This is a genomic window from Reticulibacter mediterranei (genome assembly GCF_016587455.1).
Genome location: NZ_BNJK01000002.1, coordinates 286781 through 401696 on the forward strand (window position 1 = coordinate 286781; position 114916 = coordinate 401696).

Here is a 114916-nt window from a genome sequence, read left to right on the forward strand (position 1 = left end):
TACCTGAAGTGAACTCAAACGTCGAGTCGTAGGCCGATAATGATTTTTTACGAACCTGGTCAGGTATTTTGTAGTTTCCCGATAAATCGGGAAACTACAAAATACCTTGCCGCTTTTGAAAGGAAAATTTCATCATAGCCACAAGTCATTGTCATAGACAGCGACATTGACAACGAACTGATTAGCTGCTACCCTGTAGATATAATACGTAAAGGCACAAACAGGAAAGCACAAATTGTTTCTCTACAAATAACCTGGGGATGGGTGGGGATAGTTCCTGCCTGCATCCTCTTGCAGTGACGGGTACGCAGAAGGATTTTGTTGTGGTGGATAACGGGTCGGCCATATTTGAGGCTGCATATCAGATATCCTCTGGTGGCGAGAACAAACAGCCACTTTATCTGGCTTATCAGGCATCTCATTCTTTTTCGAGAACCGGTGTGCTGGTCGTTGAGCAAAATCCGGCCATTCAAGATATGCTCTGCTGGGCGCTAGAACTGGCCGGCTACCTTCCTATTGCTCAAACTCCCGAATACATCGTCGATCACTGGCGCAATCACCAGCTACTCACCGACGAGAAGATCGCTTTGTTGCTGCTAGATGTCAGTTTTCCCTGGGAGCAGGAGGGATTGGAGTTTTTGCGCACGTTGCGCATCCATTGGGCCGCGCACTGTAGCGTTGCCCTCCCAATCATCGTCCTGACGACCAGTGAAAATATGTATCAGGCGTTGTCCAGGCAAGGCGAGCAGGTGGAGAAGAAGCCATTTCATATCAGCCGGTTGATCGCCAGGATACAGGACATGATCGATGGCCCCACCGATCTTCCGTCGTAGTACTTTGTCAACTTTCATCGCGTGGTTTCCCCAGAGGATGTTCTGGATGCACCAACGAATGAAGCTTGACTACTACAGGAGGAGAATGGCTTTGCTTCTGTTCGACGGTTGAGGTATGATGAACGCGGGAACAGGTGAAAACGTTCCCATATCGTATCGCCTGGCAAACAGACAAGGATAGAAACAAAACCGCATGGAAACTCAACGCATTTATTTGATTGGAGCTGGTATCATCGCTCGTCAGCATGCCGCCACGATTCGCCGTTTTCCCCGATCTGAACAGGTTGTGCTTTCAGTGGCCGATCCGAACAAGCAAGCTCTTGCAGTCTTCACCGAGCAGTACCCACATGCTCATGCATTTGAGGATGCGCAAACGATGCTGGCCGAGCCTGCGCTTGAAAACGATATCGTCATTGTGGCAACTCCGCCCGTGACCCACTACGAACTCGCCAGTGCCGCGCTTGCAACGGGTCGTCACGTGTTGTGTGAGAAGCCATTGGCGCTCGATCGCGCTCAGGCCCGGCAGATGCTAGCAACTGCGCGGACGCATGGGCGCGTTCTGGGATGTTGTAGCGTGCGCTTTTTACACTGGCCTCCAGCTGAAGCCGCACGTCGCCTGCTGCAAGAGGATGTGCTTGGGCCGCTCTACCATGTGCGTTTCCTGTGCGTGGAGCAGCGCAATCGACCAGGCATTGAGTATCAGCCGGGGACGGCCTGGTTTCTGGACAGGACGAAAAGCGGCGGTGGTACCCTGATGGATCGCGCTCCCTACGAGTTTGGCGTCCTCAACGATCTGCTGAAGCCAACGCACATAGAGGTGTTGAGTGCCTGGCTCGCCAATCCCATCACTGCTGGAATGTCTCCCGCAAGCGAGCGGGACGTGGAGCAGCACGCTGGAGCTTCTCTGCGCTATCATCTCGCCGATGGCACGACCTGCATGCTCACCTATGAACGCGCCTCTGGCACTCACAGCGAGGCACAATCCTGCGTTGAGATCACGGGCCTCAAGGGGAGCATTCGCTGGATCTGGCCTCATGGCTTCATCAGCAATACCCTCACGCATACCTATGATTGCAATGGACGGGTCGAGAGCAAAACAATTTCTTTCCCACGCCCAGATCCAGAAGATCTCCGCTTTGGTGAGAAGCCGCTCTATTATTTCTATCAATATTTACAGCACCAACCATCGTCCGCCATCGTCAACGAACAGGCGCTCTTCAACTTCTCCTGCATTCGTGCCATCTACGATTGCGCATTGAGTGAACAACCGCAAACGGTTGTGCTGGGAGAATAACAGGGCGTTCTCTAAATGAGGGAAAAGAGATACCCGAGACCTGGACGAGGACAGGAACTTGCTTCTTGCTACCAGCAGTCGTCATGGAGCTACGATTCATGTCCTCCTGAGCCGCGTACGGCTTCAGGAGGACGCCTTTCTTCTCTCTACCAGGTATCGAACGAAGTAATGGGCATATGTGCCTGGCCGGAAAAGAAATATATTGCGGCCAACCCTTGACTTGCAAGTAAAAAACATGTATGCTTTTACTGTTCGCTCCGAACAGGTCATACTCTACAAGAAAACCTTTCACTCACCGTCGCCTTTGGTGAGTAACGCGCCCGTTCCCTGTCATGCATCCGCTGGAGGGTGTGGATCGACAGATTTAACACTATTGTAGTGTTAAGACAACCGCTATGCTGTATGTTGTATCGTGCTGTTGTAGGGTCGGAACTTCGTTTTTCATTTGTGAGTAGGTGTTGACTGGTAGAAATTGGTAGGAAGACAACTACTGAGTAGGCGTTCATTGGCAGGGGTTGACTGGTAGGACCTGTCCTGCGATAATACGCCTCGTGGCTGTGAACAGCAGTTCAGCTTTATTTATGATGATGAAGAGGGAAGTGTAATGGAAGCTATTTGTATCCCCAAAATGTATTGCCCATTTCCCCCGCAGATCAGCCCTTACGCGCAAGAAGTACATGAGCATTCACTTGCCTGGGCAACGCGTTTCCAGATGATTCAAGGAGAGGCGGCCCGGCGGCGTTTTCATGGCACAAATCTTGCTCGGCTCACGGCCCGCGCCTATCCAACAGCGAGCCTGGAGGACATGAAGCTGCTCAACGACTGGATGGTCTGGTTCTTTGTCTTTGACGATCAATTTGATGATGTTCTAGGTACATCACTCGAAAGCGCGCTGTCAACCGTTCATGCATACATCAAGATATGCGAGGATGCTGGCGAGCAATCGGCACCCGGACCAGCTGCGGCAGCGCTTTGCGATCTCTACCGCCGAACGTTGCCGCGTATGTCTCCGGACTGGCGTACGCGTTTTACCCGCCATTTCATTCAATATCTGGATACCTACACCTGGATGGGCCAGCATCATCTGCAAGGAGCGATACCTGAGTTGCATGTCTATCTGGAGTACCGTTATCATTCGGGTGGTGCGGTCCCGAGCCTCGATCTCATCGAATTCGCTGATCGTCTGTGCTTACCGGACGAGCTATTGCTGAACTGGGAGTTCGAGCGGCTCAATCGTGCGGCCAATCATGCCATTTGCTGGTCAAACGACATCTTCTCGCTGGCAAAAGAGCTGGCGCGTGGCGAGGTCAGCAATCTGGTGGTTATCACGAAGCATATGTATCGCCTGTCGTGGCAGGAGGCTATTGAAAGCGTCAATACGATGGTCACAAACGAGGTGCGCCTCTTCGAGCGGATCGAGCGTCAGATGCCACCCGTCGCGCCACACCTGGCCGCCGATGCATATCGCTACATTGCGGGACTCAAAGCCTGGATTCGTGCCAATTTCGACTGGTCGGCTGAAACTCATCGTTACCTGCACGTTGAGCAAACACGAGCCGGGGAAACGGTGAGCTACGTCGAACCAATCCTCGCCACCGCTCCCATGATCGAATAAATGTATTTTCTGAGAATCTCTTTTTGTTCTCGCCCTGAGAGCAATACACGTACGATGGGTGCTACGGGCGAGGACAAGCCATCAAGACAGGCTATCGTGTCCCCACTTTGCTCACCCATTTCCAACCCGTTTCCAATCTCGCTTCAATAGCATTCTCCTCTCGACTGGGCTAGACTTCCAGTGGAGTAGCACGTCATCAGCAAGCCACCGCTACTTAAAAAGGAGAATATAACATGAACAAGTGGTTCTCTTCTCGAATGACTCGTTTGTCGAAACGCGAGTATCGCGCTGCTCTGGGAGTAGCGCTTCTTGCCATCACATTGGTGTTCGGAGCCTTTTCGTTCGCTCCCTCGGCGTATGCTGCTTCACTCACCCCTGCCTCTTCCAGTGGAGTGCAGCAAGCTAGGCAGGCCAGCTATCCTAAAAAGGGATGGGCGCTGGGTGGAGATGTTAATATTAGTATACACAGCAGCGGCAGTATCATTTTTTACAATCGTTCCGTCCAGATAGGCGGCAACGTCGCAGGAGTAGGCCCCAAAGCCCTGGGAGGGAAGGAGTGCGCAGCAGTCGTTTTTATCGTCTATTCGGGCAGCAAACGCCTGAGCAGTGCCGCCCGACCTGGGACTGGGGTGTACACGTGCGGCAAGAGCACCTTTGGCTTTACCCTCCCTGCGAATGTCTCTGGCGGAGCAACTAAGGTTCTCGTCCAGCTATGGGCAAAATCCTGCCAATGTCTGGCAGTTCAGCAATATGTGAAGAGGTAGGATCAAGACAAACCAACTTCTGATAGACGCGAAGCGAAAGGCGGCCTTGCATGCAGTGTATTGGCAGCCTTTCATGCTTAATGATAAGGTCATCAAGCATGGAGCTTTAATCCACTCAGCACTTTATCCACGCTCTTCTTTTCGGCCCAGAGCGCCATGCCAACGACCACGAGTTCTTCCTGCTGCCTGGCCCGCACCATCGCCCGGTTGTCATCATCATTGTTGGTCTGGAAAAGGTCTTCGGTGAAAATAGAGAACTGCACCTGACGGCTGAGCGCGCGTTTGTAGACCGTCTGCATCTGCTCGGCGCTGGCGTGAAAAACGAGAACCGGCTGCCTGAACATAGGTAGATACTGATTCCCGGAGCCATCTTCGTATGGTTCACCAATAATTCCATCAACTGTGCCCGCGATTCCACTGACTGTAAAGGCCGTGATATTGAGCTTCTGCCATGTTTGCAGATCTTCGCGAACGACAACCGCTATTTTTGTATCAAACTTCATGCTTTTCTACTATCCTTCTCTACTTTACTTCTCTGAGCGATAAGCAATGCCTGAGCCGAGCGAGCCACCAGTCCACGCTCATCATAAAGATTGGCGGTGGACAGACCCGTTCCTTCCGCTTGCATCAATGTGCGTGCATCCATACAGATCCACTCACCAACGGGTGGACGCAGACAATGGAGCGTCAGTTCAGGGGGGATAAATTGCCAGGAACGAATATCGAGCGGGCTGCTGACCCCGTTTGCCGAGTCAGCGGTCAGCACGAGGCGCTGCATGGGCGTTACTTCCTCTTCAGGCAGCAATGGGTGGCGCATCCGCATCCAGGCGGTCGCAGGCCCGAGCTGGTTATAGTTCCCATGCACATAGCGCCACTCCGTCGCCTCCAGAAAGCCACAGGCCCATTCGGGAGCGATGACGCTCGTAAACTCCTGTGCTGGCAACTGGGGTGGCATCTCTGGCTCGTCTACGGAGGCAGGATGTGTTGTTGGCAGCAGAACGCGCCAGGCGGAGGCATGCATCACGGCCCGCCCATCGTGTTCAAGCGTTGCTTCCAGCAGTTCAACGCTGCGGCCCGGTCGGACAACGCGCGCGTGAGCATGCAGCGTGGTGATGGGAATGGGACCGAGAATATCGATGCTGATTCGTGCCAGCATCATATCGGGTCGTGGAGAGCAACGTTCTATCTGGCGCACGAGCAGCGCACCTGGCGGCCCGCCGTGCTGAAAGCTGGGGTTCCACGGACCCTGAGTAGACAGCGTGGCGCGAAACCGCTCGTTCCCTTCGGGCAACCAGAATGCCACTGTCATCTCTGTACTCATGAAATGCTCCTTCTGTACATCAGGTGAGAGGATCGGAGGTGCCAGCGAGCGTCAGTACTCGCAGCACACAACGAGCAGCCTCCTGATCTCCGCGAATCTCGATCCGCCCGTCTGCAATGGTCTCCTCGATCTGCATCTGCTCTTGTTTCAAGGCATATAGCGTTTCGCTGGTGGCGGTGATTGCAGCCTGTGGATGAGGATGTGGCCCGCGCCCAGCCATTGCGCGCCCGGAGCGGATTCGCAGGTGCAATTGCTGACCATCGAGCAGAATATCCACATCGAGCCGTGCCAGTTCTGGTGCGCTGTTCGGCATGTGACGTGTGCTCGCTGCGAGGCTCTGAAGCAGCCAGAGAGGATGCTTATGCTCCTCTGAATCGGGGGAGGCGAGCAGGGCATCGCCCCAGCGTCCCAGCGCGGTAACGGCCTCATCGAGCTGGCGTCCACGCTTTGTCAGTTGATAGACACGCGAGGCAGCGGGCGGCGGCAGTTCGTTGATCTCGATTAGCCCCGCAGCCTGCATCTCGCGCAGACGCGTCGCCAGCAACCCATTGCCGATCCCTGGCAGTGTTTGCAAGAGATCGCTGAAGCGTTGCGGTCCCGCGAACAACTCTCGCACAATCAGCAGCGTCCAGCGCTCCCCCACGACATCCAGCGCCTTCGCCAGCGCGCAATATTGATCATACGTTCTTCGCATCTGGCAACTCCGTGCATTCATGCTGAGGAGGAAAGAAGCGTTCCTTAGTTTGGGGGCGCGGGAGGAGTGGACTCCCTTGCCTGATGACTTCTTCTTTGGTCCTTTTGAGACGAGGAAGCCCCGCCAGGCCATCCAGGTCAAGACGTGACAGTGCTCACCTTTTGCGTTCTGGGTCAGGCGTGTGTTCGTTCGGTAGGCATGCAAACTGATCGTGCGTTTCTTGCGATCAAACCCGCCGACCGTACAGAGTCCATAGCGGGCATGTCTGACGAGCGTCCCTCGTTTGAGACCAAGTGAGCGGGTGCCGCCATAGGGTGTGCGCTTGCCTCCCTTCGCAGGTTGCAAGCGATGCAGTTGGCGGCGATGGAGCAGGGCTGGCACCACATACCACAAGCGCGTGCAGGAGGGCTGCTGTGCTCCACTCACCGATGCTGCCATCACCCAGGCATCAACCGCATGACTCTCAAAAGACTGTTCGCTCTTGCTTTTGCTCTTCTTGAGGCGGTACTGCTCTCTGAGTTGTTTGGTTTACCATCCCTCTTTGAGATACACCTCTAAGCTCCTCGTGCGCAAGAGTTGGTAGAGATGCTCTTTGCCGACCTGCACGGGGCTAAAGGCTGCGTTCCATTTTCCTCCTTTGCCTTTTCTTGTCACCGCCTGCACATCTTCCACGACCACAGCGCAAAGGGGCAAGATGGTACAGAGGTGAGCGATAATCCTGGCTTTGGCTTCCCACCGGCTCCTGGTCGAAGGAGCAAGACGCATCTTGCGCTTGAGCCGGTTGCTGAAGCGCTTGGGTCTGCGCCACTTCCTGTAGCGCCGTGCCCGACGCATCGTCCGACGTGTCTTGACGGCATCTTTCACGTGCTCAGGTGTCTCCACCATTAGATTGAGGACGGTATCCTTTACGCCCACCACACTGAAGCCCTCGAACTTGGAGCCTGGGTCAACGCCCACGACTAAGGGCTGATTATCGGGTTCCTGCTCATAGCACAGTTGCACATAGAACAGCCCCAACTTGTTGCGCTTGGGATGGGCCTTTCCACTTTTGAACAAGTGACGCGCTTTGGCTGGTGTGCAAGGCATTAACTGAACACCTCGCGTGTCTACAACTGGGATTCTCAAAAGGATTTCCTTTCTCCTGGTCGGTGCCAGGGTGAGATGACCCTTCCTGGTGGCTCAACAGGCTTAGGGATGAGTGTCTCCATCCCGTCCGCTTCGGCGTGGCGAGCAGAGGTACGAATTAGGGTGGCGTCCGTACGTGACTTGTAGCCTGTCGCGCTGCTGCATCCATGATGCCCAGTAGTCAGAAACTTGCGTTGAGCTAGCCGTTTCTCAAGCCCCCGCATGTATTCGGGGGTTCCTAACACGTTCTTCGTGGCATATACATTCTTGTACTAAATCAGGTAGCACTAACTCCTTAATACTATACAGCAAGAAGCATTGGAAGTCAAACAGATAAAACTAACCATTTGTACTATAATTGGTGCATCCAGCATTGAAGGGGAAAGAGAGGGTTCCTCCCCACCCGTAGCGACAAGGGGTAGGAGGAACCCCGGCGCAATTGCCAGATGTGCCAATTATAGGTGCATGCGGCAATTGAAGGGACAGAGGATGTTGGGTTTCTCGTAGCGACAAGGGGGGTTGAGAGGTCTTGGCGGGGGCCTTGCGCTTGTCGCTGGTGGGTCTATTGCTGGAGGGCAATAGTGGTTGAACGTTTTAACAAGAACCACGTTAAAAAGAAGTAAACGCATGAGAGAATAAAGAATCCCAGAGATCCAACTGCACTAACAAATAATGCAGCAGCAGGTATGTTAGGATTATTGCTGTAAACAAACGTAAGGATGAAAAGTATCTCGACGGTATAGAAGGGGATACCACTGAGAAAAACGACAAACCTTTGAGTTGGGAGTTCTTTATGTCCAAATTGCTTGCGTAGAAATCTGACTTCAAAGAAGATAAAGGCCACTTCTAAGACGATAAAGAGGATGAGGAACCCCAAACAGTATATGCTGAAGGTAACAGGTGGCCTTTGACTGGCTGGTATAAGCTGTAAACAGGCGAGAAACGCGACAAAAATGCCTATGCACAGGATGATAAATACGGTGGCAGGCAAAACAATGCGTAAGAGCGAACGAGTTGCCGAATATATCTGTTCAAGGGTTATGTTCATGGTAGAGAATCCTTTCCAGGTCTTTGAACTATCGTTCTGCAAGAGAAAATGCTCTTGCAAGATGTTTTGTTGCTGGTGATTACATACGAAGAACAAACTCCACTCGGGAAAGATGGCAGTCTTTCCTAGTCTAGCTGAAGAACAGGGAGAAGGAAGGGGCTATAGAGGGACAAAAATAAGTATCATGCTTTGCATCATCAATCGAAGAGATAGCGCAAAGCATGATACTTATTTTTAATAAGCAATTACTACTTTTTTGTATTTACAGGCGACTTTAACTAAAAGCGTTGCGGATCGTCAGGCCGAAGCGTTCAATGACAGGTCCGAGCGTCTTTAAGAGGATGGAGCCGATAATCAGCGTGACAATGATGTTGCCAAGCGACCAGCCAAACCAGCCGATCAGGAAGGTGCTGGAAGGCGCAACCCCGGTCTGCACGAGCAAGAAGTTGCCATAGAGACCGCCAATGATATTATTGGGCAGCGCACCGCACAGGATAAAGAAGATAAAGCCCTTGACGGTGTAGACATCTTTGCCAATCGGGTTGACGCCAAATCTCTTCGCCAACGTGCGATACAGAATCATCGGCAAGCCAAGCTGGATCAGATCAACCGTCCCGAAGAGCAACGCAAGCGGCAATGGGAGGGGCGTGGGAGCAAGCAGACCAGCGCCAACAAAGTTGCCGATATAGGCGATGACGAACGCCCAGCCACCAAACCACATGGCAAACGGAATGCCAAAGCCGATGGCGGGAAAGATAGAGGAGACAAGCGGGATGCCCGAAGGCAGCAAGGTTGATAGCCAGGAGAGAACGGTATAGACCGCCGTTGCCACAGCAACCGCCACCAGTTGCCCCAGGCTCGGCGCACCCGTCAGGCGGAGCGTATAATCAATAAACGTCGGTCGCTCCACCGCCCCCGGAGGCGCATCAAGTCTCTCGGAGTCGGGTCTCTGTACTGATTCTTCCATGAATTCCATCCTTTCTTCAAAACAGATAAAGACGTATCCTGTTATATAATAACATACAATCTCAGCCAATTTTGCATAACAAATGAAAATTTATTGTTATGCATGATCGTGCCCCGCTCACATTTGGTGGAGCCACCTCCTTATGAGTCATCCCAGATGGTTTTGCAGCTCTCTCTGTCCGCTCTGCTCACCGCGTAGCGGCTCGCTGGTTAAGGAGGGGATGGCGGCTGGATACGGGCGGCGCCCGTATCCAGCCGCCATCCCCTCCTTAACCAGGACGAAGGGCCGAAGGCGCTGAGGCGTGCAAGAGCTACAGCGAAAATGTACGGGATGTCATAAATCAGAAGCATTATTCTTCGCGATGCAAAACGAGGCGGCGCAAGGTGTCGAGCCGGGCCAGCACTTCGCGGGTATTATCCTCATTGTCGAGTTGAGCGGAAAAGCCGGGCCAGACCACATCGCATTGTTCACGGATCTCGTCGCGGATCGCCTGCTCATCGACGGTTGTAATTGTACCACCTTCGACGACCACATTTCCGTTAACAATAACAGTATCTACAGAACTGCCGTTTTCACAATAGACAAGGTGTAGACATGCATCGCGCAACGGCACAAACGGCGTGGCCTCCAGATCAAGCAGCACGAGATCAGCCAGTTGGCCGGGCTGGATCTCGCCAACCTCCCCGCTTCTACCCAGCGCTGCGGCCCCTCCTTGCGTGGCCGATTCGAGAATCTCGACCGGGCGCGGCCACTTTTTGTAGTCCTCGTTGGGGTGATTGTGGATCAGGCCGGTCAGTTTGAGCACATCGAACATGTTCTGTCTGTCGTTGCTGGCTGAGCCGTCGCTGCCCAGGGCAACGCTGACGCCCTGGTTGAGCGCCTCGATAAAGGGGAAGCGACCACTACCGAGGCGTAGATTGCTCACGGGATTGTGTACCACCGTTGCCCCCGTCTTCGCTAACAGATTGAGATCCCCATCCTCCAACCAGATCGCGTGGGCCAGTGAGGTTCCCGGCTGCAACACTCCCATCTTATCCAGATACGCGATGCCGCCCTGACCCAACTGCTTGCGAATAACAGCCGCCTGCAATTCCGTCTCGACCGCGTGCAGATGCATCCCGGTTTTATACTGTTGAGCCAACTCCTGACAGCGCTGCAACAGGTTCGGGCTGCACCAGTGAATGCCGCTGGGACCGGGCATACAGCGCAACCGGCCCTCTTCGGCATCGTGCCAGATGCTCATAAAGTCTCCCAGCGTGTTCATTTGCCGGTCGATGGAGGGCCACAGATCAAAGCGCTGGATGAAGGGATGCTCGGGGAACTCGATGCCATAGTGCGGCCCCTCTTCCAGCACGAGATCCTGATCTTCGATGGAAGGCGCGACGGTCGCACGGATGCCAGCATCGCTGTACGCCTGCATGGTGGCGTCAAGATATGCCAGCTCAACCCCGGCATGCGTCCAGAGATGATCCAGCACAGCGGTTGTGCCGCTTTTGAGCATCTCGATGGCCCCCAGTAGCGCACTGAGATAGACAAAATTGGGCGTCCACTCGACCGGCGTGCTGAACAGCGGGATTAGCCACAGTTCCAGCGGCAACGAGGGCGAGGTGGCGTGCAGCAGGTTTTCCAGCGAGTGCGTATGGGAGTTGACCAGTCCGGGCATCACCAGGCGTCCTTTGCCCGAGAGAATGCGGTCCAGGCGAAACGGGTTATACTCAAGCGTGCCGGACGGCCCCACAGCCTGAATACGATTGCCAACAATCAAAATATCCTGGTCGTAATGGAGCCGCCCGGACTCATAAGGCGAGAGCAAGGCACAACCACGAATGAGTGTATGGGGCGCTTCATTATCCGGTAACGAGCTACGATTCAGTTGCTCCGTATATTGCATTATTTGTTCCTCTCTATTATCCGTTTAATTGAACAGGCGAGGACAAGCCATCGCCCCTGCCATACCGTGTCGCCTGTCATCTTCAGGCGTATTGGGGCTGATATTCCGTCTATGGGAGGGGCGATGGCTTGTCCTCGCCCGCCTCCTCCCATATCGTTTCGTCACCCCTGTTCCTCGCCCGCCTCCTCCCCATACCGGGTTCTCACCCCTCTAATTGATCTGCCCGTTCGTAACAACCGCAAGGGATTGTCGCTACCTGGTCTCACCCCTCTAATTGATCTGCCCGTTCGTAACACTCCTCCGCCTCTTTATGCCGTCCCAACGCATCCAGGGCGGTGCCACGATTGGACCAGGCCAGCGGATCGTTCGGGTTGCGCTGAATGGCCTGCTCGTAGCTGGTAAGCGCCTCGGCGTAGTTTTCCAGCGCGAAATAGGCATCGCCCAGCGCCAGCCAGAGCGTCGCTTTTTGTGCATCCAGTTCCAGCGCGTGGAGATACGCCTTGACCGCGCCGTGATAGTCGTGTGAGGTAAACAGCTTGCCGCCCAACTTCTCCCAATCATCGGTCGGCGACGCAGGCGCAGAGGCAGCCGGATTGTAGTTCAGCGCATGGTTGCCTGACGAGGTGTGATTGCTTGACGAGACTTCGGGCAGGACCGGCGTTGGCGAAACCACTTTTTGGCCCGGCATGCTCAAGAGGCGTTGCTGCTCAAAGCTGCTCGTGTGTCGCTCGTGTGACAAGATAGTTTGACCCGCGCGCATGATTAGCTCGTGCATAAACTGGTCAACACCGCCAAAGCGCTGCGACGGCAACTTCTGTGTGGCACATTGCAGTACTGGTTGCAGATGCTCAAATTCGGCAGGTTGCAGCAGGCGCGCGAACAGTTGTTGACAGAGAATACCCAGCATATATTGATCACTTGCTGGCGTAACGGCGTTCCAATAGGGGGCCATGTTGCCAGCCTGGAGGCAGGCAGTGCCAACGATCTGAAGCTCCGGGGCCAGATAGGTTCCCTTCGGAGGCAGTAGCCGCGTCAGACCAAAATCTGAAAGCCAGAGATGCTCGTGGCTATCGACCAGGACGTTGCCGGGCATCACACCACCATGAACCAACCCGCGTGCGTGAGCAACCTCCAGTGCCGCGCCAATCTGCTGCAACAGGCGCAACAGATGTCCCAACGGCTCAACACCACGCCGGCGCAGCGCCAGATTCAGCTCGCTGCGCTCGTAATGAGCGGCGTATTGCGAGAGCGTGACCGGGACATACTGCCGCAGCGTGAGCAGATACGTCTCTTGCGCAGGATAGGCCGTCATTAATTCATGCAGGGGGCGAGAGTTGCTTGCGGACACATCCGGGTGCCACGCCGTACAGCTAAAGACCGGCAGGATCGTCGGGTGACGCAGCGAGGTAATGGTTCGCACCTCCTTGCGCGCCGCCTCCCACAGGCTGGCACTGCTCGCATCGGCTGGTTGCATCTTGATCGTAACCGGCTGCTGTGAGCGCACATGCGTAGCCAGATACGCGCTACCGTTGCGCCCGCGCCCAAGCTGACGTTGCACCTGATACACTCCCAACCGCGTTCCCGCCACCAGACTTCCACAATGGCGACAGATCACTTCCTCGGCTCTCATAGGATGAGGTTGCTGTCCCAGGCAGAATGCTACCGATTGATCCCGGCTCATCGAAGGGCCAGATTCCTGTGTGGTATAGGCTTGCTGTGGATTGGGCGTCAAATCGCCTGTTTGAAAGGAAGATTCAATGCCTCGGCCCATCTCGACCGTCCTTTCCGGGCGCATGCTGCGATCCCTGGCCGCATGAAAAATGTCTATGCACATTTCTTTCGTTCGCCGCTGTATCACACTCTTTAACATTTCCGTTCCTCAAAGGAACATCATCATTTGTTAAATTGCATAATACATGCGACGAACATTGTGTTTACATGGTGATGAATAATGTAGGATTACAGGTCTTCCGTTGCTTTGTCATTTTGATAATACGATTGATACAATTTATAGAGTGCGGCCTGATCCGGTGCCGACTCACGAACCGGCTCGCGCAAACCGTTCACGAATTGCAATCCCGATGGTTCAAAGGGAAGCGAGGTTGTCTTATGCGCAGCCGGGCGTGCAAGCGCCTGCTCAGGCTGCATGTGATGTGGCGCTGGCGTATCAAGCGGGGCCGCATCATGATACAGTTGCGTGGACTGGGTATGCAGCGTCTTCTGCTGCTGATCCAGCAGGTCCACCTCGCGTAAGGCCCGATCAAGGATCATCCGTTCAAAACTTACCTGGTTATTACCCTCGAAAACTGGCGAACGCCTGATCTCCGCAAGGGCTTCGCGCAACCGCCGTACAAGATTGCCCATCGAGTCAATCGTTCCTGAGAGGCGACGCCATTGTCCTTCCTGGAAGCGCTGGAGATGGACCAGTCCCAGAAAGACTGAGCGCAGTTCGGTCTGGCTCTGTGGCGCGGGCTGATTGGGCGACCAGGCCGGCAAGCCCTGTCCCAAGCGCTCCACCGCGACCTGCAACGTCTGTCCCTCTTTCACAAGCTGCTCATAGCGCGCACTGCGCTGCGTCATTGAGCTGAGGCGATCCAGCATCAGGTTGAGACTAATGGCGATGGGCAGCAGCGGTCCCGGCACCGTTGAGGCGCGTGCGGCAAAGTCTCCTCGCGCAACTCGCGCATGAATCTCTCGCAACGTCGCCACACCCTCTTCCAGCACACGCTTCTCCTGAGCGGTGCGGGTCGCTTCGTCGGCCTCGCGCCGCGTCACCTGTAGCTCACGGCGGGAGATAACCAGTTCGCCGCGCATCTGCATGGTCAGGCGGTTATTCTCCATCAAGGTGAGCGCCTGCCGGATAACGACGATGATGAACAGGGTCAGCGCAACGACATCGGCCTGGATCAAGATGCTGCCGCCGCGTGGCGCAATGACTGTGAGCAGGGTGGCACAGGTAATCAGGGCCAGGATGAACGGCGCGATGGTCTGCAATGTCAGGCCGATCTGTGAAGAACGGCTGGTTGTGCGCAGCGAAGGGGCCGCGTTGCCGCTACGAGCCGCCACTTCCTGCTCGTGTGCGATGCTGTGAGGATACTCGATTGCTGCCAGCCCGACCAGCATCATACTCAGCGGCCAGAGGACATCTTGCAAGGTGCCGGTATTAAAGCTTTGCGAGAGCGAATAGAAGGACAGCAAGCTATCGGTGATTGCCAGAAAGAACAGTCCCAGGCACAGGCGCAGGAAGACCGGCTGTTGTGCGCGATTGGAGAGGGGGCTGAACATCAGGAACGCGCCGACTGCCACCAGGAAGAGATCGCCGGTTGGAAAATAGATCGAAAGGAATGCAGCGCCGAAGCTGGGTGCCTGGGCCAGTCCCGCGATCGATGGCCCCAACAGGAAGAACCAGGAGAAGGACAGGGCAGCGCCGATCACCGCCAGTGCATCCAGCACCAGGCGTGTGCGGCCTACAGTGGCTTTGTTGCGTCTTGTTAACAGCAAGGTTCCGATCAAAAAGAAGGGATACGACATCACGAAGCCGACATCGTAGATGCCAGGAAACGGTACATCAGCCGAGTTCATGCGCACATCGTAGCTGGTCCATATGGCCTGACCACTGGCGTAAGACGCAATGGCGATGGACAGAAAAGCCCAGGCCAGGAACGAGCGCTGCGCCAGTTGCGTCTCCGCGCGCGCCTGAGCCAATTCAGCCGGAGTGGGAAAAAGTTCGCCGCGCTCTTTTTTCACGAGATCCTGTTTTAAGCGACGGGAGGTATGGTATAAGCGGACGGCAATGCGCACACAGAAGACAAAACCGATGCCCTCGCCGACAAATTGAAGAATATCTGAGATGCTCTTGAGCAAGAAGCTCTGGCCCGCCACCTGCCCGGCCAGCGCCATGATAATCAGGAAGAGGGCAAAGGCGGCAGAGAAGCCCAGGACGATCCAGGGACCAAATTGCTCTGCCCATACATCACGCGCCAGACCCTCACCATGAAAGATAGTTTCTTGTTCCGCAGCTCTGGTGGCGCGACCCTTCTGTAACATGGTCGCGACCCCGTGGAGTCCGGGCGAACTGGAAAATCGTGCTGGATCGTTGTACGACATGGTACGCTGCTCCTCACAAAAAATACATACGGCTCAACAATGTTATGACATCGCGGATAATCTACTAAAAATCTTCTACAAGGTTCTTCTACAAATTTCCGACAGAACAAGTATCTGCACGGAGTATAGGGTGTGGGTCTTCTCATCATCTCCTAGCTTCCTCCTCCGCGTTTTTTGGCCGTTGAGAGCAACGGATCAGTAAAATCGGAACAACGAAATCGGAACTATCGGACCAAAACAGGCAAATTTTTTTATGCAAGGGCAATTCCGCCGTCTTATAGTTAGATAGAGGAAAATATTCTTGTTGTGTATGTGTATATGGTAGGGGCGATGGCTGGTCCTCGCCCAGCTTCACCCGCCGCGATGGTGGCACCCAGGGCGAGGACCAGCCATCGCCCCTACCATACACGTTCACACCGCAGAAGATTTCGTCGAGAGTATTGGTACAACTTTTGATTTGTCTTATACCAGTCTTCTGTAGATATACCTAAGACATTACAAAAAAAAATTGTGAAACGTTTAGGATAGACAAGTCATATAAAATGTGTTACACTAAATTTCGGCCAGACTTCCATTTGTTCAACCGCTTGTAACTCGTTGTATGAATGTACATAACAAGCAGCGTACAATGTTTTTTGCTTGTTGAGAGCCAGGAAAATATGAGCGCTCAAGCATTTTCACTCGAACAGGTTTGCAAGGAACGTGCTGGTAAGAACTCCTTCAAGTACTCGCTTCGCGACACTGATCCACAACAGAAGGTGGTGACGCGCGACGCGGCGGGGATAGGTGAGACGCGGCACAGGCTGCATGAGGTGTTGCGCCATCTGGTGATGGCCACAACATTGTCGCTTTCTTTGCAGAATATATTACAAACACTGGCGGTCCTGTTGCGGCAGGCGTTGGGAGTGGATCTTTGTATCATTCTGCTTCAGGAGCGGGATGAGCTGCGTGTCGTTGCCAGCACGACCGACCTGAGCGATAAAGGCGTCAATGTACAGCCGGTGCAGGTGAGCGAGGCGCTCTGGAAACAGATGCGCTCGGCGCTGCAACGTGGGCTGATGCCCCGGCTGAGCGATTATGAACTAGAACAACTCAATCCGCTGCAAAATGTGCAGTATCAGACATTGCTGCCGATTCCCCTGCTGGCTGGCAACACCTGTCTTGGTCTGTTGCTCTGCTATTCGAGCAAGTCCTGGCGCAGTCGCGGCGACGAAGAGTTGCTGCTCTCAACCATCGCCACACAAACGGCTCTTGCGATTCAGCACCAGCAATTTGTCGATGAGAGCCAGTTGGAACAGCAAAGTCTTATACGTGCCTTCGTCCATGAGCTGTGCGAAGGAGGCCGCGAGAGCGAAGAACACGTGCGTCGTCGTGCCTATTTTCTTGGCTACAACCTCACCAAACCCCATGCCATCGCTCTCATCGAGTTCAGCGATATGGAAGAGGCAGGCGGGAGCAAAGAGACGCCGCCAATAGAAGAGCGACTGGCATTCTATGAAGACCTGTCGGGTCAGGTCCGACACCTGATTCTTGAGCACTATCCAGGTTCGCTGATCGAAGAGCGCAACGATCTGCTGGTCTGTCTGCTCTCGCTGGATGGCGAGCAGAGCGCAGAACAGGTCTATGCGTGGTGCCGTAACCTTGTGATACGGATGAGGCAAGAGCAACGAGTACATCTGTACATTGGCCTGGGCAATCCCTGTCAGACGCTGCCAGAATATCAGCGCGGGTTTGCGGAGGCACGCGAAAGCCTGGACGTGGGGCGAGACATCTATGACGATGGTGGTTGCAGCCACTTTAATACGCTAGGTGCCTATCGCTATCTCCACGCCTTTGCGCACAATGATACGCTTCCCGATCAATATCAGGAGCAGATCGCAACCGTCGCCGCCTACGATCAACGCAAGAGAACCAACCTGCTCGATACGCTGGAGGTCTATCTGGAATGTGGTGGCAATATTGCCAAGACATCAACTCAGCTCGATGTCCATCGCAATACGCTCCTACAGCGTCTCGACCGCATCCAGAAGCTCAGTATCCTGAATCTGGAAAATCTGCCTGTGCGCTTTCCCCTGCTTGTGGCGTTGAAGGTCCATCGTTTACGTACGCATCATCTGCGGTAAACTCAGAAGGTAAAAAAAGCACAGATGTATACATACCGCGCTTGCACAGCATTTTATTCTTAATGAGGGAAAAATGGGCTTCCTAACTCATCATAAGCGATAATCCTTTCGTTGTGATGAGGTAGCTCGGATGGCTTAGAGCCTGCCATCAACACAGTTAAATTAATTATTAAGTGAGTGAGTGAGATTTATTCTTCCATGAGCCGGTGATTTGCCATATACATCAAGATATAGCCTGTCTCTAGAATGGAAGAGATTTCGATACCGAAGGCGCGGGTTTTGAGGCGGGTGCGCGATAAGACATTGCGAACTGGCCTCATCTCCTGATCCCATACCCCCGCCTCTTGAGCCTCCTGGAGCCGTGTGCGACAACGGGCAATGGTGGTGTCGGTGACACGCCCACTGGTGAAACTCGCGAGCAAGACTTCGTAGGGGCAATAATAGGGGTACGATTCCAGCAGGGGCATCAGAACGCAAATTTCGCTTGTTGTAAACTGCTGCTCCATCAGCATGTGAGGGCGATCCTGCTTGATGACGAGATGAGAGAGAGTGCCCAGTGTGGTGTTCAACGCAAGTGTGTGCCCTATCGGTAACAAACCCTGCAATGAAAAGTGCAGTACCTCTTCGGTCGTTTCCTGCATGTAACTGATAGGAGTTTTCACCTTGCGAAGCGACACTTTCTGCATACTGCTGCTCCTTATCTGATTGTTCCTGAGTGAATGAATGAAGTAAAAACGTCGTGTGGTTGTTACCCGGGTACGGTGTCTTCCCCTGTGAGTTGTGAGTACCTCCTTGCTTGTGAGATTTCGTGGTTGAAAATAGCGCTCAAGATAGCCCTGGCGCGCTTTCCACCTTTCAACATTCTTCGTACGAAACGCCGCTTGCTTGATGTTATCCTGTACGTAGAATTGTAAAAAAGTGTGTATATTATATACATTACACGAGTTTTCCACGAAAATCAATGGTTTTGACGTGCAAAAAGCAGGCTTATCACTAAAAAGAACGAGAATTGGTAGCAAATTTTCCCGCAGATAATGCGGCTTTTCCGGCGCTTTTCACCTCTTCCGCATTAAAATACTATTAAAATTGCCGATTGACCCATAATTGGTTCATAGAGAAGGTTCTCCTCACCCGTAGCGACAAGGGGTTGTGAGGAGGGGTTGCAGGGGCCTTGCGCTTGTCGCTCTCGCCATACCGTTTATCTGTTTCCCCATCCCAGCGAAGACCCAACAGCGACAAGCGCAAGGCCCCTTCCAAGATCCCCTGCACCCCTTGTCGCTACGGATAACCCAACACCTTTTATAATCTGCAATTCTCCCCCCCAATTGCCAGATGCCTCAATGATCCCGCGACCACGACATAGGGGTTAGAGAATCTCCTCCCACTCTTCACCCCGTTCGAGCAGTTCGCGGGTGATGATGGGACGTTTGTGAGGCTTGGAGAAGACAAGCGAGGTCGTGGGCAGACCGTGCAAGGAAAGCTGATCGACGATCCGCTCCAGGTGGCTAACCGAGGCAGCGGCAACCAGGGTCACGACCGAGTCGGTACCTGAAACGCGATAGCATTCGAGTACCTCCGGGATCTCGCTCACCTGTGCAGCGATGCGCGTACAATTTTGTCCGTTATGGCTACCCAGCCGGATGACCGCCAGAACGGGTAAGCCCAGTTTCGGCAGATTGACCTCGGCCCGATAGCCGCTAATGATGCCAGCCTCTTCCATGCGGCGCATCCGGTCCGCAACAGCCGGAGAAGAGAGGCCCACGCGTTGCCCCAACTCGCTATAGGAGAGGCGTGCATTCTTTTGCAATTCCTGCAACAATTGCCAGCCGGTATCGTCGAGTAGCCTTTCAATTTCAACGCTCATGGCCAGAATTCTCCTTTGTTTTTAAAATCATAACATGCAAATGCTTTTAATTTTCCCTCCATTTTAACACAAAAACGCCGTATACTGTGAGTGTTGAAACGCGATCTATGGAAATGTCCAGGAGGCCCAATATGCTTGCTATTATTGTTTTTCTGCTTGTTCTGTTTTTGATTGATATTGTGGCGTTGAGCCGGGGCTATGATAGCCGCGATGGAGTTGAGAGTCGGGAGTGGCAGCGACGTACTCTGCGGGGATACTCGGTATAAAGGAGATGCTGACGAGATGATCTCTTCTCGTCAGCATCCTATTATTTAATGAGATTGCTAGGAGTCTAAGCGGAATTTATAGATTTTGCTCTGCGTGGTATACCAGACCTCATTGGCCCAACCAGCGTAAACAGCATCCCGGGGAAAATCGTTCTGATCGGGTTGCTGATAGAGCTTAATATTGCCGGATGTGTTAATGGTTCCCATATAGACCGGGCCTGCTCCACCACCGGAGGACAGTTTCGCGGTCGACCCAGCAAAGGCATAGGTGCCACTCGACACACGTGCAATAGTGCGGGGAGATGGCGCAGAGACGGTGGTGGATACATTCGACAATTGATATTGCGTCAACTGGCCGCTGGTGGTCAACCGCCCGATACGCTGTGTGTTTTCCTGGGTGAACCAGAGATCATTGCCATCTCCGGCAGTGATATCATCGGTCTGATCCTGCATCGGATAATAAGTTAGATCACCAGATGTCGTGATGCGCGCAACACCATATGTGTCGCCGTGATAATCATAAGTGAACCAGAGCGCCCCATCACTTCCTGTCACAATGCTTCCCGGGGTTCCGATGGCATCGATATGAAAGAGCGTATACTCCCCATCAGGATAGATGCACCCGACCAATTCACTCCCAACAAACCAGAGTGGATCATGAGGGCCGCGTGTGATGTCGAGCAGGTTCAAATCATCGTCAGCCGAGCCTACGTTATAGAGCGTCACCTGCCCGCTGGCACCGATCATCTTCCCAATATAGGCCGGTCCACGATGCTGACTGTAGGTAAACCAGAAGGTATCGTCAGGGCCATTGGCAATCCCATGCAAATCATAATCGCTCAGCGGCAACAGGTATTCGGTAATCGCGCCCTGCGTGGTAATCTTCCCGATACGGTTGGCTTTCTCCTCAACGAAAAAGAAGCTCGACCCATCGTCACCTTTGACCATGTTGCCTAATCTGGGATTGGAGGTCGTCGTGACAGGAAACGCTGTAAAGGTCGCGGTGGTGGTAGCCGCAAATGGCGCGGGTTGAGCATTTGTCTTGAGAGTATAATTTTTGAGCGTCGCCTTCGCTTTTTTACCAGCAATTTTGCCTGTTTTGAGGACGATCTGCGAATTCTTAATCGTTGCTTTTAGTTTTAATGGGCTTGGATTTGTACCAGCAGTTGCGAAGGTAGAGGCAAAGCTGAGTGGAGCCGTTGCAAAGTTGATGCTCAGGCCCGCACCCGTTGCCAGTATTCCCGCAATCGCCTTTCTTCTACTCATAAGCATTTTGTTTGATTTCATTTTCATAGAGATTTCTATTCCTTTCATTTAGCCGTTGGGATGCTTTTCATCTCCCACAAATCAGTATAGAGTAATTCTCCAATAAATGCAATGGCATGATACTTAGGTATCACATATTATATACTATAGAGACATTTCAGTATTGTAGTTTATATGTAAATTTACAATTGAAATATTTACAGCATTTACAACATGTTGAAAGGAAAGCTGGCATAAAGAAAAGGGGTTATGGATCACAAGGGAAGCCCTTTTCCCTCGTAATCCATAACCCCTTTAAAGCAAAAGGCGGGAAGAGAAATTCTTAGATTGGGGACACGTCAGGCGATGGTCTCTTCACGCACGCTTCGTCTGCCCAGGGGCAAGAGCATATGCAGGCGCAACACGCGCTCGCGGCGGCGCTCTTCGTCCAGGTTGCGCGAACGAGCTTTAAGCAGATCGTTCAGCGAGACGATCCCCACCAGATTTCCCTCAACGTCCACCACCGGCAGGCGTGTATAGCCTGTTTCAGCCATGCGATAGACGACCAGGCGCAACGGTTCGTCGGGATAGGTCGTGATCGGATCGTGCCGGATCACCTCGCCCAACTGCCAGTCGCCATCAGGACTGTTCTCAGCCAGATGTTGGAGATCGCGGCGAGTCACAACGCCAACCATATGCTCCTGCTCATCCAGCACTGGATAGAGCCGCTGCACCACTGGCAGCTTGCTACCATTCAGCTCATCGTCTTTTCCCTGCGCCTTCAGGCTACGAGCGCCATCGTTCAGCATCTCACGCACGCGCTGGCGCGAAATGGAGGCGGGCAGGGCCGCAATATTGGTCCGCATTACTTCACGCACAAACAGGATTTCGAGCGGATCGGTCGCGTACTCACGGCTGAGATGGTAGCCACGCCGGGCGATCTTCTCAGTCAGGATCGAGCGACGCATCACCAGCACCGTAAAGCCGTAGGAGGCCATGACCGCGATAAACAGGGGCACAACCGAGTTGAAATCGTGTGTCAGTTCGAGGGCAAAGACGACGCCCGTGAAGGGAACGCGCATGGTTCCGCCAAGAATCGCGCCCATGCTAATTAAGATCCAGAACCCGGCTCCTTCGTGTGGCAGGAAGAGCGCATCGATGCCACCGAGCGCACAACCCATCATCAGCAGCGGGGCCAGCACGCCACCGGATGTGCCAGAGCCGAGCGAGGCGGACCAGATAATCGATTTCACCAGCAAGACGCCTAGAATGACGCCTGTTGTGACATTGCCCTGCAACATCTGGCCGATGGTATCGTAACCAACGCCGAGCGCCTGCGGAAAGAAGAGGCCGCCGATACCGATAATCAGACCGCCAACCGCAGGCCACCACATCCAGTGCATGGGCAGTTTGCCGAAACTATCTTCAAAGAAGTAGACCGCCTGAGTGAGCAACGCCGACAGCAGACCGGCCAGCACGCCCACCAGCACACAACTGAGCAGGCCCACCGGATCGATCACCAGTGGGTGCGCCGGAACGGGAAAGAGCGCTCCCTGCCCGATAATATAGTTGCGCAACCCGTAGGCTGCGACACTGGAAAGAGAGACCGGAACAAGACTGCGCGGCTTCCACTCAAAGAGCAGCAACTCGGCTGCCAGCAATACAGCCGCAACGGGCGAGCCAAAGGTTGCCGACATACCACCAGCCGCCCCGGCAACCAGGAGAATCTTGCGTTCGGCGCTGGTCAGGTGAAAGAACTGAGCGAGCATAGAGCCGACAGCCCCACCGGTCATAATGATTGGTCCCTCAGCACCAAACGGGCCGCCCGAACCAATGGAGATCGCGCTTGAGAGCGGCTTCAAGAGGGCCACTTTCGGCTCAACCTTACTACCATTAATGAGAATAGCCTCGATAGCCTCCGGGATGCCGTGACCACGAATGCGCTCCGAACCGTAACGCGCCATCAGGCCAATGATCAGCCCACCAACGACCGGGACAAGCACGGCCAGCAGGCCCAGATGATTCCCGGCTGGCGAGACCATTTCGGTGCTCCACCGCTGATAGAAAAAAAGATTGGTACAAAGTCCAATTAATTTCAGTAAGATAAGCGCTACAACTGCGCTAACGATACCAATGCCAAGCGCCGCCACTGATAGAACCAGCATGCGAGGCGTGGCCGTAAAATCTCCCAATTTTCTTGCATTGTCTTCAGAATGTGATATGTCTGCTTTTGCCATTGTATTCCTCGTGGGGCGCGAACAGATGACCCTACGCGCGGGGACAGCTCCAATAACGCCCTATCCATATGATCTCTTTCAATTTTATCGTATTACGATATATTTTGCAACAAGCTCACGTTATCGGCAACCCCGTCATATATGAGTCATCCCAAACTTTTTTGCTGCGGCTCAAGGTTCTTCTGCATCCTGACAACTCAGCGCCTTCGGCGCTTCGCAGTTGTTTGAGTGTGGTGGGTGGCGTGGGATGGGCGCCGCCCACCACACTCAAACAACCAACGAGCAGCAAAGCTGCGAGAAGAACAGTCCCGGCGTTCTCTCATGCGATGAAACTCCGGGATGACTCATATACGAAAGACTTTCCCTCCATCCCTCTTTCTGCTTGCTGCTCGTCTGTTACTATTATCTCTAGATCTGGAAAAATGCGATTCGCTTTTTAAGCATATATTTATTTTTGTGTGGTTTATAATTTTTATCCCTTTATTGCCGCGTCGTTATGGGGACGCAAAGAAACCAGAAAAGGGATATATCAGGAGATCGTTATGGAGAAACTTTCCTGGAAAGATCGGCTCCGTCAGAAGCGTACTTCTCTGCTTATCGTGGTCGTTGTTGCTGTCAGTTGTCTCGTCAATCTTGCTCTTCTGCCACAACTTATTTATGCCTCTGCACGACAGGATGACTCACAACCTATTTCGCAGGGTCGCCCGGCTATTGCGTCGTCAACATTGTCGGTCACACGTTCCCCCCAGGCGGCGGTTGATGGCGATCCCAAGACTCGCTGGACCAGCACAGCAGGTAGCCTCCAATGGCTAGCGGTCGATTTTGGTACCAGCGCAACGTTCCAACGCGTCGTGCTGCAATGGGATGCCTTCTATGCACGCTCATACTTCTTGCAAGCATCCGATGACGGCTCTCACTGGACCGTTATTTATACACAAAACAACGGGCAGGGCAAGACAGAAACGGCAACTGTTACCGGCAAGGGTCGATACATTCGTCTGGCTCTCATCAGAGGTATCGCTAGAAATTGGTTTTCTCTGTGGGAGTTTCAGGTGTATGGTCAGGAAGGTACAGCAACGCCGACCGCCACTGGAACCCCCTCCCCTACCCCCACCGCAACTGTCACTCCTTCTCCCTCGCCTACACCGTCTCCGACTCCCTCGCCGACTGCTACTCCTTCTCCTACGCCTACACCGTCTCCGACTGCTACTCCTTCTCCTACGCCTACACCGGTTCCACCCACGCCTACTCCTACGCCTACTTCCAGTGGAGGCATGCCACAACTGGTACAACAACTCTTTCAGCAAATCAATAGTGATCGCGCCGCTCAAGGGTTGCCGCCCTATACATGGGATGACAAAATAGCCGCCGTTTCTGTCGCCCATAGCAAGACAATAGCTGAGGCAGGACAGGCATGTACAGCAGACCCGCATCAGTGTCCTGGCGAACCCGCTATTGGTGATCGTTTGAAAAACGCGGGGATCGACTGGAGCGCTTGCGCAGAAAATGTAGGCGGTACGTCACCGACGCCGGATCAGTGGACTGCCGTGAAAACCAATATCGAGCAAGGAATGCTCAACGAGCAGCCGCCCAAAGATGGTCATCGCCTCAACTTGCTCAGCACCACTTATCATCGCATGGGCATAGGGATGTATATAGCTAATGATGGATTCATCTGGATGACTGAGGACTTCGCCAACTGACAAAACCCGTCATAACAAGGCAGTTCCCCCACACCCGTAGCGACAAGGGGTGTGGGGGAGGGGTTGCGGGGGCCTTGCGCTTGTCGCCCTCCCCCACACCCCTTGTCGCTACGGGTGGCCCCAACATCTCTGTCCCCCACCATTCCCCTTCAATTGCCAGATGCACCAACAGCATCATTTATATCTGAGTCGCGCCCCTCATATTTCGATCACCTCGATGTTCACATGACATATGTTGCGCCGGTCATGATACCAACGGCCAGCACTGTGAGGGCTGCTCCGATGGTTGCCCAGCGGCGTGCCGGGCCGTTCCCCACCTGCTCGATCTTGAGCAGCGCGGGACGGAGCATGCCATCACCGATGCCCAGCAGCACCAGCGCAATTACGAAACCTGTAATGATGAACGCGCCCCATGCACCTGTAAACAGATTGGCAAAGCCCCGCGTCCTCGTAATCAGCACCAGGCCAAAGCCCATCGTGAGCGTTCCCGTGTAGGTGAGAATACGCACGATGACAACGGTCAGATTGACAAGCGCTTCGTTCTTCTCGCCTTTTTGGATGCATGGAATGATGAAAAACGCGAGCAAGACATAGCCACCAACCCATGCTGTGGCCGCCAGGACATGCCCATAGCGAATCAACCAGGAAATAAGTTGCATGTTCAGTTTCCCCTTCGTTGCGCCAGTGGCACGGATGCAACGCTTTCCTGCGCCGCAACTGATGAGGCTCTCAGGCGACGATGCATAATCCACTCACCAATAAAGGCCCCAGGCGGGCCAGCGGTCAACAGGACGGCCAGCGGGAACCACCATCCCCAGATACCATCGAGCGCCGCTGCTGTCACGACGACGAGCAAGAGCAGGTAGTTGATGCCATGCAGGGGGCCAAGAATATGCACGATATCCTTCTGCTCAGTCAGCGCCGCCCATACAAGCGCAATCAACAGAACGAGATCGAGCAACGCAAACAGACGCACGATCCGCAAACGGTTTTGTAGGCGCTTGACTTGCAGTGCTGGAATCATAACATCCGCCCGTCAGATGTAGAGGCGCTGATGATCCAGTTCTGCATAAACTCTTGAGCCAGCTCGATCACGCGTGGGGACGCCTGTGTCGGTGATCCCGCGTGAAATGGTGGCTGTGGATCATATTGCATCAATAGTTGTGTGGCCTCCGCAATTTCCCGGCCTGCAATCTGATCGACCAGAAAGAACGCCATATCGATCCCGGCAGAGTTCCCGGCTGCGGTGATGATTTTGCCATCTCGCACATAATGCCGGTCGGGACAGGGTATCGCGCCAAACTGTGCAAGTTGATCCATAGCGAGCCAGTGCGTTGTAGCCTGCACGCCCCGCAGCAGTCCAGCCGCACCAAGCAGCACTGAGCCGCCACACACAGAGGTTGTCCAGCGTGAGGTCTCATGCGCCGTGCGAATCCAAGACAACACACGCTCAGACGGCACCGCAACGGGACTGCCAGGACAAACGACAAACACGTCCGGGTGCGGAACATCTTCGAGCGCATAATCGGCGATAAGGGATAAAAAGCCAGAATCTACGCGTTTCGGGCCGGGCGTCTCTGCCACAAATTTGACGGTCGCACCGGGAATGCTGCGCAGGGCTTCATATGGCCCAACGGCATCGCTGGCAGTCATCCCTTCATGGAGGAGAATGGCAATCGTGATCGGCTCATTGAGATGAGAGCTGGTAAACGACATAAGGAATGCTCCTTTGCAAATTTCAAACAAGATTGATATGTATTTCAAACGCGTTTGAATCATAGCAAAATCTGTTATACTATGTCAAGGGACTACCCTATTGTAGCAGGGCTTTCCAATTCTCCCATCTAGCGGGAGTGCAGAGGGCGGCAGCCCTCTGCCGGGGTGCGGGGTGTCCCCGCAAAAACCTTTTTTCTTCTCTTTTGCGCGCCGCCTGCGGCGGCGCGCGAAGGAGGGAAGGAAACTGGGGACACCCCAGACCCCGGCAGGGAGACCCTGCACCCCTTTGAGCGGAGAACTGGAAAGCCCTGCCTATTGTAGTCGAGCGATTGATCGTGGGGGAGATAGGTAACAAGCTCCCCCGCGATCAATCGCTCGACTACAATAGGGGAAGATTATCCAGTAAGCAGAGAGGTTTATCGATGTATGGGCAGGTTTCGAGAGCGGCGCGAGGCACGCAGGCATGAAGAAAACATGCGGGCGGCAGAAGAATTGACGGCAATGACAGGCGGCGACCCGAAAGATCGCCTTCTGGAATCGGCCTCGCGTCTCTTTGCCGAACAAGGGTTGGAGGCGGTTTCGCTGCGGTCCGTGACAGCGGAGGCCGGGGTCAATATCGCCGCCGTCAACTATTATTTTGGCTCAAAGGCAGCGCTATTGCAGGCGATGACGCAACGTTTCTTCCTTGCCGTCAATCGAGAACAGCTAGATCGTCTGGATGCACTCACGGCAGGCACGCCGACCCCTTCGGTGCGAGATCTCCTGACCGCCTATGCAGCACCGATCTTCGCGGTCTTCGATTCTCCGCGTGGGCGCGAATGGATTCAGGCGTTGATGATGGTCCGTAGTGCAATGCTCACCACAGCAAATGCAAGCGTGATGGAGGGAGAAGGCGGCGCGGAGGTTACGAGTCGCTACTATGAAGCGTTGCGGCGCGCACTACCACAACTACCACCGGACGAGCTATGGTGGCGCTTCGAGCGGATGCACGGCCTGCTGATGGCGAATCAGGGCAGGCGGGCTGCACAGGTTTCACAAGATCAACAGCGAGACCGAGCGGGACGCAACGAGCGCGCCTGGCTAATTACGTTTCTGGCGGGTGCGCTTGAGACGGCTGCAACCGGCTGAGCAGACAGCAACGCTCCCTCGCAATAGTTCTGCAAAAGCCCAGGGCTTTCCAATTCTCCCATCTAGCAGAAGTGCAGAGGGCGGCAGCCCTTTGCCGGGGTGCGGGGTGTCCCCGCAAAAACCTTTTTTCTTCTCTTTTGCGCGCCGCCTGCGGCGGCGCGCGAAGGAGGGAAGGAAACTGGGGACGCCCCAGGCCCCGGCAGGGAGACCCCTGCACCCCTTTGAGCGGAGAACTGGAAAGCCCTGGCAAAAGCCCAGGGCTTTCCAATTCTCCCATCTTGCGGGAGTGCAGAGGGCGGCAGCCCTTTGCCGGGGTGCGGGGTGTCCCCGCAAAAACCTTTTTTCTTCTCTTTTGCGCGCCGCCTGCGGCGGCGCGCGAAGGAGGGAAGGAAACTGGAGACGCCCCAGGCCCCGGCAGGGAGACCCCTGCACCCCTTTGAGCGGAGAACTGGAAAGCCCTGTGCAAAAGCCCTATTACCCTTGCCTTGCCATACACACTCGTGTATACTCAATAACTGAAAAGTTTCATCCTATGCTTGCAGAGGAGGGGGGACATGGACACGCCGACATCCAATCAGCATACATATATACTTGACCCCGAAAGCCCCACAGAGATGGCTCGCTTGATCCACTTCGATCAGGTAGTGACGAGAGCGATGGGAGGACCGCTGGCCGAACAAACTCCGGCCACCGTCGCCTCTATGCAACGTCTGCTCGATCTGGCCTGTGGACCCGGCGGATGGGTCTTAGATGTTGCCTACGACAACCCGCATATCGAGGTGGAAGGCGTCGATATCAGCAAGACGATGATCGATTACGCCTATGCTCGGGCGCGCACGCACAAGCTGCCCAACGCGACCTTTGGCATTATGGATATCAACCTGCCATTAGACTATTCGGACGAGACATTTGATCTGGTCAACGCTCGCTTCATCAACGGTGTCCTCAAACGCGAGACCTGGGGCACCTTTATCGCTGAATGTACACGCATCCTGCGTCCTGGCGGCGTGTTGCGGCTCACGGAGATGGTCAACGTTGGCAACACAACCAGCCCCGCATTTGAGCGCATTCATACTCTGCTCTGCCAGGCAATGTGGCGCATCGGCTACGGCTTCTCGCCTGATGGCTCCTCGATTGGCATTACGCCCGTTCTGCCCAGGTTGCTGCGCGAAGCACACTACGAGTCTCCTCAAATTGCATCCTACGCCGTTGAATTCTCTGCGCAAACCCCCTATTGGATGGATCTCTACCGCAACTTTGAGGTTGGCTACCAGATGGCGCTTCCCCTTTTCGTCAAGCTTAATCTGGCGACGCAAGAAGAGATGGGGCAGATCTACCAGCAAATGTTGATCGAAATGAATGAAACGAGCTTCTGTGGCATATGGAATTTCTCGACCGTCTGGGGTACTCGACCGACTTGATGTCTCTTTCTGTCGTGATGTACGATTGTCGCTACGTGGGAAGGAAATATTCGCATTTTCCCTAATTATATAGCAGGTAAAAGTATTTATGAAAGATTATCAGGAAAAGCTGGATCGCGTACGTTCTCTTTTGAAGGAAGATAAAGCTCAGGAGGCGTTTCGCGCCCTGCTCCCCGTTTTTCGTTATCCTGGCATGATGCAACGACCAGAAGAGTTCGCGGCAGTGCTGGCTGTGTTTGCAGAGATTAGCGCAAAGATTGCTGGGGACGAATTCACCTCTATCGTGCGCCATACGCTCGACCACATTGATGATCCCGGCGCACTTTACAGCCTGGGCTACGAACTGATCGATCAAGGCTTGCCTGCTATTGCCGCCACCGTACTGGCCGAGGCGCATCGTCTCGCCCCCAATAATGTAGAGATCCTGACCGAGCTGTGTGCGGCGCTTGAACGCTCCACGCTCTACGCCGACGCCTGCCGCTATCTCAAGGCCGCGCCAGAGGTGTTGCAACACTCCTTCCTGTGCAGCTACCTGCTGGCCTTCAACTCACTGATGAGCGGCGATCTGAAAACGACGCGCCGCCTGCTGCCCGATCTTCAGCGCTTGCAGGAACAGGATGAGCATTTTGCGGCGCTGTCGGCTCGCATCATTCGCATGTTGCGCCGGGCCGATGCCTTGAGCGGCCATGCACCGCTGGATACACGCGATCTGCGGGGCTGGCATATGGTGATTACGTCCGGTCTACTGCTACATGTCTCGCCTCATGGCTTTGATGAGGGGATGAACGGACGCTACGCCTTTGTGCAGGATACGCTGGAACTATGCCTGGAGGGGATAGAGCGGGTCAAGGCCGTTCTCGCCGCGCTTGAGATCACGCCTCCGCGCATCTTTGCCCTGCCTGAGCGCGGCAGCTCAATTCTGGCTCAGGCCACTGCTCGCATCCTCGATTGCCCGCTGGAAAACTGGCCCGATGGTGGCAGCGAGGAGCCAGGATTGATCGTCGCCTATGATCTCGCCCTGCTTGACGAAGATCTGCTACCAACATTGCTCCAGCATCATCCAGGCCAGATTCTCTGGAACCACGCCTCGTGCTGGACAGAGGATCAACCTATCAGCGGCGATCTGACGACCTTTCTCTATCAGGTCAACTACGAACCCTGGGGAGAACGCATACGGGTTGACCAGGAGCAGCAACAGGCCATCACGGAGCCGCCAGACGAGCGTGATGAAGCCATCATCGCCGCCGAAATCGTCTCAGCCACCCTCGAACCTGGCACCCTGGACGATCTTCCCGCTCTGATCGAACTGGCACGCGCCGCCGCCGCCACAACCGGAGAAGCTGCTCCCGGCCTGCTCTGCTCCGGTGGACGACGCAAGAAGCAATGGAGCGGCTCGCCCGTACCCAGTTCGCGCTTCACTTAGAGCGATGGCCGCAGCGCAACCCCGCGCAGGGCGTGGCTCAATGCACACAGCCCATCAGAGGTGCCATCATAGGAAGTGTAGCCCAGAACGTGCATGAACTCACGAAACAACCAGGGATGATGGTGCTGGTACTCTTGCAAGAGTACCAGCGTCTCCTCGGCGGTAAGCATGCGCTGTTGCGGCTTGTAATGTTGGCGTCCGACCTGCACTTCCACCGCTGGTCGAACCTGAATATTGCGATACCAATCGCTCTGCGCACCATAGCCGGACATCACGATGCACTCTTGAGTAGAGGGATCATAACGCACAACTTCGAGCACGGTCTGCCTCTCGCGCCCACTTTTACGCCCAATATGCGTCATCATCAAACAGCGATGCCCCAGCAGCCAGCCCAGGTGCCAGCGGTACAGATACTTCGGCAACACAAACCCTAATTTTAATAGTCCGGTTGGTCGCGACGGAGAGATGCTCGCCATAACTTGCCTTCTTTCACTCTTCCTGCACTACAATAATAACTGACCGGTCAGTTATTATTGTAGTGCAGGAAAACAATGTTTGTCAATGATAGAGCATATGAACATATCGCATAAGTTTATGAAAGATATGATTTGCATGCATAATCCGGACCGGGTATACTCTTCGGAGAAACACATTAACGGAGGCTTGGAGACATATGACAGCGTTTCAAGGGACGATTCTAGTGTTGGGTGCGACCGGGCAGCAGGGAGGAGCTGTAGCGCAACAACTGGCTACGAACGGTTGGACGGTTCGCGCATTGGTGCGCGACCTCGCCAGAGGGGATCACCGCTCTGATCTGGCATTCAATCAGCCAGGGATCGAGGTTGTACGCGGCGATCTGGATGATCTCAACTCGCTCAACACAGCTATGAAGGGCACGCATGGGGTTTTCAGCGTGCAGCCTGTGAGTGATCCTGCAACAGAGATACGGCGCGGAAAACTGGTGGCAGATGCAGCGAAACAGGCGGAGGTCGCTCATGTGGTGTATAGTTCGGCGAGCGGTGCTGACCGCAATACTGGCATACCACCATTTGAGGCGAAAGGCGAGATCGAACGCTACCTTCGCCTCCTCGATCTTCCCGCCACTATTCTGCGGCCCCCAATGTTTATGGAAAACTTTCGCTTTTTATTGCAAGAGCAACACGGACAAACAACGCTTCTTTCTATGGGAGGTACGCTACAAACAAAGATGCAGATGGTGGCGGTACATGATATAGGCGCGTTTGCCGCGATTGCATTTAACTATCCAGCCACCTATCAAGGCAAGGCTATTGAGCTTGCTGGCGACGAACTGACCTTTGCACAAATTACCGAGGTGTTGGGGCGCTTTCTTGGACGACCAGTTGCTTATCACGTTGTTGAGCAGCACACAAATGTGGATGGAAAGAGGATCACTGAGTTTTTTGAGCGCGAAGGCTTCAGAGCCGACATCACCGCTTTGCGCCAGATTCACCCACAACTTCTGAGCCTCGATGCCTGGCTGCGTCAGGGCAATTTGCATCACTAGAATTGTATTGGAACACGAGCAAGTTCATGTAATCTAGTGGCTCTATTGAGCGGGTGGTGAGACCTCCACCCGCTTCTCAAGCTGAACGGCGCTGCAATCGATCGGTGGAATGTTCGTACTTATTGGCAAAGATGCGGATACCACAAAAGATGTTGCGCCGGGTAAACGGCTCCGGGGTCTGGCGCGTGAGACGTTCACGCACCTGGGGCTTGTCTGCCCCGGGTGAGTAGTACCAGGGTTCCATCAGCGTCCAGGCCGGCGAAAAGACCCAATCGGGGCAAGGAATCTCGTACTTCTGGCACAGATATTCCACGCTCGCGGCACAGAAGACGGCCCAGCGATGCAGGTCTGCCGTCGCCTCCTCTGGCTCCTGGATCGGATCTTGCACCAGTTCCGCACGCAGTTCGGGAGCGTTGCCAAAGTAATCATTCATAAAGTTGCCCAGGGGAATCCAGGGATCTTCGCCCGCACAGATTTCCCGATAGGACATCTGCATTGTTTGCAATTCCAGACACGTGTTCATAGACATCCCCTTCAGAATATCATCTCAGAGTTCATTGTAACATGCAAAAACGAATTTTGGGAGTGGTGCAGCTACATTTTCTCTGCAAAATTCTCCTTTATCGGGATTTTCATGATTTACCAGGGTGGACGGAGCCGATACGAGACGATATCGCTCTCCGAAGAAGCGACCAGGCGACGTAAATCTGCGCGTAACATCTGCATATGGTCGGAACCGACGATGGAGGTCCAGCGCTGCTCAATCCTGGCAAAAACCGCTTCGGTCGCCCGAATACAATCCCAACCGCGCTGTGTGAGCAGAACCAGCTTCCCGCGCTTGTCGCTGGGATGAGGCTTGCGCATAACATAGCCGCGCGCCTCAAGATAATCGACCATCTGGCTTGCCGCCTGCTTGGTCACGCCGAGATGTTCGGCCAGTTCGTTGCCGGTGGCACCATAGGGTGCGAGCCGCTGAAAAACAAAGCCATGCGACGGCCTGACATCGTCAAAGCCCCGAGTCGTCAGCTCTTTATGCAGATCATCGATCAAAATGCTCCAGGCCGTTCCCAGCAGCGCGATCAGTTCATAGGTAGTCGATGGAGTTTCGGCCACGCGTCTCTCCCTCCTCAACTCAAATTCAACAAGCATTGTATAAGCATTGTATCATGCAGATAGTCAACCTACTTGACAATATAGAGCGGCCTATGGTATTCTTGCAGGGTAGTCAAGTAGGTTGACCATTTTACAATTAAAGAGGAGAGACCCATGCCTGTAGTACGAGCAAAGGATGCCCCGACATTTGATCTTGATGGTTTGCATTTTCACGGTTTGACCTCGCCAAGTCGTGGTGCGACGGAGCTATGCACATGGCGGCTGGGAGTCGCAGCCGGGGCGGAGAGCGAGGCGCATCATATCGATCGTGAGGAGGTGTTTATTGTGCTGGACGGCAGCATCAGCATCGTTACGACCGCCGAAGAGTTTGAATTGCATGCGGGAGATGCCATCAGCATTCCAGCGCAAACGCAATTTCGCCTCAAGAATGCCAGCCAGGAGAACGCACAACTCGTCGTCTGCCTCCCTGTAGGAGCGCACGGGACGATGGCCGATGGGCGCGAAGTTGGCACGCCACCCTGGGCACGATAATGCAGCTTTCTTTCGTAGTTGCGCGATAATTGGCGCATCCGGCAATTGAAAGGGGAATAGCTCTGGGCAGAGAGGATGTTGGGTTCACCCGTAGCGACAAGGGGTGGCAAGGGGTCGTGGGGGCCTTGCGCTTGTCGCTGTTGGGTCTGGGAAACCGACAAACGATGTGGCGAGGGCGACAAGCGCAAGGCCCCCACGACCCCTCCACGCCGCCCCTTGTCGCTACGGGTGGGGAGAACCGTCTCTCTTCCCGGAACATTTGCCGGATGCACCAATTATCGCGCTATGGCCTCATTCTCACAAATGTCACAGCGCGATCAATCGCTCGGCTACGAAAGATAGTATTTTTTATGATAAAATAAGGAGTAGATCCAGGAACTATCTGGATCTACTCCTTATTACGCAATGCGCGACTTATCGCGCACCTACGAAATGATGCTCTCTAATGGGCGGCTTGCATCATTTTATCGCAGCTCTGCCGAATATTGTCTGCCGTCACTTTATCTCCGGTCAATTCACTCATCTGCTTGCCGTTGTTGAGGAAGCGAGCTGTCGGAACGACTCTCACATTACATTTCTGTGCAATCTGAGGCAGGCGATCTTTATCAACGTAGAGAACTTTGACGTAGGGAGGAATGGGCATCGGAGCCAGGGCCAGGCTCTGAATCGGGCCACGAGCCATGTTCCAGGCACCATTCGATGATGACCCAAATACCGTGATGACCGGACCTTCCTGCATAAGATCCTCAAACTGCTCGTCGTCTTTGATTTCAATCCATTCTGCCATAGTATTGTCACCTTTCTATAGGAGGCCATTCTCCTATAACTGTGTGGCTCAATAAAAACCCCTTCTTACTTCCTGCTCAGGAAGGGAAGAAGTCTACTCTCACTATACACCTCCCCCCAAACAATAGGGGTCAGATCACGCCTGCTATGCGATCATATAGGGAGGTACTATTGCTTACATACTTGAGAAGCATTTGAGGCTAGATGCTGGCAGCCAGGGGTAGAGTGACATAAAAAGTTGATCCTTCGCCCTCGCAGCTGTCAACCCAGACGCGACCACGATGCTGCGTAACCACCTCTTTGACCAGATAGAGGCCGATGCCAAAGCCGCTATGCGAGCGATCAACGTTTCTGGCACGGTGGAAGCGCTTGAAGATGTGCGGAATATCTTCAGCGGCAATGCCGATTCCCTCATCTTTTATCCAGATCAACACCTCTTGCGATCGCTCGGCAGCATGTTTCAGGCCGATCTCAATCGTGCTGTCCCGTGCGCTATATTTGATGGCATTGCCGATCAGATTATTGAAAACCTGCACTATGCGTTGCTCGTCCAGATAGGTAGGGATGATATCCGTCTCCTGCACGCCCTCCAACTGAAAGGTGAAACGATGGAGGCGCGAGACGCTGCTCTGACTGTCAAAAACGTGCTTGAGAAGGGATAAGAGGTTGCAGGGGGTGTAGTCAAGCTTGAATTGGGTTTGCTCTATCCGTGAAATATCGAGCATCTCTTCAATCAAATGTGTCAGGTGATGGCTCTGCTCAACAATATTGGTAATGGCGTAGAGGGTAAGCTTATCAAAACTGTTTTCCTGAGAGGTGCGCAATTGTAGTATTTCTGAAAATCCCTGAATGACGGTAATCGGGGTGCGCAACTCATGATTGGCGATGGAGAAGAACTCGTTTTTATGCTGCTCAAGCGTCTTCTGGGCGGTCACATCTTGCAGGACGATCACGGCCCCCGTCATCAGGCCACGCTCGCTATAGAGAGGAGCGCAGGAGGCAAGGGTAACGATGCGGCGACCATCAGGCTGCATCACAGTTGCTTCCTTGCCGGTAAAGGTCTCGCCGCTGAGGGCACGAATGGCAATAAAGTTCCAGGGCGGCAGGGGACGGCCTTCCCTGGTCGTCTCGATGCCAGTGCGCAGCCAGCTATGACGATGCAAAGGAATGCAGGTAATCTCTTCTGTGGAAATGCCGAGAATCTGCGCCGCCGCCGGGTTCGCATAGCTGATCGCGCCGCCGGAGGTTTCCGCAATCAGAATCCCTTCGGGCAACTGGTCCAGCACAGCTCGCAGACGAGTGCGCTCCTTTTCAATCGTGGCATGCAGGCGCGCATGGGCCAGTGCCGCCGCGATATGCGTTCCCATGCCCACCAGTGCATGCACCTCTGGCCCACTAGACGAGACGGGCGATCTGAACGAAGCAACGATCGTTCCTTCCAGTTGATCGCCGAACCACAACGGCACGCAAACATAGCCGCGCGTTCCCAGGCGCACCAGCGGACTATTCCAGTTAAGCCTGCCTTCCTCTGCCGCGATCTGCAAATCCTCGACCACAATCGGTTCATGTTGCGTCAACACGCCCTTCGTCAGGCCCAGCTGCTCATAGGGCATGTAATCCATCAATTTGAGTCCCTCGGGTGCGAAATCATGCGGACGGCTCGCACAGAGCAGTTTGAAGGCGCGCTGTTCGGGGTGAGCTGTATGAATGCAGGCGGTAATGGTGTCGAAATGAGTCTCGATGATATCCATCGCAATCTGCCCGATTCGTGCTGAATCGAGCGTTTCACGCACCCAGCGAGCGACGGCTTCGACGACCTCCAACCGCTTCCGCTCTTTTTCCAGTACCTCGTTAGCGTGGCTCAGTTGCTGCCGTGCTTCCTCTGCCTGCTGGCGCGCCTCCACTTGCGCCGTCACGTCGTTGAGAGTTTGCACAATATGTGTCACATTGCCCTGCTCGTCCAGAATGGGAGTAAGCGTCCAGCTCCAATAGGTTATTTCCCCCAGGGCATTGACATTCATCTCTTCTTTCACGTGATGAGGCTGCTTGCTGGCGATCACCTCGCGGCAGATAGATACGATGCGCCTCCCGCCCTCCGAGTCCTGGCAATCTAGCAGGGAAGCGCCAGGGGCAAAGGGTGGTTCGTCTTGCGACGTGTGTATCGCAGCGACGAAGTCGATATAGGGAGTATTGGCCTCCAGCAGACGCAGTTCCTGGGCATCAAAAATCGCCATGCCTGCCGCCGTATATTCCAACATCGTATTCGCGAAACGATACTTTTTGAAACTGACAGTAGAATCCATCCTGCACTCACGCATGCTGCCCAGCCAGGGCCAATCTCTTACGCTTTTTCACATAAAACACATGTATTATACAATATAGCGTCAACAACCGCAAGAGGTAGACGCTACATGCAGGGCTTTCCAGTTCTCCGCTCAAAGGGGTGCAGGGTCTCCCTGCCGGGGCCTGGGGCGTCCCCAGTTTCCTTCCCTCCTTCCCGCGCCGCCTGCGGCGGCGCGCAAAAGAGAAGAAAAAAGTTTTTTGCGGGGACACCCCGCACCCCGGCAAAGGGCTGCCGCCCTCTGCACTCCCGCTAGATGGGAGAATTGGAAAGCCCTGACGCTACATGCCCCTGCCGCGACAACCGCAAGGGATTGTCGCTACATAGATCCTGGTCTTTTGCTAAAAGCAAATACACTTTAAACGATTGGAAAGGTTAATGTCAAGTGAGAAGACCCATTGCCGTATGAAACTCACTACGCTATAATAAGCCTGATGTTCTGCTAGAACTAAAAAGAGGCGCTCTTTCGTTAGATGATTTTGTGGCGTTTAGATGGGACTTTTCACCCTGCCCGCGTTCAGGTGGAAGGAAGGAAAGGTGTGTCATGGCTGAGTCGGCCGCGAGAAAAAACACGTATATCATGGATGCAGAGAATGCCGCAGAGATTGCGCGTTTAAGCCATTTGCATCGCCTGATTACTTCAACTGTTGGAGGTTTGCTCCCCCCGATCGCACATATCCCCTCTTTTCAAACCATGCTCGATATTGCCAGTGGACCCGGCGATTGGGTTCTCGATATGGCTTCAACCTATCCCGATATTCAGATCACAGGCATTGATATCAGTACCCTGCTCACAGAATATGCTATGACCCGCGCTCAGGATCAAGGATTGACCAATGCGCATTTTTGCCAGATGGATGCGATGCGTCCCCTGGCTTTTACTGACGCATCATTCGATCTGGTGCATGCTCGTCATCTCTATACCTTTATGCTAGCCGACGCCTGGCCCAATCTGCTACGCGAGTGCGTGCGGGTGACGCGTCCCGGCGGCATCGTCTGTCTGACCGAGGTCGAACTGAACCTGAGCAATAGTGCGGCGCAGGAACGTTTCGCTCACCTGTTGGCTCAGGCGTTGCAACGAGCCAATATGAGCTTTTCGGCCAACGGCCATCACAGCAATATTACCCCCATGCTGGGCCGCTTCCTGCGCGATGCAGGCTGCCGCTATATTCGCCGCGCCGCCTATATGCTGGATTATTCGGCCGATGAGGATACCTTCAGCCTGGGCTATCAGCATGTGGTCGCAGGTTGCAAGCTGCTTCAACCCTTCCTGCTCGAAACAGGCGTGGCCGAGGAGCAAGAACTTCATCGTCTCCAGCACTTATTGCAAGAAGAGCTGCTCGCACCCGAATTCTGCGGCGTTCTGATTATCACGACCGCCTGGGGCACGGTCCCCAGCTAACCCCGTAATCTACCCCCATATCGTAGTCAAGCGGCAATTGGTGCATCTGGCAATTGAAAGGAGCAGAGAGGATGTTGGATTCACCCGTAGCGACAAGGGGTGCTGGGGGTCTTGGCGGGGGCCTTGCGCTTGTCGCCCTCGCCACATCGTTTGTCTGCGCTTCCCGGTTCCCGCGTGACCCCACCAGCGACAAGCGCAAGGCCCCCACACCCTCTCCACACCGCCCCTTGTCGCTACGGGTGAACCCGAAATTCTCGGTGTCCAGAGCCATTCCCCCTTCAATATCCAGATGCATCAATAATGGCCATTATCGCTCCACTACGACAGGGGAGATTACCGTTATAACACATCATAGTTGCATACGTTTCGCTTTGTTGTTGATCGTGAAGGAACGTTGATGCACCCTGTCAACAATGACATGCGACCCCACTTCATGCAAATATAAGGTATTGCGCTCAAACTGGTATAGCAGACGTACAGACATACTAATATATCCGATCCATAAGCCCTCTTTGCATTGTTGGACGCGATGGGGCTGAAGCGATGGATGGTGTGGGTACTGAGCCAGCAAGCGGATTTTACGCATGGTGATTCTTTTCATCTGTGGAGATAAATACGCAAATGTTTGCTGGAAATTTTCTGTACTGATAACCTGTGCCTCCACTGCAATCTCCTCTTGTTACATAAGGTGTCACACCCGTTGCGACATACACTACTACTATGCACAGTATAACATGTTTTTTTCCAGGCTTCATGGTAATAGGATTCGCAATAGATCTCCACTTTATGGAAAAGATAGCTATCCCTGATGACACAAAAGAAATCCCAAATTGTCCTCTTTTTTCTTGACTTTTTATTCAAGAATAGCGTATACTGATTTCTGTCAGGAAGGAGAAAGGAAGAATGGCGCGACAGAAAGAATTTGTGCCGGAGCAAGCTCTGGATAAGGCAATGAACCTCTTCTGGAAACAGGGGTACGAAGGCTCGTCCGTTGAAGATCTCGTGCAATGCACGGGACTTGGGCGTGGCAGCCTCTATGATACCTTTGGCGATAAGCACGCCTTATATCTCGCCGCTTATGATCGCTATTGCATCGTGAGTAGCGGGACGCTAGACGCATTGCGCCATTCTTCTGGCACGCTGCAAGAAACGTTGCGAGACTTCTTTCAGGCTCGTGTTGAGGAAGCTGTCAATGATCCAGAGCGGCGGGGCTGTTTTATGGTTAATGCCGCCCTTGAGATGGCTCCTCATGATCCTGAAGTCGCTCAGCGCGTCCAGGAGGGTCTCGCCGAAACGGAAGAGGCTTTCTATCATGCGCTCATCAAAGCTCAAGCTCGGGGTGAGCTGGCCTGGACATGTGATCCGCACCAGTTCGCTCGTTTCCTGGTCAATATGCTTGTTGGCATGCGTGTGCTTGCCCGCACCAATCCTGACCGCCGCACGCTCGAACAGATCGTGGAGACGGCATTGTTACTCTTCCGCTAATTTTTTTGACATAATTCTTGAATGAACATTCTTAAATTATGCCGAGTGATATTGAAAGGAAATATCAGATGTATTCATTACGAGGAAAAGTTGCTGTAGTGACCGGTGGAAATAGCGGTATTGGCCTGGCGGTCGCCAGAGCATTTCACACTCATGGAGCCAGCGTCGTTATTGCGGGACGCAACTCTGAAACGCTTGAAAAGGCGGCTCAAGAGCTGGGCGAGAATGTGCTGGCAGTTCCAAGTGACATCACGAACGTACATGATGTTGAGCGCTTAATGGGTCGAGCATATGCCACATTTGGAAAGCTGGACATTCTGTTTGTCAATGCCGGGATACTCAGCAACGCCTCAATTGAGGAGACCGATGAGGCCACGTTTGATGCGATCATGGGCACCAATTTTAAAGGGGCATATTTCACTATTCAGAAAGCGCTCCCTTTTTTCAACGATAACGGATCGATCATTCTTAATGGATCGGTAGGTGCCTTCTTGAGCATACCCAATAGCTCGGTGTATTCGGCGAGCAAGGCTGCTATACACTCGCTGGCCCGCTCCCTCTCCCCCGAACTGATTGATCGAGGCATCCGCATCAACACGATTACGATTGGCCCAACCGCAACACCGATTATTGGCCGCTCTGGATTGTCGCCTGAAGTTGTTGAGCAGCAGCACCAGACATTAGCCGCAAAGTTGCCGATCAAGCGCCTGGGCCGCTCCGAAGAGATCGCCAATGTCGCGCTCTTCCTCGCATCCGATGCCTCGTCCTTCGTGTTGGGATCGGAAATTGCAGCCGATGGCGGCGCTTTGCTGAACACGCTTTGAGCAAGCCTCTGCAAAAATGTGATTGATTGTGAGTTACCCATAATGTCGTAGTGGAGCGATTTATCGCGGGGCGCTTGTCATACGGTCTCCCCGCGATAATGAAATGTAACAACCAAAATCGGGAATCCCCGTGTATGGTAGGGGCGATGGCTGGTCCTCGCCCTCCCCAAGCGCGATCATGGGGCAACACCGGGCGAGGACCAGCCATCGCCCCTACCATACACGGTCACACCCCACAGGATTTCATGGATGCACCAACGATTGAAGTTTGACAGACCACTACGATATTATGGTTTTATTCTGTGAGGAAGAGGGCAGGGCCACAAATAGGGCCATCAAGACAGCACGAGCGCATGCGTCGCCGGTCAATTCCAAAATGTTGCCCACACGCATCATGACAGGCCACGAGGTCTGACCGAGCAAGGGAATCCACGCTTCAAGCATGGCACCAATCAGGGCAATATACACGCCTGTAGACCAGCGCGACCCGCGCACAGCGGCAATGACTGGCATCATGGCAAGGACAAAGAGGACGCCGCGCACCACCTCTAAAATGATAGTAGTCATAGTTGACGGGACTACCGTATGAAGGGATGCTATGAAAGCGGGATCATAGTAAAAGGCGTGTTCGAGCGGTGTAACAAGCATGACAAAGAAGAGATAAATAGCAGGATAGGGAGCACCTGCAACCACAATGCGCCAGCACCAGGAGAGCAAGCTCCTCTCGCGCATCGTCTGCCCAAAGCTCTGGCCACCCTGTACGCTCTCATCTGCCGGGATCAGCCAGGTAATAATTCCAGCGATAAGCAATAATGGTATGCCTTCGATAATGAGTGCCGCGGCAAGCGAAAACGGGGTGAGAAGGGTTGTATAAAAATATGCTTCTATTAGATCTGTTAGCGTGCCGGTGATGTATAGTGGTACAAAAATTGCTAAAAAACGAGGAAAACGACGATAAGCGGTGCGACGTGCCAGAGGTGTCATGACCGCAACGTAAAAAATGCCAGAAATAACTCGGATGGCGATGTTCTGTACTGATAATGCGTTTGATGAATGGTTTGTGGAAAGGAGCAAGGCAAGCGCAGTGAGGATCGCGGCTGACAGCAATCCTCCTCCAATCACGCGTATAATAATTGAAATAGCACTAATATTTCTTTTCTCTGCGGCTAAAATGGAATGATTTTCAATCATTATCCATCCTCCTTGATAAGTAGTTTAATAGGTCAGTTCTCTCCTCTGACCACTTCTCGTACAGTATATTATAGCCCCACGAATTAATGAGTTTTTTGGGGGGACAACTTTTATTTGAGTATCTGCATGCTTGTGGAAAAGGCAGCCTGCTCCCTCCGTCCAATCGCATTAGGGCTTGCGTCCCCAGTTTTTCGGATGAATTGACAGATTTTTTGAAAATCAGTACTCTTAAAAGTGAGTATGTATGTAGGATTGCACATGCCCTTCTTACCAAAATAAGAAGTGGGAGAGAGAAGGATGACGAACGTGGCAAAAGCTGCATCATCCCCGCCTGGAAAGTATGGCGCGCTTTTGCTGAAAATGCTTCCTCTGCCGCTGGCGTGCTTTCCGCTCTGGCTCATCCTCTCCAACATCCACGATGCCGTCTTCGCCTTGCACAACGATACCCTTGACGCCCTCTATCTGCTTACTCAAGTTGGGGCCGTCTATGCCGCGATGCTCTATCTGGCGTGGGTCGGGACGCTGCTGTTCACGAAGCGGGCAAATGTGACCTGGCGCGACATGGGCTTCGCACCGTATCGCGTGCATTTCTGGAGCATTCTCTGGTTTGTCATCAGCTTTGTCTATCTCGTCGTCTTCAATATCATATGGCAGGTCATCAGCACTTACTGGCATATCGATCTGCTCAACCGTAATACGCTGCTGACGAACTATACCGATATGCCGCTTTCTCAGTGGAGCATGGTCCTGATTATTGGAGCGATAGGGCCACTGGGCGAAGAGGTTCTCTTTCGCGGCCTGCTTTTTCGTGTACTCGATGTGGTGTTGACCAGATATCTCGTCCGTCACCTCTCAAAGTCACTCGCATCATATATCGCGCTGATCTTCGCCGTCTGCATCAGCGCAGGCGTCTTTGCCACTCTCCACTTCGACGCCAGCTCGTTCCCCGTCTACTTTGCGATAGGCGCAGTGCTGGCGCTCTGGGTCCGATATACGCGCTCGCTCTGGCCCTCCTGGGTGCTGCACATGACGTTTAACAGCCTCTTTATCGCGCGCCTGCTTGTACATTGAGACAGAGTTTTCGTCTTATGGCTACCCTGGATAATATTTGCCCAGATTATGTATATTTTGGATATATGTTATCCTTGATAAATTATATCCAGGAGTCTATAATCTGGATAGAAGTTGTCCAGGATAGACAGCTTTTAAGCCTTACAAATTCAATCAGTAGAGAAGGAGAGCATGAATATGGAGGCTCGGCTTCGTTATACCCTGGCTGCGCCAGAAGCTCGTAAAGCTCTGTTTCAGCTTCAGGAATATGTCAACAATTGTGGTTTGGAGATGTCGCTCCTCAATCTAGTCAGCCTACGCGCCTCGCAGATCAATGGATGCGCATTTTGTCTGGATATGCACACGAAAGATGCTCGTGCGGAAGGTGAGAGTGAACAGCGCCTCTACCTTCTGTCTGCCTGGAGAGAGGCACCGTTCTACAGTGAACGGGAACGCGCTGCCCTGGAGTGGACCGAGGCTGTCACTCTGGTAGCCAACGATCACATACCTGATGAGGTCTATGAACGTGTTCGTCCCCATTTCACCGATGAGGAGCTGGTGAATCTTACCATGGCGATCAACGCCATCAACTCGTGGAACCGCCTGAATGTAGCTTTCCGTACTCCTGCGGGTAGCTATCGCCCCAGGCAAGCCGCTTCCCATTAAGAATTTTTTCTTTCAAGAGCGGTAATCTCATTCGTAGTGGAGCGATTTATCGCGTTGGCGGAGGTGCCTGTAATGCCGCCCCAACGCGATAAATCGCTCCACTACGAATGAGATTTTCGGGTTTGCTTGTGCAAATTCATAATGTGAGGGCAATCAGGAAGGGGTTGCGGTATCGCTGGGATCGTAGTCGGCAACCTCGTAGAGAAAGCGCGTGCGAGCGACCAGCTTGCGATTGTAGGAGGTACTCTGGACGAAGACGCGATACTCTTCCAGATGCGTCGGGCGCAGGCGGGCGTTTTCGTCGAGAGGCAGGCCAAGCATGACGCGTGCCTGGTTGCCAGCAAAGAGGTCGCCAGTCTCGCGATGCTGCAACACGATCTCTTTGCGCACCTGAATGGTCTCGGTTTTGGTAAATTCGTAAAACCCTTTGCCTGCTTTAAAGATCAACCCATTGCGCTGTGCGAAGGTCTGGATCGGCATTGACTCATCAACTTCCAATACCTGGAAGCGTCCGGCGGGAACGGCGCGTAGATCGATTGGTCCGGCCTCTACAGCCAGATCACGCCCCTGCATGGTGGCAAAGGCACGCCTGAGCGAACGGCTCATACGCCCAGCTTGCTGCACCTCCTGCTCGTAGCGTTGGATCTTGAGATCAGCGCCGTCCTGCCGATAACAAATCGCCATCAACATATCGGTGATTTCGGCGAACTGATCGAGATTGAGATGGAAACCGCCCGAGGTGTGAGCCAGCTCGCGATAGAACGGCGTGGCGTGGCGACGGTTGAGTGCCTGCACCGCATAGACGCTGATACCCTGCGTCGTCAGCGCCGCTACTTCTGTACGCCAGTTGAGGTGCTGGGGATTGGCAGCCGGGGCATGAGGAATGTCGTCGCCGATCAGAACAAAGACGCGCCGTGGCATCGGGACGCCAGGCCAACCCTTGCGCCTCGTGCAGCACCAGTTCGTAGCATTCAGGAGCATCGCCGCCGCCGGTTGCCTGCGTATGCTCAACAAAATCGGTAATCGCAGCGGTATCAGCGGTCAGATCGAGATGCTGGGTGACATAGGTGCTGCCCTCGTCGCAATAGTCGCCATGCGCGATGATGCCAATATGGATGCCGGGCAGTTCGTCCATCAGCCGCCGAACCGCCTCTTTGACTTTGCGGCGAACCTGCGTGAGCACGGGATACATGCTGCCCGTTGTATCAAAGCTAATCACCACATCAATGGCATTCATTGTCGTTGTTTCCATCTATTCTACCTTTTTTTACAAAGATATTTGTATTTCTATTTTTCTCTCTGATTACCTATTCTTTTTGTAAGCCCCAAAAACGGAGACCAGAAGCATCTCTTGAGAGATTTCCAACCATTACATGTTGTGAGGCTCGCTCATCATTCCCTCTTGCTCTCTTTGAGCTGGTGGGGATAAAATAGGAAATCGGGGCGTTGTGCCTGCTCGAAAAAACATTCAGGAAAGAGGAAAAACAAGCGATGGAAGCCTATCTGGATCTTTGTCGGCGTATCTTAGCTGAAGGGGTGAAGAGGGAAGATCGGACGGGAACCGGAACAATCAGTGTTTTCGGTCATCAGATGCGCTTTGATCTGCGCAAGGGCTTTCCCCTGATGACCACCAAAAAGCTTTATACACGCTCAATTATTTATGAATTGCTCTGGTTCTTACGCGGCGATACCAATATCAACTATTTACATGAACATAACGTGCATATCTGGGACGAATGGGCGGATGCGGAAGGGAACCTCGGTCCTGTGTATGGACAACAATGGCGCTCTTTTCGTGGTGCCGATGATAAGGCCGTCGATCAGATCAGCCGGGTCGTCGATGAGATTCGGCGCAATCCCAACTCGCGCCGCTTAATTGTCTCGGCCTGGAACCCGGTTGAGATAGACGAGATGGCCCTGCCGCCTTGCCATTGCCTCTTCCAATTTTATGTCGCGGAGGGGCGTCTCTCCTGCCAACTGTATCAGCGTAGCGGCGACACTTTCCTCGGCATTCCCTTTAATATCGCCAGCTACGCCCTGCTCACCCACATGATCGCGCATGTAACGGGATTGCAGCCCGGCGAGTTTGTCCACACCATCGGCGACGCCCATCTTTATCTCAACCATATCGATCAGGTCAAGCTTCAACTGACGCGCAACCCGCTGCCCTTGCCGACATTAGAGCTGAATCCCGAAGTGCGCTCGATTTTCGATTTTACCTTTCAAGATATCAAAATCCTGAATTATCAGGCGCATCCAAATATCAAGGGGGCAATTGCGGTATGATCGGCCTGCTTGTGGCCTATGCTCATGGGTACGTCATCGGCAAAGATGGCGCGATCCCCTGGCGCTTGCCCAACGATTTACGTTACGTCAAACGCCTCACTACCGGCCATACCATCGTGATGGGGCGCAAGACCTTTGACTCGATTGGCCGTCCGCTTCCCAACCGGCGCAACATCGTGCTCTCTCACGATACAACGTTGACGATTCCCGGCGCGGAGGTTGTACAGAGCGTGGAGGAGGCGATGGGGCTTGTCGGCCAGCAGGACGATCTATTTGTGCTGGGAGGCGAAAGTATCTATCGCCAATTTCTCCCGCTGGCCGACCGCCTCTATATTACCGAGGTCGATTACGCGACGGAGGGCGATACATTCTTCCCGGAATGGGATCGCAGCGCTTTTCGCCTGATCTCGCGGCAAGAAGGCACGCTCGACGAGAAAAACACGCTGCCGCATGTTTTCTATGTGTACGAGCGAAAATTCTCTCCCCTTTTGACGAGGGCAGATATCGAACAGCTCCAAACGAGCGCTAAAGGCGCGGGGCACCTCGATCTCCATCAGCAAAACCTGCAAGGGAGCGATCTCTCCTATATGGATTTGCAGGGAGTCAATCTGCAAGGGGCCGACTTGCAAGGGGCCAATCTGCGGGGAACCAACCTCAGCGGGGCGAATTTACAAGGGGCAAATCTTAGCGGGGCCGATCTCGACGGAGCCGACCTGAGCCGCGCGTATCTGGGCGATAGTGAGGCTAACCGCGTGCAGCTTTCCCGCGCGAAGCTGAGCTATGCAACGCTGAGGGAGCTTGATCTGCGTGGCTTTGATCTGGCTGAACTGGATCTCAAATATGCTGATCTGAACGGGACAGATCTGCGAGGGACCGTGCTGCGCGGAACCGATCTCCAGGGAGCTGATTTGAGCACCGCTCGCTTGCATGGTTCCGAACTGCAAGGAGCAATCCTGCATCGCAGTGTATATCAAGCGCGAAGCAAGGCATCTCAGAAGCGGATGACCCTAACAACACTCATAGCAGAACACTCCCCACAGCAACAGCAGTTTATTTCCGACCGTGACGCCTATCTTTTTGGCGAGCAGGCTCCGCTGGTTGGCGTCACACCAGCGAAGCTGCACGAACTTTTTCCCCAGGGTTTCACCTTTACACAGGCGCGTCACCTTTTCGACGCCTGGCTCGCTCAAGCAGGAGCAGCCTACAGCGCACAAACGATTGCGGCCATGTGGATCGGCTTTGCCCATCGCACTTGTGATTTGTACTATAAGAAGTTCCCGATGTCATAGTTACACCAGGTGAATTACGGCTCAATCTCCAGCCGACTCGCTGGCAGCGGGAGCGGCGGCTGGTCTGGTCTCGCCTGCCAGATAGACCGAAACGAAGGTGATGGCGCTCATCACTATGATGTACAGGGCAATCGTCCACGAAGCATTGCCGGACCAGAGGAGCAGCGTCGTCGCAATCGTCGGCGCGAGGCCACCAGCGAGAACCGAAGCTGCCTGATAGCCGAGCGAGGCTCCGCTGTAGCGCACGTTAGCCCCGAACAGCTCACTGAAGAAAGCGGCCTGTGGACCATACATCAGGCTCAGGGCCACCTGTCCCAGGCACGCGCCAAGAATAATGGTCAGCGGCGACTTCATATCCACCAGCCAGAACAGAGGGAAGGCCACCAGCGCCATCATCACCGCGCCGCCCAGGTAGACCGGTAAGCGACCGACGCGATCCGTCCAGGCACCTGCCAGCGGCAAGACGGCCAGCGAGATAACCGAACCAATCAGCGTAGCATTGAGAACATAGCTCGCTGGCACATGCAGGATTCCGGTAGCATAGCTGACAAGAAATGTGATAAAAATGTAGAAGCTCCCATTGGATACAAAGAAAGAACCAGCGGCAAGCAACACAGTTTTCCAATTATGGCGTATCACTGAGATGACCGGCACGGGATCAATTTCCTGATTTTCCTTGAGCTGCTCGAAATCTGGCGTTTCGGTGATACGCATGCGGATAAAAAGACCAACAGCGACCAGGATAATGCTAGCCAGGAAGGGAATACGCCAGCCAATGTTTAACAGGCCCTCTCCCGGAAACCAGGCGATAACAGCATTGAAGATCAGCGAGGAGAGAATGACGCCGACTGGAACGCCAATTTGAGGCCAGCTGCCAAAGAAGCCGCGTCGATGCGCCGGGGCATGCTCGGTCGCCATCAGGACCGCACCTCCCCACTCGCCGCCGACCGCAATCCCCTGGCAGAGTCGCAGCACGATCAGCAAGATCGGAGCCAGAACGCCGATAGTAGCATACGAGGGCAGCGCACCGATCAGGAACGTTCCCAGGCCCATCAACAGGATTGTCAGCACCAGCATCCTCTTGCGCCCGATGCGGTCGCCATAGTGACCAAAGATAATACCGCCAAGAGGCCGACCCAGAAATCCGACCCAGAAGACCAGGAAGGAGGCCAGTTGGCCCGAAATTGGCGAGAGCGTGGGGAAGAAGAGTTTAGGAAAGACTAACGCGGCCCCGGTTCCGAAGATGAAGAAATCGTACCACTCGATTGAGGTGCCAATCAAGCTGGCCGTCGCTACCTGAACAATTGAAGTGGGTCGAGGGGAAGCCGTCACTTCACTCATGGTTTCCTCCTGCCGCCTGGTATGTATGGCGGCCTGTCGCTATTCAACATTGAATCACCAGTGCTATCAGTTTCTACAAATAGAAACAGCGATAGCGGGATAAGCGCGCCTGGTTGGAGAATACCTTGAACGCCTGACCAGATTCTCATCTGGAGCAAGACGTATCAAAACTTGAGTACGATGTACAGCACGAAATGCTGTTACTTATATAATAACATATGCGGAAGGGTATTGTCGCACTTTTATAGAAGGACGCAGAAAAATACAGCAAATATTCTGACATTGAGGTACAGAGTAACTGGAGAAGAAGTTGGGGCGAATTTCGTGCGAGTCAAAGCAGCATTGGCATAACTTGCGGATGCTCTTACTCCGTCTAGATGGGGCAGTGGGCACGCGGCTCACAACTCAGAGAGCGTAGAGTCACTGACTCGACCTGATCGCTCAGGCTTCGCTACCTTAGATCCGTTACAATCGTATGTAAGCTGCTTCTGTTAGAGCACGAAATTAGCCCCGATTATACTCTCATTCACAGTATCAGTCAACACACATCTCTATGAATCAGGGCTTTCCAGTTCTCCGCTCAAAGGGGTGCAGGGGTCTCCCTGCCGGGGCCTGGGGCGTCCCCAGCTTCCTTCCCTCCTTCGCGCGCCGCCTGCGGCGGCGCGCAAAAGAGAAGGAAAAAGGTTTTTGCGGGGACACCCCGCACCCCGGCAAAGGGCTGCCGCCCTCTGCACTCCTGCTAGATGGGAGATTTGGAAAGCCCTGTCTATGAATGTGTTTGATTGCCATGAAGGGCGACGGCGGGCGCAATGATGCAGGTTAACCAAATAATCTGGGAAGCTCCCTTCGGTTGTAGTCGCGCGATTCATCGCGCAAGTGGCCCTCAACTGAGGTGGGAAGCGGGACTACAACCGAAGGGAGCTTCCCGTTATAAATTGTTAAGACGCATAATTGCCGCCCCTACCAGATTATGCGATAAATAGCTTCTGTTTCTCGTTTCCCACGATAATCAAGAAGGTGTGAAAAGGGCAATTCATTGCGTGAAGGGCAGGGGCGGCAATTCACTGCGCCCGATCCTCTTGTATGTAAGCTGCTTCTGTTAGAGCACGAAATCAGCTCGGCCATTCTCTACCTGAGGTAGGCACGGAAACCTGGCAACTTTTGGCACCGTGATATAACGACGGGACGAATTTTTTGTCTTCGTATCAAGGATGGACCTTGTCGTTTTTTATAGAGAGACGCTCTAGAGTCTCTCAGGAGGTGAACTATGTCCCAGATGAAGGCTGTACAGGTATCTCAGGCGGGTGGTGCGTTTGAACTAGTCGAGCGACCGATTCCTGAACCTCAAGAGAATCAGGTGCGCATCAAAGTGGAAGCGTGCGGTGTCTGTCATAGCGACAGTATCGTGAAGGAAGGTGGAGGTGGGGTTTATCCCATCACCTATCCTCGTATTCCCGGCCATGAAGTGATCGGGGCGATTGACGCGGTTGGCAAAGACGTGCACTCGTGGAGCGTTGGACAGCGTGTGGGTGTGGGCTGGCACGGAGGGCACGACTTTGTGTGTGTCCCCTGTCGTCGGGGAGATTTTATTAACTGCCAGCATGCTCAGATCACTGGCATCTCCTATGATGGCGGGTACGCCGAGTATATGGTAGTTCCTCAAGAGGCGCTGGCCCTTGTACCAGAGCAGCTCAATGCGGCTGATGCAGCCCCGCTTCTCTGTGCTGGTATTACCACCTTCAATGCGCTGCGCCATAGTGTGGCGAAACCGGGAGATCTTGTAGCGGTGCAAGGTTTGGGCGGCCTGGGTCATCTTGGTGTCCAGTTTGCCAACCGCTTTGGCTTCAGGACAGTCGCCGTCTCGCGTGGCAAAGACAAGGAACGCCTGGCCCGTGAGTTGGGTGCGGATGAGTATATTGATACCGAAGCCAGCGATCCAGTCCAGGAACTCTTACGCATGGGAGGTGCACGAGTCGTGCTGACCACAGCACCGAGTGGCAAAGCGATTGCTTCGATCATCGGAGGGGTAGGGGTCAACGGTCAACTCCTCGTTGTAGCTGCGCCCGGTGACGCGACGGATCTCTACCTGGCTTCACTGATTAGTGGCACCCGCTCTATTCAGGGATGGGCTTCTGGTACCGCTATGGATTCAGAAGACACCTTGAATTTTAGTACGCTTCGCGGCGTTCTTCCCCTGGTCGAAACGTTTCCCCTCGAACGTGCCGACGAAGCGTATCATCGCATGATGTCCAATCAAGTGCGTTTCAGGGCAGTTCTGACTCCATAGCGGAAAGAAGACCGCCGCTCCTGGAGCGATGAGAGAGTGCTAGCGCGGAGTTCGCACGTAGCGCAGGGTCAGGGGACGGATGCGGATGGGAACCGGAGCTGCTTCGGCAGCGCGTTGCATGGTCATGCCCAGGCGGGAGAAAAAGCTCTGGTATTTCTCCACCCAGACGGGCTGCTGATCAGATGCGGGATCGGTGGAACTCACAAATGCTTCCCCTGTGATAACGATAACGTCATCACTGACCGAGCCAAAATGCAAGCTCACTCTAGGGTTCTGCCGAATATGACCCAGACGATCCCGCTCCCCCTCTGGTGCGCTGTAAGTGAGCAGCGTGGATTGTGCATCGTCCCAGAGGAAACCAACAGGCAAAGGGTGTGGCGTGCCCTCTGCGTCAACAGTGGTCATCCAGATGAAGGGTTCATCATGCAGTCGGCGCGCAATACGCTCCCCATCTGGTGTCGAGGGATCCGGCAATTGAAACGTCGTGGCGCGATGATGCATCACATCCTCAAGTGATGGATTATCCTGTGTAGACATAGCATGTCCTTTCCGTTTATTTACTGTAGAAAGTTTGAATCATATTATTCGGGCGATAAACAGAATTGTTCCCATTCATTCTAACACCGTTCTGTTAAGTCTAACAAACAAAGATTGAAATATGCTAAAAAAAAGCGAGCAGGCTCATAGCAATTGAAGAACTCATGGTCTATAATAGAAGAGAGTACCATCGATGGAGATACATTCTTGACAAATTACCTTGAGATGTGCGACTCTAGACATGCTAAAATAGGAGATAGAACCCTGTACTCGCTAGAACGTTCATTATATCAGTACTGAACCTGCGAAAGATGAGGTTAGTCAGAAGCGGCAACATGGGTAACGACATTGCGATTCAGAAATACTCCCACGCACATATCATGCTGGAACACATGCCGGTACGTGTTGGCCTCTATGATGCTCACAATCTCTGCCTGCTCGATGCGAACGCACAATACCTCCAGACAATGGGGAGCTACCTTGAACCCGAACAGCAAGGAGAAAGCATTATTGGGCGCAGCCTGACCGAATGGGAAGGAAGGATGGAGGGATTTGAGACCAATTTTATCTCTGCCCTACGCCAGGTCGCGGCAACTGGCATAGCTTATCATAGCGAGCGAAAAGCCTTCTCCGTCAATGGGGAAGAAACGACATATTGGGACATCTCCATTGATCCCATTTGCGAGGACAACGAACAGGTTTCCTATCTGCTGGTGACGGCCTCTGAAGTGACCCGACAGGTGCAGGCTCAGCGACAGGCAGAGCAGCAGCAGGCAGTACTCAGCGAGGCCAATCAGGAGTTGCAGGCGGAATACAAGTGGTTGGAGATCATCGAAACGATTGCGCGCAGTATCCGTCAATCGCTCGATATCAGCTTCGTAGGTGAAGTGGCAGCCGACGCGATCTCCACCCATTTCTCAACGCTGGCCGTCTGCTTACATATGGCTGATACCACCACGCGCTCGCTCCATTTGTTGAGCCTGTATACCTCGCGCAATTATCGCGAACTCGCCGACGCTCTGCGCTACATGCCCTATGAGCGCCTGATGTTCACCCGCTCGCTGCCCTATGAGGATAAACCAGTCATCATCAGCGACATTCAAAAAGACGGCACGCTTGCAGCCCTGCGTCAACAGGGTCTCCCGCTCGATGAGAACACACGCGGCTTCGTTGGTGTTCCACTCTGGTTCAATGACCAGTTTGAGGGGACGCTGACCGCTTTTTTCGACTATACGATTGAGGCCAATGGGCCTGAGGTACAGGCGTTGAAGGCCAGCAGTACGCATATCGCCTCCGCACTCTCCCAGGCCCGCCTGCACGCAGCTGTCGAGCACGAACGCGCCTATCTGCATACATTGTTGGAACAGTTGCCCGAAGGCGTAATGATTATCAATGCCATCACCGGTAGCATCATCTATGCCAATCCTGCCGCCACTCAGTTGCTCGGGACGCCTCACGCCAAATTGAAGGATACCCTGGTTCATCGCCACCCCGCTGCTCGCTACCCTTATCCCTCGCGCTTCTATGGCCACCCGATCACGCCCTGGAACTTCGCCGTTGTCCGCGCCCTGGCCGGTGAACAGCTCAACTGCGAGGAGACGCTTATCATGCAGTCAGAAGAGCATGCGGTCGTTGCACTGATGTCAAGCGCTCAGTTGCGAACCCATAGCGTCCAGGGAATCGTCCAGGAAATCGCCATTGTATTCCAGGATGTCACAATTCAGAAAAGTCTGGAACAGCATAAAAATGAGTTCTTTTCCGTCATCAATCATGAATTACGCACTCCACTCACCATTATCCAGGGTTATGCGGAAATGTTGCAATTACACGTACTCCAGGAAGAGGTTCGCAATCCCTTCCTCAATACAGCAGCAACAAATATCATGGAACAGAGCGAACAGCTCAACCATCTTATCGAAGATATGCTCAACATTTCACGCATCGAGCATGCCCAGTTTACCATGCAATATGCGCGCCACGACCTGCTGGCAACGGTGATGCGCGTGGTCGAAAGTCAGATCGTCACCTCGAAACGCCCGATTGAGCTGGTATTTGAAGGGCTTGAGCTGGGCGATACATTGATGGCAACCTTTGATGAAGAGCGTATTGTGCAGGTATTACACAATTTAATCAATAACGCCATTAAATATAGCGCACCAGACGACAAAATTTGGGTGGAGGTGCATTATACTCCACAGAGAAATCAGTCGGTGCTGATCCAGGTGAAGGACGAGGGCATGGGCATTGCAGAAAGCGAGTTGCCGCATATCTTCAAGCGCTTCCATCGCGCACCCATGCTGAATCCCTCCATTGGAGGTTTTGGCATCGGACTCTATCTGGCGAAGGAGATCGTCACACATCACGGCGGCCATATCTGGGCCGAGAGCCACGAAGGGAGCGGTTCGACCTTTTCTTTCGAGCTTCCCCTCAACGGGTCGTCGTAGTGCCAAATCTGCGAGCCGATCGTTCTTTTGTTCGTTCCTCCTCTTCCTGCCGATTCTTCGGAGTCACGCTCGACTCAAGCGTGTCAAGCAATCGAGCTGAAATCTGAGCGATCTCATCGACCGCTTGCTGAAACGCCGCCTCGTTCGCCTTCGATGGCTTATTGAAGCCGCTGATCTTCCTGACAAATTGCAGCGCAGCGGCGTGAATCTCGTCCTCGGTCGCTGCCGGTTCAAAGTTAAAGAGCGGTTTGATATTTCTACACATGTATTGTTCCTTTTCCTCTCATCTTCAAGAATAAGAAATTACGGCGATGCCCGATAATTGGTGCATCCGGCAAATGCGCCAGGGAGAGAGGAATCTCCCCCGCCCGTAGCGACAAGGGGAGGAGTGGAGGGGTCGCGGGGGCCTTGCGCTTGTCGCGCTCCCTGGGCCAATATCCCGCTATCTTCCTCTTTGCAAATATCATGCTCCCAACGGCGACAAGCACAAGGCCCCCACCAAGACCCCGAGCCACCCCTTGTCGCTACGGGAAACTCAACATGCTTTGTCCCCTTACCATTCCCCTTCTTATCTATTCTGATCGTTCGTGGCAAAGTTGGCAAGTAGCGACAATCCCTTGCGGTTGTTGAGCGACAATCCCTTGTGGTTGTTGAGCGACAATCCCTTGCGGTTGTCGCAGGTGTCACCAATGGGGTGATTCGGGCGTGCTGGTAATGTCGTAGCCACAATCCCTTGTGGTTGTCGCGGGTGATCCATAGAGAAAGGGAGATGATGATGGGTCAGCGTTCAACGCTCACACCGCCGCGTGACGCTATGACCAATAACACAGAACTGGTCATACCGCGCTACTCCAGCCGCGAGAAGATCGTCACAATGATCGGCGTTCTGCTGGTGATGTTACTGGCCTCACTGGATTCGACAATTGTAGCGACTGCCATGCCGCGCATTATCGCAGATCTGCAAGGGTTCGACCGCTACGCCTGGGTCTCCACCGCCTATATGCTGACCACAACGGTCGCCGTGCCCATCTATGGCAAGCTGTCGGATCAGATAGGGCGCAAACCGATTCTTATATTTGGCATCATCCTCTTTCTCATTGGCTCCGCGCTCTCTGGCCTCTCGCAGACAATGAATCAGATGATCGGCTTTCGCGCCCTGCAAGGTCTGGGAGCTGGTTCCCTGATGTCCCTGGCACCAACCGTTGTGGGCGACCTCTTTACGCCTCGCGAGCGCGGCAAATGGCAGGGCGTGACGGGCGGCGTCTTTGGCATTTCATCTATCGTAGGGCCGCTGATCGGCGGCTGGCTGACCGAGTATGCGTCGTGGCACTGGATCTTCTACGTCAACGTCCCCATCGGGCTAATCGCGTTGCTTGTGCTGATCCTCACCATGCCAGTGCTCCAGTCGGGAGCGGCACGAGCAGAGGTGGACTATCAGGGGGCCGCGCTGCTGATTATCGGGACGGTGCCGCTGCTGCTGGCCTTCTCCTGGGGCGGCTCGCAATATCCCTGGTTCTCGCTACCCATTATCAGTTTGCTCGTCTTCGCCCTTGTTGTGCTTGTAGGCTTCACCTTTTACGAGTCTCGCCTCTCGGATCGTGGCGGCGAGCCAATCCTCGCGCCTCACCTGTTCCGCAATCGCATCTTTACCATTTCAACGATCATTACGGCTGTTATCAGCATGGCCCTGTACGGCAGCGTTTTCTTCATTCCGCTTTTCGTCCAGGGCGTGATCGGGCAATCGGCAACCAACAGCGGCCTGTTGATGACGCCGATGATGCTCGCTTCAGTCGTCACCAGCATTCTCGCCGGGCAACTCGTCTCGCGGCTGGGACGCTATAAGTGGATCGCCATTACCGGAGTCGTTGTCAGCCTATGCGGAACAGTGTTGCTTGTGCTGCTTAATGCGAGTGCAAGCAGTGGGCAGGTGACGCTGGCGATGATTGTGCTTGGCGCGGGCCTGGGCTTCGGTATGTCGCTCTACACGATTATCGTGCAGAATGCGATGCCAGACAGGATGGGTCAGGCAACCTCGGCGCTGATCTTTTTCCGCTCGATTGGTGGAACGCTGATCCTGGGCCTGATGGGATCGATCCTGAACTCAGCCTACCTCCCGGCATTTCAGCAGGCATTGCCCTCCTCAATACGGCAAAATGTGCCAGAGCAGGTGTTGCGCACCTTCAACGACCCGCAGGTCTTGCTGGCCCCCGACACAATGGCGCAGTTGCAAGCACAATTTGCCGGCTATGGCGCGCAGGGGCCGGCGATGTTTCAGCAAATCATCGAGGCCATGAAGGTCGGGCTGGTACAAGGCATCCACGAGGGCTTCGTAATTAGCCTGGTCCTGATGGCGCTTGGCCTGCTGACTGTGTTCTTCCTGCCCGAAATCCCTTTGCGTGGCTCGACTCGTAATAAATAAAAAGAGTCATCCATTTTTCGGAAAGGGGCAATCAATGAGCGCGCAAGAGAAGAAGATAGAGAATATAACCGATAAAATGCGTGCAATCACCATTTCGCGCGAATATGGTAGCGGCGGCGGAGAGATTGCGGCGCGGCTGGCTCAACGCCTGAACTGGCGTCTCTTCGATCATGAGGCTGTTGAACGCGTGGCCCGGCGTCTCGATATCACGCAAGAGGAGGCGGAAGCACGCGACGAGAACGAGAGTAGCATCGGCGAGCGCATCCTTGAGAGTTTCAGCGCGATTCAGCCGCTCATGTCTGTCTCGCCATTGCCACAACTTTTGCATATTGATCCCCATGTCTATCATGAAGCGCTTAAACACATCATTGACCACGTGGTCGCAGATGGTCACGTGGTCATCGTTGGGCGCGGCACACAGATGATGCTGGCGAAGAGGCACGACGTGCTGCATGTGCGCGTGGAGGCTCCGCTCGAACAGCGTATCACCTACGTCACGCGGCGTGAGCAGCTCAATCGCGAAGAGGCAAAGGCGCGCATTCGGGACAAAGACGGCGGACGTGAACGCTCTCTCATGGTCCAGTATCGCCAGCGCCCGAACAACCCCCAGCTCTATGATCTCATCGTCAACACCGGTTTGATTAGCTTGAATCGCGCGGTTGACCTCATTATGCTGGCGCTGACAGGCAAAGCTGAACAGCTCGATCTGCCTCCCGAACAACTCGGTCCCGGCGCTGAGATGACGCCCTATCCTGGCCCCCTCCACGACTTCCGCGTCTCGCCCGACGAAAAAGAGGAGCAATGAGAGTGTGATCCCGCCTGTAATGCTTCGTCTTTCCTTATAGGAGGCTCACCTCCAATAAAAAAGGCGAGGTATTTTTTTTATGCAGCAAAAGCTGGCTCCCTGGCGGGTGACGGGAAGCAGGATTACTTATGAGGATCGCTGGTTAAAGATACGAACTGATCAATGCGAGACGCAGGATGGACGCGTGATCGGTTCCTGGCATGTGATGGAAGGTAGCCCCTGGGTCAATGTGCTGGCATTGACGGAAGATCGACAGGTGGTACTGGTGTGCGAATATCGGCATGGTATCGGACAGGTGGTGCTCGGTCTGCCCGGCGGCGCTGTCGAGAAGAGCGATGAGAGTCCAGTAGCAGCGGCGCAACGCGAGCTGTTGGAGGAAACAGGCTACGGCGGCGGCCAGTTCTACGAGATCGGTCGTAGCTATCCCAATGCCTCCAACCAGAACAATACCCTCTATTCCTGTATTGCGCTTAACGTGCAGAAGATACATAATGAGCAAAATCTCGACGAGGGGGAACAGATAGAGATCGTGCTGCAAGACTACGACAGCTTCGCGCAAATGGTGTGGAGCGGCGAGCTAGCCACACAATCGCTCTATGTGGCAACGCTCGGGTTTGCCTCCCACTTTTTAGCCCAACAAAAATAATGGATATCTCCCGCGATCATTGGCGCATCCGGCAATGGAAGGGGAATGGCGAGGGAACAGAGCATGTTAGGTTTCCCGTAGCGACAAGGGGAGGCGCGGAGGTCTTGGCGGGGGCCTTGCGCTTGTCGCCCTCCCCAGGCCGATTCACTCCCGGCGTGACCCAACATCCAATGGCAACAATACCCTGTTACCCAACGGGGACAAGCGCAAGGCCCCCACGACCCCTCCACGCCTCCCCTTGTCGCTACGGGTGTAGGGGAACCCTCTCTCCCCTACACATTTATCGGATATATCAACAATCCGCTCCACGGCGGCAAGGGATCATAACACACGGCAGAGAACGCGCATCATAACCTGCTCAAGCACCCGCTCTGGCTGCGGCACGCTTTTCCATGAGCGCCAGGCCACGATGCCATCGGGCCGCATCAAGAGCGCGCCATCGGGTGCCACGCCTGCCGCTTCGTGCCAGTAGCACTCGGGGTCGAGCAGGTCGCCAGAGGGACCGACGCGATATGCCTCCAATTCGATATCCAATCGGCTTGCAAGTCGATTGGCAGCTTCGTACCATGCCCGGCCATCCGGTCCCGTCAAAAGCACGAAGCCGCGCCAGAGCAGATCGAGCGTGGAGATGAGCTGACCGCGATACTCAATCCAGACGTGAGGCACACGCGTGCCGGGCCGACCATCAAAGCTGAGGCGATCATATGTGGGCGCTCCCTCATCTTCGGCAAAGATTGTCGGCGAACAATATTGATAGCCACCAACGACAACGTTCATACTGACAAGCTTCTGCTGAACGGCCTTCGTCTCTTCCGCCGAACCCAGACCGTAACGGATGCGAATATCAGAGCGTAGCGCGGACTGTTCGGCGGAGAAGCAAGCCACCGGGCGGCGCTCCATCTCGTAGGTCGCCAACAAGTCGGGCGTGGCCTGCCCGTTGAAGACCGCCGCCAGCTTCCAGGCCAGATTGTGCGCGTCGGCAATGCCCGTGTTGGCTCCAAATCCTCCCCAGGGCGGCATGAGATGCGCGGCATCCCCAACCAGGAAGATGCGCCCACGCTGGAAGCTATCAGCGATGCGCACCGCCGACTCCCAGGGGCCGATGCTGCGAATCTCGACCGCAAGATCGGGCAGACCGATGGCTCGACGTATCAACTCCTGGCAATGCTCAGGCGGGAAATCGTCCGGCGTCTCGCCCTTCGCGGGATCATAGGAGAGATGGAAGACCCAGCGGTCAGTATTATTAATCGAGACCAGCACCCCGTACATATCAGGACGCTCGATCAGACATTGGCTAAACTCCTTGCCGCGCACCTGTTCGCTAAGATCGGCCTCAAAATAGATGTTGAGGTAATGCTCCAATGTACCCTCTCCGCTCTGCGTGATGCCAAGCGCGGCGCTCATGGGGCTGCGCGCTCCATCGGCGGCGATCATGTAGTCGGCGCGCACAGTCGAACGTGTCCCGCTCGCATGCTCAACAAGCGTAGCGGTCACACCATCGTCGTCCTGCTCAAAGGAGATCAGTTCGGTGTTGAAGCGCAGATCACCACCGCGTTGATGAGCAGATGCCAGCAGCACCGGCTCAAGCTCATCCTGCGGGCAGAAGCAAAAATCTTCCGGGCTGAGGTCTTGCAGCGACTCGCCTCTCCCTCGACCACCAGCCATCGCAATCGGCTGGCGTCTGGCACAGAGCAGGGTCTCACCAATCAAAAAGCCGCCAAAGCTCCCCTGCTTGATAACTGCTGCTCCAGTCGCACGAATAGTTTCATCTAGCCCGATTTCGCGGTAAAACTCCATCGTGCGAAAATGGATGCCACGCGCACGAGGCAGGATAGACGTACTGGCATGCCGTTCAACGAGCAACGAAGGAACACCTTGATGTAAAAGAAAAAGCGATGTAGACAAGCCAACGATGCCTCCACCAACGATCAACACTGGCACATGTTCTTGAACCATTGCTCTGTATCCTTTCCAGCCGACATGTCGCAAAAAATCAGCTTTTCTTATTCGACGCAAACAATACGATATATCGTTATCGCTAATATAGACGATATATCGTATTGTTGTCAAGACGTTTATGGTATGCTTTTACTTAGTATTCTTCAAGAAGGGATTTCATATGGAAGCACTGTTTTTAAGTCATCTCCCAGATTTACCACAATGTACAACTCTTAAAGATGTGCTCACGCGGCTCCAGGCCAATCGCGAGATTGTGGCCCTCTGGATTGAGGGCAGCCTCGCGCGTGGCGGTGGCGATAGGTTTAGCGATGTCGATCTCCATGTTGCCGTTGAGCCAGAGCAGCTCGCAGGCTGGAAAACGCCCGATTTCGCGCCGATCTTTGCTAACAACCCCGTTGTTGGTCAGCTATTTCTGTCCTTCGGAGAACACGCGTTCCTCCATCATCTCGTGCTTGCCGATGGCACAATCTTCGACTTTTTTGTACAGGATACCGACCAGCCGCTCTCCTCTGATGCAAAGCTTGTGCTGAGTTGCCGCGACCCACAGCTTGCTCAGACATTGCAGCAGCAGGAGTGGCACGAGTTGCCCTCTTCGGACAGGCCGGTGCAGAAGGAACAGCTGCAACAGTTACTCGATAGCTTCTGGATCAGCACGCATAAACATGCCAAAGTGCTGCATCGCGAGTTAACTGGACTGGCCCCCCTTGGTCTCTCTATTGAGCGTAATATTTTGTTACGCCTCTGGTACATCCAGGCCACCGGACAGGATTGTGGCGACCTGGGACGCTCAACCATCCATAGCCTGACGCGCGTTGTACGAACCGTCGAGCAGCAGATAGGCGCGCACACTCTAGAACTGTCTGGCATGCCGCTAAGAAACCGCAGCGAGATCTGTCGTGCCATCGAGAGTAATCGGCGTATCGTTGCTGATCTGGGGCGTTCGCTTGCACAAACATATGCGTTTACTTATCCCGAAGTGCTTGAAGCAACCGTCGAGCGATGCTGGCAGCAATTTCTCGCCGCCGAATGAAGGGACAGGGAAGAGGCAAGCCAGCAGTGAGTTCGCGCGAACGGACTGGCTTGCCTCTAAAGTGGCCTTCCTATTATAAAACAATATCGAAATGTTCCAAAAGCAGCGCTTGATATTCCTCCTGATTCGCCACATGACGCTCCTCGCGTACACCATGCCTCGTGGTAATCAGGCGCATATCGCTCAGCGTGATCCGACCATAGGGTGTTGCCAGCGAGCAGGTGCTATGCCGGGTAAAACCAGATTCGGGCGAGGTTTGATGGTAGAGGCAGCGGGCGCTAAAATCGCTCATCGTGCGCGACTGCAAAGTGAAACGATAACCCGGCTTCCAGGCATCGCGCCACTCCTCGAACAGCCAGTCCTCTCCATCGCGCATCAGGCGATAACGTCCCCATTCCTGTTTTTGCAGCAAATCGGGCTGAAGACGCAGAGGCTGACGAAACGACTCGCCAAAACCGACATCGGCGAGCCAGTCCTCCTCAAGATGGACCAGCAGCGTGAGATGGTCGAAATCGGGGTTAAACCCACCCAGATTGTTTGCCACGCCAGCCGAAAGCAGCTCGACCCGAAAACCAAGTTCGCGCAAGAGTAGCGCAAACAGACCGTTGAGTTCGTAGCAGAAACCGCCGCGCCGTCGCTCAACAATTTTTCCCCATAGAGAAGCCTGATCTAGCTGGATAGCATGTCCCAGGCCAATATCCAGGTTTTCAAAGGGGACTGCAAGCATATGGGCCTCGTGCAACGCTCGCAAGGTCGCCGCCGTTGGTTGCACAGATCCCTGATAGCGAATACGCGCCAGATAATGATCAATGTCCAAAGCTAACCGCCTCTTTATTTATCCTATCGCACCGTAAAACCCCTACATTCATGCATGGGGTGCTTCACAAGCTACTATACCATGTGCAGGTCGCGATTGGAATTGCACATTTGGACAGTTTAGCGCCGCTCTAAAAAGAATGGTTGGTACTCCACCGAATATGGCAGGGGCGAGGACAAGCCTTCGCCCTGCGATCTGGGGAGGCGGGCGAGGACAAGCCTTCGCCCCTGCCATATTCGGTCACACCCTCCGAGGATGTTCTGGATGCATCAACGATGAAGCTTGACAGAGTAGTAGTCGCGCGATAAATCGCGCGACTACGAAAGGAGGGGTTTCTTTCTCAAAAGGGCTGTGTCATCTACACAACTTCCCCACACGTGTAGTGTTTATAGGGCAATACCTGGTTTCTTTTGATACATATACATAACCATTCACCCTGGATTGCCCATAAAGGGGTATGGTTGGTTGAAGGAGAAAGTGAGCATGCAGCAAAATACAGTTCAGCGACCGGCAGAGGCCAGCGGAACCCTGATCATTGGTGGCGATCTGAGGGTTCATCGGCTCGGGTTTGGCGCAATGCGCATCACGGGCGATGGCATCTGGGGGCCGCCCCGCGACAAACAGGAGGCGCAGGCCGTCCTGCGCCGCGCTCTTGAGCTGGGAATCAATCTCATCGATACAGCCGATTCGTATGGCCCGGAATCCAGCGAGAGCTTGATCGCGGAGGCGCTCTATCCCTATCCTCAAGACCTCGTGATCGCCACGAAAGGTGGCCTGGTACGGCCCGGACCGAATCAGTGGGTTCCCGATGGGCGACCCGAACATTTGCGCGAAGCACTTGAAGGGAGCCTGCAACGCCTGCGCCTGGATCACATCGATATCTACCAGTTCCATCGCCCGGACCCCAATGTGCCTTTTGAAGAATCCGTTGCGGTCCTTGCCAGGATGCGCGAGGAGGGCAAGATTCGCCATGTGGGACTCTCCAATGTGACAATTGAGCAACTGGCACAGGCGCAACAGATCGTGCCAATTGTCAGCGTGCAGAATCGCTACAACCTCATCAGTCGAGAGAGCGAGAATATGACGAGGGAGCAGTCCGAAAAGATCATCGACATTTGCGAACAGCAGGGGATCGCCTTCATTCCCTGGTTCCCACTGGCAACCGGCGATCTGGCGCGCGAGGGGAGCCCGCTGGACCAGATCGCCCGCAGACACAACGCCAAACCCGGTCAAATTGCCCTCTCCTGGCTTCTCATGCGTTCCAGCGCGACATTGCCCATCCCCGGAACCTCATCGGTGAAGCATCTCGAAGAGAACACAATGGGCGCGACCATCAAGCTCGCTCAAGGCGAGTTCGACCTGATTGATCGCAGCAGCAAAGCGTAGCAGCCCCTCAATCGCGGTGGTGTCTGGCCCGGATGCCGCCGCGCTCATCTCCAAATATTCTCCGCAACATATAATCTCTTGCATGAGAACGTTCTATTTCGTATAATACACATAGCTCATAAAAAAAGAGGTAGGATAATGGACTATCGACCTTTCAGATTTGGCGTCATGACGGCGAACGCCCCTTCCCATGCCGCGTGGGTAGAGACAGCGCGCAAGGCCGAAGGATTGGGATATTCTACGCTGCCCGTCGTCGATCATGTTGATCTACCAATTGCACCGCTCACCGCGCTTGTAAGGCCGCTAAAGAGGAAGGAGAGAAACGCATGACGACCCCGCAGGAGCCTGCATCAAGCAAGATCACTTATTTCCTCGATGCGGAGAACGCAGCAGAAATGGCTCGTTTGATGCGGCAGGATCACGATTTGACACAGGCGCTAGGAGGCCCGATTCCCGAAATTCAGAATATGGCGAGCATTCATAATGCACTGGATATCGCCTGTGGACCGGGGAGCTGGGCGTTTGAGCTGGCACGAACTCAGCCGCATATCAGCGTCACCGGCTTCGACATCAGCCACTTGATGATAGAATATGCCAGAATACAGGCACAACTCCAGGGTTTCAACAATCTGCGTTTTCTAGAGCATGATGCGCTCCAACCACTCCCATTTCCCGATAATTTCTTTGATATCGTCAATGCCCGCCTTATCTTTGGTTTCATGCCGAGTACTGCCTGGCCGCGTCTGTTGCGCGAGTGCGTTCGAGTGGCTCGACCAGGTGGGCGCATTCGTCTGAGTGAGTACGAGGTGAGCGTGAGCAACGGCATCTATTCCGAACGGATGAGCGCGCTCTATACAGAGGCATTGAGGCGAGCTGGCAAAGGCTTTTCGCCTGATGGCAGACATATTGCCGTCCTTCCCACGCTTGGCCGTCTGCTGCGCGATGTTGATTGTCACAACATACAGAATCAGGCAAATATTTTCGATCTTTCAGCAGGCACCGAGGGGCACACGCACGGCTATGATAACCTTATGGTTCTCTACAAGCTGGTTCAACCGATGCTTGTCAAGACAGGAGTTGCCACGCAGGACGAGATTGATATATTATATACACAGGTCATGGAGGAAATGCAACAGGACCATTTTTGTGCAATCATCTTCTACGCCACCTTCTGGGGTGAGGTTGTCAAATAATCACCTGCCGTAGTCCTCTGTCAAGCTTTATTCGACACATGGAGCGGTGAGGACTCCCGCGTATGGCAGGGGCGATGGCTTGTCCTCGCCTGCCTCCCCCATCGCGGGTTGAGGCACCAGGGCGAGGACAAGCCATCGCCCCTGCCATACGCGGGAACACCTCGGAGGATGTTCTGGATGCACCAACGATGAAGCTCGACTATAACATTCATTTGTAATCATATGGAAAGTAAAGATGTAGAGCAATATCTTCAGGATCTTGGCGACGAACTGGAAGCCAGGGAGTTTAAGGAGCCAGTTCGTATTTTGATTGTGGGTGGCGTGTATATGCTGCTTATGGTGAAAAACAGGAAATCCACTGAAGATGTTGATGTCGTGTTGATGGACATGGAAGATACCACCAACAAGACCCCACAGACCAGGGCATTCCAGGCCGCCGTTCGCGCGGTGGCGAGCAAGCATCGTTTGAAGCGCACATGGATGAACGATGATGTGGCCTATTTTATTCGCGACATGGCCCCGGAACCCGACGCGAGCCTGTGGCGCAAATACAAAAAGCTGCACGTCTACCTTCCAGCCCAGGAATATATCCTCGCGCTCAAACTGATGGTTTTTCGCCTGAAGGATCTCAACGATGTCGAGGCGCTGCGCAACCAGTTGGGCGTCACGACGCGCGAACAGGCTCAGGCCATCATTGACCGCTTCATACCTGACAAACGCTGGCAGGAAGAGTATCTGCTTGACGAGACGCTGGACGAGCTATTTTAGCGCACCCTGGCCAGCGCTGAGGACAAATTTCATCCGCGCATTCTGAAACTGTTTTTCGAGATCTTCCGTACAATACTCATAACTGATCCAAACAATAACAGATTTATAGAGAGTAAGGAGGATTTATCATGGCAGTTGCAGCAATGATTTTAGCGGATGTGAGTCTTTCAACGGTGATCTGGTGGCTGCTGGTTGGCCTGATTGCGGGCTTCCTGGCGAGCGTTGTGATGCGCGGCGGCGGCTATGGGATCGTGGGAGATATCATTATTGGTATCGTCGGCGCGATCCTGGGCGGCTTCCTGGCTGGCCTGCTGGGTATTGGAGCCTCCGGTTTCGTCGGCACGATCATTATCGCCTTTATCGGTGCCTGTATCCTGATCGCCATCCTGCGTGCCGTCTCGACGCGCTACCCGCGCCGCTATTAATCTACCGCATATGTTGTAGTCAAGCGATTTATCGCGGGGCACTTGTCATGCGCTCGCCCGCGATAAATCGCTCGACTACAACCAGGGAGATGACCGGCTTCGTTTGTAAAAACTCATTATTGGTGCATCTGGCAATTGAAGAGGGGAACGATTGTGGGTGCAGATGATGTTGGGTTTACCCGTAGCGACAATGGGGGATGGGTGGCGGATGTGGGGGCCTTGCGCTTGCCGCCGTTGGGGTCACGCGGCAACCGGGAAACCATGTGGCGAGGGCGACAAGCGCAAGGCCCCCGCGTCCTCTCCCCACCTCCCATTGTCGCTACGGGTAAACCCAACATCATCTGTGCTCAGAGCCATTCCCCTTCAATTACCAGGTGCACCAATAATAGGTGCATCTGGTAATTCCAACGTTCTCTTTTGTTGTGATGCGTTCTATCCCCAGCGCTGACGGATGCGCGGCAGGATCTCTTTGGCATAGAGGTTCAGGAAGCGGGCCTGATCCTCGCCCGGAGCATGGAAAATGAGATGGGTAAAGCCCAGTTCGATATATGGGCGGATTTGTTCGAGATGTTCGTCGGGATCGCTGGAGACAAGCCAGCGGCGATGAGCCTGATCCGCGACGGTCTCGGCTTTGCGCTCCATTTCGCGGGCATCATGAATCGCCACTTTGTCCTCGGCAGGCAGAGCTAGAGCTGCCCAGATGCGCGTATCGGCAAGGGCACGGTCTTTGTCGGTATCAAACGAAACCTTGATCTCGATAGTACGCTCGATATCGTCTGCATTGCGGTGTGCGGCTTTCGCACCTTCTTCGACGCCAGGCAACAGTTGATCGCGATAGAGCGAGTCGCCTTTGCCGGAGGTGCAGATGAAGCCGTCGCCCTCACGTCCAGCGAATTTGGCTGCGACAGGTCCGCCAGCACCAATGTAAATAGGTACGGGAGTATCCGGGCGATCATAGATGGTCGCGTTACGCGTGCGATAGTACTCTCCATGAAACGAAACCAGTTCTTCCGTCCACAACTGGCGAATCAGCTTGACGGCCTCGCGCAAACGAGCCAGGCGCTCTTTCGCTGGCGGCCAATCCGCGTCGGTGACGGCAACCTCGTTGAGCGATTCGCCGGAGCCAACGCCCAGAATGATTCTCCCCGGAGTGAGGACGCCAAGCGTGGCAAACGCCTGCGCCACGATTGCAGGCTGATAGCGGAAGGTCGGAGTAAGGACGCTGGTTCCCAGAACGACGCGCTGCGTGCGCTGCCCCGCCGCGCCAAGCCAGGGGAAGACGGAAGGTGCGTGCCCGTTGGTATGTCGCCAGGGCTGGAAATGATCGCTGACCCAGACGCTATCAAAACCGCGCTCTTCTGCCAGCACGGTAAAATCTAGCAATTCTCGCGGCCCAAATTGTTCCGCAGAGGCCTTATAGCCCAGTTTTAAAGGATGACGAGCCATTTTTTCCTCGTTTCTACATCAACGTTCACAAGTTGTCTCAAATCTGCACGACACATCTTTTTTGGTGAGCAAGCAGAGCGTCAGGCAAATCTGAACATAATTGATAACACCGAATACATCATATAACTTCCCATCGACCAATGGAAACCAACATACAAAATTTCCAGGATGTTCACCCCGAACTCTAGAGAGGGAAATAGTAAACACTAACAACCTGAACACAAGACAGGCCACGTGAGATGTGCTAGACTTCTTACAAGAACATCATGCACGATACTAGTATCATACTTTTTCATCATGAAAAAAAGGATGCGCATCTATGGCAATGTCGGCAGAACCGGTTAAAAACACGCCATCAACTTTTCTCAATATGGAGAGCGGTGCAGAGATCGCTCGCCAGATGGATCAAGATATTCTTCTGACGCGTGCAATGGGAGGCCTATTCTGCGAACATCCTGATCTCAGGCAAGTGCAGCGGGTACTCGATGTGTGCTGCGGTCCCGGTGGCTGGGCGCTAGAGCTGGCCTTTGTGTATCGCAATCTTGAGGTAACAGGAATTGATAAAAGTCGCAATATGATCGATTACGCGCGCGCTCAGGCTCGTGTGCAGGGTCTAGGAAACGCCTTCTTCCACGTTATGGATGTGACGGGGCCACTCCAATTTCCCGATAACACATTTGATATCGTCAATGCTCGTTTCATCTCTTCGTTTCTGACAGTGGAGGATTGGCCGCGTGTGGCTCGTGAGCTAACACGCGTGACGAAGCCGGGAGGGATCGTGCGCCTGACCGAATTTGACGAGCCGGGCGTAAGCAATAGCCCCGCGCACGAACGCATGAAGCAACTCTACGGCCTGGCGCTCAAGAGGACCGGCCAGAGCTTCCATCCGCTGCGAGAGGGGACACACCGCTGCATCACGCCCATGCTGGAACGCTTCTTGAGCGATGCAGGCTGCCTCTACATCTGTGAGCAGGCGCATGTGGTGAACTATTCAGCAGGCAAACGAGCGGCGATTAGCAATTACGAGAATCTCAAAGTAGTGTACAAGCTGGGCCAGCCGTTTCTGGTTGCAGCGGGTGTTGCTACACAAGAACAACTCGACGACCTCTATGAACAAATGTTATTAGAGATGCTTGCAGATGATTTTCGGGCGCTCTGGTACTTCCTCTCGGTATGGGGACATAAGCCGGAATAAGCGCAAGATTCACGAAATATTGATCATACGGGTTAAAAAGTGGCGATCATGCTCTGTGAAGCCATGTTTGCGATAAAGGCGCTGACCAGCCATGTTGGAGCGTTCGACTTCGAGGTGAAGCGCATGGATGCCAAGCGCGGGGCAGGCATCCAGCACGCATTGGAGAATCCGCGTACCAAGACGCTGTCCACGATAGGCATCCAGCAAGAATAGCTCGTCAATAAATGCATCGCGCCCATGATATTCGAGGCTAAAGCCGAAGGCGAGGACAACATAACCGATGGCCGCCCCTACATAGTCGATCAACCAGACGCGGCCCAGCGAACCATCTTCGACAATCTGTTGCATTACCCGACGAGCAATCGTGGCATCAAAGGGATATTTATCAATTGCGTAGAATTGGCGCATAAAGTCAACCAGCAGAGTGAGATCGGAGCTGGTGGCGATGCGAAGCTGTGGTTGCATATGCGTCTCTCCTATTGTTTTATGTTAGCTAACGAGCCTGCCAGCGGGCGTCGGCGGCGGCGTGTGGCGATTCCGGGACGATCTGCATCAATTCAATCGCGTTGCCATCGGGATCATTGATCCAGTACTGCCAGTTATTGTCGAGTCCCTTCTGAGGCTCGCCGGTGATTGCGAGACCGCGCCCGGCCAGTTCGCGCAGGGTGGCAGGTAGATCATCAACGACCAGGCAAAAATGATTATACCCGACCGGACCACGCGAGGTATTTTCGCCCTTCGCGCCAGGGAACAGCTCGATAAACTGATTGGGTGCGACCTGAAGATAGACGATCCAGGGCGAGAACTCGCCTTCTCTTTCCAGCCTGAATGCTTCGGTGAAACCCAGCTTTGCACAATAGAAATCAAGCGACTTCTCAAGGTCGGTGATGCGAAATGCGACGTGTCCAAGTCCGGTAATCATGGGTGACGTTCCTTCTCTTCTTTGATAATTATCGTCCGTCTAGCGCTTCACAATAGCCGCGCCCTCCCATCATACGAGCTTTTCATGGGGGCTTGCAAGTCGGAGAGGTACGCGCACTCATATCTGATCTGGCGTAATTAAAGAATGGTTAATACGCAGCAGATCGTCGATTCGACCAGGGTGCCGCTTCGGGCGTATAGCCAACGCGGAAGATAGCAACGGGATTTTTCACTTTGCTGGACAACTCGTTGACGGTTGGCTGGTCTATGACGATGGAGATGGGATGGTAGGAGTAGCTGGCTGCGTTGATCATTACCCAGGCGCGCAAGAGTGAGCGTCCACATGCAAACAGGGTAAGCGGTTCTCTGTCCTGAGCGGTGAGTACCGCAATAGTGGCACTGCGGCGCGTCAAATAGACATCACGTTGGGCATAGATCCAGGCCAGGAGAGCCGATAAGCGACCGCGCCAGAGGGCAAAACGCAATGCCTGACGATCAATCCAGGAGAGGTGAAGACACTCACAGGTCATCCCATCAGGCGGATTGCCTTGAAAACGTGTCCATTCCTTGAGGTCGGCCACAAAACGTGTATCCTTCCAGGCCATAATGCTGGCTTTGCGAACCAGCGGAGCAATAGTGCGAGGATCGAAGAGCGTACAGCCCAGGCGTTGCAATTCCTCCTGCAATTCGCTCGGCAGCGGTTTGGATTGATAGGGATGGCGATTGGTTTGCCGCCGGGCGATAAATGGGGCGAGTGGATCAAGGGTATCGCCTTCAGAAAGAGCCAGCAAACGTACCCGGCCTAGTTCTAAACCGTCCGCGTGCTGGACTACGCCTGGTTCGAAGACAGCCCGCTTTCCCTCTAATTGAGCGGCCAGGGCCAGCGTTTCATAGAAGGCTCCCATACCAAGCAGAGCATCGCGGTCATCAGGATCGGCCAGCAATTTATCAGCATGGGCATAAAAGAGCCGATAGGAACCATAGGCCTCGTCTGGTGCGCCATCCTCGGGATAGAGTCGCCAGGGCTGGGCATTGTGCGCTGATGGAGCGCGTCGAGCCGCCGCGATGTAGGCTATCTCTGCCTGCTCACTCCGCTCCCGGGCTATGTCAGACTGCTGGTCGCCACAGGCTGTTTGTTCTGTAGACGAAATATTCAGATGCTTCATGATGGTCTCCCTTTCATTTTGTCTGGATGGGCAAAATACACTACGCAGACATAGTAGGACTGAGTGCCTGCGCGCTGGTAGCACGGCTTGCGGCTTCGGTAATATAGCGTCGTTTAATGCGCCCAATGTTCTGTGTGAATGGTCCTTGTCCCGCATGGTGCAGTACGACTTGTAGTGCGGAGGTATGCCCATCCTCATATACTGCCTGGCGAAAATCCGCGTTCAATTCAGAAAGTTTGCTGAGCAAAATACTCCGCAGTTCTTGTATCAGGGTATCTGTGAGATCTCCATCCATAACTTCAACATGAATGCAAGGACAAACCTCATGAGTATGCTCATCTTCCACCAATTCCATGCAAAAGGCTCCCAGCCGGTTCGCGTGCACACTTGCAAACAAACCCGCTTCCACGTCTTCGGGATAAATGTTCGCGCCCATATACGAAATAGTTGAGTCACGGCGACCAAAGACATAGACAAAGGGCAGGCGCGCCCAGCGGACACCTTTGGGGAGAAGCGTCTGCACGTCAATGCCCACTTGCCGTAATCGCCGACAGAGTTCACTATAAGAAATGATCCCGCCCTGATCGTTGATATTGTAGCGAATACGCGGCGCGAGAATAGGACGTGTGATCGTGATTATCAATTCGCGCTTCGCGTTGACCTCGATATAGTGATCAAGCGGATTATACTGGAACAACATCGGCACACGATGGTCAGAGCCGATCAATGCTTCCCGAACGTCGCTCCGCTCTTCCATCAACTGACGCAACAGAATGGAAAGATCAGACTCAGCAGCCACGCCAACTTCCAAATCGGAGGCACCATATCCACTCAGCACCTTCTCAAAATGGCGCAACAGATAACGGCGCAACCCTTCACTCATTCCTTCGCCTCCAACCAGGCCCAACAGATGATATGTTGACCAATCCAGACCTTGCTCCTCGCCGTAATCAAGCAAACGTTTGAGGAATGGTGGATAGCCGGTAATCAGATAATGATAGCCAGGACCAAAGAAACGCAAGGTATGCAGAATCTTGTCCAGATCCGGGCCGGTCGATTTCACAATGCCATTGGCTTCCAGAGCTGCCCCCACAGTCACGCCAGTAGCCCAGGCTCCCATTGAAAAGGCATTAATAACAAACAATGGCTGGTTGCCAAAATAATAGCGATGAAAATAGCTGCATGCCCGGCGTGTATAGAACACTTCTGCCCGTGAACGTACCCAGTTATAGGGGGTGCCGGTTGAGCCAGAGGATTCGTCAACGATGATATGATGCGTTGGTATACGACCATCGATACAGCGTTCAGCAATGGTGAATGCACGAACATAGCCATTTTTATCGGTTTCAGGGATATGAACAAACTGCTCAGCCAGCGTTCCCTGGTGATGCTGGAAGCCGTTGTGCCTGTTCAAAAACGCGCTATATGCTGGCACTTGAGCGCGCGCCCGCATAAAAGCCCGCCAGGCCATACGCAAAGCAGCACGTTCGCTCCATGTAGGGAAACGAGCAAGCAACCAGCAGTAAAAATCATAATTTCGTTGTGCAAGAGCACATAATAAATCAATGATCTTCAATAAAATATTCGTGCGAAACATAACGTTGCCTCCCCTTTTTTACTTTAGCCATATTTATCTGAAACCAAGTATAAGTAAAAAAAGAGAGGACAAAAAGTGTCAAATGTCCCATTGAGGATACTATATCAAATGCTGCAAAAAAGGCCACGCCCTCCCATCCTACGAGCTTTTCATGAGCGCTTGCAAGTCAGAGAGGGACACACTCTCATACGATTCTTGCGAGGAGAAAGAGGAACTAGATGCATATGAAGAGAGACTGGTGGCAGCCTGGACCCCTCGTGAAGGGGGTCCAGGCTGCCGGGTGGACCGCGTGTAGCGCGTCAGACGCCTACTTGTTGATCAGCAGGTAGCCCGAGAACGCCAGCACCAGGGCCAGAATCGGAACGAGGACGCGTGGGTGCGTCTTCTTGCTCAGCCACGTGCCCAGCAGGACGCCAGGAAGAGAACCCATGAGCAGCGCGCCGACGATGTTCCACTGGACAGAGAACGTAGCCAGGTAGCCGAGAGAACCTGCTCCCAGCATCAGCAGAGATTGCAGGATGTCGGTTCCGACCAGCTTCTGGGCACTCATCGCCGGGTACATGAACGCGATGACCAGCATGATGAGGGCACCACTCCCTACGGAGGTGAGTCCCACCAACGTGCCGACACCAGCGCCCAGCAACGCCGTCACAATGCGGCGCAGCCAGATGGAGGCGGACGATAGCTGCCTGTCTTCCTTTGCCCCCTTGAATCCGCGCTCGATCAGGGGCTTGATCAGGAAGAGTGCAGCCGAAACGATGAGCACGATTCCCAGAATATGGACCACGACCTTGCTGGAACTGTGCTTGCTGCCAACCAGCACCGAAGTGATGAAGGTGGCGGGAACGCTTCCAAGCGAGAGCCAGAGCACGACGCTGTGGTCGATGTTCCCGAGTTGCCGGTGCTTGCGCCATCCGACAAACTTGACCGCGACAGAGTGCAGGAAGTCAGTGGCGACCGCGCCCAGCGTTGCCATGTGCGGCGGCACCAGGATCAGGAGCGGAGTGAGCAGAGACCCTCCGCCGACGCTGGTCCAGCCGACCAGCGTCCCAACGATGAGGCCGATCCAGGTGTACTCCAACGCGTAGTGGATGGAGCGCCCCAGGGACCAGCCGCTGGCGTGCATCCCCGCCGCGAACAGCAGGAGCAGCGCCACGATGCTGACGATGGCGGCCTTGCCGGCGTGCTGCCTGAACAGCCTACCCAGATCACATCTAGTGACCACAACGATTCCCTTCTGGGAAGAGTGACGTACCCGCGTGGTATTGTCGCGGGGCTTTGCTGGCACGGAACCTCATACGAGAGTTCCATAGAGAAGCACCCTGGCTTCTCAGCTACCTAGCAGAGTTCAGTTCAAACAGTCCTGCTAGATAGATCAAAATCCAGGGCGTCCCCAGAGGGGTTGGGTGATTTGCTCTTTCCTCTTCTAATTGTACTGCAGGGTCATCATTGCCAAATAGAAACTTTCGCCGTACTCATCCTTGCCTTCCAGTACATCTGGCCGGGGGAGAGCATCTGCAATCGAAGGGCTCGAAGCCCTCGGCGAACCCACGTGTCGCCGTGCGCAGGATGCGCCGACGAACCATCATGTGCTGAGAGTGAGGTCGAAGGTGAACTTGAGAAGGATGTAGGCGACGAGTCCTACGGCTACCCCGCCGATGCCTTCTCGAAGTCGTTCGACTTTATTCGCGTCCATTGCGAATCCTCTCGTCTTGCACCTGGTTCCTCATAGAGTTTGGCTGCATTGAAGAGGTATGAAACCTCCTCCTTCGTCTGCCAAATCCCCGCGCCCCCCTTTCGTAGATAGGCGGCAGCGAAAGCAAAACACTATGAGATTGGGCAGAACAAAGCTTCTTCCAGGTTGCACCAGAAACCTATAGAAGAAGAAAAGCTTACTCATTCATGATACTTCTCTTCTCCAGAAAAGTCCAGGTTTTTTCTCCATCGCCCCCAAAACCTACCTTTCTTTATCTCACTCCAGGTTGCCTGAGCAAAACAAGCTCATAAGAGAGTGCATCTGCAACCTCGTCGCCCTTTTTTGTATTGTACTGAGTGAAGAGAAGGAGCAACAATATTTCTCCGAGAGGGGAAAAGACTTTTCAATTGCCTGGCGATCATCCGATTTCCAGCCGGATCTGTTCAGATCCCTATGTGCTCGCTTCTCTCCTCTAGAAAACAATTGTTGAAAGAGCGATGAAAAGATGAGAGGACCCCTCCATCAGGTTAGAAAGGCATGGATATGCAAAACAAACTACGCTTCGCACTCCTCCTGAGCGTACTCTTCTGTAGCATGTTATTCTTTATGGCAACCTCTCCGCAGGCTTTTGCTTCTTCTTCCATCTCATCTGTGACAACTAGCTCAAACTTACTTCACGTCATGCAAAGGCCGCCGAGCAACGATTACACACGAGGCTACCGACAGGGGTACAACGATGCAGTGTATGATTGTAGTCGTACTAGTGGCAGAGTACAGCCCAAAAGTATCAACGATTACAACCGAGGATATACTGATGGGTACAACTATGCTCGCGCACACGACCGCGCCTGCACACAGAAACCGCCCCAACGCAACGATTACACACGAGGCTACCGACAGGGGTACAATGATGCAGTGTATGACTGTCTTCATCAAACCCGCAGAGCACAGCTCAAAAGCGTGAATGACTATAATCGGGGGTATACCGATGGGTACAACTATGCTCGCGCACACGACCGCGCCTGCACAAGACGGTAAGAGAGTGTTTTGCTCTCCCATCATACGGGCTTTTCATGTGTGCTTGCAAGTCGGGGAGGGATGCACCTTGCATATGCTTCTTGAGAGGCAGATTGAGGAATATGTGGGGCCGCCGGTGGTGGACCTGCACAGGTCCACCACCGGGTGAGGGCGCTGTTCGGCTACGCGTCAGCCCTCGTTGTACCTCCAGCTCACATCACGGCGATCTTCGCGACGCGCCGGGAGAGGTAGGACGGGAGCTTGTCGGACCACTCCGTGGCGATCCGGCTCGCCGTGACCGTCCTGGCATCGCCCAGCAGGTAGGCGGCGCCGTACTGGGAGTCGAAGAACTCCACCTCGGCACCGAAGCCCTCCTGGAACTTGCGGAGCACCTCCATGAACTGCTTCGCGTCGGTCCCGTCGGCGGTGTCGATGCTGATGTGCGTCTTGTAGAGCCAGCTCAGCAGGCTCCCGATCGAGTGCCGGTGCACGGCGATGCTGTCGATGCTCGCGTGCCACTGGTACGGGAAGGCGTCGTAGTTGAACCACCGCGTGACGATCTCGTGAGGCTTGATCGTGCCGTCGAACCAGGCACCGCCCTCCGAGTCGAGCGACGTGGTCTGAACGTCGAAGCCCTCCTGGAACGCGCGGAGCATCTCCATGAACTTGTCCATCTCCATCCCCGGGACCGGAGTGATGTGGACGCAGGTCGTGCGCTGCTCGTTGAGCATTGCTCCTCCTAGGAGCTGGTAGGGAATGAGCGAGTTCAACTTTCATCGTCTGTCAGGCAAGCAAGCAACAGCGCCTGGCACGTGTGTACCTAACTACAAGGCAACAACGACTGGCGCATGTACGACTCACTGACAAGGCAGGCGACTATCTCTCTGGGTATGAACCGGAACCTGGAAGGACCGAAACCAACCCGTAATGCATGAGAGAAACCTAACAAGGAAAAAGTAGCATAGTATGAGGGGGCACGTCAAGCCCTTTTTCATCCCTCTTTGGCCCCAAATAATGATTGAGAATGATAAGATACACCCTACAATTGGCCTGAAGCGCCGATTGTAGCGAACAATCTGTTTCAGAGTCCCAGGCCACGCAGATAGTTGCGACTGATCGTCGCGCTTTCCAGCGGCGTGGGCTTCTGCGTCACATCGGTCTCGACGATGAGCCAGCCTGAAAAGTTCTCCTGGCCCAGGATGTCGAAGATCGCAGGGAAGGAGACGCAGCCCTCTCCAAGCTCAACAAATATCCCGTGCTGCGAGAAGGTTTCGTAGTTCCAACCGGCCTCTCGTCCCTGTTCGCGCACGTTGGCATCAATATCTTTGATGTGGAGCGTCTTGATGCGTTGCACGTAATCGCGACAGAAAGCGACGGGATCGACGCCCGCCCAGGCAAGATGTCCGGTGTCTGGTCCCAGGAAAACAAGATTGGGATCGGTCAGATTGAGCAAGCGGTCGATCTCGTCGCGCGTCTCGATCACGGTGCCCACATGGTTGTGGAAGCAGCTGCGCACTCCGTGAGCGAGGGTGATTTCACCAACGCGATTGAGTGTTTCCGCGAAGACCTGATATTCCTCATCGGAGAGGCTATCTTCGGGCCGCACATGCCCGGCCTGTTCACGACGCACGCGCCCACTTCGAGTCACATAATCGAAGCCAGAGGGCGCGACATAAAGTTCTGTGCAACCAACGGCCTGCATAAAAGCAGCTTGAGCGCGTGCCTGCTCCAGAATCTCATCGCGCCGTTGTTTGTTCCAGAAATCGGTCCCAAAATATCCTGGTGCCGGTCGAAGTCCATGCTGGCGATACTGCTCTATGGTTTGTTGTGCCGAACCGCGTCCCGGTCCGGCGGGCGCGCCATCGTAGCCTGCCTGAGCGATCTCAACGAGCACCTGTTCTTCGGAGGCAAGCCGCTCAATACCATTCGGAGTAAATCTGATCCAGGTAATTTGACCACAGCCAACGAGGATATCGTGTAAAGGCATTCATTTCCTTCCCTTCATGGATATACAGTAATAGACTACCCCAATGCTAGCTATACTATACATCTCGTTTTCACATGACACTATGCATTGCTTCGTCGCTTGTCCATCGACAGAAATGTAGTTCGTTGTGGAGCGGCGGGTTCTCTTCTGCCAACTTCATCATCATACTAGCTCGACGCCTGGGATTGCAAGGAGCACACGACCCGATAATTAGCGCATCCGCTAAGTTCTCTGGGGGAAGGCGGAATATGGTAGGGGCGAGGACCAGCCATCGCCCCTGCCATATTCGGGTGCCGTTCGCTGCTCCATTTGCTGGATGCACCAATCATCTGAAATCAGCCGTATGGAGAAGCATGGCGTTATTCATCGGCGCTTGTGTTCAATTCCTCCAGCAACGGCCAACCCGAGCTATAGGTCGTTGAATCGAGGACAGCCAGCCAATCGAAATCGGTGAAGCTTCGAGGCGTAAGCGCGGAGTACGACGGGTTCTTCACGCTCCCGGAGCGAGTTGGAAGACTTGAGATTGGCAGTCCCTGACCCTGGTGAGTTGGAATAAAGCGCCCTGGCCCTGGCGCGGCAGTCAGCCGATTTTCAAGCGTGCCTGGCTCAGGCTGACCAATGCCATTGGCTAGCGATTCGCCCACTGCTGAGCCGATGACAGCGTAGCGCGAGCCAAACATCACATTGAGATGCGCTCCCACCGGCCACCAGGCCCACGAGTAGGAGTTCCCTTGCCATTCACCGTGCAATTCGGCTTTTGAGCGCTGAAGATGGCTGTTGTGCGCGAAAACTAGCACTTTCCCCCGGTCACGCTCACGTGACGCTATGCATGCCAGATTATCCGCCATGATCGCGTCACGGAGGGCCATCAGTCTGCTCATCCGTTCCTCTGACTGACGTGCTAAATCGGCATGATAGTTTAGCAGTAGCCGCGCCTCTAAAGCAAACTGCAAGGCCTCCAGGTAACGGATCTGGTCACTTTCCGCTACCAATTCAGGGCGACGTACACTCAGTTCTGCAATGAGTTCTTCCGTTGCGATACGCAGTGCAGCTGCCTGTGGTGAAAGACCGATTCCCTTTGTCGGGTCCATCATTGCTTCAGGGTTCTCCCAGGCAGCATCCTGACCAAGATGCGGCTCAATGCGACTGCGATACTTCTCGCCGCTGGCTTTATCAATCGCAGTAAGATAATCGAGAACAAAATGCAGGACGTGGCCTGGACTATCGGCACCTGTTATCTCGGTTGGACTGTCGAAGCCATAAAAATGAAGTTTGACAGGGTGGGAAGCGTTGTAGCTCCGCATCCATTCTACAAGTTCGCGATTGGCGTGGAGTTGGCCGAAGCGGTGGCTAAATCCGGTCTCATGCACCGCCTCATACGATGCCGGACCTCGGCCAGCAATATACTCGTTCACAGCGTGCGACATTGGGAAGCTGCTCTCGATGGCGATAGCACTGTAGCCATGCACTTCCACGAGGCGCTGAAACAGCTGGTTGCGCAGGATGAGCACATCCTTCCCACCGTGAAGCGCCTCTCCAAAGCCAAGCAACTCTACTGTATCGCCAAGCGAGGCGATCACCTTATCGACGGCGGCATTGAACGTTGCGGGCGAATTGAGAGAAAATGGAATTGCTTCATGCTCAATCCAGCTATCGAGCGTCATGTGTGTAGGGTTCGTCATTTGCTGCATCTCCTTTATTTTTCTGCTTTTCAGGACAACATCCCTACTCTACAACACCGATGCAAGAATGGAGGCCAGGAAAAAGAAAAAAGGCGTGCAGATGAGCACGCCAGGGTTCTATCAAGCTCAATATCCTTACTTTTTACATAAGGAAAGAGCAATCTTGATGGGGAAAGTCTTAACCAACGAGCTGAGGGTTTTACATGGCACTTTGCGCTACGCAATTATTGTGCATCTGGCAAATGAAGAGGGAATGGCTATGGAGACAGAGGATGTTGGGTCCGCCCGTAGCGACAAGGGGCGATCCAGGGGTCTTGGCGGGGGCCTTGCGCTTGTCGCTGCTGGGTCACGCTGCAACCGGGAAACCGACCAACGATGTGGCGAGGGCGACAAGCGCAAGGCCCCCACAGCCACTCCACACCACCCCTTGTCGCTACGAGTGGGGAGAACCTCTCTCGCTGAAACATTTGCCAGATGCCCTAATAAAGCTCAAACTCTTCGCCAACAAATATACTCCTGTATCACATTTAGTGCAAGCTGTTGTCAGGCATCTCCACAAACAACATTTGCTATAAAGATCTGCTCGCATAATAGTTGAAGCAGAGATGTGTAAATGTGTATAAATTGCACATATCTGCTTTCTCTTCTATAGATTATTACTCCAAAATCTGCCGTATCCTCACATAAAGGGAATAAAGCTCGTCTCGCAGCTTGTTCCTCAATTTGATGCATACCTCTTGCATCCACGACGTAAAAGATGCTATATGTGCAAATTGGACACGAGGAGCAAAGACGTTCTCGCCGCATATGGCGACATGGAGGTTTCAATGGATCTGAAAGTTCTCTCAGAAGCACAGGTCGAACACTTTATTGAGTATGGCTATGTGAAGCTCCCGGAGGCGTATCCGCGCGAGAAAGCGCTTGCAGTGCAGAATTATGTCTGGCAGCAGGTCGAGAAGCAGGGTGTACTCAGAAACGACCGTTCCACCTGGACGATTCCCAGGGTACATCTCAGAGAGGCGTATAGCACCCCGGTATTTCAAGAGTGCGCTACCCAACGTCTGGCCGATGCTATCGAAGATCTGATCGGGCGTGGACGCTGGGCTAAACGCGACAGCTACAAGATGGATGGCTGGGGCTGGTGGCCGGTCAACTTCTCGGTTGGCGCAGACAAGCCCTGGGATGTTCCCATTGGTGGCTGGCATTGGGACGGGCAACAGTTCCGTCATTATGTTGACAGCCCGGACCAGGGCTTGCTGCTCCTCTGCGTCTTTTCGGATGTCGCCGAACACGCAGGCGCAACCGTCGTCGCTGAAGGATCGCATAACCTCATCGCACGCTACTTGCAGCAGTTCCCTGATGGAATCGAACACAAGACGGCGTTGAACGACTTCAGGACGAGCCATCCCTGGATTGCTAAACTGGTAGGACACAGCGCGGATGGAGAACAAATAGACGAAGTAAACCGCATCGAGCAATTCATGTCTACGTATACGGATGCAGATGGCACGCGCCTGCGCGTGGCTGAGGCAACCGCGAATGCGGGAGATGTCTTCCTCTGCCATCCCTTCCTCTATCACGCCAGCGCGCAAAATCTTTCCGGGATACCGCGCTTCATGTGCAACCGCACTACGCCGCTGAAAGAGCGCATGAACTTTCACCGGAGCGATGGCGCATACTCTCCGGTCGAACTGAGCATTCGCCAGGCATTGAAGATCAACGACTAAAGATGTAGAGTTCTTACAGCCAAACCTGGTAATCTCATTCGTAGTGGAGCGATTTATCGCGTTGGGGCGGCCTGTCGTGCGGTTTCACCCACGCGATAAATCGCTCCACTACGAATGAGATTACTGCTTTTGAATAGAGAAATAGAAGAAAAGCTTCTCCCTGCAATATGGAGGCGCTTTTCTTCTTTTCATCGAGTGGACGCGGTGGCATTCGACATCAACGCTTGAGCAAGCGAACGAAGTAAAGGAAGTTGTGTGTGAACTGTGAGAACAGCGGGTTGACTTTTTCTCGTTGGCAATACACAATAAGTTATAGCGCATAACTCCTATATTCTAGTAACAGATCAATAGATGACCCATGTACTCTGATCCATATAGAGGACAACCTGCCGACAGCTTTGAATCTTTGTAAGACATCAGAGGAGAGCGTAGAATATAAAGAACAGGAGTCCGAAAATGGAACTGTACGATACGCTTCAGATTTGCCTGCTGGCCCTGGTGAGCCGATACCCGGAACATGTTGTAGACATAAATGAGTCCGTTATTGGGCAGCAAGAACTCGGGGCGGGAGGCTGGCTCGCATTCGACATGATCGAGTATTTAGCAACGACACACCCAGCATTGTTGGGCGCTACGGCTCACATGATAGTGAATCCACAGAAGAGCGAAATCTATCTGCTCGATTATGCTGAAGAGCAACCAGCATTTATAGTGCATTGTCGTGGGAAGATCCCCTGCTGCCAGGGGAACGTGGAAACACGCAGAATTACAGGAGCCTTGCTCGCAGGGAGAGCTTCTGCCTGACCCAAATGCACATAGAATTCCAGAGTTGATGCAAAATAATGCCTGTGCCGCTCTAACAATCAGGGGCATCAATTATAATTTTTCGACCAGAGGTTTGAGTGCTTTCAAAGCAAGTTCGCATTGAGCTGACAGACCAGTAGGAATATGTTTACTCTGATCTTGCAAACTGGCGACTTGCATACGCAAAGTATCAATATGCGGGTCCGCACCTGGCCCCTTATCGATATGTGCTGGATAACATGGGCCGGGCAATCCAGGGACGTTATCCACTTCATTATGGGGATCGTAGAGGATAACGCCACGCTCACAACGCTGAATCACGGAGAGCTTCGTGTTGGGAACACGGATCTCACCGGTCATGGGCAAACCAAAGATGGAAAGGCCATTCAAGCCGACCTGTCCAAAGCGACGATAGAAATCGAGGATGCCGTACGCGAGATCGTAATGATTGCCATCATAGGAACTGGGAACTTTGCTGCGCCAGCGTTTGTTCGGCTCAATCTCTTCAAAAAACTGGCTCACCTGCTGAATCTGTAACACACGCACCTCACTTTGCTTCAAGAAAGCCCACAGTTCATCCCAGGGATACGGACCGGGACAGCGCGAACGATTGACGGGATCCATTGAAAAATGGCCGGTAATGCCCCCATATTTCGTGGCATAGCGCCTGGGTATATCGTGCCGCTCACAGATATGTTGGATAAGCCGGAAGCTGGCCTGCTTCTGCGCATTGGTGAGCTGGTCGCTATTATCGATATGCGGCTTGACGTGTTCAATCGAGATCGTGATGAGGTTGGGATTAATCCCGGAATCCCACCAGGAATCGTGATGCACACCATCACCTCCCTGACCAGGGGGACCACTAATCACGCCATTAGCCCAGGGTGCGTCAGCCTCGCGCACACATTGACAGATCACACCATCGCGCCCGACCACATAGTTTGCACTGACCTGTGTTGAAGGCTCAGCGAAGTAGTGGGCAACGTCCTGCGCCGTCGTAAACCCTGCCGTCCCATGCAAGATGACGTAGTGCGGCTTGTATCCCTCGCGCTCGTTCCAATGATGTGGACTGGGAATCCACAATGCACCAGCTTCATCTGCCATACAATTTCTCCTCCCCTCACATGCCTGCACCGACCAGTATAGCAAAAAGTTGCAGAAATAGCAAACTCCTCATTTATCTGCTATACATAGATATAGTTATATATATTGTATTTACATATATGTGGGGAAGATGTATATTATGTAGGGATGCAAATCGAGCACCGATAGTCTGGATCAGACGAAAAAGTCGGCCCCACTTTGTGTGGGGCCGACTTCAAAGAAGAAACAGGCAAGCAGCGTGAAAGCAGTTATCGACGAGCCGACTCAGCAACGCTCAACGTGCTATCGGCGGCCTCGGCAATTGGAGGTGTGGCCAGGCGCTTCTCACGGACGAGCGACGCAATAGCCGCGATCAAACAGAGCACAGCGGCCAGGTAGAAGGCGATATGCAAACCGAGCATAAAGGGTCCAGCAATGAGATTGGGGAAGAAGCTCTTGCCCAACAGTTCCGTCTGGGTGGTCGCTGGCAGTTGATGCAGCACTGTTTGTGGGAGCATCGTCGCCATTGGATTATAGCCCAGGAAGGCCGCGAACAGGGCTGCCAGCGGTGGCAGGTGCGCAATCTGCTCGGCGATATTTGCTGGCAAACCCACCTGAGTCAATCCTGCCGAAAGAGCGGAGGGTAACAGAGACGCCAGACCAGCCGTGACGATACAGAAGAACATCGTCATACTGATAACCGAGGCTGCATTCTGGAAAGTCGCACGCATACCAGAGGCGACGCCGCGCTGGTCAGCCGGAACGCTGTTCATAACCGCCGTCGTGTTTGGCGCGGCAAACATACCCTGCCCTATACCCATCAACACCAGCAGAGCGGCAAACCAGACATAGTCAAAGTTATACGGCAACAGTGTTAGCAGCACAAAGCCAACCAGTTGCAATATCATTCCGATAGACGCAAAGGCACGAGCGCCGAAGCGGTCCGAAAGCTTGCCGCTGAGCGGTCCCATAATAACAAACCCGACCATCATCGGGAGCATATAGATACCGGCCCAGAGTGGCGTATCTTCATAGCTGTATCCGTGAAGCGGGAGCCAGACGCCCTGCAACCAGATAATCAGCATGAACTGTAAGCCGCCACGAGTCATGCCGCTCAACAGGTTAGCGATATTGCCAGCAGTGAACAGGCGAATCTTGAACAGTTGCAAACGAAACATCGGATTGCTGACACGCAGCTCAATCAATACAAAAGCGACCAGCAGAGCGAGGCCGACCACGATAGCAGCGATCACATAAGGATTGCCCCAGCCCATCGGACTGGTTCCATAAGGCTCGATGCCATAGGTAACGCCGATCAACAGGATCGTCAGGCCCAGGAGAAAAGTCAGGCTCCCCGGCCAATCGATCTGTTGCCGTGAGCGCACCTGCACCGTTTCGCGCAATTTCCAGTAGGCCCAGATGGTCCCGAAAACACCAAAGGGAATGCTGACCAGGAAAATGAGCCGCCAGTTCACAACTGCCAGCAGTCCGCCCAGGATCAGTCCGATAATCGAGCCGAGAATAGCGGCGATCTGATTAATGCCCATCGCCATACCGCGCTCGTGCTTCGGAAATGCATCCGTCAGAATGGCCGTACTGTTGGCAAAAAGGAAGCTACCACCGACGCCCTGAATCAAGCGGAAGAGGATCATCAACATCGCTGCCGTATCACCCGATCCCGGCGTTAAAAAGAGCAGAATGCTGCCCAGCGTGAAGATTGCAAAACCAAGATTATATAATTTGACGCGTCCGAACATATCGGAGATGCGTCCAAAGACAACAACTAGCGTGGCTGTGATCATCATATATCCGAGCAGCATCCAGAGCAGATAGTTTGTCTCGCCTGGAGCTAGCGGATTGATGCCAATGCCATTAAAGATTGCGGGTAAGGCAATCAAGACGATATTTGAGTTGATCGTCGCCATCAAAATACCCAGAGTGGTATTTGAGAGCGCGATCCATTTGTAGTTCGGTCCCAGGTCAGTGGGCGCTGACTGCCGTTGCACAGCAGATGATTGTACCAACGAAAACTCTCCCTTCTTGTCTAGCAGGCGGGGCAAAGCTGCCCACCCATAACTGGTGAGGCATCGCCATTTAGCGTTGTGCATCAGGAGTCTGGAGCTGGATATCGCCAGGATGACCCGGATAACGATTCAGGCCCGCTCCCGGTCCGAGTTCCGCCGTGGGAAGAGAGAGACGCTGTGCTTTGCGCTCCAGAGCAAACAGGATCAGATCAACACAGGAGTCCAGGTCCAGTACACCAGTATTGATTACCAGATCGTACAGGCGCGGATCAAAACCATCGAAATGATGCATCTCTTTGAGGGCGCGAATGCGCTCGTGGTCCTTGTGCGCAATGCGATCCTGTGCCGCCGCCTGATCCAGATTCTCGCGCCGCATCACATAGGAGATGCGCAGATCAAGCGGGGCAACGATCAGTACGCGCAGTACATCACGATGAGAGGCCAACAGCGCTTGCGACCCGCGCCCAACAATGACGACCTGGCTGAGCGAGGCCGCAACCTGAATAATCTGGCTGAGCGCCTGCTGATATGCCTTCTCGTTAACAGGTTTGACGATATCTTCATAGGTATCTTGCAAGAGAGGTGTCTGTGGCCCCGCATACTGCATCGCTTCTAGCAAGCGAGTGGTAAAGCTCTCAACGTGTTCGTCGTGGGCCTCGGCTTCTTCTTCTGAAATGCCTAATTTCTGGGCCACACGCTGAACGATCTGATGGTCGAGCAATTGCCAGTGCAGCCGTTGTGCCAGTTGTCGCGCAATCTCGCCACCACCACTACCATATTCCCTGGCGATGGTGATTGCACGCATGGAGGCTTGTTCTTGTTCGTTGCTCATAACGGCTCCGTCCTTTATTTCAATACATGAATAAAGAAAGTAATGATAATTAACAGTGTTGAATAAAAAATCGCGCTTCCCTTGCTCTCGTTATTGCCACATTGCACTGGTTGAGAGATGTCCATTCTCTATTCAGGGGAGGTCTGGTTGCATAGGCGCAGAATCATTGCACTTTCAATTGTACTCTTGTTCTCTCATAACGTCCAATATATAATTACCTATAAATTCATAGGTGCAGAACTATAAATTAGCGGGAGAGAGCGGCATGGACCTGTTACAACTGAAGTACTTTCAAACGGTGGCACGACTGGAACACATGACGAAGGCGGCGCGTCAGCTTTCTATCGCACAGCCCTCGCTCAGCCAGACGATTGCGCGGCTGGAAGAAGAGCTGGGGGTGCCGCTCTTTGATCGCAAGGGGCGGGAAATTCGGCTCAACCAGTTTGGCACGGTCTTTTTGCGGCGGGTTGAGCGCATCTTTGGCGAGCTTGAGGATGCCCGGCACGAGATTGCTGATCTCGCGGGTATGGAGCATGGTCGTATCGCGCTAGCGGTCGTCATCCCTCAGATCTTGCCGGACCTGTTGCGCTCCTTCCTTGCCGAGCATCCACACGTCAGTTTTCATCTCTTTCACCAGCACTCTTCAGAGACAGTACAGCAGCAATTGGAGCAGGGGGAGATCGATCTCTGCATTACGTCGCCGCCGATCGAGCAGGCAGGCATTGGCTGGACCAGCTTAATGAAAGAAGAGATTTATCTAATGGTGCCGCCAAACCATCGGTTAGCGAACCGTACCAGCATTCACCTGCGCGAGGTTGAGCATGAGCCGTTTGTCAGCTTGAAGCCGGGCAGCACCATGCGCGACCTCACGGACAACTGTTGTCGGCAAGCGGGTTTTGTGCCTCGGGTAGCGTTTGAGGGTGACGAGCCATCGACCCTGCGCGGACTGGTCACGGCTGGCCTGGGCGTAGCTTTCATCTCCGAACTGGTGTTACGAACCGTCGTTGATCCCGCTGCCATCGTGCCATTGCGCATCGAAGAGCCACGCTGCGACCGCATCATCGGGCTGGCCTGGCGCAAAGAGCATTACCTCTCGCAGGCAGCGCAATATTTCCGCGATTTCGTCATTCAGTATTTCAAAAATATTGAAGAATAAGTACTATTCTGAGAGTCACTTCTTGTATTTATTATCGGTCGCGCTATACTAGAGACGTGATGTTGATGTTAGTAAGGGGGTACACCCACATGTCTCAAGAGCCATTTAAGCGCGATCAAAAGTACGATACATCCTTGAAATCGTTAGTACAGGAACACGCCGCCGAAATACTGCCCTGCCTGTGTCCAGGTGTTGTATTCGAGCGCGAACTCGATATCGAGATTATCCGTCCTACCATGCGGGCCGATAGGGTCTATCTGGTCTGGTATCGTAATGCCTGGCACATTCTCCATATCGAGTTCGAGTCAAGCAATGCTGATGAAGAACTGGCCGCACGCCTGCATACCTATAATGCGGTCATCTACCAGAAGCACAAACTTCCAGTGCTCTCGATTATCATCTATCCTTTTAAAGCTACCATGCCGGTTTCACCTTTGTGCATCAAAAGCGGAGACGAAGATCTCCTCACTTTTCATTACCGGACACTCGCGCTGTGGGAACTCGACGCACACCAGTACGTTCGAGAACACAATCTCGCCATGTATGTGCTGTTGCCAACAATGGAAAGTGCCGATGCACCATTGATCTTGCAAGCTATACAAGAAATGGAGGATAATTATAGGGAAGAAACAACAAAGTTCTACCAACAACTGATCTGGATGGAAATTCTCATGCGTCGCTCCGGCGCGATGTCAGCCGAAGCGAAAGAGACAGTATACGGGAGGTTGAGCATGTTTGAGCGAATTTGGGATGAAGATCCTAAAGTCCAGGCTATCACGGCTGAGGCCAAAAAGAAAGGTTGGCAACAGGGGATCGAACAGGGGATCGAACAGGGGATCGAACAGGGGATCGAACAGGGGATTGAGAAAGGAATTAAGAAGGGCATCGAGAAGGGGATAACGAAAGGCGAGATAAAAACGTTGCGCTCTACAACACTCGCGGTGGTCTCTGCTCATTTTCCCAACTTGCTGGAACTGGCAGAGCGTCAACTGGCCCAGATCGACGATCCCGCCAGGCTTCAGCAGCTTTTTAACCAGATCCTTACCGCTCCCAACGGAGATGTTGTATACAAACTGCTCAACAATCAATAGCCTGATGACCTACAAAGCGAATATCGCAATTCGGGGCTATCCTATACAAATACGGGATAGCCCTGAATTATTCGGCTCAAACCTTAAAACAAGGGTCGCTCCTGTCCTTCTTCGAGGGTAAACTCTATCTATTGGAACACATCTCAAGAAGGAGCATTTATATGACGGCAGATCCCAATACAGTGCAACCAATCCCTGAAGGTTATCATACAGTGACGCCCTGGATCATTTCCAGAGATACAAACAGGCTGCTTGAATTTGTGAAACAAGCGTTTGGAGCAGAAGAGTTGGGCCGCGTCTATGTCGAGAATGGCGCTATCGGCCACGCCGAGTTCAAAATTGGCACCTCTATCGTCATGGCATTTGACGCGAAAGAGGGGTGGCCGGACACTCCGTGCTTCCTGCGCCTCTATGTCCCTGATGGCGATGCCGTCTACCGGCAAGCGCTTTCTGCCGGAGCCACGCCCGTTACCGAACCGACAAACATGTTCTGGGGAGACCGAGGTGGTCGTGTGCGCGATCCATTTGGCAACGTCTGGTGGATTCAGACTCACGTTGAGGATGTTGACTCTCAAGAGATGGAAAAGCGAGCTACAGAGAAGCAATACCTCGATGCTATGCGCTATGCCCAGGAGTCTTTTGACCGCGAAATGAGCAACCGGGGAACCAAATAGAATTGCCGCTTCCTCCTGAAACGTCTGGCAGTCAGTATTGTAGGAGTATTATACCCGTATTGTAGGGGCGATGACTTGCCCTCGCCCTGGGTGGCAGCATCACGGCATGTGCAGCAGGACGAGGACCAGCCATCGCCCCTACAATATTCGGTTGTCGAAGCGCCACCCGCAAGGGGTTGTCTCTACTGGTCTAGACATCTTGATAACTTCCTACGCCTATGGTATGCTTGAGATGATACTGCTCACCCTTCATACTGTGTTCCCCAAGTAACAAGCCTGTAGACATCAGATAGGAATCAGGGAGGATTCTATGATGAAGCAAGGTTTTCGTTTCCTTTACCGCTTTGCAGCTACGTTCGCTCTCGTTGTCCTCATCTCAGGATGCACATTCACAGCTTTGACTCTCTTTGTACAGCCTCCAACAGCACACGCCTCTAGCAATGGACTGGCTAACAAGCCGCTGCTGGGCTGGAGCAGTTGGAGTTCCATTCGTTCCAGTCCCACCGAGGCCAAAATCGAAGCTCAGGCGCAGGCAATGTCCAGCACGCTCAAGTCACACGGCTACAACTACATCGATATGGACGATTTCTGGTATCTCAACCCCTCCACGACTGTTGATCAATATGGACGCTGGGTGCCCGATTCCAACAAATTTCCCGATGGCATCGCGGGTCTAGCCAGCTACATTCACGGGCTGGGCCTCAAGTTTGGCATCTATCTCACACCCGGCATCCCGGTGGCGGCTGTCAAACAAAACACGCCCATTCAAAATACCAGCTACCACGCGCAGGATATCGCCGACACCAGCAAGTACGAAACAAATTACAACTACGGCTCCGGCATCATGTACTACATCGATTACAGCAAGCCAGGAGCGCAGGAGTTCGTCAACTCATGGGCCAATCAGCTTGCGGGATGGGGCGTCGATTTTCTCAAGATCGATGGCGTCGGCAACAACGACATCAGCGACATCCAGGCGTGGAACAAGGCATTACAGCAATCCGGGCGACAGATCTATTTTCACTTATCAAACAGCCTGGATATCAATAATGTCAGTACATGGCGAGCCAACGCCAATGGATGGCGCATCTCCGGCGACGTTGAGTGCTATTGCTCAACACTCGTGACCTGGGGCAGCGTCTCCTCACGCTTCAATCAGGCTCCTCAATGGGTTGCATGGGGAGGTCCGGGCGGCTGGAACGATCTGGACTCGCTCGACGTTGGCAATGGCAGCAAGGACGGCCTGACCAACGACGAACGGCAGAGCGTAATGACTCTCTGGAGTATCTCAGCGGCTCCACTCTATGTCGGCGACGACCTGACGACGCTCGATAGCTACGGACAGAGCCTTTTGACCAACGACGAGGTGCTGGCAATCGATCAGAGCGGCGTGGTTGGAGCGCCCCTCGTGCCGAACGCGACCACGCAGGTCTGGCGCGCCTATCAGCCCGATGGCTCCTACGCGGTGGCCCTCTTTAATCTAGGGTCAACCAGCGCGCCGGTGACGGTGAATTGGGGCGATCTGGGCTTCGCGGGTGCCGCCAGCGTGCGCGACCTCTGGAGCCGTAGCAATCTCGGCACCTTCTCGAACAGCTTTAGCGCCACCTTGAACAGCCATGCCTCGCGCCTGCTCAAGATCGTGCCTGCCAGCGCAAATACAGCACTTTCCTATGAGGCCGAGGCAACCGCCAACACACTGAGCGGTGGCGCGCGTGTCCTCTCCTGCTCCGGCTGTTCGGGCGGCAGTACCGTTGGCTATGTCGGCAACGGCGGCGTCCTGACCTTTAACAATATCTCCGCCAACGCAACGGGAGCCTATGCACTGACCATCGCGTATGCTTCGGGCGAGGATCGCTACTCCAATATAAGCGTCAACGGCGGGGCAAACAGCCTGTTGCGCTTCGCCAGCACGGGCAGCTTTACCACTGTGGGTAAGCTCGTCGTCACGGTCAATCTCAACGCCGGCAACAATACCATCGCCTTCAGCAATGCAAGCGGCTGGGGGCCGGATTTCGACCGCATCACGCTGCCACCTCGCCTCAACCTGACGTTCTATGAAGCCGAGGCATCTTCAAATACGATTGCGGGCGGCGCGAGCATCAGCAATTGCACCGGCTGTTCAGGCGGCAAAAAGGTTGGCTACGTTGGCAGCGGCGGAACACTGACCTTCAACGGAGTCAACGCGAGCAGTGCTGGCACGCATACCCTGGTCATCTATTATCTCGACGGTGACAGTGGGCGCACGGCCAATCTCAGCATCAACGGCGGCTCGGCAACCACGCTCAACTTCCCAGGCACCAACGGCGGCGACTGGAATACCGTCTATACCTATAGTGTCATGGTCAATCTCAACGCTGGCAACAATACTATCGCCTTCGCAAATAGTGCAGCCTATGCGCCCGATTTTGATCGCATTGGAATCGCATAATTAGTGTATCCACGCAATCCTCCGAGGAAAGCCGAATATGGGAGGGCGAACCGTCGCCTATGTTGCCCCTCCCATATTCGGGTAGCCCTGTTGGGCCGGCGGGGTGCTCTCATGACTTTCGTCTCTTTGCTCTTTTACGGCGGATGTAGATGACGGCAATGATGATTGCCACTACAAACGCGATCACGCCCGCGAGCGACCAAGAGACCGTTTTTACCAGGTGCTCAACCATAGAAAAATTGTTGTAGAAAACACGACCAGCGTAGTAGCCCAGGAGTCCATAGATGGTGGCCCACAGGATGCCGCTAACAACGTTGTAGATGAAGAAGATACGCCAGTTCATGTGGTTGACACCCGCCAGGAAAGCGGTCCAGGTGCGCAGTACTGCAATAAAGCGACCGAAGAAGACGGCTTTGTTCCCATGCTTCGCGAAAAAGCGTTCAGCCCGCTCCAGATGCTCAGGCTTCAGAAAGATATAGCGACCGTAGCGCTCGATGACAGCCTTGCCGCCTGTGCGCCCGATATGATAGCCGATGTTGTCCCCAACAATGGCACCTAATGAGGCACAGGCAATGATAATGGATATCTGGAGACGGTTGGTGGTAGCGGCATAGAAAGAGGCGAGCAGCAGCATGGTCCCACCGGGGAAGGGGATACCAGAACACTGGATCATGACAAAGAGGGCAACAGCTGGATAGCCCAGCGTATTGAGCGCATCCCGTAGTATCGTCAGCACATCGAGCGCAACCAACATCTGGCCAGGTGGGGTGAGTACACGGGCTGCTACTATGGATAGCTGATGGATCATAGCACCTCCTTCCAGAGAAAGAACCGCTTTAAAAACGGCGACTGCTTTCATCCGCTCCCCCCTTTGCTCGTGTGACGATGAACACCATTTCTCTGCTAGTGTACGTCAGTCATAGTTGAAAAGACATCGCTCTTTTGAGTGATGTTGATCGTCCATCGTTTGAGCGAACAGGAATTCCTGTCATTTCTCAGATAAGGAGCTGGCGCTTTTGTATCATAAACTTGCCCAGGATTAGCTTGAGAAGCGCGCTCCAGACGATTTTCGAAAACAGGTTCTCTCTCATAATCTGGCGTGGCATTGTAGCTCGTCTATTTGACGCTGTCCAGAAGTACTGATCGTCCTTTCCCCAACAGTCTCCAGCGTCAGGGCTTTCCAATTCTCCCATCTAGCGGGAGTGCAGAGGGCGGCAGCCCTTTGCCGGGGTGCAGGGTGTCCCCGCAAAAAACCTTTTTTCTTCTCTTTTGCGCGCCGTCGCAGGCGGCGCGCGAAGGAGGGAAGGAAACTGGGGACACCCCAGACCCCGGCAGGGAGACCCTGCACCCCTTTGAGCGGAGAACTGGAAAGCCCTGTCTCCAGCGTCAGGGCTTTCCAATTCTCCCATCTAGCGGGAGTGCAGAGGGCGGCAGCCCTCTGCCGGGGTGCGGGGTGTCCCCGCAAAAACCTTTTTTCTTCTCTTTTGCGCGCCGCCGCAGGCGGCGCGCGAAGGAGGGAAGGAAACTGGGGACACCCCAGACCCCGGCAGGGAAACCCTGCACCCCTTTGAGCGGAGAACTGGAAAGCCCTGTCTCCAGCGTGCCCTGGATTGATCAACCCAACCTCATGAATTATAATGGCTTCACAGAGATTCGACCCGCTCTTTGGTGGATGGAGCAAGCATGAAACGTGCCGCCAACCCGGCGACCCTCTGTTTGAAACGTTTTTTGCCAGGGGAGAGCGTCTCCTTGCAGGAGTCCACCTTGCTCCAGCGGGCGAGCGCTCTTGAGATCATTGAGTGGTTCTCCCTGGAAAGGAATAGATACATGGAATCACCACAGCCGCAGACCAAAGAACAATGGGTGCAGGAAGGCAATGTTCACGCCGCCTTCCACGAGTACCAGCAAGCTATTGCCGCCTATGAGCAGGCTCTTCGTCTCGATCCCAGCTATGTCCGGGCCTACCACAACCGCGGGGCCGCCTATGCTGATCTCAAAGACTACCAGCAGGCTATCGCCGACTTTGACCAGGCCCTCCGCCTTGCTCCCGACTCTCCCGCCACCCACTACAACCGCGGGGCCGCCTATATTGATCTCAAAGACTACCAGCAGGCTATCGCCGACTTTGACCAGGCCCTCCGCCTCGATCCCGGCAATGCCCACGCCTACTACAACCGAGGTTGCGCGTATATAGCCCTCAACGAGTACCAGCAGGCTATCGCCGACTTTGACCAAACCCTCCGCCTCGATCCCAGCTCTGCCGACGCTTACTACAACCGAGGCAACGCGTACGCCGCCCTCCATGGATACCAGCAGGCTATCGCCGACTTTGACCAGGCTCTGGCCCTTGATCCCAGCAATGCCCACATCTACCACAACCGAGGCGCGGCGTACGCGACGCTCCAGGGCTACCAACAGGCCTTGGCCGACTTTGACCAGGCCCTGGCCCTTGATCCGACCCACGCACGCGCCCACTATCACCGAGGGCGTGTGCTTCAACACCTCGGCAGACAGGCCGAGGCACACCACGCCTTTCAACAAGCCGAATCCCTTGGGTATGAAGAAGCAAGAGAGATCCTGTAGTCAGCCGTGCAGGAGGAAGGCCAAAAGCCTGGAGTGCCGGTGACGTTCCCAGCACGCCCGCTCGGTCGGCGGACCGGAGGCGAAACCTCTGAAGCGGGAAAGTCTCAAAGCAATAGAGAGAAACATGTGAGCGCCCTCACCATGGTGGTACACCAGATCCGTTCGACAAAATCAGAGGCGACATGGAGTTACAGTCCTTCGATTGGACTTATGACAAAACAGCCCCTATACTGTTCTTGTATCACCCTTTTGAGATCAGAACAGGAGGAAATATCATGATTGCCGTTATCTTTGAAGTCTGGCCCGCCGATGGACGCAAGCAGGAGTACCTTGATATTGCGGCCCATCTGCGGCCCCTGCTCGATAGCATCGATGGCTTCATCTCAATAGAACGCTTTGAAAGCCTATCCGAACCTGGCAAAATCCTCTCGCTCTCCTTCTGGCGCGATGAGCAAGCGGTCGCCGCATGGAGGCAACTTGGCGAGCATCGCATTGCACAGGCGCAGGGGCGAGCAGGAATTTTTCGCGATTATCACCTCAGAATTGCTGGCGTCATCAGAGATTACGGGATGTTCCAGCGCGAACAGGCACCAGTTGATAGCCGTGAGGTGCATGGCTAAGCTTGTATAGCCGAGTACAATACAATAAGGAGGAAGTTCTTGGATATCTAAATGTATCCACGCGAACTCATCAAGAGCGTAAACGAATGGAGATGACGATGAATGTTGATCAAAAGCATCTCAACCAACTATTGCGAACACTTCACTATCCCGTGAGCAAAGGGGATTTAATCGAGCTTTTCAGACAAAATGGCCTCGAAGCCGGTCTGATAAGCGAGCTTGAGGCCATTCTTCCCGATAAAGATTTCAACTCCGCTAATGAGGTGCTGGACCTCATCCCCACATGGGAGGAGAGCTAGTTACATCAACTGGCTAATCAAGCTGTTCGGGCCAGCAAACACAGCACCGCCGTTGCGTACGGTTTCACGAATGAGTTGAATCATCTTCTCACGCTCGGCCTTCATCAAAGCGATCCAGGCCGGGGGCGCGCCTGTCTGTGGATCGTGTTCAGCGCTCCAGTTCGCAATCTCCACCAGGACCGGAATGAGGTCGAGACCTTTTTCCGTCAAGACATAACGCTCTTTGCGCACATCTGTAGGGTGGGGCAACTTCGTGAGAATGCCCTGCTGCTCCAGGCGCGCCAGCCGATTGGCGAGAATATTGGTCGCGATTCCCTCCTCGGACGCCAGAAACTCTCCATAGGTCTGCTTCCCAAAGTACACAATATCACGAATAATCAAAAGCGACCACGTATCGCCAAATGTCTCCAACGCAAAGTTGATCGGGCAATCTGAGCGCCTGTGTTGTGTATGCTTCATGCTGCGCTTCCTTTATAAGATGGATTGTTGCTCCATTGTCATATGAATTTTGGCATTATTTAAAAATCGGCCTCATTTCGTTTCCGCTTTTTTCCACCACATAAGAATAGTATAGTGTAGTCACTTGCGAATTGCAAGTCATAAGAAAATCAAAAAGGAGCATCAAAATGAAGAATACACTCAGCATTCGATTAGAAAACGGAAACGCAAAGACAGGTCGCAAAGCAATGTTCAAGAGCGCTGGTCTGTGGACGATTCAAGTATTACTTGCCCTGGTCTTTCTATTTGCAGGTAGCATGAAATTGATCACTCCCATTGATGTAATGATGGCACAGATGGCGGTGCCGCTGCCCGGTTGGTTCGTCCAGTTTATCGGCGTGGCTGAGGTTGCCGGGGCGCTCGGCCTGCTGCTACCTGGCCTCTTCCGCATTCGCCGCGTTCTGACGCCACTTGCCGCCTGTGGCCTGATCCTCATCATGATTGGCGCAACGATCATCACTGCCGCGACGATGGATGTCGTCTCCGCGCTCTTCCCGCTGGTGGTTGGCCTGCTCTGCTTGCTGGTTGCATATGGCCGCCGCTCCTGGCAACTGGCCTAGCATCCAAACAGCCCTCCCGTGAGGGAGGGCGGAAATCGGTAACGCTTTTATAGTCCCGAATAAACAAGATATAATTGAGAACAAGATACTGTTGAGGAGAGATTTACCCATGCAATCAACCATCAAAACCACTGCGACAACCAGACCCATGCTCTGGACCGGACGCATTCTGACCGCCCTTGCCGCGCTGTTCTTATTGTTTGATGGCGTCACGCACGTTATGCAAATCGCTCCCGTCGCGGAGGCAATGACCCAGCTGGGTTATCCCGCAAACGCGGCGCTGACTATCGGCATTATCCAACTCATTTGCTTGCTGCTCTATCTGGTTCCGTCTACCTCGCTGCTCGGTGCGGTTCTGCTGACCGCCTACCTCGGTGGAGCGGTCACCACCAACCTGCGCATCGGTGCCCCGCTGTTTAGCAACATCCTCTTCCCGGTCTATGTCGGCCTGTTCATCTGGGGTGGTCTCTACCTGCGCGACGAGCGGTTACGAGCGCTTTTCCCACTCCGCAAATAGAGATACCACCGCTTAATAGACCAATAGGCTGATTTCCTTGATGAGCTTGCTATGATTTTCCACATCAACTAAACGTTACAGGTCAATTAATGGTTATTGGGCCAAATTCAGTTAGCTCATCAAGGCGGCCGGCAAGAAGTCTATCAAAGGTACTGTCGCCAACCATAAGATTGCCAAATTGGTCCGTCAGAATACGTGCGAATGCATCGGTTGTAAAATTGTGACCCTGGCCGATTGTCTCATTGCCGTGGCTGCTATGCATTTTTTCTATAGCCTCTTGTACCTCGTAAGAGCCAGTATTCCAACCTGTCCACTGCACACCATTAGTAATGACGTTCAACGGAAAAGAGACTTTGTCAAAAAGAAAAGTCTCAAATCCTGTAGCAATGATATTTGAGATGACGGCTGACGCGAGAACTCGATCGGCAATCACTGAAGAGGGGATAGAACCTACTGCTGCTATACCCAAAGCAAGAGCGACCTTAGCTCCAGGGTTGACCAGCATCCCTGCTAGCCAGTCATTAAACCTGACCGCCATCTTATGCCCCTCGATCAACACCCTATGCCCGTCAGTCCACGCCTTACGTAGAAACATCTCTTGCGTCTCGGCCAGCTCCTTAAGAGATGAGATCTTACTATCCAGTTTCGCAATTTGCAAACCAGATTCCCATAAGTCTTTTTGCCTGCGTATTCTATAACGCGCCGGATTCCACAGCCTGCTTCCCAAGCTCAAATGGGAATCAGCCACAAGACTTCGACTCGCCTCTTCAATATCCTTTTTTAGTTCCTCTATCTGTTGTAATTTATTCTTTATCCCTTGCACCCGTTCTAAATTTATTGAGTAATATCCATCTTCTGCACCTCTTGAAATAATGTTTAACCGTTCGAGAAGTTTTCGGCTATCGTCGTTCGGGATGGATTCGTGGACAGGTGGTACTCTATCGGACACTACGACAAGGCTCGGTTGCGGGCTTTCTGGTGCGGTGTTCTGGACTACATCACCTGATGGTGAGGAGAGGTCTAGTTGCTGACTTTCTGATCCGGTAGGCTGTGATGCAGGCCTCTCCAATGATCGAGGACTGGAGGGACGATAAAGGTCTAGTGTGGTGACAGGTGCTCCTGTCGAGATTGATGCAAGTTCCATCGATGAACGATGAGGGCCTGTTGTGATGTCTGCAGCTCCCGTTGAACGTGATGCAAGTTCAATACTACCCGATCGAGAACTGGAGGGGCGATAAAGGTCTGTTATGGGGCCTGATGCTCCTGCTGGACGTGCCGCACGTTCAATTGATGATTGAGGGCGATAAAGGTCTGTTATGGGGCCTGATGCTCCTGTTTGCCGTGCCGCACGTTCAATCGGCGGTTGAGATCTGGACACACTCTCCCTAGAACTGCTTTTCCTTAACATAGAACGATTTTCCCTTACATATTCATATTTTTCGGACCCTTTCGACAAAGGGCTTGCAGGGTGAAATCCTGCGTGAAAGATGCTATCAGGGAAAGACCTGGCTTTCCACACGGCTTGACCAGGAGAGAAAGGTCGTTCTTCCTCTAACAACTTTCCAGTCGTAAAAAGCCAGTCTACGCCTATACTTTAGCCATACGAACGAATAACTAGCGAGTACACAGGCATACGGTCTGGAAGTCAAGGAAAGACAGCATTGTCAGGAGCAAGCAAAAATCGCAGCGTCATTGGGGAACTGGTCACTGATGGCACTAGCAATGGCAGTATCGCCCAACTTCACACTTACTTATGCAAAGAATAAAGGATGAACACCTTTTTTGTCAAGATCTTCTTACTAATGTTGGTTAATGTCAGTTTTATTTTCTCAGATTATAAATATATAAATCTGTTGGAATTTCACTATTGAGAAGAAAGTAAAGGGGAACAGGAACTTTCTGAATAACCTGCGCCTTAAATCGCACAGCCAGCAGCTTCATTTGATGGAGCTGCTTTTTATGAAGATATTTTCATAAATAAATAGTACTCTAGAAGTTGAAATTTCTGCAAATATTCTCTATAATGGGAGAGCAGGCAAGGGAGGTTTGCACCGTTTGCTCGTCTTGAAAAGCCATTCCGCATATTTCCTTTGCCTGCTACCAATCTCTACTCCTCCACTTTCCTCTTCGCCGTCATCGTCCCCTGTGGCTGCGTCAGTACTGCGTCAGTGACGGTTCCCTGCTCATTCTGCTTGAATTCGATGCTGAAGCCCGCATGGCCCTTGATCTGGAAGGCGGTGCCTTGATAGGGGAGTAGTTCGTAGTCGGGTTGACCCGGCACGGTCAGGTAGAGCGTCTTCTCCCCTCTCAGAGCGACAGTACAGGTCAGGCCCAGCACTTCATAATTGCCCACAAATTGCTCCAAAAAGCTCTTCTCTTGCATCTCTTTGTTGGCAGCTCGCTTGAATGTGATCTCCTTCACCGCCGGTTCGAGCGCTATCGACAGGCTCTCGATCTCTCCCTTTGGTCCGATGAAAAAGTGGACCTTTGAGCTGAAGAAAAAGCGCCTGACCACCGCCAGGAAGATGTCGTAGTGGAAATGCGTCAGTGGAGCATCAAGCTTGTTAAGCGTAAGCCACAACTGCTCGCCCTCGCGCCGAACCACGATAGTTCCATAGCCGGGATGCTCGAATTCGCCGGTATAGGCGTCCAGATCGTGGGATGGCTGCGTGTCAGGCACTCTATCATCGTAATTCGGCTCTATGCCCTTCTTCAGCGCATCCATCACTTCCCGATATTCTTTCCCTATCCGCTCGTTCCATCCGATCTCATCCATACCAAGCAGGCGATCACAGGCATTGTAGGTAACGACCGTGTGGGCCGGGCAGCCGTCCTTGTTGCTCAAGATGACGATGCCGATGTTGTCGTCGGGCAAGAAGGTGGTGAGCAAACTGAAGCCATCGATGCCGCCGCCGTGCTGCACCAGCAGGTGTCCACGATAGGTCATAACCATCCAGCCTAGCGCGTAACTGGCGGGAGAGAGTTCGGTGTAGCGGCGCGGCCCTGGAATGACCATCTGCGGCGTGTGAATCTGCGCGAGTTGGCTCTCCGCGATGATCTGTTGTTCGCCAACTTTGCCCTTGTTGAGCTGGAACAACAGCCACTTGCTCATATCCTCTACACTAGAGATGATACTACCTGCCGGACCAACAGCCTGTTGCCGCTCGTAGAAATCGATCTCCTGCACCTCGTCGTTCACATCGTCATAGGGCAGCGAAAAATCAGCGCGGCTTTTCGTGTCGGCAATCGAAAAGTTGCTCGCGGTCATGCCCAGGGGCGCGAAGATGCGCTGCTGCACAAACTCTTCCCAGGTCTGGCCGCTGACCTTTTCCAGCAAATAGCCAGCGGTCATATACATGAGGTTTTGATATTGCCACAGGTTGCGGAAATCCTGGCTCGGCTCCAGATATTGTAAGCGGTCAAATATTTCCTGGCGCGAGAGGGGCGAATTATACCAGGCTCTATCGTGTCGTGGCAGGCCAGAGCGGTGTGTCAACAGGTCGCGCGGGGTCATACGCTCGCTGGCGACGGGATCATGCAATTTGAAGGCCGGCAGGTAGTTTCTCACAGGAGTATCCCATTCCAGTTTGCCCTCGTCCACCAGCAGGCCCAGCGCGGTTGCGGTAAAAGCTTTGGTGCAGGAAGCAATGGGAAATAGCGTGTTGGGCGTCACATCCAGGCTTTGTGCCATGTTGCGCTTGCCAAAGCCTTGCGAGAAGACGACCTTGCCATCTTTGACAATCGCAATCGCCAGCCCCGGAAGTTGCCACTCCTCAATGGTGGCATTGATAAAATCATCGAAACCCTGCAATTGCGGCGTTGCATCAATCTGCGTCATAGAAACTCCTTTCTCTCTTGCTCGTTGACTTACTTTCGTCTAAGTTACGTTTTATGAGCAATCGGGTTACAGGGGCAGCAGCATTTTATCAAGAGGGGCGTGAATGAAGCAGGACGCTGAGCGCCTCGACCAGAGCCGGAGCAGTTGTATACAATTCGGCCAGCATCGTGCTAGAGAGGCGCTGAAGCAGTTCTTCGCCTTGATTTGTTAGACAGACGAGGACGCGGCGATGATCCTCCTCGTCGCGCTTGCGCTCAACCAGATGGTGCTCGGCCAGGCGATCAACCAGTTCGACCGCACTGTGATGCTGGATCTGCAACCGCTCGGCGATCTCGCCAATCGTCGCCTTTCGTCCCACCGGCAAGCCTTTCACCGTCAGCAAAAGTTGATGCTGCTGCGGCTCCAGGCCGACCAACCGTGCCTTGCGCTCGCTAAAATGGATAAAGCGACGTAATTGATAGCGAAATTCTGCCAGTGCTTGATAATCTTCCAGAGCAATCTGTTCTGGTTGTTGCATAGCATGCTCCTCTTTCTGGGGGGTCTCTCTCTCCTCTCTATTATAGAACGGCATTTCCTGCTGGCAAGTGCCACTTCGCAGTAGAGCGATTTATCGTGTGGGGTAAGCTCCTCTTATGTGGCTCCCCATCCGTAGCGACAAAGGGCGGCGTGGAAAGGTTGTGGGGGCCTTGCGCTTGTCGCCGTTGGGTCACGCGAAAACCGGGAAACAGAGAAACGATATGGCGAGGGCGACAAGCGCAGGGCCCCCGCCAAGACCCCCAACAACCCCTTGTCGCTACGGAAAACCCAACATATTCTGTTCCTCACCATTTTTCCTCTTCAATTACCAGATGCACCAATTATCGCTCTACTACGAATCTGCCTTTATGCCTGTTCCTGTCGATAATCGGTGCCACCAACCATTTTGATCGTAGCCAGGCCACGCGAGAGGCGAGAGCAGGCGGCCTCACCAATATAGCGAGGCAAAGCTCCGAGATTGTTCATTGACAGAATGGTCGGCTTCGCGGACAGGTAGCGCTCGTCGATGATGGTGTAATAGAGATCCTCGCGCGTCTCCGTATGCTTGTATTTATCTACGTCATCCAGAATCAGGATGTCAGCAGTTGTGGCCCGGCGCAACAGCGTATGATGATTGGCGATTCCCTCGCTGAAGCGCGCCTCTTCGTAGGCCATGAAGAATTGCGGGGCAGACGCAAACAGGCAGATGATCGGCGGCTGCATTTCGCGCAAATAGTTGGCGATGGCCGCCTCCAGATGCGTCTTGCCAACGCCATACCAGCCGTAAATGATGAGGTTGCCGTGCGGCACGAGCGCGAACTCCTGCGCCTTTTTGAAAGCCTGGGGGAAGCGCGTGGCATCATAATTATCGAAGCGCAAAGTATTGAGATACCCAACGACCTCCTGACTCACCCACCGCTTGCCCAACCAGCCGCCATAGGCATAGGTGCGCTGCTCGTGGAGCCAGGCCGCCCTGCGCTCGGCCTCCTCATGCTCCTGTTTCGTCCGACGCTGACAGGCACAGGAGCGGCGCTGCCAGTGGCCCAGCGGATTCGCGTATGGCTCGATGCGGCCGCACGTCTCGCACTCCCAATACAGTTCGTCAGGCGGAGGTGTGGCCGGAACCTTGATCCATGATCGATCAGCCAGCTTTGTCCATCCACTTCCAGAACGTCGTTGCGTCATCTTCTTTCCACCCTTCGTTTATAGTTTACTGTATACCCTGCTGCATTTTCTCCCTGATTTGCGACAGATAAGCCCTGCGCTCTTCCAGGGACATCTCCATCAGTGCAACCGTTGCGCGGCTCTGTTCGATCTGCGAGATAGCGCTGGCAACAGTTGCATATGCACGCCGATGCACGATTTTCCGCATCATGCTATCAAAATGACGCGCCACATGCCACAGATCAACGGTCTGCATCGGCCACCAGTCATCGCAAAACGCCTGATTGACCCCTTTCATGTATGAGAAGACTGCATCAACCTCGGCGAGCGTCTTCTTGCGACCCACAAGGGTTATCGCCGCCTCCAGAGCCATGCGATACTGAGAGTTGGGCTTCTTGTTATGCGGCAACTGGTAGCCACGATAGTAGTCGGCAAGCGCCTGCAAAGCTTCAACCGTCACAGGCTGCGTACAATCCGGCTTCTCTGGCCCGCCATCCACAATTTTTATATTATTTATATCTTCTACAATATTTTGCTCGTTTTGCAATTTCGCGGCCATTTCCCCTGGCGTTGCCCCCTCCTGTATTCCTTTTTGTGGAGAGGATGGTTCCTGAACTATAGGAAATGGAGAAGAAAGAGAAGAGGAAGGTGTGGCGATGGCGTCAGCCTCGCCACCTATTTCTCTATTACCCTCTTTTTTATCTCTTTTATCTCTAGCGTCATCCTTACTACCCATTGAAGCAGCTTGTGAAGTGGGTGCAGTGGCTATATCGAAGAGTGACGGTCCGACACTTTCAGGATGCACATCTGCACTTTCAAGATGCACATCCGCAACCGTGGAGGTAAGAACGACATCGTTAGTTGTAGGTAAACAGACGATGCTATTTGGCAAAGAGGTTCGCGAAAACATTAGTCTGCGTGTATGCCTTTGCGCGTAATGGGCCAGTGCACACCGAATGTTTTCAACAAAAATGCTGTAATAACACTTGTGCGGGAATGTCTGAAGAAAGCCTAAACGTTCTAACTTATGGATCATATCGCCCAGAACTCTTTTTGAAACACTATTATCGATAGTGACAAGTATTTCATCATAAATGCGACAAATAGTGATGGTGTGGATAGTCAGGGGATCAATATTTTGCTCTCTCGCCTCACGCCCTGCTTCATAGAGGAAATAGCTGAGCAGTTCTCCCAGTTGCGTGCTGCCCTGACAAATGTATCGTAAGCAAGGACGTTTAACAATAAGCTTTTCTTCAGGAAAAACAACCGGCCAGACATTTGACCGATTGGTCGTTCTGTGTTGTGCCATTATTCACCTCATCTTCTTCCAACTAACATTTATACAGGTTTTAACGCTTCGCTTCCCCCCTATTTTCCCCCTGTAGATATCCCTCACCTATCAGCCATCTACCACCTCCAGGCCTGTTATCCTTATAATTTCATATGCTATGCTTATAAACATATGCCGTCTGAAATTGAGAACAGAATAGCTTTATGTATCTTAGATAAGCTGATAAGGAAAGTATAGCCAATGCAGCGCTTTTTTTCAACCGTTTTTAGCTGTGTTTTTGCATTATTCATACATCCATAGATGTTTTCACGCTAGAAAGTTGCCCTTTCTCAATAATAAATAGAGGTAAAATCAGTTTTAAAGCAGGTTCTCATAGCAACATAAGAGCTATTACTGATAACGTTGTCATTCTATCATAAAGGGAAAGAGAGATAATAGTACTAAAAAGTGAAATATTTTGACTTTACCATAAATCATGTTAAAATATAGGTGATGAACGGAGAATGGTTAGTTGGTTGTGCAACGCAACGGAGGACTCTGTTCGCGCCTCATAACCAACCTCCCGAACCTTCTTCATCTCTCGCTTACTTGCTCTCTCGGTTTTTATAATCTGGACCTCTATTGTGACCTGCTTTCGTTTGTGGCTCTGGCTATACTGAGAGTAAGTAAGATCGGGGGTATGTCGTGGCGAATAGCATTAAATAAGTGGTAAAGGAAAGGAAATCAGGAACTATGCGTGTGAATACTCTATTGCAGCGTCAGCAAGGGGTATCGAAACGTTCGGAAACGCCTTCTTCCCCTAATCCAACCGATCTGCACCGGTCTCGTCGTCTCCCAATACCTCGCAAGGCTCCCGCTCCCACTCATCCCAAATTGTCGTATAACTGCCCGTCCGCGTGGCAGGAGCGCCTGCATGGGTAAAAAGCAGGATGTGCCAGCATCAACCTTCACTGTTCTGGCAACCTTCAACGAGGTCATCGCCCTCGGTGCAGCGGTCACGACCTATCAGCGCCAGGTCGCATTTGCCCCTGAGCCACGCAAAGTGTATCAGGAAAATGCTCGCCTGCTCGAACGCTTCCAACGACGCCTGGTGCAACAGATAGATCACGAAGAAGAGCCATACTGACTGCTTGCTTTACTTATTAATATATCGTCGGGATCATCGCTGCCATCCATGATCCCGACCTCGCTCTAGCCTGCTATGGGCAGCACGGCAATCGCATCTATCTCCACCAGGAAGTCCGGGTGCGCCAGTCCTGCCACATACATCATCGTGATGGTTGGCGGGTTGGGACGCTGCCCCCAGACGCGCTGGAATGCTGCAAATCCCGGTGCTAGCGGTTGCCCTTGCACGAGATAAACATTCCACCTGACAACATGCTCTAATCCGGCTCCAGCAGCGGCCAGAGCCTTCTGCACATTTTCGAGAGCCTGCACCGCCTGCTGCTGCACGTCGCCCTTTCCGACAACGTTTCCCGCCGCGTCCACCGCATCCTGACCACCAACATAGATGGTTTTCACAGGACCACTCACGGCAATCACCTGCGTAAATGCTCTATTTTTGTGCATATCGTCCGGGTTGATATGCTCTACTATAGCGCTCATATACTTCTCCCTCCTTTTCTCTTCGCTGCATAATAAAACGCATGTTCGCTTTTCCACGATCAGTGTACCATCAAAAGCGGGCATTCCTCTTCCTATTTCCTGTGTTTATTGCTTGAAGCATCCACCCTCCAACTGCTATACTAGGGTTCGGGGATGTGGTGTATCCGCCCAAATTCTCCGGGTATAATCGAATATGGCAGGGGGGCGAGGACCAGCCATCGCCCCTGCCATATTCGGCCTCACCCCGGAAGATTTCAGGGCTGCTTCCGCTTAGCGAGAATGGATAATTGACAATGCAATTACAGGACACCACAACCTTCATCTTGACCAGCCGATTACGGGTGCCACGCCTTCCCATACAACATATTCCTCGCTTACGCCTGCTTGCTCTGCTCGAACAGAGCGCGCAACGAGCATTAACGCTGGTTTCGGCTCCGGCTGGCTCTGGCAAAACGACGCTGCTAGCGGAATGGAGTAACGCAACTACTCTACCAGTAGCCTGGCTCTCGCTTGAGACGACAGAAAACGATCCTATGCGCTTTCTCTCCTATCTGCTGGCGGCGTTGGCCCGCCTGGATCAGCACATTGGCGGCACCGTGCGGATGGAGCAGTATCCCCAGAACTATGAACAGGCGCTCACGGCTCTTCTCAACGACATCGATAGCTTGCTGCATGTGGATGTCGCGCTGATCCTGGACGATTATCACCTTATCACCTCCGACGCGATCCATGCTGCGCTGCACTTCCTGCTCGACCATCTGCCCCCACGCCTGCATCTCATCATCGGCACACGTGTTGATCCTCCGTTGCCACTGGCCCGCCTGCGTGCGTACAATCAATTGAGCGAGATACGAGCGCAAGAACTCCGCTTCGTTGCTGACGAAGTGGAAGCGTTCACTCACGCGATGGGCTTCTCGCTCCCGCAAGAGGTGACCAATCTGCTTGAACAGCGCACCGAGGGCTGGATTGCTGGCATCCAACTGCTCACCCTGGCCCTCCGCGGACATAACGATCCCCTCCCCTTTCTGCATGCATTTCGTGGCGATCATCACTTCTTTCTCGATTATGTGCGCGAAGAAATCCTGTCGCAACAATCACCCGATATGCTGCGTTTCCTGTTGCATACATCCATTCTCGAACGCCTCACGGGTCCACTGTGCGATGCTGTGACGGGACAGGCAGACGGTCATGCGCGACTGGCGGCGTTGGTGCAAGCCAATCTCTTTGTGTGGACGCTGGATGAAAGCGGGACGTGGTATCGTTACCATCCACTCTTTGCCGAAAGTCTGCGTGCCCACCTGCTCAACCAGGAGCCGGAACTGCTCCCAACGCTCTATCAACGAGCTGCGAGCTGGTATGAACAACGGGGCTGGATCGAGGAGGCGTGCGATTATGCGCTGCTGGGCGGCGATCAGATCCACGCCGTCCGCCTGCTCAAACAGTTGTTGCCAGGCTCGATTACTGAGGGGAAATTCCACTCATTGAATAAATGGCTCGCGCAACTCTCGCCGGAGGTGATTGCCTCTTCACCAGAATTATGCGTGGCCTCGACCTGGACAACTTGCTGTTACACCAGCAGTCCAGAGGAGACTATCGCATTTATGCAAGAACAGATTGAGGAGCACGGCGAGGACGACGCAACGGACTGGGCCGATCTGCAACGAGAGTTGGAACTGTCTCAGGCGTGGCTGGCGCTGGCTCGTAACGACATTGCACGCACTATCTCCCTGGCTCAGGAGACGTTGCGCTCGCTGCCCAGTCCTGCGCGCCCTCTGGACACGATGGTTGCCGTACGCCTGAAGGTGACGCTCAGCACCGCTTATTATGCCAGTGGAGACCTGCCAGCCGCCGAGCGGCTTCTCCTCGATGCAACGCGCGAAACCGGACGTTTCCGCTCCCTCAATCTATTCGCAGCTGGCAAACTGGCAGAACTGTACGAAATGCAAGGCCAGTTACGCAAAACCGGGCGGCTCTTCCGCGACATGTTCCAGGTTCTTGGTCAGCAAAACAACCAATCGCCTCTGCTGCATGGGCTGCTACAAACCCGCCGGGCAGCACTGCTCTACGAATGGAACAGGTTAGAAGAGGCCGAAACGATGGCACAACAGGCGATGGAGGCCGGTCAGAGCTTGCGTCTCCCGATCCCGCTCTTCGCTATGCTCAATCTCTGGGTGCTGGGACGCATCGCGCTGGCACGAAGTGAGGACGAACGGGTCAGCACGCTTCTCGAACAAGCACAGCGCGCTCTGACAAGCTGGCCAGACCCGGAGCAGATGCCCATGATCCAGGGTGCCATCCCCGCTTACGGCATCCCTGCACGTCTGGCGCTGCTGGCTGGTCGGCTCGATTTGACGACATGCACCTGGGAAGAGACGCGCGAGATACACTTTGACGATCCGCTCAAACCGCCGCTCTCAAGCTGGAACTATTTCGATTACGTGACGCTGGCACGCCTCCTGCTGGCTCGTGGACGTAGCCACGCCCCGTCGCTCATTCAGGCGCAAACCCTGCTCGATCGTTTGCGTGAGGTCTGCGCCGATTACAACGGCTGGTTGCTCGAAATACAGATTCTCTCCGCGCTCGTCCTTCAGGCTCAGGGCAAGATCAGGCAGGCGCTCAACACGTTGGGGTCGCATCTGGAGCTTGCCGAAACTGAGGGTTATGCGCGCCTGCTTGCCGACGAGGGCCAGCCCATGCGACACCTGCTGACACAGATCGCACCCTATACAGCAGCCTCTTCCGCCTATCTGCAAAAGCTGCTCGACGCGCTTCGTGCCCCTGTCGAGATGCCACCGACACTACAACGAGAAGAGCAGGCAGACAGAACAACTACGCTGACTGCACGTGAGTTAGAGGTATTACATTTGCTTGCCGATGGCGCATCAAATCAGCAAATTGCGCATCAACTGGTTATCAGCCTGCATACTGTCAAGCTGCATGTCAAACATATCTTCAACAGGCTGGGCGTGACCAATCGTACGGGCGCGGTGGCTCGCGGACGCGAACTCGGCCTGATCTAATACAGATTGAAGGAAACTTGCGGCAAGCCGTGCAAATGCAAACAGAGGTGAGTTTTGCGCCATTTCAGGGAGTTTATGTATGCAAAAAAGCAAAAAGATCTACGTCTATCTTGATAGAAACGGAGTGGCTGTATGGCTTCAGAAAGGCAAAGGTATGAAAAATATCTTCAATAATAGAAGAATGCTGGTTTGTTCCATTTTTGTCGTCCTTGCCATCCTCTCAGAACTTGTCCTCTTTCTTTGCCACTGGTTGCTCCATTTGGACATTCCCTCCTTCGCATTCATTATCCCTTTCATGTGTTTTGTTGTCAGTGGTGGTTATCTTATTGCGCTAAGGGGCGAACCTCCGTGGTAGGTATTGGCGTGCAGAGAAGGACTTGTAGCGCCAAACTCAGGTACAATCCACACCGATCTAAACAGACACATACCTCCTCAAATAATACTTTTAATAACACTTTCGAGGTACGACAGGTTCACGTCTGCGCTGTACACTGCTACCAACAACACCTACAGAGCAGAAAGGATTTTCACTATGTCTATCCTCAATCTATCATTTGATGAAGTTCTGAACACCACACGTTCGGTGCGTAAACGTCTGGACCTGACGCGACCCGTAGAACCGGAGATTATCGACGAGTGCCTGACCCTGGCGTTGCAGGCTCCGACGCCTGGCGATGCGCAAAACTGGCACTTTCTCGTTGTCACCGATCCAGCAAAGCGTGCGGCCTTGGCGGAACTTCATCGTAAAGCTGCCTCTCAGATGCGCGAAAGGGCGAAGAATCTGCTAGCCAATGCCCCGGATGAGCAGACATTAGCAAAATTGCAGCGGATGGCATCTTCAGCGTTTTACCTCGTCGATCATCTGCATGAGGTGCCAGTCTACGTTATCCCCTGCGTCGAGGGACGTGCTGAAAATCTATCAATAATTGAGCAAGCGGGCTTGTGGGGTAGCATCATTCCGGCAACCTGGAGCTTTATGCTTGCGGCCCGTTCGCGCGGTCTGGGAACAGTGCTGACCGGAAGCCATCTCGTCTATGAACGCGAGGCGGCGGAGATCCTCGGTATCCCCTACGACCAGATCATGCAGATTGCGCTGATTCCCGTTGCCTACACCATCGGCACCGACTTCAAGCCGGCCAAACGCAAACCGCTTGCAGAAGTTGTGCATCGTGATCGCTGGTAGCATAATGAATACATGGTGCGTTGCTAGATTTATTCGTTAAACTTCATAATTGATGCATCCATGAACTCCTCTGGATGCACCAATTATCCCAAAATCAAACGGGTGGAAGCTGTACAATTATTCTGATAATGAGATATACTAGAGGAAGGTAACTATCAAGGAGGATCGACAATGACAACCCTCTTCGAACACGCCGGGGGCCTTGAAGCGCTCCACCGGCTGGAGGAAACCTTCTACGCCAGTGTGCTCAAGGACCCCTTGCTCCAACCGCTCTTCGGTGCAGGACAACCCCAGCATGTTGACCATTTAACTGCCTTTACCGCCGAATCCTTTGGAGGTCCTGACCGCTTTAGCAAAGAACTCGGCTTTGACCATCTGATCGCCGTCCACCGTCATCTCAAGATTACCGAAGCCCAGCGGCAGCGCTTCGTCGAATTGTACTTGGCGGCCCTTGATACGGCCGACATGCCAGATGACGAGCCTTTCCGGGAGGCGGTTCGCCAACATATCGAGTTTGGCTCACGCGTGGCAATGCAGAACTCGCATGCGGAGCGCGACGAAGACCTCTATCCGCTGCATGAAGTCCCACGGTGGAATTGGGCGGGGGATCAGTCAGACCACCAGTAATGAGTCAGAGCGAGCGGCCCTTCGTGTGCCAGACCCGTAAGATGTGCTTCTTGGCAATCAGACACTTTCTAAACGGCACTGATAATAATTCGCCATCTCCCTCTTGACTTTCCCCTCTAGGGGAAAGTGTATGATAATGACGAAGAGACAAACTCATACATAGGAGAAGAGAGTGTTCAAGATTAGCGAATTTTCCAGGCTCAGCCAGGTTTCTATGAAAACCTTGCGCTACTACGACCACATCGGCCTGCTCAAGCCTGCGCATACAGACCCGCTCAATGGGTATCGCTACTACACAAGCGAGCAGCTTTTTCGGCTCAATCGTATTCTTGCCTTCAAGGATCTGGGCCTGACGCTGGAGCAGATCCTTCAGGCGCTTGACGAGCAGATTCCGCCCGAGGAAGTTCGCGGCATGCTGCGGCTCAAGCAGGCCGAAACACAGGCGTTGATCGAGCAAGAATATACCCGTCTGGCTCGTATCGAGGCCCGCTTGCGCCTGATCGAGCGCGAGAACGATGAACTGGTGGGACACGATGTTGTCCTGAAAGGCGTCAAAGCGCAACTGGTGGCCGCATTGCCGACTCGCGCGAACCTCTCCTCTTCCTGTCTGCCTCTCTTCTTTGAAGAACTGGATCGTTCCCTGCTCCGCGCCAGGCTGCCCGAACCGGAGATGTTGCCACATATAGTGTTGTGGCAGGACACAGGCCAGTGCCGGGACGACCAGGATGAAACGTTTGATGTTGAGGTGGCCTGCCCTCTTTCTGAGCGAATAGAGGGCGATGAGTTTCTGACCATCCGCACGCTGCCCGCCGTCCCGCTGGTGGCAAGCGTCATGCACCAGTGCCAGCCACGAGGCGTCTGTTCAGCGCTCCTCGATATTGGCCGCTGGATGGAGCAAAATGGTTATACCATCTCGCTTACGCAGCCGAGCCGCGAGGTGTATTTCGCACAGGGCAAGGATGGTCTCTACGTCACCGAAGCACAAATACCCATTGAGAAAGGTACACACAACTATGGTCTGGCATCTGGACACCTCTCACTCTGAAGTGACATTTTCCGTTAAACACATGATGTTCAGTCGAGTTACTGGCAGCTTCAACAGTTTCAGCGCCACGCTCGAAATCGACGAAGCACACCCTGAGAACTCGTGGGTAGAGGCCGAAGCAGAAACGGCCAGCATCGACACTCGCGATGAGAAACGCGACGCCCACCTGCGCTCACCAGACTTTTTCGATGCCGAGCAGTTCCCGCGCCTCACCTTTAAGAGCAAACAGGTAACACCGAATGGCGACCAGCACTATCTCGTCCTGGGCGACTTGACGCTGCACGGCGTCACAAAAGAGATCACGTTCGACGCCGAATATGGAGGTCAAATCGCCAAACAGCACAATCCCTTCGGAGATCAGCGCGCGGGCCTCACAGCCATTGCGACCATCAATCGCAAGGATTTTGGCCTGGCCTGGAACTACGCGCTGGAAACAGGCGGCGTCATGGTCGGCGAAGAGGTCAAGATCACCCTCCATCTGGAGGCGGTTGCCGATAATTGACATTGGCGGTATGTTGTCCGCTTTACGGGATGACAAGAGTTGGAAGAAAAGGGCAAGAAGGAGCCACAGAGGATGTTGGGTCAATCGTAGCGACAAGGGGTGGTGGTGTTGGGGATGTGAGGGCCTTGCGCTTGTCGCCCTCGCCACATCGTTTGTTTGCTTCCCGGTTCCCGCGTAACCCCAACGGCGACAAGCGCAAGGCCCCCGCCAAGGCCCCATGCCCCCCTTGTCGCTACGGGTGGGAGGTTTCGCGCGGCATCGCGCGAAACCTCTGTAATCTCTATCGTTGCTTGTTTAGAGCCGCGCCAGCTTCTCCGGGTTGGCGATGATCTGAATGGAGCGGATCTGTTCATCCTCCACTTCGATGGTCAGGACGGAGAACACCTGATTGCCATCATAGACGATCAGGGCGGGTTGACCGTTCACTTCGGCCATCTCTATGCGATGACCGGCAGGCATAAAGCGCCGCGTTCCCAGGCTGAAGCGAGCCACCTTATCGCGTCCGACAATGGGACGAAGAGCTGCTGTTTTGATCTTCCCGCCACCATCGGCCCAGAGCGTCACATCTTCGGCAAGCAGGCTCATCAGAGGGTTCATTTCGCCCGTTTGCACCGCCTGCTGGTAGCGGCTGAGCAATTGTCGATGTGTCTGACGCGAAGCCGGGAAGCGTGGTCGATGTTCGCGTAAATGCTGTTTCGCGCGGCTGAACGAGCGGCGACAGGCGGCCTCGCTCTTGTTGAGCATAGAGGCCATTTCGGCGAACTCGTACTCGAAGACTTCGCGCAACAGAAACACTGCTCGCTCGAATGGTTGGAGTTCTTCAAGCAAGATCAGGAAAGCCAGCGAGATCGACTCCTCCGTCTCGACCCGCTGCTCTGGATCGGCAACTTCGGCGGTCTCAGTGGTGAGGATCGGCTCTGGCAGCCAGGGACCGACATACGTTTCTCGCTTCCTGCGCGCCAATTGCAACTGATCCATGCATAAGCGCGTAATGATGGTGGTGAGGAACGCTTTGGGCGAGTGAATGGTCTCCGGAGGCGTGGCCGAGAAGCGGATATAGGTCTCCTGCACCATGTCCTCGGCATCCATCGCGCTCCCCAGCATGCGGTAGGCGATGGCGAAGAGATAGGGACGATAAGTTTCAAAGGATTCCATGCTGCACGCTCCCGCAAAACTGGTATTTCAATGCGTCCCCCTGACCGACGGGATCAACGAGACTGTTCATGTTATCGATCTTTCTCATTATAGTATTTTCTCAATCATGAATGCTGTATGTATGTGATGGGGATCATCATAAAGAAAGAGGGTTGAGCCATCGCTTTTGGGACAATCAGGGCGACCAATTTTGCAGGGAGCGTGCTAGCCAATCCGAGTTGCCAGGATTGCCGCCGTGTGCGGGGTTGTCAACACTTCGGTTGCCTGCACGCGAGTATCGTTGAGCCAGAACTCGCGCACGGGATCGGGCTGGTTGTGTAAGTGCGGGGGCCAATCCGCTTCCGGCGTGAGATCGTCCAGCACCACAATTCCGCCAGGGCGTAGAGCAGCAAGGATCATCTCTGTTGCTGTCATATCGATCTGCTGGTCAGGAGGAGCTTTGGCCGCGCCAGTATCGACAAAGAGCAGATCGAAGGGGCCATAGGAGAGGATTGCGCGCCAATCGTCATGAATGACCTGAGTATTGGGCAGATCGCGCAAAAGGTGTTGAACAGCCAGCGCCCGCTGCTCGTCGGCCTCGACAGTCACAAAGCGTGTCGTTGGAGCAATATGTGAGAGCATCCAGGCAGCACCAACGCCGGTCCCGGTGCCGATCTCGCCCACAATCCCATCTTGCACATGAGAGGCGAGAATGCTCAACAGCCGTCCCACCTCTGGGAGACACGAGCGCTCGAACCCCTGAATCCGCGCCAGATCGAGCGCCGCCTGCACTAATGGTGGAACAACAGTGCGTGATTGATAGGTTGACATTGTGCCTCCATTGAACTCAATAACCTACTGCTCATCAGGAAGCAGGTTGAGCGGTTCCAAAGCATACCAGGCAGTATAGCCACATTGCAGACAGGTGAGCGTCAGTGTTTCGGACTTTCTGGATTTCCAAAGGGTCCAGGAGCTTGGAGTGCGTCTTATCGGTGTGAGATAGATATAAGAGGCACCATGACTACTGGTCATATGGTCCTCGACGGCAATCCGTCTGCCCCCGCATTCGGGGCAAGGTTTGAATGCTGGGGCGGATTGAGGCTGTGATGACATACCAACTCCTTCTCGCTCTGTAAAAGAATACAGTTTCCCTTTTTAGAACGCAAGATGCAGGCGAATTTAGCCTATGAGAAACAGGTGACAGTGACCTTTTTCCTCTCCACGAACCCGCCAAAGAACATAGGAGTGAGAACGACTCCGAATGGCGCTTTGTGAGAACCCTGACTAATATGGTATGATGAGGATGGGAGAAAAACAAAAACCTCTCCTGGAACATTCACATGGCCTCCTCGCCGTGTCACTTGTGAGAGATTGCTCGTTAGAGGAGACCCTTTCGGGATTAAGAGAGATACTTCTCCTCGTGGAAAACCATCAGAACAAAACTACAGAACAGCTCTTTCCCCTGCCTTCTCCCTCTGGGAAGTTGGATGGAGCTTCGCTACCCGGCTTACCGCTTCCCTTGACTCACCTTCTCGGCAGGGCACAGGAGGTAGAGGAGGGTGAGCGCCTGCTGCATAACACGCAGGTTCGTCTGCTCACGATTACAGGGACCGGCGGCGTCGGGAAAACTCGTGTAGCGCTCGCCATCGCGGCTCAGGTACAGCACGACTTTCCTGATGGTGCTTACCTGTTCAACCTGGCACCTGTTCAAGACGCTTCCTTTGTCCTCCCTACTTTGCTTGAGGCTTTTTCCTTCCAGCAGAAGAGTGCCCATCCTCCTTTGGAGGAGTTGATCATCTCTCTCCGCACGAGGCACCTGTTACTGGTACTGGATAACTTCGAGCAGGTTATCGGCGCCTCCCCACTCCTGGTCGAATTGCTGACCTCGTGCCCCGCGCTCAAGGTCGTTGTAACAAGCCGTGAGCGGTTGCATGTGCGGGGAGAACACGAGTTGGAACTTCAACCACTTGCGCTCCCTGGTCCACAGATGCCCGTTAGCCCCGAAGCTCTGGCGCAGTATGGGGCCATTGCGCTGTTCGTCGAGCGTGCCCAGGCAACGCTCCCTTCCTTTCAAATGACTGCCGAGAATGCGCCGCTTGTGGTAGCCATCTGTCAGCGCCTGGACGGGTTGCCTCTAGCTCTTGAATTGGCTGCTGCGCGCCTGGGCGTCCTCTCGCTTCATGCACTGCACCAGCGCCTGACCCGTCGCCTGACCCTTTTGACAAATGGCCCACGCGATCTTCCCGCACGGCAGCAGACCATTCGTGCGACGCTACAATGGAGCTATGACTTGCTCACCCCTCTTGAACAGCGCACCTATCGATGGCTCTCGGCCTTCGTCGGCGGATGTACACTGCCGATACTCGCAGCGATTTCCGCCTGGCCTGAGAGCGAAACGGCTACACTAGAGGACGCCGCTACTTCCTTATTAGACAAGCATCTGCTGGTGAGACGAGAGCAGGAGCACGATGAGCCGCGCTTTGTCATGTTGGAGACGATACGCGAATTCGGCTGGGAACAGCTGGTTGTTTGTCAGGAAGCAGAGATGGTCAGAGCCGCTCAAGCCCGCTATTTTGTCCAGCTTGCCGAGGCAGCAGCAGCCTCGTCTGGGAGTGAACAGGAGAACTGGTTTGAGCGCCTGGAATGGGAGCGCGAGAATCTGCGTATGACGCTGCAATGGCTGGTAGAGTACGCAGAGCAAGAGCACAACGCGGAAATGGCGCTGCGCCTGGCTGGTGCTATCGCCCGGTTCTGGACGGTACGCTGGTATCGCTGGTCTAGTAGTCAGGAACGCGACTGGGTCGAACGCACACTTGACCTGAAGGTCGAGGTTTCCCCAGAGATAAAAGCCAGGGCGCTGCAAGCAGCTGCATGGCTTGCCCTCGTCCAGGATGACGGTGAGCAAGCGGAGCGCTTCTATCAGGAAAGCTTGCGTTGTTTTGGCGATGCCGAGGATGCTCGGGGAAGCGCAGTAGCCTCTTATTGGCTCGGCTATCTGGCCTGGGTCGTCCACCAGGACGAGAAGCAAGCCCAATCCTTGTTGGCACTGTGCTCTCGGCTCACCAAAGATGATCCCGTGGTGCTGGCCCTTGCACGAATAACCGCCGGGAATATTGCCCTTGATCAGGGGAAGCTTACGGAGGCACAGACGTGCCTGGAGCAGAGCGTCGCCCTCTGTCGCACTACGAAGCAGAAAAAGAATCTGGCGCGTGCGCTCCGGAGCATGGGGCGGCTCCGTTTTGCGCAGGGCGAGACGACAGATGCTCGCTCACTTTTTGAAGAAAGCCTGGCACTGTGCAGGGAGACAAAGGAAGCCTTCCACCAGGCGCGTGCCCTTGATTTGCTCGGTCAGCTTGAGCTGGAGCAGGGAAACGCAGAACTGGCACAGCCCTGGCTTGAGGAAGCACGTCGCTCCTATCACGCTCTGGGCACACAACGCCATTTCGCCTGGGTCTCTCTGCGTCTGGCAGAGGCGGCGAGGCAGCAGGAGAAGTATGAAGTGGCACACGCCTGCTATCGTAAGAGCCTGGAACTATTCGAGCGCCTGAATGAGACCGAAGGCATTGCCTCCGTTCTGCGTTCATGGGGCCAGCTCGCGGTACGGCAACACAAGCTCCAATGGGCCACGCGCCTGTGGGGAGCGAGCCAGGTATGGAGCCAGAGGAAAACTTCACAGCATTTCTCGCTTCCCGTTGATCACCTGCAACCGACAGGCGCGAACAATGAGCCTGTTGTGGCAGCCGTACGCCAGCAGCTCGGTCCGCAAGCCTTCACTGCTGCCTGGGAAGAAGGTCAGAGGATGTCTCCCGCACGCTTCCTCGCTGCGCAGGCCTTGCACGAACCTGTTGCTTCTCAATTACCAACGTCACTGCGTAAAGAAGCTGGGCCGTCTCACCTGACAGAGCGCGAAATCGAGGTCCTGCGCCTGGTTGCGCGGGGACACACAGATGCACAGATCGCAGAGGCGCTGGTCATCAGCCCCCGCACGGTTCACGCCCATCTGCGCTCCATCTACAGCAAACTGGGTCTCTCTTCACGTTTCGCCGCTATACGCTAC

At 53.8% G+C, this 114916-nt stretch carries 108 protein-coding genes and 1 pseudogene (1 of these 109 only partly in view); 56 read left to right on the top strand and 53 right to left on the bottom strand.

What is annotated here, in order from left to right; translation table 11 throughout:
• Positions 1-323 precede the first annotated feature (323 nt).
• The 4 genes from K3T83_RS39480 to K3T83_RS39495 all read left to right on the top strand — a co-directional run bounded on the left by K3T83_RS39480 (position 324) and on the right by K3T83_RS39495 (position 4506).
• On the top strand, positions 324-833 hold the full coding sequence (locus K3T83_RS39480) for a response regulator transcription factor (protein WP_220208634.1): 510 nt from the start codon (positions 324-326) through the stop codon (positions 831-833).
• 193 nt (positions 834-1026) lie between these two features.
• The gene (locus K3T83_RS39485) at positions 1027-2127 is read left to right on the top strand and encodes a Gfo/Idh/MocA family protein (protein WP_220208635.1); all 1101 of its coding nucleotides are present in this window, start codon (positions 1027-1029) and stop codon (positions 2125-2127) included.
• 604 nt (positions 2128-2731) lie between these two features.
• A complete protein-coding gene (locus tag K3T83_RS39490) occupies positions 2732-3742 on the top strand; it encodes a terpene synthase family protein (RefSeq protein ID WP_220208636.1) in 1011 nt (336 codons plus the stop codon).
• 233 nt (positions 3743-3975) lie between these two features.
• Entirely contained in the window at positions 3976-4506 is a 531-nt protein-coding gene (locus tag K3T83_RS39495; RefSeq protein WP_220208637.1) for a hypothetical protein, read from the top strand.
• A 92-nt stretch (positions 4507-4598) separates the two neighbouring features.
• On the opposite strand, the gene K3T83_RS39500 is transcribed toward K3T83_RS39495, so the two are convergent.
• The 8 genes from K3T83_RS39500 to K3T83_RS39535 all read right to left on the bottom strand — a co-directional run bounded on the left by K3T83_RS39500 (position 4599) and on the right by K3T83_RS39535 (position 15659).
• Positions 4599-5009 carry a DUF2000 domain-containing protein gene (locus K3T83_RS39500; protein WP_220208638.1) on the bottom strand — a complete coding sequence of 137 codons (411 nt, stop codon included), beginning with the start codon at positions 5007-5009 and terminating at the stop codon, positions 4599-4601.
• Positions 5006-5827, bottom strand: a complete 822-nt coding sequence (locus K3T83_RS39505) for a thioesterase family protein (protein ID WP_220208639.1) — start codon at positions 5825-5827, stop codon at positions 5006-5008. Before K3T83_RS39505 ends, K3T83_RS39500 begins: the two co-directional genes overlap by 4 nt.
• Before the next feature lie 19 nt (positions 5828-5846).
• Entirely contained in the window at positions 5847-6959 is a 1113-nt protein-coding gene (locus K3T83_RS39510; protein ID WP_236065170.1) for a winged helix-turn-helix transcriptional regulator, read from the bottom strand.
• Between the two features lie 90 nt (positions 6960-7049).
• Positions 7050-7646, bottom strand: coding sequence for an RRXRR domain-containing protein (locus K3T83_RS56635; protein WP_373324657.1), 597 nt, complete (start codon positions 7644-7646; stop codon positions 7050-7052).
• A 1322-nt stretch (positions 7647-8968) separates the two neighbouring features.
• Complete coding sequence (locus tag K3T83_RS39520) at positions 8969-9661, bottom strand: hypothetical protein (protein WP_220208640.1); 693 nt, start codon at positions 9659-9661, stop codon at positions 8969-8971.
• A gap of 349 nt (positions 9662-10010) precedes the next feature.
• Complete coding sequence (locus K3T83_RS39525; RefSeq protein ID WP_220208641.1) at positions 10011-11552, bottom strand: amidohydrolase family protein; 1542 nt, start codon at positions 11550-11552, stop codon at positions 10011-10013.
• A gap of 262 nt (positions 11553-11814) precedes the next feature.
• Complete coding sequence (locus K3T83_RS39530; RefSeq protein WP_220208642.1) at positions 11815-13422, bottom strand: protein kinase family protein; 1608 nt, start codon at positions 13420-13422, stop codon at positions 11815-11817.
• An 89-nt stretch (positions 13423-13511) separates the two neighbouring features.
• Positions 13512-15659, bottom strand: coding sequence for a hypothetical protein (locus K3T83_RS39535; protein WP_220208643.1), 2148 nt, complete (start codon positions 15657-15659; stop codon positions 13512-13514).
• A gap of 659 nt (positions 15660-16318) precedes the next feature.
• Here K3T83_RS39535 and K3T83_RS39540 point away from each other — a divergent pair.
• Positions 16319-17782, top strand: coding sequence for a helix-turn-helix domain-containing protein (locus K3T83_RS39540; RefSeq protein WP_220208644.1), 1464 nt, complete (start codon positions 16319-16321; stop codon positions 17780-17782).
• Between the two features lie 188 nt (positions 17783-17970).
• On the opposite strand, the gene K3T83_RS39545 is transcribed toward K3T83_RS39540, so the two are convergent.
• Both K3T83_RS39545 and K3T83_RS39550 read right to left on the bottom strand, forming a co-directional pair.
• A complete protein-coding gene (locus tag K3T83_RS39545; RefSeq protein ID WP_220208645.1) occupies positions 17971-18468 on the bottom strand; it encodes a hypothetical protein in 498 nt (165 codons plus the stop codon).
• Positions 18469-19148: 680 nt separating this feature from the next.
• Entirely contained in the window at positions 19149-19646 is a 498-nt protein-coding gene (locus K3T83_RS39550) for an Lrp/AsnC family transcriptional regulator (RefSeq protein ID WP_220208646.1), read from the bottom strand.
• Positions 19647-19777: 131 nt separating this feature from the next.
• On the opposite strand from K3T83_RS39550, the gene K3T83_RS57420 reads away from it, so the two are divergent.
• Positions 19778-19912: a hypothetical protein gene (locus tag K3T83_RS57420; protein ID WP_268963544.1), complete on the top strand. Its 135-nt coding sequence runs from the start codon at positions 19778-19780 to the stop codon at positions 19910-19912.
• A gap of 57 nt (positions 19913-19969) precedes the next feature.
• On the opposite strand, the gene K3T83_RS39555 is transcribed toward K3T83_RS57420, so the two are convergent.
• Together K3T83_RS39555 and K3T83_RS39560 are read right to left on the bottom strand one after the other, a co-directional pair.
• Positions 19970-21205 (bottom strand): Vgb family protein, encoded by a 1236-nt coding sequence (locus tag K3T83_RS39555; RefSeq protein WP_220208647.1) that lies wholly within the window; start codon positions 21203-21205, stop codon positions 19970-19972.
• A gap of 311 nt (positions 21206-21516) precedes the next feature.
• On the bottom strand, positions 21517-23394 hold the full coding sequence (locus K3T83_RS39560; protein ID WP_220208648.1) for a chloride channel protein: 1878 nt from the start codon (positions 23392-23394) through the stop codon (positions 21517-21519).
• A gap of 542 nt (positions 23395-23936) precedes the next feature.
• On the opposite strand from K3T83_RS39560, the gene K3T83_RS39565 reads away from it, so the two are divergent.
• Positions 23937-25097, top strand: coding sequence for a discoidin domain-containing protein (locus tag K3T83_RS39565; RefSeq protein ID WP_220208649.1), 1161 nt, complete (start codon positions 23937-23939; stop codon positions 25095-25097).
• A gap of 221 nt (positions 25098-25318) precedes the next feature.
• Here the strand turns inward: K3T83_RS39565 and K3T83_RS39570 are convergent, their stop codons facing one another.
• The 3 genes from K3T83_RS39570 to K3T83_RS39580 are packed head-to-tail and all read right to left on the bottom strand — an operon-like array spanning position 25319 to position 26813.
• Entirely contained in the window at positions 25319-25756 is a 438-nt protein-coding gene (locus tag K3T83_RS39570; RefSeq protein ID WP_220208650.1) for a hypothetical protein, read from the bottom strand.
• Positions 25757-25758: 2 nt separating this feature from the next.
• Positions 25759-26121 carry a DUF3817 domain-containing protein gene (locus tag K3T83_RS39575; RefSeq protein ID WP_220208651.1) on the bottom strand — a complete coding sequence of 121 codons (363 nt, stop codon included), beginning with the start codon at positions 26119-26121 and terminating at the stop codon, positions 25759-25761.
• Entirely contained in the window at positions 26118-26813 is a 696-nt protein-coding gene (locus K3T83_RS39580) for a DJ-1/PfpI family protein (protein WP_220208652.1), read from the bottom strand. Before K3T83_RS39580 ends, K3T83_RS39575 begins: the two co-directional genes overlap by 4 nt.
• A gap of 426 nt (positions 26814-27239) precedes the next feature.
• Here K3T83_RS39580 and K3T83_RS39585 point away from each other — a divergent pair, with 426 nt between their 5' ends.
• The 3 genes from K3T83_RS39585 to K3T83_RS39595 all read left to right on the top strand — a co-directional run bounded on the left by K3T83_RS39585 (position 27240) and on the right by K3T83_RS39595 (position 30785).
• Positions 27240-27941: a TetR/AcrR family transcriptional regulator gene (locus K3T83_RS39585; RefSeq protein ID WP_220208653.1), complete on the top strand. Its 702-nt coding sequence runs from the start codon at positions 27240-27242 to the stop codon at positions 27939-27941.
• A 554-nt stretch (positions 27942-28495) separates the two neighbouring features.
• Positions 28496-29362 carry a class I SAM-dependent methyltransferase gene (locus K3T83_RS39590; protein WP_220208654.1) on the top strand — a complete coding sequence of 289 codons (867 nt, stop codon included), beginning with the start codon at positions 28496-28498 and terminating at the stop codon, positions 29360-29362.
• 88 nt (positions 29363-29450) lie between these two features.
• Entirely contained in the window at positions 29451-30785 is a 1335-nt protein-coding gene (locus tag K3T83_RS39595) for a tetratricopeptide repeat protein (protein WP_220208655.1), read from the top strand.
• Here K3T83_RS39595 and K3T83_RS39600 read toward each other — a convergent pair.
• Positions 30782-31261, bottom strand: coding sequence for a nitroreductase family deazaflavin-dependent oxidoreductase (locus tag K3T83_RS39600; RefSeq protein WP_220208656.1), 480 nt, complete (start codon positions 31259-31261; stop codon positions 30782-30784). The genes K3T83_RS39595 and K3T83_RS39600 overlap by 4 nt on opposite strands.
• A gap of 197 nt (positions 31262-31458) precedes the next feature.
• Here K3T83_RS39600 and K3T83_RS39605 point away from each other — a divergent pair, with 197 nt between their 5' ends.
• Positions 31459-32310 carry an NmrA/HSCARG family protein gene (locus K3T83_RS39605; protein ID WP_220208657.1) on the top strand — a complete coding sequence of 284 codons (852 nt, stop codon included), beginning with the start codon at positions 31459-31461 and terminating at the stop codon, positions 32308-32310.
• Between the two features lie 76 nt (positions 32311-32386).
• Here K3T83_RS39605 and K3T83_RS39610 read toward each other — a convergent pair whose 3' ends face one another.
• Positions 32387-32833, bottom strand: coding sequence for a hypothetical protein (locus K3T83_RS39610; RefSeq protein ID WP_220208658.1), 447 nt, complete (start codon positions 32831-32833; stop codon positions 32387-32389).
• Between the two features lie 116 nt (positions 32834-32949).
• Entirely contained in the window at positions 32950-33423 is a 474-nt protein-coding gene (locus tag K3T83_RS39615; RefSeq protein ID WP_236065172.1) for a MarR family winged helix-turn-helix transcriptional regulator, read from the bottom strand.
• 153 nt (positions 33424-33576) lie between these two features.
• Between K3T83_RS39615 and K3T83_RS39620 the strand changes: the two genes are divergently transcribed.
• The gene (locus K3T83_RS39620) at positions 33577-33954 is read left to right on the top strand and encodes a cupin domain-containing protein (RefSeq protein WP_220208660.1); all 378 of its coding nucleotides are present in this window, start codon (positions 33577-33579) and stop codon (positions 33952-33954) included.
• A 75-nt stretch (positions 33955-34029) separates the two neighbouring features.
• The gene (locus tag K3T83_RS39625; protein WP_220208661.1) at positions 34030-34296 is read left to right on the top strand and encodes a hypothetical protein; all 267 of its coding nucleotides are present in this window, start codon (positions 34030-34032) and stop codon (positions 34294-34296) included.
• Between the two features lie 100 nt (positions 34297-34396).
• On the opposite strand, the gene K3T83_RS39630 is transcribed toward K3T83_RS39625, so the two are convergent.
• Together K3T83_RS39630 and K3T83_RS39635 are read right to left on the bottom strand one after the other, a co-directional pair.
• The gene (locus K3T83_RS39630) at positions 34397-34741 is read right to left on the bottom strand and encodes a thioredoxin domain-containing protein (protein ID WP_220208662.1); all 345 of its coding nucleotides are present in this window, start codon (positions 34739-34741) and stop codon (positions 34397-34399) included.
• A gap of 199 nt (positions 34742-34940) precedes the next feature.
• Positions 34941-37043, bottom strand: a complete 2103-nt coding sequence (locus tag K3T83_RS39635) for a PAS domain-containing sensor histidine kinase (RefSeq protein ID WP_220208663.1) — start codon at positions 37041-37043, stop codon at positions 34941-34943.
• Between the two features lie 582 nt (positions 37044-37625).
• Between K3T83_RS39635 and K3T83_RS39640 the strand changes: the two genes are divergently transcribed.
• Positions 37626-38483: a class I SAM-dependent methyltransferase gene (locus K3T83_RS39640; protein ID WP_220208664.1), complete on the top strand. Its 858-nt coding sequence runs from the start codon at positions 37626-37628 to the stop codon at positions 38481-38483.
• A gap of 349 nt (positions 38484-38832) precedes the next feature.
• Here K3T83_RS39640 and K3T83_RS39645 read toward each other — a convergent pair whose 3' ends face one another.
• A complete protein-coding gene (locus K3T83_RS39645; RefSeq protein ID WP_220208665.1) occupies positions 38833-39147 on the bottom strand; it encodes a hypothetical protein in 315 nt (104 codons plus the stop codon).
• 239 nt (positions 39148-39386) lie between these two features.
• Here K3T83_RS39645 and K3T83_RS39650 point away from each other — a divergent pair, with 239 nt between their 5' ends.
• Together K3T83_RS39650 and K3T83_RS39655 are read left to right on the top strand one after the other, a co-directional pair.
• Positions 39387-39968 (top strand): TetR/AcrR family transcriptional regulator, encoded by a 582-nt coding sequence (locus K3T83_RS39650; protein WP_220208666.1) that lies wholly within the window; start codon positions 39387-39389, stop codon positions 39966-39968.
• Between the two features lie 68 nt (positions 39969-40036).
• Entirely contained in the window at positions 40037-40792 is a 756-nt protein-coding gene (locus K3T83_RS39655) for an SDR family oxidoreductase (protein ID WP_220208667.1), read from the top strand.
• A 279-nt stretch (positions 40793-41071) separates the two neighbouring features.
• Here the strand turns inward: K3T83_RS39655 and K3T83_RS39660 are convergent, their stop codons facing one another.
• Positions 41072-41983 carry a hypothetical protein gene (locus tag K3T83_RS39660; RefSeq protein WP_220208668.1) on the bottom strand — a complete coding sequence of 304 codons (912 nt, stop codon included), beginning with the start codon at positions 41981-41983 and terminating at the stop codon, positions 41072-41074.
• Positions 41984-42289: 306 nt separating this feature from the next.
• Here K3T83_RS39660 and K3T83_RS39665 point away from each other — a divergent pair, with 306 nt between their 5' ends.
• Together K3T83_RS39665 and K3T83_RS39670 are read left to right on the top strand one after the other, a co-directional pair.
• Entirely contained in the window at positions 42290-43054 is a 765-nt protein-coding gene (locus K3T83_RS39665) for a CPBP family intramembrane glutamic endopeptidase (protein WP_220208669.1), read from the top strand.
• 177 nt (positions 43055-43231) lie between these two features.
• Positions 43232-43699: a carboxymuconolactone decarboxylase family protein gene (locus K3T83_RS39670; RefSeq protein WP_220208670.1), complete on the top strand. Its 468-nt coding sequence runs from the start codon at positions 43232-43234 to the stop codon at positions 43697-43699.
• Between the two features lie 153 nt (positions 43700-43852).
• Here K3T83_RS39670 and K3T83_RS58170 read toward each other — a convergent pair.
• Positions 43853-44936 (bottom strand): annotated as a pseudogene (locus tag K3T83_RS58170) (vWA domain-containing protein).
• A 254-nt stretch (positions 44937-45190) separates the two neighbouring features.
• On the opposite strand from K3T83_RS58170, the gene K3T83_RS39680 reads away from it, so the two are divergent.
• Positions 45191-45985 carry a thymidylate synthase gene (locus K3T83_RS39680; RefSeq protein ID WP_220208672.1) on the top strand — a complete coding sequence of 265 codons (795 nt, stop codon included), beginning with the start codon at positions 45191-45193 and terminating at the stop codon, positions 45983-45985.
• Entirely contained in the window at positions 45982-47274 is a 1293-nt protein-coding gene (locus tag K3T83_RS39685) for a dihydrofolate reductase (RefSeq protein ID WP_220208673.1), read from the top strand. The genes K3T83_RS39680 and K3T83_RS39685 overlap by 4 nt, the downstream gene beginning before the upstream one ends.
• 21 nt (positions 47275-47295) lie before the next feature.
• Here K3T83_RS39685 and K3T83_RS39690 read toward each other — a convergent pair whose 3' ends face one another.
• Complete coding sequence (locus K3T83_RS39690; RefSeq protein WP_220208674.1) at positions 47296-48615, bottom strand: MFS transporter; 1320 nt, start codon at positions 48613-48615, stop codon at positions 47296-47298.
• A 1267-nt stretch (positions 48616-49882) separates the two neighbouring features.
• Here K3T83_RS39690 and K3T83_RS39695 point away from each other — a divergent pair.
• Positions 49883-50902 (top strand): alcohol dehydrogenase, encoded by a 1020-nt coding sequence (locus tag K3T83_RS39695; protein ID WP_220208675.1) that lies wholly within the window; start codon positions 49883-49885, stop codon positions 50900-50902.
• Between the two features lie 39 nt (positions 50903-50941).
• On the opposite strand, the gene K3T83_RS39700 is transcribed toward K3T83_RS39695, so the two are convergent.
• Positions 50942-51439, bottom strand: a complete 498-nt coding sequence (locus K3T83_RS39700) for a pyridoxamine 5'-phosphate oxidase family protein (protein ID WP_220208676.1) — start codon at positions 51437-51439, stop codon at positions 50942-50944.
• 335 nt (positions 51440-51774) lie between these two features.
• On the opposite strand from K3T83_RS39700, the gene K3T83_RS39705 reads away from it, so the two are divergent.
• Positions 51775-53883: a GAF domain-containing sensor histidine kinase gene (locus K3T83_RS39705; RefSeq protein WP_220208677.1), complete on the top strand. Its 2109-nt coding sequence runs from the start codon at positions 51775-51777 to the stop codon at positions 53881-53883.
• On the opposite strand, the gene K3T83_RS39710 is transcribed toward K3T83_RS39705, so the two are convergent.
• Complete coding sequence (locus tag K3T83_RS39710) at positions 53867-54148, bottom strand: DUF2277 domain-containing protein (RefSeq protein WP_220208678.1); 282 nt, start codon at positions 54146-54148, stop codon at positions 53867-53869. The genes K3T83_RS39705 and K3T83_RS39710 overlap by 17 nt on opposite strands.
• Before the next feature lie 303 nt (positions 54149-54451).
• Positions 54452-54610 carry a hypothetical protein gene (locus K3T83_RS39715; RefSeq protein ID WP_220208679.1) on the bottom strand — a complete coding sequence of 53 codons (159 nt, stop codon included), beginning with the start codon at positions 54608-54610 and terminating at the stop codon, positions 54452-54454.
• Positions 54611-54652: 42 nt separating this feature from the next.
• On the opposite strand from K3T83_RS39715, the gene K3T83_RS39720 reads away from it, so the two are divergent.
• The 3 genes from K3T83_RS39720 (at position 54653) to K3T83_RS39730 (ending at position 57753) form a co-directional block, all read left to right on the top strand.
• Positions 54653-56302: an MDR family MFS transporter gene (locus tag K3T83_RS39720; RefSeq protein ID WP_236065173.1), complete on the top strand. Its 1650-nt coding sequence runs from the start codon at positions 54653-54655 to the stop codon at positions 56300-56302.
• Between the two features lie 34 nt (positions 56303-56336).
• Positions 56337-57107 carry a cytidylate kinase-like family protein gene (locus tag K3T83_RS39725; protein WP_220208680.1) on the top strand — a complete coding sequence of 257 codons (771 nt, stop codon included), beginning with the start codon at positions 56337-56339 and terminating at the stop codon, positions 57105-57107.
• Positions 57108-57186: 79 nt separating this feature from the next.
• The gene (locus tag K3T83_RS39730; protein ID WP_220208681.1) at positions 57187-57753 is read left to right on the top strand and encodes an NUDIX hydrolase; all 567 of its coding nucleotides are present in this window, start codon (positions 57187-57189) and stop codon (positions 57751-57753) included.
• Between the two features lie 321 nt (positions 57754-58074).
• On the opposite strand, the gene K3T83_RS39735 is transcribed toward K3T83_RS39730, so the two are convergent.
• Positions 58075-59709 carry an FAD-dependent monooxygenase gene (locus K3T83_RS39735; protein ID WP_220208682.1) on the bottom strand — a complete coding sequence of 545 codons (1635 nt, stop codon included), beginning with the start codon at positions 59707-59709 and terminating at the stop codon, positions 58075-58077.
• 163 nt (positions 59710-59872) lie between these two features.
• Here K3T83_RS39735 and K3T83_RS39740 point away from each other — a divergent pair, with 163 nt between their 5' ends.
• On the top strand, positions 59873-60742 hold the full coding sequence (locus K3T83_RS39740) for a nucleotidyltransferase domain-containing protein (protein ID WP_220208683.1): 870 nt from the start codon (positions 59873-59875) through the stop codon (positions 60740-60742).
• 73 nt (positions 60743-60815) lie between these two features.
• Here the strand turns inward: K3T83_RS39740 and K3T83_RS39745 are convergent, their stop codons facing one another.
• Complete coding sequence (locus K3T83_RS39745; protein WP_220208684.1) at positions 60816-61559, bottom strand: arylamine N-acetyltransferase family protein; 744 nt, start codon at positions 61557-61559, stop codon at positions 60816-60818.
• 483 nt (positions 61560-62042) lie between these two features.
• Between K3T83_RS39745 and K3T83_RS39750 the strand changes: the two genes are divergently transcribed.
• The 7 genes from K3T83_RS39750 to K3T83_RS39780 all read left to right on the top strand — a co-directional run bounded on the left by K3T83_RS39750 (position 62043) and on the right by K3T83_RS39780 (position 65733).
• Positions 62043-62945, top strand: coding sequence for an aldo/keto reductase (locus K3T83_RS39750; RefSeq protein WP_220208685.1), 903 nt, complete (start codon positions 62043-62045; stop codon positions 62943-62945).
• Positions 62946-63083: 138 nt separating this feature from the next.
• The gene (locus tag K3T83_RS39755) at positions 63084-63275 is read left to right on the top strand and encodes a hypothetical protein (protein WP_220208686.1); all 192 of its coding nucleotides are present in this window, start codon (positions 63084-63086) and stop codon (positions 63273-63275) included.
• Positions 63272-64138, top strand: a complete 867-nt coding sequence (locus K3T83_RS39760; RefSeq protein WP_220208687.1) for a class I SAM-dependent methyltransferase — start codon at positions 63272-63274, stop codon at positions 64136-64138. Before K3T83_RS39755 ends, K3T83_RS39760 begins: the two co-directional genes overlap by 4 nt.
• A gap of 62 nt (positions 64139-64200) precedes the next feature.
• Positions 64201-64356 carry a hypothetical protein gene (locus tag K3T83_RS39765; protein WP_220208688.1) on the top strand — a complete coding sequence of 52 codons (156 nt, stop codon included), beginning with the start codon at positions 64201-64203 and terminating at the stop codon, positions 64354-64356.
• A gap of 4 nt (positions 64357-64360) precedes the next feature.
• Positions 64361-64906, top strand: coding sequence for a DUF6036 family nucleotidyltransferase (locus K3T83_RS39770; RefSeq protein ID WP_220208689.1), 546 nt, complete (start codon positions 64361-64363; stop codon positions 64904-64906).
• A gap of 128 nt (positions 64907-65034) precedes the next feature.
• Positions 65035-65331, top strand: coding sequence for a GlsB/YeaQ/YmgE family stress response membrane protein (locus tag K3T83_RS39775; RefSeq protein WP_220208690.1), 297 nt, complete (start codon positions 65035-65037; stop codon positions 65329-65331).
• 153 nt (positions 65332-65484) lie between these two features.
• A complete protein-coding gene (locus K3T83_RS39780) occupies positions 65485-65733 on the top strand; it encodes a hypothetical protein (RefSeq protein ID WP_220208691.1) in 249 nt (82 codons plus the stop codon).
• Positions 65734-65763: 30 nt separating this feature from the next.
• Here K3T83_RS39780 and fgd read toward each other — a convergent pair whose 3' ends face one another.
• Entirely contained in the window at positions 65764-66777 is a 1014-nt protein-coding gene (gene fgd / locus K3T83_RS39785) for a glucose-6-phosphate dehydrogenase (coenzyme-F420) (protein WP_220208692.1), read from the bottom strand.
• Between the two features lie 319 nt (positions 66778-67096).
• Between fgd and K3T83_RS39790 the strand changes: the two genes are divergently transcribed.
• Positions 67097-67972: a class I SAM-dependent methyltransferase gene (locus tag K3T83_RS39790; protein ID WP_220208693.1), complete on the top strand. Its 876-nt coding sequence runs from the start codon at positions 67097-67099 to the stop codon at positions 67970-67972.
• 9 nt (positions 67973-67981) lie between these two features.
• On the opposite strand, the gene K3T83_RS39795 is transcribed toward K3T83_RS39790, so the two are convergent.
• From K3T83_RS39795 to K3T83_RS39815, 5 genes are all read right to left on the bottom strand, one after another.
• The gene (locus K3T83_RS39795; protein ID WP_220208694.1) at positions 67982-68437 is read right to left on the bottom strand and encodes a GNAT family N-acetyltransferase; all 456 of its coding nucleotides are present in this window, start codon (positions 68435-68437) and stop codon (positions 67982-67984) included.
• Between the two features lie 28 nt (positions 68438-68465).
• A complete protein-coding gene (locus K3T83_RS39800; RefSeq protein ID WP_220208695.1) occupies positions 68466-68894 on the bottom strand; it encodes a VOC family protein in 429 nt (142 codons plus the stop codon).
• A 148-nt stretch (positions 68895-69042) separates the two neighbouring features.
• Positions 69043-70059 carry a nitroreductase family protein gene (locus K3T83_RS39805; RefSeq protein WP_220208696.1) on the bottom strand — a complete coding sequence of 339 codons (1017 nt, stop codon included), beginning with the start codon at positions 70057-70059 and terminating at the stop codon, positions 69043-69045.
• Positions 70060-70099: 40 nt separating this feature from the next.
• On the bottom strand, positions 70100-71656 hold the full coding sequence (locus tag K3T83_RS39810; protein ID WP_220208697.1) for a phenylacetate--CoA ligase family protein: 1557 nt from the start codon (positions 71654-71656) through the stop codon (positions 70100-70102).
• A 307-nt stretch (positions 71657-71963) separates the two neighbouring features.
• Positions 71964-72782 (bottom strand): sulfite exporter TauE/SafE family protein, encoded by an 819-nt coding sequence (locus K3T83_RS39815; protein ID WP_236065311.1) that lies wholly within the window; start codon positions 72780-72782, stop codon positions 71964-71966.
• 1113 nt (positions 72783-73895) lie between these two features.
• Between K3T83_RS39815 and K3T83_RS39820 the strand changes: the two genes are divergently transcribed.
• On the top strand, positions 73896-74390 hold the full coding sequence (locus K3T83_RS39820; protein ID WP_220208699.1) for a hypothetical protein: 495 nt from the start codon (positions 73896-73898) through the stop codon (positions 74388-74390).
• Between the two features lie 191 nt (positions 74391-74581).
• Here K3T83_RS39820 and K3T83_RS39825 read toward each other — a convergent pair whose 3' ends face one another.
• From K3T83_RS39825 to K3T83_RS39835, 3 genes are all read right to left on the bottom strand, one after another.
• Entirely contained in the window at positions 74582-75100 is a 519-nt protein-coding gene (locus tag K3T83_RS39825; RefSeq protein WP_220208700.1) for a hypothetical protein, read from the bottom strand.
• Between the two features lie 350 nt (positions 75101-75450).
• Positions 75451-76356, bottom strand: a complete 906-nt coding sequence (locus K3T83_RS39830; RefSeq protein WP_220208701.1) for a sugar phosphate isomerase/epimerase family protein — start codon at positions 76354-76356, stop codon at positions 75451-75453.
• A gap of 359 nt (positions 76357-76715) precedes the next feature.
• On the bottom strand, positions 76716-78038 hold the full coding sequence (locus K3T83_RS39835) for an erythromycin esterase family protein (RefSeq protein ID WP_220208702.1): 1323 nt from the start codon (positions 78036-78038) through the stop codon (positions 76716-76718).
• Between the two features lie 272 nt (positions 78039-78310).
• On the opposite strand from K3T83_RS39835, the gene K3T83_RS39840 reads away from it, so the two are divergent.
• The 3 genes from K3T83_RS39840 (at position 78311) to K3T83_RS39850 (ending at position 80569) form a co-directional block, all read left to right on the top strand.
• Positions 78311-78613 carry a hypothetical protein gene (locus K3T83_RS39840; RefSeq protein WP_220208703.1) on the top strand — a complete coding sequence of 101 codons (303 nt, stop codon included), beginning with the start codon at positions 78311-78313 and terminating at the stop codon, positions 78611-78613.
• A 252-nt stretch (positions 78614-78865) separates the two neighbouring features.
• Positions 78866-79765, top strand: a complete 900-nt coding sequence (locus K3T83_RS39845; RefSeq protein ID WP_220208704.1) for a phytanoyl-CoA dioxygenase family protein — start codon at positions 78866-78868, stop codon at positions 79763-79765.
• A 456-nt stretch (positions 79766-80221) separates the two neighbouring features.
• A complete protein-coding gene (locus tag K3T83_RS39850; protein WP_220208705.1) occupies positions 80222-80569 on the top strand; it encodes a hypothetical protein in 348 nt (115 codons plus the stop codon).
• A gap of 72 nt (positions 80570-80641) precedes the next feature.
• Here K3T83_RS39850 and K3T83_RS39855 read toward each other — a convergent pair whose 3' ends face one another.
• The 3 genes from K3T83_RS39855 to K3T83_RS39865 all read right to left on the bottom strand — a co-directional run bounded on the left by K3T83_RS39855 (position 80642) and on the right by K3T83_RS39865 (position 84508).
• Positions 80642-81673 carry an N-acetylmuramoyl-L-alanine amidase gene (locus K3T83_RS39855; RefSeq protein WP_220208706.1) on the bottom strand — a complete coding sequence of 344 codons (1032 nt, stop codon included), beginning with the start codon at positions 81671-81673 and terminating at the stop codon, positions 80642-80644.
• A 248-nt stretch (positions 81674-81921) separates the two neighbouring features.
• Positions 81922-83676, bottom strand: a complete 1755-nt coding sequence (locus K3T83_RS39860; RefSeq protein WP_236065174.1) for an MFS transporter — start codon at positions 83674-83676, stop codon at positions 81922-81924.
• A 70-nt stretch (positions 83677-83746) separates the two neighbouring features.
• On the bottom strand, positions 83747-84508 hold the full coding sequence (locus K3T83_RS39865) for a cytidylate kinase-like family protein (protein ID WP_220208708.1): 762 nt from the start codon (positions 84506-84508) through the stop codon (positions 83747-83749).
• Positions 84509-84773: 265 nt separating this feature from the next.
• On the opposite strand from K3T83_RS39865, the gene K3T83_RS39870 reads away from it, so the two are divergent.
• From K3T83_RS39870 to K3T83_RS39885, 4 genes are all read left to right on the top strand, one after another.
• A complete protein-coding gene (locus tag K3T83_RS39870; RefSeq protein ID WP_220208709.1) occupies positions 84774-85664 on the top strand; it encodes a LysR family transcriptional regulator in 891 nt (296 codons plus the stop codon).
• Positions 85665-85753: 89 nt separating this feature from the next.
• A complete protein-coding gene (locus K3T83_RS39875) occupies positions 85754-86755 on the top strand; it encodes an RpnC/YadD family protein (protein WP_220208710.1) in 1002 nt (333 codons plus the stop codon).
• 161 nt (positions 86756-86916) lie between these two features.
• Positions 86917-87429, top strand: a complete 513-nt coding sequence (locus K3T83_RS39880; RefSeq protein ID WP_220208711.1) for a VOC family protein — start codon at positions 86917-86919, stop codon at positions 87427-87429.
• 310 nt (positions 87430-87739) lie between these two features.
• Positions 87740-89857, top strand: a complete 2118-nt coding sequence (locus K3T83_RS39885; protein ID WP_220208712.1) for an alpha-galactosidase D — start codon at positions 87740-87742, stop codon at positions 89855-89857.
• Positions 89858-89966: 109 nt separating this feature from the next.
• Here K3T83_RS39885 and K3T83_RS39890 read toward each other — a convergent pair whose 3' ends face one another.
• Together K3T83_RS39890 and K3T83_RS39895 are read right to left on the bottom strand one after the other, a co-directional pair.
• Entirely contained in the window at positions 89967-90665 is a 699-nt protein-coding gene (locus K3T83_RS39890) for a DedA family protein (protein WP_220208713.1), read from the bottom strand.
• A gap of 279 nt (positions 90666-90944) precedes the next feature.
• Entirely contained in the window at positions 90945-91322 is a 378-nt protein-coding gene (locus K3T83_RS39895) for a hypothetical protein (RefSeq protein WP_220208714.1), read from the bottom strand.
• A gap of 218 nt (positions 91323-91540) precedes the next feature.
• Between K3T83_RS39895 and K3T83_RS39900 the strand changes: the two genes are divergently transcribed.
• The 3 genes from K3T83_RS39900 to K3T83_RS39910 all read left to right on the top strand — a co-directional run bounded on the left by K3T83_RS39900 (position 91541) and on the right by K3T83_RS39910 (position 93359).
• On the top strand, positions 91541-92440 hold the full coding sequence (locus K3T83_RS39900; RefSeq protein WP_220208715.1) for a tetratricopeptide repeat protein: 900 nt from the start codon (positions 91541-91543) through the stop codon (positions 92438-92440).
• A gap of 275 nt (positions 92441-92715) precedes the next feature.
• The gene (locus K3T83_RS39905) at positions 92716-93060 is read left to right on the top strand and encodes an antibiotic biosynthesis monooxygenase family protein (protein WP_220208716.1); all 345 of its coding nucleotides are present in this window, start codon (positions 92716-92718) and stop codon (positions 93058-93060) included.
• Between the two features lie 98 nt (positions 93061-93158).
• Positions 93159-93359, top strand: coding sequence for a DUF2795 domain-containing protein (locus K3T83_RS39910; protein WP_220208717.1), 201 nt, complete (start codon positions 93159-93161; stop codon positions 93357-93359).
• On the opposite strand, the gene K3T83_RS39915 is transcribed toward K3T83_RS39910, so the two are convergent.
• Positions 93360-93818 (bottom strand): winged helix-turn-helix transcriptional regulator, encoded by a 459-nt coding sequence (locus K3T83_RS39915; protein ID WP_220208718.1) that lies wholly within the window; start codon positions 93816-93818, stop codon positions 93360-93362.
• Between the two features lie 167 nt (positions 93819-93985).
• On the opposite strand from K3T83_RS39915, the gene K3T83_RS39920 reads away from it, so the two are divergent.
• Both K3T83_RS39920 and K3T83_RS39925 read left to right on the top strand, forming a co-directional pair.
• Entirely contained in the window at positions 93986-94417 is a 432-nt protein-coding gene (locus K3T83_RS39920) for a DoxX family protein (protein ID WP_220208719.1), read from the top strand.
• A gap of 109 nt (positions 94418-94526) precedes the next feature.
• Positions 94527-94934, top strand: coding sequence for a DoxX family protein (locus K3T83_RS39925; RefSeq protein ID WP_220208720.1), 408 nt, complete (start codon positions 94527-94529; stop codon positions 94932-94934).
• 82 nt (positions 94935-95016) lie between these two features.
• On the opposite strand, the gene K3T83_RS39930 is transcribed toward K3T83_RS39925, so the two are convergent.
• A complete protein-coding gene (locus K3T83_RS39930; protein WP_220208721.1) occupies positions 95017-95883 on the bottom strand; it encodes a hypothetical protein in 867 nt (288 codons plus the stop codon).
• Between the two features lie 242 nt (positions 95884-96125).
• Here K3T83_RS39930 and K3T83_RS39935 point away from each other — a divergent pair, with 242 nt between their 5' ends.
• Positions 96126-96323 carry a hypothetical protein gene (locus K3T83_RS39935; protein ID WP_220208722.1) on the top strand — a complete coding sequence of 66 codons (198 nt, stop codon included), beginning with the start codon at positions 96126-96128 and terminating at the stop codon, positions 96321-96323.
• A 718-nt stretch (positions 96324-97041) separates the two neighbouring features.
• Here K3T83_RS39935 and K3T83_RS39940 read toward each other — a convergent pair.
• The 4 genes from K3T83_RS39940 to K3T83_RS39955 all read right to left on the bottom strand — a co-directional run bounded on the left by K3T83_RS39940 (position 97042) and on the right by K3T83_RS39955 (position 101761).
• Positions 97042-98772, bottom strand: coding sequence for a serine hydrolase (locus K3T83_RS39940; protein WP_220208723.1), 1731 nt, complete (start codon positions 98770-98772; stop codon positions 97042-97044).
• Positions 98773-98860: 88 nt separating this feature from the next.
• Complete coding sequence (locus K3T83_RS39945; RefSeq protein WP_220208724.1) at positions 98861-99289, bottom strand: MarR family winged helix-turn-helix transcriptional regulator; 429 nt, start codon at positions 99287-99289, stop codon at positions 98861-98863.
• Positions 99290-99654: 365 nt separating this feature from the next.
• On the bottom strand, positions 99655-100473 hold the full coding sequence (locus K3T83_RS39950; RefSeq protein WP_220208725.1) for a DnaA ATPase domain-containing protein: 819 nt from the start codon (positions 100471-100473) through the stop codon (positions 99655-99657).
• Between the two features lie 25 nt (positions 100474-100498).
• The gene (locus K3T83_RS39955; protein ID WP_220208726.1) at positions 100499-101761 is read right to left on the bottom strand and encodes a hypothetical protein; all 1263 of its coding nucleotides are present in this window, start codon (positions 101759-101761) and stop codon (positions 100499-100501) included.
• Between the two features lie 714 nt (positions 101762-102475).
• Between K3T83_RS39955 and K3T83_RS39960 the strand changes: the two genes are divergently transcribed.
• A complete protein-coding gene (locus tag K3T83_RS39960) occupies positions 102476-102664 on the top strand; it encodes a hypothetical protein (protein ID WP_220208727.1) in 189 nt (62 codons plus the stop codon).
• A complete protein-coding gene (locus tag K3T83_RS39965) occupies positions 102657-102869 on the top strand; it encodes a hypothetical protein (RefSeq protein WP_220208728.1) in 213 nt (70 codons plus the stop codon). The genes K3T83_RS39960 and K3T83_RS39965 overlap by 8 nt, the downstream gene beginning before the upstream one ends.
• A gap of 65 nt (positions 102870-102934) precedes the next feature.
• On the opposite strand, the gene K3T83_RS39970 is transcribed toward K3T83_RS39965, so the two are convergent.
• Entirely contained in the window at positions 102935-103348 is a 414-nt protein-coding gene (locus K3T83_RS39970; RefSeq protein WP_220208729.1) for a RidA family protein, read from the bottom strand.
• 293 nt (positions 103349-103641) lie between these two features.
• Between K3T83_RS39970 and K3T83_RS39975 the strand changes: the two genes are divergently transcribed.
• The 5 genes from K3T83_RS39975 (at position 103642) to K3T83_RS39995 (ending at position 109725) form a co-directional block, all read left to right on the top strand.
• Entirely contained in the window at positions 103642-106368 is a 2727-nt protein-coding gene (locus tag K3T83_RS39975) for a winged helix-turn-helix domain-containing protein (protein ID WP_220208730.1), read from the top strand.
• A gap of 532 nt (positions 106369-106900) precedes the next feature.
• Complete coding sequence (locus tag K3T83_RS39980) at positions 106901-107551, top strand: nitroreductase family protein (RefSeq protein ID WP_220208731.1); 651 nt, start codon at positions 106901-106903, stop codon at positions 107549-107551.
• Positions 107552-107722: 171 nt separating this feature from the next.
• Positions 107723-108178 (top strand): group II truncated hemoglobin, encoded by a 456-nt coding sequence (locus tag K3T83_RS39985; RefSeq protein WP_220208732.1) that lies wholly within the window; start codon positions 107723-107725, stop codon positions 108176-108178.
• 172 nt (positions 108179-108350) lie between these two features.
• Positions 108351-109223, top strand: a complete 873-nt coding sequence (locus K3T83_RS39990; RefSeq protein WP_220208733.1) for a MerR family transcriptional regulator — start codon at positions 108351-108353, stop codon at positions 109221-109223.
• The gene (locus tag K3T83_RS39995) at positions 109192-109725 is read left to right on the top strand and encodes a YceI family protein (RefSeq protein WP_220208734.1); all 534 of its coding nucleotides are present in this window, start codon (positions 109192-109194) and stop codon (positions 109723-109725) included. Before K3T83_RS39990 ends, K3T83_RS39995 begins: the two co-directional genes overlap by 32 nt.
• Positions 109726-110019: 294 nt before the next feature.
• Here K3T83_RS39995 and K3T83_RS40000 read toward each other — a convergent pair whose 3' ends face one another.
• The 3 genes from K3T83_RS40000 to K3T83_RS40010 form a co-directional block, all read right to left on the bottom strand.
• Positions 110020-110880 (bottom strand): RNA polymerase sigma-70 factor, encoded by an 861-nt coding sequence (locus K3T83_RS40000; RefSeq protein WP_220208735.1) that lies wholly within the window; start codon positions 110878-110880, stop codon positions 110020-110022.
• A gap of 204 nt (positions 110881-111084) precedes the next feature.
• Positions 111085-111690 (bottom strand): O-methyltransferase, encoded by a 606-nt coding sequence (locus K3T83_RS40005; RefSeq protein ID WP_220208736.1) that lies wholly within the window; start codon positions 111688-111690, stop codon positions 111085-111087.
• Between the two features lie 24 nt (positions 111691-111714).
• Positions 111715-111972 carry a hypothetical protein gene (locus K3T83_RS40010; RefSeq protein ID WP_220208737.1) on the bottom strand — a complete coding sequence of 86 codons (258 nt, stop codon included), beginning with the start codon at positions 111970-111972 and terminating at the stop codon, positions 111715-111717.
• A gap of 307 nt (positions 111973-112279) precedes the next feature.
• On the opposite strand from K3T83_RS40010, the gene K3T83_RS40015 reads away from it, so the two are divergent.
• Positions 112280-114916, top strand: partial view of a tetratricopeptide repeat protein gene (locus tag K3T83_RS40015; RefSeq protein WP_220208738.1) — the 5' portion only. The gene runs 24 nt beyond the window's last position; 2637 of the gene's 2661 nt are visible here — the first part of the coding sequence; it begins with the start codon at positions 112280-112282; the stop codon falls past the right edge of the window.

What these genes read in the sequence shown, in the direction of transcription:
- K3T83_RS39575 (WP_220208651.1), bottom strand. Translation starts at nt 26,121, where the DNA reads ATGATTCCAGCACTGCAAGTCAAGCGCCTACAAAACCGTTTGCGGATC.
- K3T83_RS39865 (WP_220208708.1), bottom strand. Translation starts at nt 84,508, where the DNA reads ATGAGCAACGAACAAGAACAAGCCTCCATGCGTGCAATCACCATCGCC.
- K3T83_RS39605 (WP_220208657.1), top strand. Translation starts at nt 31,459, where the DNA reads ATGACAGCGTTTCAAGGGACGATTCTAGTGTTGGGTGCGACCGGGCAG.
- K3T83_RS39980 (WP_220208731.1), top strand. Translation starts at nt 106,901, where the DNA reads ATGTCTATCCTCAATCTATCATTTGATGAAGTTCTGAACACCACACGT.
- K3T83_RS39770 (WP_220208689.1), top strand. Translation starts at nt 64,361, where the DNA reads ATGGAAAGTAAAGATGTAGAGCAATATCTTCAGGATCTTGGCGACGAA.
- K3T83_RS39915 (WP_220208718.1), bottom strand. Translation starts at nt 93,818, where the DNA reads ATGAAGCATACACAACACAGGCGCTCAGATTGCCCGATCAACTTTGCG.
- K3T83_RS39655 (WP_220208667.1), top strand. Translation starts at nt 40,037, where the DNA reads ATGTATTCATTACGAGGAAAAGTTGCTGTAGTGACCGGTGGAAATAGC.
- K3T83_RS39580 (WP_220208652.1), bottom strand. Translation starts at nt 26,813, where the DNA reads ATGTCGTTTACCAGCTCTCATCTCAATGAGCCGATCACGATTGCCATT.
- K3T83_RS39495 (WP_220208637.1), top strand. Translation starts at nt 3,976, where the DNA reads ATGAACAAGTGGTTCTCTTCTCGAATGACTCGTTTGTCGAAACGCGAG.
- K3T83_RS39620 (WP_220208660.1), top strand. Translation starts at nt 33,577, where the DNA reads ATGCCTGTAGTACGAGCAAAGGATGCCCCGACATTTGATCTTGATGGT.
- K3T83_RS39670 (WP_220208670.1), top strand. Translation starts at nt 43,232, where the DNA reads ATGGAGGCTCGGCTTCGTTATACCCTGGCTGCGCCAGAAGCTCGTAAA.
- K3T83_RS39955 (WP_220208726.1), bottom strand. Translation starts at nt 101,761, where the DNA reads ATGGCACAACACAGAACGACCAATCGGTCAAATGTCTGGCCGGTTGTT.
- K3T83_RS39710 (WP_220208678.1), bottom strand. Translation starts at nt 54,148, where the DNA reads ATGTGTAGAAATATCAAACCGCTCTTTAACTTTGAACCGGCAGCGACC.
- K3T83_RS39550 (WP_220208646.1), bottom strand. Translation starts at nt 19,646, where the DNA reads ATGAGCGTTGAAATTGAAAGGCTACTCGACGATACCGGCTGGCAATTG.
- K3T83_RS39635 (WP_220208663.1), bottom strand. Translation starts at nt 37,043, where the DNA reads ATGGATTCTACTGTCAGTTTCAAAAAGTATCGTTTCGCGAATACGATG.
- K3T83_RS39530 (WP_220208642.1), bottom strand. Translation starts at nt 13,422, where the DNA reads ATGTTAAAGAGTGTGATACAGCGGCGAACGAAAGAAATGTGCATAGAC.
- K3T83_RS39965 (WP_220208728.1), top strand. Translation starts at nt 102,657, where the DNA reads ATGGGTAAAAAGCAGGATGTGCCAGCATCAACCTTCACTGTTCTGGCA.
- K3T83_RS39660 (WP_220208668.1), bottom strand. Translation starts at nt 41,983, where the DNA reads ATGATTGAAAATCATTCCATTTTAGCCGCAGAGAAAAGAAATATTAGT.
- K3T83_RS39555 (WP_220208647.1), bottom strand. Translation starts at nt 21,205, where the DNA reads ATGAAAATGAAATCAAACAAAATGCTTATGAGTAGAAGAAAGGCGATT.
- K3T83_RS39800 (WP_220208695.1), bottom strand. Translation starts at nt 68,894, where the DNA reads ATGATTACCGGACTTGGACACGTCGCATTTCGCATCACCGACCTTGAG.
- K3T83_RS39940 (WP_220208723.1), bottom strand. Translation starts at nt 98,772, where the DNA reads ATGACGCAGATTGATGCAACGCCGCAATTGCAGGGTTTCGATGATTTT.
- K3T83_RS39690 (WP_220208674.1), bottom strand. Translation starts at nt 48,615, where the DNA reads ATGAGTGAAGTGACGGCTTCCCCTCGACCCACTTCAATTGTTCAGGTA.
- K3T83_RS39795 (WP_220208694.1), bottom strand. Translation starts at nt 68,437, where the DNA reads ATGCAACCACAGCTTCGCATCGCCACCAGCTCCGATCTCACTCTGCTG.
- K3T83_RS40010 (WP_220208737.1), bottom strand. Translation starts at nt 111,972, where the DNA reads ATGTCATCACAGCCTCAATCCGCCCCAGCATTCAAACCTTGCCCCGAA.
- K3T83_RS39500 (WP_220208638.1), bottom strand. Translation starts at nt 5,009, where the DNA reads ATGAAGTTTGATACAAAAATAGCGGTTGTCGTTCGCGAAGATCTGCAA.
- K3T83_RS39545 (WP_220208645.1), bottom strand. Translation starts at nt 18,468, where the DNA reads ATGCAGAAAGTGTCGCTTCGCAAGGTGAAAACTCCTATCAGTTACATG.
- K3T83_RS39720 (WP_236065173.1), top strand. Translation starts at nt 54,653, where the DNA reads ATGATGATGGGTCAGCGTTCAACGCTCACACCGCCGCGTGACGCTATG.
- K3T83_RS39830 (WP_220208701.1), bottom strand. Translation starts at nt 76,356, where the DNA reads ATGCCTTTACACGATATCCTCGTTGGCTGTGGTCAAATTACCTGGATC.
- K3T83_RS39725 (WP_220208680.1), top strand. Translation starts at nt 56,337, where the DNA reads ATGAGCGCGCAAGAGAAGAAGATAGAGAATATAACCGATAAAATGCGT.
- K3T83_RS39870 (WP_220208709.1), top strand. Translation starts at nt 84,774, where the DNA reads ATGGACCTGTTACAACTGAAGTACTTTCAAACGGTGGCACGACTGGAA.
- K3T83_RS39900 (WP_220208715.1), top strand. Translation starts at nt 91,541, where the DNA reads ATGAAACGTGCCGCCAACCCGGCGACCCTCTGTTTGAAACGTTTTTTG.
- K3T83_RS39825 (WP_220208700.1), bottom strand. Translation starts at nt 75,100, where the DNA reads ATGCTCAACGAGCAGCGCACGACCTGCGTCCACATCACTCCGGTCCCG.
- K3T83_RS39540 (WP_220208644.1), top strand. Translation starts at nt 16,319, where the DNA reads ATGAGCGCTCAAGCATTTTCACTCGAACAGGTTTGCAAGGAACGTGCT.
- K3T83_RS39855 (WP_220208706.1), bottom strand. Translation starts at nt 81,673, where the DNA reads ATGGCAGATGAAGCTGGTGCATTGTGGATTCCCAGTCCACATCATTGG.
- K3T83_RS39570 (WP_220208650.1), bottom strand. Translation starts at nt 25,756, where the DNA reads ATGCAACTTATTTCCTGGTTGATTCGCTATGGGCATGTCCTGGCGGCC.
- K3T83_RS39520 (WP_220208640.1), bottom strand. Translation starts at nt 9,661, where the DNA reads ATGGAAGAATCAGTACAGAGACCCGACTCCGAGAGACTTGATGCGCCT.
- K3T83_RS39510 (WP_236065170.1), bottom strand. Translation starts at nt 6,959, where the DNA reads ATGGCAGCATCGGTGAGTGGAGCACAGCAGCCCTCCTGCACGCGCTTG.
- K3T83_RS39805 (WP_220208696.1), bottom strand. Translation starts at nt 70,059, where the DNA reads ATGAAGCATCTGAATATTTCGTCTACAGAACAAACAGCCTGTGGCGAC.
- K3T83_RS39700 (WP_220208676.1), bottom strand. Translation starts at nt 51,439, where the DNA reads ATGTCTACACAGGATAATCCATCACTTGAGGATGTGATGCATCATCGC.
- K3T83_RS39630 (WP_220208662.1), bottom strand. Translation starts at nt 34,741, where the DNA reads ATGGCAGAATGGATTGAAATCAAAGACGACGAGCAGTTTGAGGATCTT.
- K3T83_RS39610 (WP_220208658.1), bottom strand. Translation starts at nt 32,833, where the DNA reads ATGAACACGTGTCTGGAATTGCAAACAATGCAGATGTCCTATCGGGAA.
- K3T83_RS39880 (WP_220208711.1), top strand. Translation starts at nt 86,917, where the DNA reads ATGACGGCAGATCCCAATACAGTGCAACCAATCCCTGAAGGTTATCAT.
- K3T83_RS39815 (WP_236065311.1), bottom strand. Translation starts at nt 72,782, where the DNA reads ATGCACGCCAGCGGCTGGTCCCTGGGGCGCTCCATCCACTACGCGTTG.
- K3T83_RS57420 (WP_268963544.1), top strand. Translation starts at nt 19,778, where the DNA reads ATGCTTGCTATTATTGTTTTTCTGCTTGTTCTGTTTTTGATTGATATT.
- K3T83_RS39505 (WP_220208639.1), bottom strand. Translation starts at nt 5,827, where the DNA reads ATGAGTACAGAGATGACAGTGGCATTCTGGTTGCCCGAAGGGAACGAG.
- K3T83_RS39905 (WP_220208716.1), top strand. Translation starts at nt 92,716, where the DNA reads ATGATTGCCGTTATCTTTGAAGTCTGGCCCGCCGATGGACGCAAGCAG.
- K3T83_RS39950 (WP_220208725.1), bottom strand. Translation starts at nt 100,473, where the DNA reads ATGACGCAACGACGTTCTGGAAGTGGATGGACAAAGCTGGCTGATCGA.
- K3T83_RS39590 (WP_220208654.1), top strand. Translation starts at nt 28,496, where the DNA reads ATGGACACGCCGACATCCAATCAGCATACATATATACTTGACCCCGAA.
- K3T83_RS39890 (WP_220208713.1), bottom strand. Translation starts at nt 90,665, where the DNA reads ATGATCCATCAGCTATCCATAGTAGCAGCCCGTGTACTCACCCCACCT.
- fgd (WP_220208692.1), bottom strand. Translation starts at nt 66,777, where the DNA reads ATGGCTCGTCATCCTTTAAAACTGGGCTATAAGGCCTCTGCGGAACAA.
- K3T83_RS39910 (WP_220208717.1), top strand. Translation starts at nt 93,159, where the DNA reads ATGAATGTTGATCAAAAGCATCTCAACCAACTATTGCGAACACTTCAC.
- K3T83_RS39750 (WP_220208685.1), top strand. Translation starts at nt 62,043, where the DNA reads ATGCAGCAAAATACAGTTCAGCGACCGGCAGAGGCCAGCGGAACCCTG.
- K3T83_RS39490 (WP_220208636.1), top strand. Translation starts at nt 2,732, where the DNA reads ATGGAAGCTATTTGTATCCCCAAAATGTATTGCCCATTTCCCCCGCAG.
- K3T83_RS39810 (WP_220208697.1), bottom strand. Translation starts at nt 71,656, where the DNA reads ATGTTTCGCACGAATATTTTATTGAAGATCATTGATTTATTATGTGCT.
- K3T83_RS39600 (WP_220208656.1), bottom strand. Translation starts at nt 31,261, where the DNA reads ATGGCGAGCATCTCTCCGTCGCGACCAACCGGACTATTAAAATTAGGG.
- K3T83_RS39790 (WP_220208693.1), top strand. Translation starts at nt 67,097, where the DNA reads ATGGCAATGTCGGCAGAACCGGTTAAAAACACGCCATCAACTTTTCTC.
- K3T83_RS39585 (WP_220208653.1), top strand. Translation starts at nt 27,240, where the DNA reads ATGGGCAGGTTTCGAGAGCGGCGCGAGGCACGCAGGCATGAAGAAAAC.
- K3T83_RS39970 (WP_220208729.1), bottom strand. Translation starts at nt 103,348, where the DNA reads ATGAGCGCTATAGTAGAGCATATCAACCCGGACGATATGCACAAAAAT.
- K3T83_RS39945 (WP_220208724.1), bottom strand. Translation starts at nt 99,289, where the DNA reads ATGCAACAACCAGAACAGATTGCTCTGGAAGATTATCAAGCACTGGCA.
- K3T83_RS39760 (WP_220208687.1), top strand. Translation starts at nt 63,272, where the DNA reads ATGACGACCCCGCAGGAGCCTGCATCAAGCAAGATCACTTATTTCCTC.
- K3T83_RS39845 (WP_220208704.1), top strand. Translation starts at nt 78,866, where the DNA reads ATGGATCTGAAAGTTCTCTCAGAAGCACAGGTCGAACACTTTATTGAG.
- K3T83_RS39560 (WP_220208648.1), bottom strand. Translation starts at nt 23,394, where the DNA reads ATGGCAAAAGCAGACATATCACATTCTGAAGACAATGCAAGAAAATTG.
- K3T83_RS39525 (WP_220208641.1), bottom strand. Translation starts at nt 11,552, where the DNA reads ATGCAATATACGGAGCAACTGAATCGTAGCTCGTTACCGGATAATGAA.
- K3T83_RS39625 (WP_220208661.1), top strand. Translation starts at nt 34,030, where the DNA reads ATGTTGGGTTCACCCGTAGCGACAAGGGGTGGCAAGGGGTCGTGGGGG.
- K3T83_RS39920 (WP_220208719.1), top strand. Translation starts at nt 93,986, where the DNA reads ATGAAGAATACACTCAGCATTCGATTAGAAAACGGAAACGCAAAGACA.
- K3T83_RS39925 (WP_220208720.1), top strand. Translation starts at nt 94,527, where the DNA reads ATGCAATCAACCATCAAAACCACTGCGACAACCAGACCCATGCTCTGG.
- K3T83_RS39680 (WP_220208672.1), top strand. Translation starts at nt 45,191, where the DNA reads ATGGAAGCCTATCTGGATCTTTGTCGGCGTATCTTAGCTGAAGGGGTG.
- K3T83_RS39565 (WP_220208649.1), top strand. Translation starts at nt 23,937, where the DNA reads ATGGAGAAACTTTCCTGGAAAGATCGGCTCCGTCAGAAGCGTACTTCT.
- K3T83_RS39765 (WP_220208688.1), top strand. Translation starts at nt 64,201, where the DNA reads ATGGCAGGGGCGATGGCTTGTCCTCGCCTGCCTCCCCCATCGCGGGTT.
- K3T83_RS39820 (WP_220208699.1), top strand. Translation starts at nt 73,896, where the DNA reads ATGCAAAACAAACTACGCTTCGCACTCCTCCTGAGCGTACTCTTCTGT.
- K3T83_RS39595 (WP_220208655.1), top strand. Translation starts at nt 29,451, where the DNA reads ATGAAAGATTATCAGGAAAAGCTGGATCGCGTACGTTCTCTTTTGAAG.
- K3T83_RS39640 (WP_220208664.1), top strand. Translation starts at nt 37,626, where the DNA reads ATGGCTGAGTCGGCCGCGAGAAAAAACACGTATATCATGGATGCAGAG.
- K3T83_RS39755 (WP_220208686.1), top strand. Translation starts at nt 63,084, where the DNA reads ATGGACTATCGACCTTTCAGATTTGGCGTCATGACGGCGAACGCCCCT.
- K3T83_RS39850 (WP_220208705.1), top strand. Translation starts at nt 80,222, where the DNA reads ATGGAACTGTACGATACGCTTCAGATTTGCCTGCTGGCCCTGGTGAGC.
- K3T83_RS40000 (WP_220208735.1), bottom strand. Translation starts at nt 110,880, where the DNA reads ATGGAATCCTTTGAAACTTATCGTCCCTATCTCTTCGCCATCGCCTAC.
- K3T83_RS39975 (WP_220208730.1), top strand. Translation starts at nt 103,642, where the DNA reads ATGCAATTACAGGACACCACAACCTTCATCTTGACCAGCCGATTACGG.
- K3T83_RS39740 (WP_220208683.1), top strand. Translation starts at nt 59,873, where the DNA reads ATGGAAGCACTGTTTTTAAGTCATCTCCCAGATTTACCACAATGTACA.
- K3T83_RS39885 (WP_220208712.1), top strand. Translation starts at nt 87,740, where the DNA reads ATGATGAAGCAAGGTTTTCGTTTCCTTTACCGCTTTGCAGCTACGTTC.
- K3T83_RS39775 (WP_220208690.1), top strand. Translation starts at nt 65,035, where the DNA reads ATGGCAGTTGCAGCAATGATTTTAGCGGATGTGAGTCTTTCAACGGTG.
- K3T83_RS39735 (WP_220208682.1), bottom strand. Translation starts at nt 59,709, where the DNA reads ATGGTTCAAGAACATGTGCCAGTGTTGATCGTTGGTGGAGGCATCGTT.
- K3T83_RS39695 (WP_220208675.1), top strand. Translation starts at nt 49,883, where the DNA reads ATGTCCCAGATGAAGGCTGTACAGGTATCTCAGGCGGGTGGTGCGTTT.
- K3T83_RS39705 (WP_220208677.1), top strand. Translation starts at nt 51,775, where the DNA reads ATGGGTAACGACATTGCGATTCAGAAATACTCCCACGCACATATCATG.
- K3T83_RS39485 (WP_220208635.1), top strand. Translation starts at nt 1,027, where the DNA reads ATGGAAACTCAACGCATTTATTTGATTGGAGCTGGTATCATCGCTCGT.
- K3T83_RS39995 (WP_220208734.1), top strand. Translation starts at nt 109,192, where the DNA reads ATGGTCTGGCATCTGGACACCTCTCACTCTGAAGTGACATTTTCCGTT.
- K3T83_RS39960 (WP_220208727.1), top strand. Translation starts at nt 102,476, where the DNA reads ATGCGTGTGAATACTCTATTGCAGCGTCAGCAAGGGGTATCGAAACGT.
- K3T83_RS39840 (WP_220208703.1), top strand. Translation starts at nt 78,311, where the DNA reads ATGTTGGGTCCGCCCGTAGCGACAAGGGGCGATCCAGGGGTCTTGGCG.
- K3T83_RS39535 (WP_220208643.1), bottom strand. Translation starts at nt 15,659, where the DNA reads ATGTCGTACAACGATCCAGCACGATTTTCCAGTTCGCCCGGACTCCAC.
- K3T83_RS39730 (WP_220208681.1), top strand. Translation starts at nt 57,187, where the DNA reads ATGCAGCAAAAGCTGGCTCCCTGGCGGGTGACGGGAAGCAGGATTACT.
- K3T83_RS39685 (WP_220208673.1), top strand. Translation starts at nt 45,982, where the DNA reads ATGATCGGCCTGCTTGTGGCCTATGCTCATGGGTACGTCATCGGCAAA.
- K3T83_RS40005 (WP_220208736.1), bottom strand. Translation starts at nt 111,690, where the DNA reads ATGTCAACCTATCAATCACGCACTGTTGTTCCACCATTAGTGCAGGCG.
- K3T83_RS39650 (WP_220208666.1), top strand. Translation starts at nt 39,387, where the DNA reads ATGGCGCGACAGAAAGAATTTGTGCCGGAGCAAGCTCTGGATAAGGCA.
- K3T83_RS39835 (WP_220208702.1), bottom strand. Translation starts at nt 78,038, where the DNA reads ATGACGAACCCTACACACATGACGCTCGATAGCTGGATTGAGCATGAA.
- K3T83_RS39985 (WP_220208732.1), top strand. Translation starts at nt 107,723, where the DNA reads ATGACAACCCTCTTCGAACACGCCGGGGGCCTTGAAGCGCTCCACCGG.
- K3T83_RS39875 (WP_220208710.1), top strand. Translation starts at nt 85,754, where the DNA reads ATGTCTCAAGAGCCATTTAAGCGCGATCAAAAGTACGATACATCCTTG.